The organism is Stenotrophomonas sp. (assembly GCF_050737575.1).
Classification (GTDB): domain Bacteria; phylum Pseudomonadota; class Gammaproteobacteria; order Xanthomonadales; family Xanthomonadaceae; genus Stenotrophomonas.
Map to the genome: position 1 here is coordinate 57,672 of NZ_JBOHXW010000007.1, position 110,764 is coordinate 168,435.

Here is a 110,764-nt window from a genome sequence, read left to right on the forward strand (position 1 = left end):
TCAGCGATCGCTTTGCCAGGGGCAATAGCAGCCGACCGCGAGCAGGCCGCGTGGACGCACCGTCTGCCCGGCGACCAGTTTGTCGAGGATGGGTTCGACAAAACTATTGGCCGAGTTGCACACCATGCCGATGCTGTACGGGCCGGCATACGCCAGATGCCCTTGTCGGTCCCAGATCGCGACCGCCGGGCTGGCGGGAATGTGCTCGGCACCCTGGATCGTCGGCAATGCTTTCAAGCGGCCTTGCAGATAGTCCGGCAACGCGCCGTGCGTGCCGGGTTTCTGCACGGCGTAGAAGTCGATACCCGCGCGGCGATACATCGTGATCAGGTAGCTCAGGTGCGCACCGGTTTCGCGGTTGCAGACCTTGCACGTCGGGTCCCAGAAATGCACGACGCGGATGCGCCCGGTGGCACCGGCCAGTTCGGGCGGCAACTGGAGCTGGGTGTCGTCGAAGACGATGGCCTGTTCGGCAAAGCTGGCCTGGTCACTGAAGCCGAAGTACTGCCACAACACGATCGCGATGCCGGCCATCACCACACAACCCGCCGCAATCCACAGCCGCATGCCGCGACGGCGCGACGCTGCGCCGTTGGCGGGGCTCACGTGGCCGCGTCCGGGCCGAACTTATAGTCGTATTGCTTGCGCATCTCGCGGCACGAATCGGCCTGGGCGCGGCGGTGGATCTCGGTACGCTCCGGCGCGCGACTGCGTTGCAGGCACTGCTCGATGGCCGCTTGCTCACTGGCCTGCACGCTGGCGGTCTGTGGCCGGGAGCAGACATACACCAGCGAGGCCAGCGCCAGGACGATGAAGCCCCCGCAGCCCAGCATGACCAGATGAAACCTCAGCTTGTCCCGGCGCACACAACCACCCACAAATCCATACAAGAATCGCAATGTAGCATTTTTGTATGGATATGACCGGGCGCGCCGGCCGGCACTGAGCTAGACGATCGCCCGCGCCCGCGTCTCAGGTGCAGCGGAGATCACCTCGGTGAGCTTGGTCAGCGCGGCCGCCAGACTGTGCTGATCCACCGCTCCGCCCAGCGACAGGCGGATGGCGTTGCCGGCCTGCTCTTCAATGCTGAAGGCCTCCGAGCTGGCAATGCCCAGGCCCTGCGCCTGTGCCGCCTGGATCAGCCGGTATTGATCCAGCCGCGCCGGCAGCGGCAGCCACACATGCAGACCGGTCGGGTGCGCCTGATACGGCGCCGGCAGGATGCGGGCGGCGATCTGCTGCCGCTGGCGCAGCTCCTGCTGGAAGCGGCGGACCATGTCGTCGGCCTGGCCACTGCGGATCCAGTGCGAGGCCACCGCCACCATCGACTGGGTCGGCATCAGCGCGATGGAGCGCAGGGCGTCGAGCAGCGGCTCCATCGGCTCACCCGGCGGCACCACCAGATAGGCCGTGCGCAGGCCCGGGGCCAGGCACTTGGACAGGGTGGAAACGTAGTACACCGGCGCTTCCGGGCTGCTCTCCACGGCCAGCGGCGCGGCGGCATCGGCGGCCAGCAGCCAGTACGGGTCGTCCTCGACCACCGCCACGCCGTAACGCCGCGCGATGGCCAGAATCGCCGTACGCCGGGCCTGCGACATGGTCGCCGTGGTCGGGTTCTGGATGGTTGGAATGAGGTAGATCAGGCTCGGCTTGCGCAGCTGGCAGGCTTCTTCCAGCGCCTCCGGCAGCATGCCTTCGTGGTCCATGGCGATGGGCGCAATGCCCCGCTGCAGCACGCGCGCGGCCGCCAGCAGGCCAGGATAGGTGAGCTGTTCGGCGGCGATCACGTCGCCCGGCTGGGTCTTTGCCAGCAGCAGGGCGCACAGCGCGGCCTGCGCGCCGGGGCAGATCACAACCCGCTCCGGCAGCACGTTGCCCAGGATCGGCGCCAGCCACTGCACGGCGGCAGCGCGGTCGTCGCGGGAGCCGGCGCCGACGTGGTAACTCATCAATTCGCCCTGCCCCAGCTGCTGGCTGAGCTGCTGGAAACCCCGCTCCATGCTCTGCGCGAACGGGCTGCTGCCCAGCAGCGGCGGGATGTTCATGCTCAGGTCCACCGAGGTGGCGCTGTTGCCGGCCGACATGGCGATGAAGGTGCCGCCCGCGCCCTGCGCGTCCAACAGATCGGACTGGCGCAGCTCGGCATAGGCGCGGGTGACGGTGGTCAGGTCCACGCCCATCAACTGGGCCAGATCGCGCTGCGGCGGCAAGCGGTCGCCAGGCTGCAGCACGCCGTCGTCGACGGCCTCGCGCACCTGCTGGGCAATCTGCAGATACAGCGGGCCAGTGCCTTCGGTGAAGGGACGGACCCAGGTCCGGTTGGGTTTTTTCAGGCGTCGACCAGTGGCTTGCGACTGCATCAGAGGGGACCTTCCATGCTTGTGCGTGCGTCAACCCATACAATCATGTATCTTGTATGGACTTGAATGGACAGGCAATCCTCTTGTAGGCGCCGCCGTACGGACAGTGTAGCCGCTCCCCGCGTATGTGCCGGGCGCCGGCAGTCCCCGCTCAAGAGCTCCTTCATCAGGGTCGACTTTCAATGAATATCTGCTGGAAACGCATCCGCCCAGCGCTGGCCGCTTTGGCATGCGTGGGTTTGGCTGGCTGCAACTGGGTACTGCTGGATTCCAAGGGCGACGTGGGCATTGCCCAGCGCGACCTGATCATCATCTGCGTGGCATTGATGATGATCGTGGTGATCCCGGCCATCGTGCTGACCTTCGTCTTTGCCTGGAAGTACCGCGCCGGCAACACCAAGGCCAGGTACATGCCGGATTGGGCGCACTCCACCAAGGTGGAAATCGTGGTGTGGGGCGTGCCGTTGATCATCGTCGCGGTGCTGGCGGTGATTGTGTGGAAATCCACGCACGAACTTGACCCTTACAAGCCGCTGGATATCCCCGGCGAGCCGCTGCATGTGGAAGTGATCGCCACTGATTGGAAGTGGGTATTCGTTTACCCGGACCTGGGCATTGCCACGGTCAACCAGCTCAACTTCCCGGCCGGCCAACAGCTGGCGTTCGACATCACCTCCAACTCGACGATGAATACCTTCTTCATCCCGCAGCTGGGTGGGCAGATCTACGCGATGGCCGGCATGCGCACGCAGCTGCATCTGGTGGCCAACGAACCGGGCGCGTTCGACGGCATGTCGGGCAATTACAGCGGCCACGGCTTCTCCAACATGAAGTTCGTCGCCACCGCGATGAGCAAGCAGCAGTTCGATGACTGGGTTGCGCAGGTGCGCCAGTCGCCGGACCAGCTCAGCTTCGACGAATTCAAACGTTTGGCCGCGCCCACCCGCAAGGAACCGGTGCGCCACTTCGCCAGCGTCGAACCACTGCTGTTCAAGAAGGTCATCGACCAGTTCATCGGCGTGGGTGAGAACACCCGGGCCACGTCGGGCGATCACGCAGAAACCAAGGCCTCCCAGGAGTAATGAGCATGTTCGGTAAGTTGACGTGGGACGCCGTGCCGTTGCACGACCCAATCGTCGTGGTGACATTGTTGGGCATGGTGTTGGGTGGCGTTGCGCTGCTGGGCGCCGTTACCTATTTCAAACTGTGGGGCATGCTGTGGCGCGACTGGTTCACCACCGTGGACCACAAGAAGATCGGCATCATGTACATCGTGGTGGCGCTGGTGATGTTGGTGCGCGGCTTTGCCGATGCGCTGATGATGCGCGCGCAGTTGGCCGCCGCCGGCCCGGGTAGCGATGGCTTCCTGCCGCCCGAGCACTACGACCAGATCTTCACCGCGCACGGCGTGATCATGATCTTCTTCGTCGCCACACCGTTCGTGGTGGGCCTGATGAACATCGTGGTGCCGCTGCAGATCGGCGCGCGCGATATGGCGTTCCCGTTCCTCAATGCCTTCAGCTTCTGGATCTTCGTGGTCGGCGCTGCGCTGATGATGATCTCGCTGGGCCTTGGCGAATTCGCGATGACCGGCTGGGTGGCGTATCCGCCGTTGTCAGGCATCGAGTTCAGTCCGGGCGTGGGTGTTGATTACTACATCTGGGCGTTGCAGGCCTCCGGTGTCGGCACCTTGCTGACTGGCGTCAACCTGTTCATCACCATCCTGCGCATGCGTGCGCCAGGCATGACGCTGATGAAGATGCCGGTGTTCACCTGGACCGTGCTGGTCACCAGCGTGATCATCATCGCCGCGTTCCCGATCCTGACCGTCGCCCTCGGCGCGCTCACCCTGGACCGCTACCTGGACTTCAACTTCTACACCAATGACCTGGGTGGCAACCCGATGATGTACGTCAACCTGGTGTGGGCCTGGGGCCACCCGGAGGTGTACATCCTGGTGTTGCCGGCGTTCGGCATTTTCTCCGAGATCACCGCCACGTTCTCGCGCAAGAAGTTGTTCGGCTACAAGTCGATGGTGGGTGCAACGCTGGCAATCGGCATCCTGTCGTTCGTGGTGTGGCTGCACCACTTCTTCACCATGGGCTCCGGTGCCAGCGTCAATGCCTTCTTCGGCATCATGACGATGATCATCGCCATCCCCACCGGCGTGAAGATCTTCACCTGGTTGTTCACCATGTACGGCGGCCGCGTGGAGTTCAGCGTGCCGATGTTGTGGACCATCGCCTTCCTGGTGACCTTCACCATCGGCGGCATGACCGGTGTGCTGCTGGCCATTCCGGGTGCGGATTTCCTGCTGCACAACAGCCTGTTCCTGGTCGCCCATTTCCACAACACCATCATCGGTGGCGCGTTGTTTGGCTACCTGGCCGGCTTCGTTTACTGGTTCCCGAAAGTGTTCGGCTTCACCCTCAACGAGCGCTTGGGCAAGTGGTCGTTCGCCTGCTGGATCATCGGCTTCTACCTGGCCTTCATGCCGCTGTACATGCTCGGCTTCATGGGCATGACCCGTCGCATGAACCAGTACGACAACCCGGCGTGGACGCCGTACCTGATTGCCGCCTTCATCGGAGCACTGTTCGTGTTCGCAGGCATCGTGCTGATGCTGGTGCAGATTTACGTCAGCGTGCGTGACCGCAAGAAGAACCTGGACATCACCGGCGACCCGTGGAATGCACGCACGCTGGAATGGCAGACGCCCTCGCCGCCGCCGTTCTACAACTTTGCCGTGGTGCCCAAGGCCGACCAGCTGGATGCCTTCCACGAAGCCAAGAAGCAAGGCCTGCCACCGCCGCCGAAGACGTACGCGCCCATCCACATGCCGCGCAACACCGGCGTGCCGTTGATCCTCAACATCTGGATCCTGGCGCTGTGCTTTGCCTTGATCTGGCACATCTGGTGGCTGGCCGGTGCGAGCTTCGTGGCGATGATCGTCACCTTGATCGTGCGCTCCTACGACGAGGACGTGGACTACTACGTCAGCGCCGAAGAAGTGGCCGCCATCGAGAACCAACACCAGAACAAGCTCAAGCAGCACAGGGTGATTGCATGAACATCATGTCCAACGTCGCCGTAGAAAACGCAACAGCGGCCGACCACAGCCATGACGATCATGGCCACGAACAAGGCGGCATGAAGGTCTTTGGCATGTGGGTTTACCTCATGTCCGACCTGGTGCTGTTCGGCTCGCTGTTCGCCTCCTACGCGGTGCTCAGCACCGCGTATGCCGGCGGCCCGACCGGCGCGGAGTTGTTCTCGCTGCCGTTCGTGATGGTGGAAACCTTCCTGCTGTTGTTCTCCAGCATCACCTACGGCCAGGCCGTGTTGGCGATGCACCGGCAGAACAAGCAGGCGGTGCTGGCCTGGCTGGGCGTCACCTTCGCGCTCGGCGCCGGCTTCATCGGCATGGAAGTGTATGAGTTCAACCACCTCATCCACATTGGCGCCGGCCCCACCACCAGCGCCTACCTGTCCGCGTTCTTCGCGCTGGTTGGCACGCACGGCCTGCACGTGGCCAGCGGCCTGATCTGGATGGCGGTGGTGATGCACCAGGTGAAGCGTCGCGGGCTCACCCCGACCAACGTCACCCGCATCTCCTGCCTGAGCCTGTTCTGGCACTTCCTGGACCTGGTCTGGATCTGCGTCTTCACCTTTGTCTATCTGATTGGAGTGTTCTGAACATGTCCGACAACGACACCTCCCGCGCCGGCAGCGGACATGGTTCCACCAAGTCCTACCTGATCGGCTTCGTGATCTGCGCCGTGCTCACCGTCATCCCCTTCATGCTGGTGATGAACCCGACGCTGTCGCGGCCACTGACGATGGCCCTGCTGGTCGGCTTTGCCGTCGTGCAGATCATCGTGCAGCTGGTGTACTTCCTGCACATGAACCGCTCTTCGGAGGGCGGCTGGAACCTGGCCAGTTTTGTTTTCACCCTGGTCATTCTTTTCATCGTGGTCGCGCTCTCCATCTGGATCATCTGGAGCATGCACTTCCACATGATGGTCAACTGACGCACACACGCACGGGCTGGCAAGCAATTGCCGGCCCGTGTCGTGCAGCGCGGCGGGCCGTCCTTCATCGACTGTAGCCATGTCCCGTTATTCCTCCCCCGCCAGCGGCCTTGCCGCACTGGCCCGCAAGCTCCGTCTTTCCACTGTGTTGCTCACCGCCGCCAGCCTGTTGCTGGTGGCCTGCGCGGCCAAACCCAAAGTGGATTACTACGGCAAGGACATCGCCTGCGAAGCGCTCGGCCAACACTGGTCGATGCCCGACAGCAGCGGCGTCACCCGCACGCCCGCCGACTTCAACGGCAAAGTGACCTACCTGTTCTTCGGCTTCACCAGCTGCCCCGACGTCTGCCCCACCACGATGGTGGAGTTGAACCGTGTGAAGCACCTGATGGGCTCGGACGCCGACAACCTGCAGGTGGTATTCGTCACCGTCGACCCGGCCCGCGACACCCCGGCCGTCGCCGAGACGTATGTAAAAGCTTTCGACCCCACTGCCACCGCACTGGTCGGCAACGATCAGCAGCTGGCTGCCATGGCGTCGTCATTCAAGGCCTTCTACGACCGCGAAGACGGCACCCTACCCGGCACCTACACCATGAGCCACACCTCCGGCGGCTACGTCTTCGACCGCCAGGGCCGGCTGCGCCTGTTCGCCCCGTTCGGCATGCCGGTGGAACAACTGTTCTCCGACATCCAACGCCTGACCCTGGAACCGACATTGCCGGTAGGCCAGCGAAACCCACCGGGCTGCAGCGTGGAAGCTTCAAGCTGAGGCCTGCCCCGGCCAACCCTCAAAGCCCAACAATCAAAGCCCCTCTCCCGTATACGGGAGAGGGGTTGGGGTGAGGGGAAGCTCCGAGCAAGCAGACCATCAGCTCCCAGCAAGCCCCCCAACACCACCCCAAAACCCATCAAAACCCCACCCCCACCTTGACACTCGCCCCCTCGGAACTGAGGCTAATGCCATGAGCATTGACCTTACTCCTCTGAATCTCCGAGAGCTCAACACTCTCATCCGCACCGCCCAGGCAACGCACAAAGCACTCGTCAGCCGCCCACCGGCCGAGAAAGTCCGGCGCCAGTTGATCGCCGCCGCCAAGCGCGCTGGCTACACGATTGACGAAGTCTTCGGCCTGGACGCAGACCAGGCGCAACCCAAGACCAAGGCCACCCGCCGCCGCAAAGGCCCCAAGGTCAAGCCGAAATACCGCGACCCGGAAAACCGCTGGAACACCTGGACCGGCCGCGGAAAGATGCCCCTCTGGCTCGCCTCAAAAGTCCGCTTCGGCCACAACCCGACCGACTTCCTGATACCCGGCGTCGCCAAGCTCACCCCGAAAGAGAAAGTCCTGACGGGAAAGCGGAAGTTGTTCAAGCAGGGTTGATCGGGAAACAAAAAAGCAACCAGACGGGGAGTCTGGTTGCTTCCTTAATTTTTCGCGCGGAAAAGTTAGCCGCTATCAAACTCGTCGCAAAAAAAACTCAACCCTGATCTGCACACCAGCATCCTTGCGCGGCTCACAAATAGATTCGAGAGCTTCTCTAGAGCGTGCATGGAAAATTTAATCTAGACGCCTTTCCAGAATCGCTCAACCTCCACTCTCCCTGAATCTCTATCCACCATTTCCTCGACAGGAATATTGAATGTAAGCCTTACCTTTGCTTTTCCCGAGGTAGCGAGAGGCTCCAAACGTGCTGCGCCACTATCGACAAGGGCGCTCACAAATCGCGTCCACATGTCCCCGTCATAATGATTTATCCAAGATAACCGATGATCGTCGGCGACTTTAGTTTCCCTATCGATAATCACCGGGACGTCAGGGCGCCTTATCAAACGAGTCAAATAGTGAAGCGAAGCTACAATAATCTCGCCATCGGACGAATCAATACTCCCACTCAAAATACCAGCATCGTGAAGTATCCTCGCCACCTGCGCTGGTGTATCAGCAAAGGAGGAGCCAATCTTCAGAGATGATATTGATGCACAATCCCCCCCTTTCAACACTCTCTTTGCTACGACTGAAGAAGGCACTTCCAAGTATTCGATAGTAGCTCCCGACACTATCACCTCGCCTTCAGAATTATCAGAAATACCGAGATGCGATATAACACTTCTGGAGAGGTCAATAGATGTCCAGCCACCGTCAGCTAAAACAACGCTGTTCATAGCCAAACCGCGCGCTGATGGAGTCGGCGGAATTCCGTTACCGAAGTTCAAAAGCGACTCCCAAAGTGCACCAAGATTTGAGGACGCCGCCTGATTTCCAGCCTCCCCCTTCAGTTCAAATGACATTTTACTTGAGAGGATCTTCGCAGATTCAGGGTATCTTTTTATTAGCCATTCAAATACTGCGGAATTTATATTGCTGGCTGCCAAAAGGCTAAATAAAGACTTCTCATTGAAAACCCCGGAAACTCGACGCTGAATTGCCAGCAGCAAAAAACAATCAAACAAAACTTCATGAGAAAAACCGAATTGATTCTGTCCATTTTTATCAGGCCTCACCCCAAGACCGCCTAGTGATGAAAGTCGCCTTGAGAGCCCAGGCCTCACTTCGTCAAGCGGCTCACCAACCACCATCTTCGCACAAGCCACAAGCTCTGATAGTTCGAGCTCCCTACTCTTTGAACTCTGCATCAAATCAGCCACATCCGAGAATAGCTCTCTTAACTCCCCAGTACTTAGTAGCTCCTCAGAGGTCTGGGTTCGAAGCTTGTGCGATTCTCGATCTAAAAATTGCTCGACGACAATCTCATACATTGAGGGAGCGTGCCGCGGAGTGTCAGCATTCCGTTCGATCCAAGCAGCAAAAGCTTTCGCGAAGAATGGCACGCCAAGTACGCCCCAATCATTCGCAGTAAGCATCTTGATTCGATCAACCCCGACCCCCATTTGCTTTAGATATTTTTCCGACTCATTTCTTTTCCATGGCTGCAATTCGACAAGCGTATGATCCACATTAAGATCAACTGCAGACGCAAGTGATCTTCTGTACTGGGTTAAGTAGTATGAAGACCTCGCTGATGCGACTAATACTCCTCGCCCACCAAGCTCTCTAAACCAGGGTTCGAGGGAGCCCAGCGCGTTTTCGTATCCACTGCTTCCCAAAAGCTCATCGAATCCGTCCACCATCAGCACCAGAAGTCCATTTCGACACAAAGCCTTTGCGCTGTGACTTGAGAGGACTTTAGTGATATTCAACGCGCTATCAACTGCATCCTCCAAGCTGGAAAGCGTCCTACCTGTCGATGAGACAAAAAGATAAAGCGGACATTGGCGCGTCGGATCTTCAGCGATGAGCCTTGAGCGCTCTTTCGCCAACCCCAGCATTAATTCCGTTTTTCCTAGCCCGGCTTGCCCAACCAAGAAGAAAACCGACGTTGACGGTTTCATGGTCTGACAAGCATCGTCGATTCGCACTCCTAGTTCAAAAAATTTGGAACCGTCAATCAACTCAGGACCAAGTGTGGACTCTTGCATTTCTCTGAGTATCGAAGGACCCCGCACCGGGGAGGTACCTTGAATCCCTAGACGTGACGACTCTTCCGCCTCTCGCCGCTGATCTAGCGCAGATAGACCCATGCCTATACGGCGGGCAAGCAGCTCCCACTTTGAAACGCTCTTAAGAAATTCAGAATACGATCGCCACTCGCCCTGACTCGCCTCCCATTCCCTACGATGATCAAGCCCAATACGGAAGGCATCGATTCTCGGTTCGTTACCTTCGCTTGTTGATCTTGTCCAAGGAATGTGAAGATAGCCCGTCCGCTCATCATCACCGAAAAAGAAACTAGGCCTCGAATAATCTTCCGTATATGCGGCAACGTCAGCCAGAGTATCTGTTACAAGCTTCGCCAAATCCTGATTTGGATTGCCTTTTTCGGAAAGAAACAGCCTTCTGAAGCGAGCAACGAGCTCGGAATTTCGCTCAAGCCAAAGCTCTCCATCAGATCCGAAATAATGTATGGTATCGTCGGCAAAGTGAGAGAAGACACCTAAATTTATTCTGGAAGAATGTGCGACCCACAGAGGCGAGACCTCGAAGGTGGCCGCCCCTTCATCTCCAACCAGCCAAAGCCGACCATCTTGCTCGCTAACGCCAACGATCGAAAGTTGCGTTGAGAGCGATCTTTCAAGACAAGATATGAGTGCCGAGACCGCTAGCGATATTTTCTGACGCATTCCGTCATCTGACGGCAGCGTCCCGCCATGTGAAAGCCGGTCCCGCAAAGATTTAAAGTTACTGTATTTATTAGCCACCCTGAAGGCATCTACCCCCTTGATGGCATCCACAGATAGCGCGCGCAACATTGAACTAACCCAAGCTGTTGCAGGCTCATCAACTAGTTTTGATCCTTGACGAAGCACCGCTAACATTGACCCAAATCCGGGCACCGGAAGCAACTTAACCGATGCACCTTGCTGCCTTCTATTAAATGAAATAAGAAGCGTGTAAATAACTCTAACGTGGAAGTCGATCAGCGCGATTGCCTCCCGCACGTCTACTTCATCGTTTGAGCGTTTCACTCTGAAATTTGAAAGGACGGGAGCTAACAACTCAAAAGCATTTATTGATTTCATTTTTTAATAGTCCTTTACTAGCTCGCAGCCAGCGGGCCTGCTCACGCATTGACTGTAGCGACATAAGCAGCTCGTTTCACACGGCATGCCCCGCCCAATTTCCCAGAATGATAGGTGAATCGATCAGCAACTTGTAGACAATCGTCATCCATAGACACTGCAGGCCTGATTTGCTCTCGTCGCAACTTGATAGAAACGCGCTTTCCCTCCCCTAAGCTCCCACCGTCGCTTCTTTGCTGATTCAGCTTGACATCGCCGCCACATAAGCGGCGGCGGCAGAAGCAACATAGCGGACAAAGCGCAATTGCCAGACGTCTGACCACAAACAAACCATCTTGAAACAGCGTATAGAGTCGGCATTTCTGCCGACCCTTTCGCTTGAACATCCGCCCACAAGCCATAGCCAGAATCGAGCTTGTCAAACAGCCCACATGATCTATCAATCTTTGCGGCTATCGAATGTGCCCGCAGACGCCACCTACCCCGCCGTAAAAAACACATCCGCATGCAGATCCTGCGCCTGCAATCCACGCGCACTTGTAACCTCCATCGCCGCTTCAACCATCAACGGCGGGCCGGCGACGTAGGCTTTCCAGCCATCAAGATTCTGCAGGTCTTCGGCGACGGCGTCGGTGACCATGCCTGTCCGCCAAGCTGCGTCTGCGGGGGCATCGGAAAGAACGGCCGTGAACGTCAGGTTTGAGTGCTGCTGCGCCAGCTGCTGAAAGTGATCCACGAGATAAATATCCCGCGTGCTCCGCGCACCGAAGTAGATATGGATCGGCTGCTTCATGCCTGCGGCAATCGCGGCGTCCACGATGCATTTGATCGGTGCCAGTCCTGAGCCACCCGCGATGCATAGCAGCGGCCCCGTGTGGTGCTCGCGCAGAAACGAGGAGCCGAACGGGCCTTCGACCAGCACCGGCTCACCGAGCTGCAGCTGCGTGTGGATGCATTCGCTCGCGGCGCCACCGGGCACACGACGGATGTGGAACTCAAGCAGGTCATCGCCGGAACGGCTCGCCATGGAGTAATCGCGGGCGGGAGCGCCAAGGAATTTCAGCCGCGCATATTGGCCGGCACTGAAGGCAAGCGCTTCGCCGTGATCGTTGACCAGCTGGATGCGCTTGATGTCATGCGTGACGTCTTCCATCGCAGCCACGCGGCAGGTGAGACGGCGCTGCGGATGCGATGCGGCCTCCGCTTCTTCAAGCCAGGTAACGACGCCGTCCGTTATCGGAATGGCGCAGCAAGCGAGGATCAGCCCTTGCGCCTTGTCCACGCCGGTGAGCGCAAAGCGGTTGTGATCGAGCAGCTCGACCTCGCCGCTGACCAGGCGCGACCTGCACGATCCACAGCGGCCCGAACGGCAGGCGTGCGGATAGGCGATGCCTTCGGCGAGCGCCGCGTCGAGAATGGTCATGCCCGCCGGCACCGCAATGCGGCGCCCGGTGCCGCGCAGTTCGATGTTCTTGCTCATGGCGCGCACTCAGATCGCATTGGATAAACCCAACGCCACCATCAGGCCAGGTTTCTGCGATGCAAACGTTCCGTAGAACACCTGATCACCGACCAAGGTAATCGGCGCGACACGCACACCGGTGCGGCGCTTGGCTTCGTCCCTGACCACAGCATCGGTGAGGTCGCGTTCCTCGAACGTGATGCCTTCCCTGGCAAACCACTCCTTCAACATCTTGCAATCCGGGCAGGTCGGCGGCGTGTAAACAGTGACGTGGGGATGAGATGCGCGGGTCATGCAGGCTTCCTCAAGCGGGCGATGGGTGTATGCAGATGGCGAAGAACGCAGCGGGCGTTCTGCACGAATTCAAAGCTTAAGGATTGCCGCCGTGGGAAGGTCAAGCGGATTTGTTGCGCCACTTTGAGAAGCGTTGACTGGCACTGACCTGCGAAGCAGGTGTTCGCTACAAAACAGAAGGCCGACATTTCTGCCGGCCTTCTGCGTGAACAGCTATCAACGTTGTTGGTCTGGTGCATTCAACTCAAGGGCAGCTGGCATCAGCGTAGCGTTTGGTGAGTTCTCAACACGGCTCTGATGCCGGCTTCTCATTTTCTTCCCATATCCGTTAGCTATTTCCATATCTCAGTCGTGATGAAGCCGTAGTCTCTGCTGTTGCAAGCCTCAATGCTTGCAATGCCTTCATGCATACCAAGCGACAGCAATCCCGTTCCACAGACAACGGCACGAGATGCCCAGAGCCACCTCTGACGGTGAGAGGATTCGCCCACTGTACAGCCGGGAAGAAAGTTAGCTCTCCAGCTGACAATTGCCCCGCCCTCCTCCCACTCTGCGTCCGCATGTACGGCAAACCCGCCAGGATCGCCGCGATAAACCGAGCCTGGGCCATCCATCACGATACTCATCGTCGCACCACAGAAAGCACGTGCGGCACTAGCGGCAGGGCTTACGGCCTCATTCCTCCTTGACTTCGCACCTTCCGATAGGGAGCTTCCTCCGCAGGCAAGCAATGCCTGTGCGTCTTTCGTAAGCGTAGCGATGCCGGTACGGACAACCTCGCCGCCGAACTTGGAACAATACTTATCGAGTTTTGTCAGCGTACTCTCAGGCTGGCGCGATGCGTCCAGCTCCAGCATTCCATCAGGTCGTACCGCGTGTATCAGCTCAACGTAGTCACCATTTTCAAGCTGATACGTGCGCAGCAGCGTTGCTGACGTCCTAGCCAGCGAGACATCGCTGGATGTCGTCTCTGACACCAGCTTGAACGAACCCCACATAGGCGTCTTCCCGTTCTGTGCAGCAGAAGCCATCGCGATGGAGAGAAGAAAAATTGCTGCAGAACTGTTCTTGAGATTCAACATGTCTTGTCCTTGAATTGCTGAACTTTCTTGTATGAAGCGCGCGCGAATGCGTCCTTGCAAGTACAGTCGGACTGCCAAACAAAGGCTTGATTGACCGTAAATGCATCCTCACCCTAGCGATATAGTTCACTGAAGAACGGTGAGCGATGTCTCACTAGCTGCCCGCCGGGGAAAACTCTGAATAGCTCCACGCTGATGCCGAATCACCGCGCCTAACGGGAGCACCCTAGTCGCGGCACAACGGACGTTTCTTCGCACCGAACAACAAGGCCGACGCGGGCAAGAACGGGCGTCGGCATGGAGTTCGCCGAGTGCTCAACATGACTCTGATCGGGGTTTCTAGCGGACCTTCCCGACATCAACTGCCTTCCATGTCATCCGTGAGCAAGAGGATGTAAGGCTCACATCGCTCGTCGCGGCAGCCCAGATATCTGATCTCGTCTCCGCTGGTCAATGTGACCACGCCACCACCGTTGATCACGAAACGCCAGCGCCGCTCTTCCATCGTGGCTTCTCCAGAGATGGAACACGGAAGCTGATAGAAGTTGCTGTGCGGCGCGGTCTCGTAGCGCTCGCTCAGTACAAACAGTTCCCGCACTTGGCTTGGGGACAGTGTCCACGCTGCACATTCGGGTTCGAGCATGTCGCCGGCTTTCCCGGTGTAGCTTGCGGCAGAAACGCGGATATTCAGAACGTCGTGATCTTGCCGGGAAGCAGAAACTGGGCTGCACGAAAGGAGGCAACCCATCAGCAGAAGATGGGGAGTACAGGTCACCGCCTTCACCAGGCGGTTTGCATGGAAGAATTTTCCGGCTGATGGCGTCGCGGTGATGATTGAGCCACCACCTGTCGTTCTATCGCCAAGCACACTCCATAACTTCGCCATTCAACACCCGGAGTTTTGACTGTCGTGAAGCACTCGATGGTAGTCATGCGAACGCGCCGATCGTTGCGCACCTGCCATGGGAGTTGTCGTCATCAATCAACCCGAGCGACCAATAGGAATTTTCTTAGTCGGCTTCGGTGCTGCACTTGCTTGATCTGGATCGGAAGCGATGGGTGCGTGAATCCGACCGGCCGGCTTTTTTTCAGAAAGCAAAACGCCGGCATCTCTGCCGGCGCTTGCTTGAACACCTATCAATGTTTTTGGTGTGAAGCATTCACCTCAACATCACCGCATCAGAACTCAGGGACGCAACAACACCTTCCCATTCTTGCCCGGCTGCAGACTCGCCTTCGCCGCTTCCGCTGCATCGGCCAGGTCGTAAATCCCCTGCACGGGCAGTGCCAGCTCACCGCTCATCACGCGCGTCAGCAGTTCGCCGACCAGTCGGCGCTTGTTCTCCACCGACATCTGTTGGCTGACCTTGCTGCCCCAGAAGCCCTTGACCGTGGCCTGCTTGAAGATGACGTCGCCGGACGGGATCAGCATCGGTTCGCCTGTCATGCTGCCGAACGACACCAGCGTGCCGTTTTCGCCGAGCAGCGACAGCAGGTCCGCGCTTGCCTGGCCGCCGATGGAATCGACGGCGGCGTGTGCAAGTGCGTCACCGAGCAATGCGTGGGCGCGCTGCTTCCAGTCGGCCTGCTCGGTGGACAGTACGTTGTCGATGCCCAGTGCCTTGAGTTCTTCAACGCCGGCATCGCGGCGCACCAGGCCTAGCACCTGCACGCCGCGTGCGGCGGCGAGCATCGCCAGAGTCTTGCCGACCGCGCCGTTGGCGGTGTTCTGCACAATCCATTGGCCGGGCTCGGCCTGCAGGAATTCCAGCAGCATCAGCGCGCTGAGCGGCATGGCGATCAACTGCGCCGCCGCTTCGTCGGCGATGGCGTCCGGCACGGGGATGACCATGCGCGCCGGTGCGATGAAGTGCTCCGCCCAGGTGCCGTGTACCGAGGCGGCCATCACGCGCTGGCCGATGGCGATGCCTTCGACGCCCTCGCCCACGGCATCAACGGTGCCTACTGCTTCACTGCCGCCGATGGCCGGCAGTGTGGGCTTATAGCCGTACTTGCCACGGATGGTCCACAGGTCGTGGTTGTGGATGGGCGCGAGGATCGTCTTGATCCGCACTTCGCCCGGGCCGGGCTGCGGCACCGGGCTGTCGCCCAGGGCCAGCACGTCGGTCGGTTCACCAAAGGTGGTGTGGATGGCGCTTCGCATGGTGATCTCCGGTGGGAATCAGGCGGCGGTGACGTGCAGGCGCACGTCGATGTTGCCGCGCGTGGCGTTGGAGTACGGGCAGATTTTGTGCGCGGCTTCGACCAGACGCAGCGCGGCGGCTTCATCCAAACCCTTCACTGCAACGTGCAGATCAATGTCCAACGCGTAGCCGCCTTCAGCGGTCTGGCCGATGCCCACTTCCACCGAGGTTTCGGTGCCGCTGGGTTGCAACTGCAGCTGCTTGGCGGCCACCGGCAATGCGTTGTCGAAACAGGCGGCGTAGCCCAGTGCGAACAGCTGTTCGGGGTTGGCGCCAGCCTTGCCGGAACCCGACAATGCGAGGTCAAGCGCGAGGCTGCCGTCGTCCAGTGCGGTGCGGCCAGCACGGCCGCCGGTGGAAGTGGCGCGGGTCTTGTAGAAGATTTTCATTACCGATTCCTTGGGGGAGCGTGGGGGTGGATGCGGTGAACGTTGGAGGTGACGTGTTGCGGTTCTATTGCCGATGATTCCCCGGGTGCACTTCGCTTAACCGGCTACGCAGACGGGAGTGCAGGTGCTCAGGCCAACTGCGCGAGCAAGGCCTTGGCGACGGCTTCGGAACTGGCCGGGTTCTGGCCGGTGACCAGGTGGCCATCGGTCAGCACGAACGACTGCCAGTCCGGGCCCTTGCTGTAGTTGCCACCGAGGCGGGCGAACGCGTCTTCGATCAGGAACGGCACCACGGCGCTCAGCCCGACCGCGTCTTCTTCGCTGTTGGAGAAGCCGGTGACCTTGCGACCGGCGACCAGCGGCTTGCCGTCGGCGGTGCGTGCGGCGATCAATGCACCGGGTGCGTGGCAGACCAGATCCAGCGGCTTGTTGGCACGGTCGAAGGTTTCGATGAGGGCGATGGAATCGGCATCACGCGCCAGATCCCATAGCGGGCCGTGGCCGCCCGGGTAGAACACCGCGTCGAACTGCGCGGGGTCGATCTGCTTCAGCGGCAGCGTCGTCGCCAGATGCTGCTGCGCGGCACTGTCCTTGCGGAAGCGCTCGGTGGCCGGCGTCTGCGCATCGGGCGCGTCGCTGTGCGGGTCCAGCGGCGGTTGGCCGCCCGCTGGCGATGCCAGGGTGATGTCGGCGCCGGCATCCTTGAACACGTAATACGGCGCGGCGAATTCCTCCAGCCAGAAGCCGGTCTTGTGCCCGGTGTCACCGAGCTGGTCGTGCGAGGTCAGGACGAACAGAACCTTCATGGCGGTGCCTTCAGTGATTGGGGGAGGAAACAGGTGCGACGGTGTTGCCGCACATCAACAGATGCTCGGTGGCCCCGCGCGCTTGTTGCAGTGGCAGGCGGTCCTGGCTGAGCTTGGACAACAGCGCCGCGCCCAGCCACATCTGATAGAGCACGCGCGCGACATCGAGCGCGGGTTTGCCGGGCGGCAGCGAGCCATCGGCGCGGCCTTCTTCGACCAGTGCGGCGATGCGCTGCAGCAGCCGTTGCACGCCGCCATCGAGCACGCGACGCATGTCTTCGGAAAGATCCGCGACCTCGGCAGCCAGCTTCACCACCAGACATTCCTCGGCCCAACCCTGGGCCGGATCGGCCGGGTCACGCGCCCAGGCATCCCAGTAGCGCATCAAGCGCTGCTGCCCATTGCCGCCGTCGGCCAGCAGCAGCTCCAGCTTGCGCCCGTAGTCGTCTACGTACTGTTGCAACAGCTCACAGCCGAAGCCTTCCTTGGACGCGAAGTAGTGATAGAACGAGCCCTTGGGCACCGCACAGGCCTTGAGGATTTCCTGCAGGCCAAGCGCGGCAAACCCCTTCTGCAGAACCAGCCGGTAGCCGGTATCGAGGATGTGCTGGCGGGTAGCCTGAGCTTTGGGGGAGAGGTTCATGGGGTGGACTTTACTCCGAATAGACCGGTCGTCTATTAACAGATGGTTAGTGGGGGCGCTGGGGATTGCCGGGGATGGGACTCCGTTGATGTCGATGGAGCTGAGGCCTGGGCTTGGGCCGCCGACGACGACGACGACGACGCAAAGCATGCAATCCAACCCTTCTCCCGTTTACGGGAGAAGGTGCCCCGAAGGGGCGGATGAGGGGAGCTTTGGCTTTGGCTTGGCCCGCATCTTTATTGAAGCGACTTCGTTCCACCCTCTCCCCAACCCCTCTCCCGTAAAGGGAGAGGGGCTAAAGCTGGGCCGAAGCAGCTCCAGCCTTGCCGCCAACTTCGTCCATTTCCCAGCAATCGCCGCGCATTACACCCGAGCGCTTTGATGCGGCCGTCGTTCGACGCGAGCGGCCAATCAGACAAATCTCATGCCAGCCCTGTCCCAGGCACTGCCGCGCAAGCAATCCCAGAAACCCGCCAAAATTCAAACAAACGATTAAAACGAGGCTAATTTCGTCGAACTGGACAGCATCGCCAGCTTCCCTCACACTGCCGCCCTTTCCCGCCGACCGCTGGATCATGGCAAAACTGTTGGTCCTCCATGGCCCCAATCTGAACCTGTTGGGCACCCGCGAGCCGGATGTCTACGGCCACACCACGCTGCCGCAGATTGACGCGGCGCTGGCGGCGCAGGCGCAGCAGGCGGGGCATCAGGTCGAGCACCTGCAATCCAACGCCGAGCATGTGCTGGTGGATCGCGTGCAGGCTGCGCGTGGCGATGGAACCGCTTTCATTCTGATCAACCCGGCGGCCTTCACCCACACCTCGGTCGCCCTGCGCGATGCGTTGGCGGCGGTGGCCATTCCGTTTATCGAGATCCACCTGTCCAACCCGCACAGCCGCGAGCCGTTCCGCCAGCACAGCTATCTCAGTGACAAGGCGGTCGGCGTGATCTGCGGCTTTGGTGCGGACAGCTACCGCTACGCCATGGATGCGGCATTGACCCGCCTGGTGGCCACCGAATGAACCCGCAGCCGCAGTTGCTGGCCGGTCTGGTGCTGGGTTGCCTGCCGCTCGCGGTGGCGCATGCCGGCAGCGTTGACCGCGCCGCCGATGGCATCGACTGCGCAACCGCCACCAGCACGATGGAACGGGATCTGTGCGCGTCCGATCGCGCCGAAGACGCCGATGCCCTGCTCAACACCGCTTACGCGCAGGCCCGCCAGCAGTTACGGCGGCAGGCCGCAGATGGCAGCTGCACGCATTGCGCCGACGCCGAGCAGCAACTGGTGATCGCGCAGCGCGCCTGGATCCAGCTGCGCGACAAGGATTGCGACGCGGTGTACGCCTTTCATGCCGATGGCACCTCGCGCAACGGCGCGCAGATGCATTGTCTTACCACCCACGCGCAGGACCGTACGCGGCAGCTGCGCGATTTTTACGAACTTTGACCCGGGCGCCCCGCGCCTTCTCCTTACCGCTTAATAGAACGAAAGAGGCCCTCATGGATCTGCGCAAAATCAAGAAGCTCATCGACCTGCTGGAAGAGTCGAACCTGGCCGAGATCGAGATCAAGGAAGGTGAAGAATCCGTGCGCCTGTCGCGCAACCCGGTCGGCACCTATGTCGCCGCACCGGCTCCGGTCTACGCCGCACCGGCCGCTGCCGCTGCACCGGCCATGCCGATGAGCGGCCCGACCGAAGCCTCCACCGGCGGCACCGCCAAGCCGGGCAATGCCCTGCCGGAAGGCCACGTGCAGCGCGCGCCGATGGTCGGCACCTTCTATTCGTCCTCGTCGCCGGACAAGCCGGCCTTCGTGACCGTTGGTCAGACCGTCAAGGCCGGTGAAACGCTGGCCATCATCGAGGCGATGAAGATGTTCAACCCGATCGAGGCCGAAGTGTCCGGCACCGTGGTGGCCATCCTTGGCGAGAACGGCAGCCCGGTGGAATTCGACCAGCCGCTGTTCGTGATTGCCTGAGGCGCCGGCCATGCTCGACAAGGTCGTTATCGCCAACCGGGGTGAAATCGCGCTGCGCATCTTGCGTGCGTGCCACACCCTTGGCATTCGCACGGTCGCGGTGCATTCCACCGTTGACCGCAATCTCAAGCACGTTGCCATGGCCGATGAATCGGTCTGCATCGGCCCGGCACCGTCGTCGGAAAGCTACCTCAACATCCCGGCGCTGATCGCCGCGGCCGAGGTGACCGACGCCCAGGCCATCCACCCGGGTTACGGCTTCCTCTCCGAGAACGCCGACTTCGCCGAGCGCGTGGAGCAGTCCGGTTTCATCTTCATCGGCCCGCGTGCGGAAACCATCCGCCTGATGGGCGACAAGGTGGAAGCGATCCGCGCGATGAAGGCTGCCGGCGTGCCGTGCGTGCCCGGTTCGGGCGGCCCGCTGGGTGAAGACATCGTCGCCAACACCAAGATCGCCCGTGAGATCGGCTACCCGGTCATCATCAAGGCGTCGGGCGGCGGCGGCGGCCGTGGCATGCGCGTGGTGCATGCCGAAGCCTCGTTGAAGGCCTCCATCGAAACCACCAAGTCCGAAGCCAAGGCCGCGTTCGGCAATGGCGAGGTCTACATGGAGAAGTACCTGGAAAACCCGCGTCACGTGGAAATCCAGGTGCTGGCCGACGGCCAGGGCAACGCCATCCACCTGGGTGAGCGCGACTGCTCGATGCAGCGCCGTCACCAGAAGGTCGTCGAAGAAGCACCGGCACCGGGCATCACCGCTGAACTGCGCGAGCAGATCGGCAAGGTCTGCGTGGAAGCCTGCATCCGCATCGGCTACCGCGGAGCGGGCACGTTCGAGTTCCTGTTCGAGGACGGCAAGTTCTACTTCATCGAAATGAACACCCGCGTGCAGGTGGAACATCCGGTGACGGAGATGGTGACCGGCATCGACCTGGTGGCCGAACAGCTGCGCATTGCCTCGGGCCAGAAGCTGAGCATCAAGCAGAGCGACGTGGTGCTGCATGGCCACGCCATCGAATGCCGCATCAACGCCGAGGACGCGGAAACCTTCATCCCCAGCCCCGGCCTGATCACCGGCTTCTACCCGCCGGGTGGCCCGGGTGTGCGCGTGGATACGCATATCTACGCCGGCTACAAGGTGCCGCCGAACTACGACTCGATGATCGGCAAGCTGATCGTGCACGGCCCCGACCGCGACACCGCCATCGCGCGCATGCGCGTGGCGTTGAGCGAGATGGTGGTGGACGGCATCAAGACCAACGTCGCCCTGCAGCAGCGCATCATGCGCGACAAGGGCTTCCAGGCCGGTGGGCAGAACATCCACTACCTGGAAAAGCGTTTGGCCGAGCGCAAGAACCAGTCGATTGCCTTGACCTGATCAAGCGCCATCAACGGGCATGAAAAAGGCGGGGAAACCCGCCTTTTTCTTTGCTCTGAAATTAGCCCTCCCTTTGCGGGCGAAGCACGCAGGGGGAAGCTGGGAGGGGGGTGGCCTTTCGCGCGCGTCCTCTACCAGCAACCTGATCAGCGTCGAGCCTCAGCCGAACTGCCAGGGAGCCAGGAAGGCGTTGCCCTCACCCCAACCCCTCTCCCGCATGCGGGATAGGGGCTCCCAGCTGAGACTCGACGCTAATCAGGTACCTGCAAAAGCCCCCCTCCCGAACCGTCCCCTGCACCTGCGGTGCAAGGAAGGGAGCAACGGCAACACAGGCTCACGCGGCCGCTTTATCCCCGTAGCTGCCAAATGCCTCTGCCTCTGCAGGGCGGCCGAGATAAAACCCCTGCAACGTGTCGCAGCCCAGCGACAACAAGAACTCGCGTTGCGCGGCGGTTTCAACCCCCTCGGCCACCACTTTGATGTTCAGCGCGCGGGCCAGGGCGATGATCGAGGTGACGATGGCCGCATCTTCTTCATTGCTTTCCAGATCGCGGACAAACGCGCGGTCGATCTTCAACTCCGCTGCCGGCATGCGCTTGAGATACAACAGGCTGGAATAGCCGGTGCCGAAGTCGTCGATGGCGATCTTCACGCCCATTGCGGTGAGCTTGTTCAGCACTTCCAGGCTGGCATCGACATCCTTCATCGCCGTGGTTTCAGTGACCTCAAGCGTCAAGTACTGCGCATCGATGCGGTGCCGTTCAATCAGGCTGCGCACCGTCTCCACCAAGGCCGGCGAATCGAACTGCAATGGCGACAGGTTCACCGCCATCGACCAGTGCTCGTGGCCTTCGTCGTGCCACTGCCGCAGCTGCCTGCACGCCTGGTCCAACACCCACTCGCCCATCGGCAGGATCAGGCCGCTGCGCTCGGCAATGGGAATGAACACGTCCGGCGCCAGCAAGCCCAGCTCCGGGTGCTGCCAACGCAGCAGCGCCTCGGCGCCGGTGACATTCTGTTCCGAAGCATCAAACTTGGGTTGGTAATGCAGCACAAGCTCGTCACGCCCCACCGCCCTGCGCAGGTCCTGCAACAAGCGCAGCTGGCGATTGGCGTTGACCTGCATCGCCGGGGTGAAGAACGTGTAGCCATTCCGGCCCAGCTGCTTGGTGTGATACATCGCGACGTCGGCGCGGGCCATCAGTTCGCGCTCGCTGCTGGCATCGTTGGGATACAGCGCGATGCCGAGGCTGGCACTGACCTGCAACTCCGCCGCGTCGATCAAAAACGGTTGTGCGGCCGCTTCCACGATCCGCTCGGCAATCACCAACGCATCGTCCGGGCTGTCCACCGTCAACGCCAGGACAAATTCATCGCCACCCAATCGGGCGAACGTGTCCTGCGGCCCCAGCAACGCACCGATGCGCTGCGCCACTGCGGTCAGCAAGCGATCACCGAGCTGATGGCCATAGGCATCGTTGACGGTCTTGAAGCCATCCAGGTCACAGAAGATGGCCGCCACCGCGCGCCCTTCCCGTTGCGCGCGTTTGATTGCCTGCTCCATGCGGTCCTGCAGCAGCATGCGGTTGGGCAACTGCGTCAGTGGGTCGTGCAGCGCGGCCTGTACCAGCTTGTGATTGGCGTCGTCCAGCGAATCGGCCAGCACGCGGGTGCGGTCGCGCATGCGGCGATCAAACAACGACGCGATCAAGGCGATGCCGAGCGTTGCCACCGTGGTGACGATGACCAGCACCGCCAGCCACTGGGTATCGATGCCGCCAGCAGGCACCGCGCCACACACGCTGCCTTCCGGAAAACGTGCCGCCGCCATGCCGGTGTAGTGCATGCCGACGATGGCCACGCCCATCAACAGTGACGCCAGCGCGCGCATGTGCAGGACTTTGTGGTGCTCGTTGCGCAGGCGGAAGGCAATCCACAACGCCGCACCCGACGCGGCAATCGCCAACGCGATGGAGGCGATGAACCAGACCGGGTGATAGTCGATGCCCGGCTGCATGCGCAGCGCCGACATGCCCAGGTAATGCATCGCGGCAATCGCCAGGCCCATCAACACCGCACCGGCCAGCAACTGCCAGCCCGGCAAGCGCGGCCGCGACACCAGCCACAGCGCGTACGCCGATGCGCCCACCGATACCGCCAGCGACCACAGCGTGATGCCCAGGTCGTAGCCCAGCGGAATCGGCAGATCAAAGGCCAGCATGCCGATGAAATGCATGGACCAGATGCCCAAGCCCATCGCCGCGGCACCGCCAACCAACCACCAGCGCGCGACACTGCCTTGTGCCGTCGCCAAGCGGCCGGCCATGTCCAGCGCGGTATAGGAAGCCAGTACGGCCACCACAATCGAAAACACGACCAAGGTCTGGTCGTAGGTGGCAATCAACATTGCAGGTTCATCAACACAATCCGGTAAGTCGCCCCAATATCGGCCGGGAACTGCAAATCTTTTGGCGGTCGGCCGTCGCGCAAAGAAAAAGCGGGGAATCCCCGCTTCTCTTTGCCGTGAAGCAGATGCGCTTCTGGCGGTGCGTATGTGCCGGCTTACGCCGCTCCGGTTACCAGGAGCGGATCATTCAGCCGTTACCGCAGTGCCCACCACCGGCTCAGTACCCAGCGGCGAGGACGGATCCACCACGGTCACGGTTTCCACCGAGCCATCCGGCCAGACAATCTGGAAGCGGCTGCCCGGTGGCAGCGTGGAGAACGGTGTGCCGCTCTGTGCACGGTAGATCGCAGCGGCCTGGCTGGCACCGGCGCGACGTTGGTCAGCATCGGAGTTGACCGAGGTCAGTTTGACCTTGCTCATCTCTCGATAACGGTCTTCGTAGGTGTCGATCAGCACCACGCCCACGGCGCCTGCCGAGTAGGCGACAAACAGCACCACCCACACCCAGAATTTGGCTCCATGCAGGAGACGACGGTAGTTCATGGCTTACCTCCCCGCGCCCGGCGCAGGTTGCTGACTAGTTCGTTCATCTTTTCCATACCCTGCCGCGATACCGCGGCGTCGTATACAAATGTCTCGAAATCCTGCTCGGGATCGCGCGAGCAGATCCCGCCGTTGGCGCAGTAACCGGTCATCAGGGCACTGTCCGGCCCGCAGGCCAGGCCCAACTGACAGGCGGCCAACTGCCAGGCCAACTGCGCGTATTGATCGCCGGCCACCAGCCCGCGATACGCGTCATCCCCGGAAGCCGCCACGCCCATCGCCGTGGACAAGGCCAAAAACGCTTCCGGGCTTTGCGAGTTCAACACCCGCTCCACCAGACCACGGCGGTATTCAGCATCCGTGCGCAATGGCTCGCCCATCGACAGCAGCGCGGCCTCGGCGGCGAGGCTGCCGGCTGCGGCAGACGCGCGCCGCTGCTGTAGCAGCAACGCATGCCCCAGGCCATCGGCGGCGGTGAAGCCCACGCATCCCTGGCTGACCTGTTCACGTGCCGCGGTCAATCCCGGCACGTCCTTCAAACCCATGCTGGCCAAGGTGGCGCTGTCCAGCGCGTAACCCTGCGGGTCCATTGCATACACGCCGCAATAGTCGTAAATGCGGCTGACCATCCAGCCCGCTTCCGCGTCACCGGCTGCTGCGGCGGTGCGCAGCTGGCGTGCGTATTCAAACAGACCGCGCCCGCCTTCAAAGGCCGCACGCAGGTCCAATGGCAGGCCCGGGCCCAGCGCGGCGCTGCGTTCACGTCCGCTCACGGCGCCTTCGCTGGCCGAACCGGTACTGCTGGCTACCTGCGCCACCGGTACGTTCATTGCTGCGGCCATTTCCTGGTTGTCAGCCGCATGCAGCCCGCCGCCGTTGCGGAAGCCCAGCACGGCGAGCAGCACCGCCGCAGGCAGCACCAACAGGTACCAGGGTTTTCTCGCAAGCAGGGAGAGCATCGGTAACCGACACGAAAGGGCGGGTGATGATGGCGTGGATTCTAGCAAGCAAGTCGCCGGCGGCGATGAAGACCGGCCGTGCGGCGCGCAATCGGGGCCCGGCTCGTCTAGGATGCGTGCCCTGTCCCGCCGTTGCTGTCCCTTGCCATGCCCTTCCTTGAATTGACCCTGCGCTGCACCGAAACCACCCAGCCCCGCTACGAGAATGCGCTCGAAGACGTGGGCGCGCTGGCGGTGACCATGCTCGATGCCGACGCTGACACCAGCAACGAGCGCGCGATTCTGGAGCCGGGCGTGGGCGAGACGCCGCTGTGGAACGACCTCGTACTGACCGCGCTGTTCCCGGCCGATACCAACGCGCTGGCGCTGTTGGCCGCGCTGGAAGCCTTCGACGCCGGTCTGGACTGGACCAAGGCCAGCTTCCGCGCGGTGGCCGATGAAGACTGGGAACGCGCCTGGCTGGACCAGTTCCAGCCGATGCGTTTCGGCGAGCGCACCTGGATCGTGCCGTGGAACCACGAACTGCCGGAAGAAGCGCAAACGGCCAACGCCGCCATCGTGCGGCTGGACCCGGGGCTGGCGTTCGGCTCGGGCACCCATCCGACCACCGCGCTGTGCCTGCGCTGGTTGGACCAGCTCTCCGCCGAGGGCAAGCTGGCCGGCAACACCGTGCTCGATTTCGGTTGCGGCTCGGGCATTCTCGCCCTGGCCGCGCTCAAGCTCGGCGCCGCTGCTGCGGTGGGCGTGGACAACGACCCGCAGGCGCTGATCGCCACCGCCGACAACGGCGAGCGCAATGGCGTGCAGATCGCCGCCTACCTGCCACAGGACGAGCCGGTCGCCACTTATCCGGTGGTGGTCGCCAATATCCTGGCCTCGGCGCTGGACGCGCTGGCCGAACTGCTGGCCGCCCGCGTCGCGCCCGGCGGCTGCATTGCGCTGTCGGGCATCCTGCATGGTCAGGAAGGCGAACTGCTGGAACGCTACGCCGCGTGGTTCGACCAGCTTGAAGCCGTGCAGGACGGCGACTGGATGCGCATCACCGGCGTGCGCCGTGCTTGAATGGGCGCAACGCCCCGGCACCGCCTGACATGAGCGACAACACCACGCCTTCTCGCCCCTCGCTGGCCACGTTTCTGCACGGCAAGCCGGCCCCCAAGCCGGCCGATGCGAGTGCCGTTGATGCCATCGACAACGCGGATGCCGCAATCCCGCAGACCGCGACCTTGCTGCCGGTCGCCGAGCCCGTTGCGCAGCCAGGCGACGTTCTGGACGCGACTGATGCGCTGGACGCCGCCGATGCCGAGGCGCAGGACAGCGCAGCCGCGCCGCGCATCGACAACGCCGTTCCTGCAGTCGATGACGATGGCGAAGCCTCCTCCGGCCCCGCCCCCAGCTTCAGCCGCAGTGCGCGTGCCACCAGCTCGACTGCGCGCATCACCCCGCGTTGGCAGTGGGCCGTGATCGCCGCGTTGGCATTGCTGCTGGGCATCCAGATTCTGGTCGCCGACCGCGCGCGCCTGGCCGCCGATGCCGGCACCCGGCCACTGGTCAGCGCCCTGTGCTCGGTGCTGCGCTGCGCCTTGCCGGCCTGGCATGAGCCCACCGCGTACAGCATGCTCAGCCGCGACATCCGCCCGGCACCCGGTCAACCCGGCGTGCTGCAGGTGCACGCCAGTTTCCGCAACGAAGCGCGCTGGGCGCAGGCCTGGCCGGCGCTGCGCTTGTCGCTGTCCGATGCCGATGGCCGGGTGATCGGCCGCCGCACCTTCCAGCCCGCCGAGTACCTCGGGCCGAGTGCCGATCCATTGGCGCGACTGGAGCAGGGGCAGAGCGCGCAGGTGTCGTTCCAGCTGCATGAACCGGCCGCGGCAACGGTCGCTTTCAGCTTCGAGTTTCAGTAATTGCAATAACGCGGCGTGGCAGGCGACTGGCCCACGCGCTAGACTCCTCCCCCCACGCCGGGCCAACCACGCCCGACCCTGCTGAATCCGGGAACTTTCCTTGAACGCTGCCCCCACCCGTCCTGACACCAGTCGTGGCGCTGCCAAGCCGCCGCTTCGCGAACACGTCGCACAGTCCGTGCGTCGCTACCTGCGTGACCTGGACGGCTGTGATGCGGACGATGTGTACGAGATCGTCCTGCGCGAAATGGAAATCCCGTTGTTCGTGGAAGTGCTCAACCATTGCGAAGGCAACCAGAGCCGCGCTGCCGCACTGCTGGGCATCCACCGCGCCACCCTGCGCAAGAAGCTGAAGGAATACGGGCTGGCGTAAGCCCCGCCCCGCTTTGGTAGAGCCGAGCCATGCTCGGCTGAGGCGTTACCGGTAACACCTGCCGCTGCGCATTGCGGGCAAGGCCCCTTGCCGAGCATGGCTCGGCACTACAGACACATTGCGGGTAAAGCCCCTGCCGAGCATGGCTCGGCATTACGTGGACCATGGCTGCCGCTGACTGTCTCCCTTCTCCCCTTGCGGGGTGAGTGCATGCGGCTTACGAGCCGTTGGCTCGTGCATGCGCGAACGCTTCGCGTGCTACGCGAAGCCGGGGCGCGGAGCGAGGTGCCCGAAGGGCGGAAGAGGGGATGCCTGCGAAGCATGCGAACTTGCTGGCTTCGGACAACGCTGCGATTGGCCGCCGACTTTCCTGCACTTCTGCATTCCCCCTCTCCCCAACCCCCGCTCCGCGCCCCAGCCCTCGCTAGGGCGCGAGTGCGTTCAGTGAGCCGCGAACCCATGGTTCGCAAGCGTCTCTCTTCACCCCGCAAGGGGCGAGGGGCTTGAAAGCGGGCTACCGTCCTGCCTAGGCCTATCGCCACTGCGGCTTTCAGCGGTCCAAGTCTGCCCACCGGCCACTCATGTGACCACGCGGCTACAATATCGGCCCGCTTCCGCTTCCCCCTGCCCCCACCATGTCTGCTGATCTGCTGCCCGTCCGCCGGGCCCTGCTGTCTGTTTCCGACAAGACCGGTCTGGTCGAACTGGCCCGTGCCCTGGCCGCCCGCAACGTCGAACTGCTGTCCACCGGCGGCACCGCCAAGGCGATCCGTGACGCCGGCCTGCCGGTGAAGGACGTCTCCGACATCACCGGTTTCCCGGAAATGATGGATGGCCGGGTCAAGACCCTGCACCCGCTGGTGCACGGTGGCCTGCTGGGCCGCGCCGGCACCGATGATGCCGTGATGGCCGAACACGGCATCGCCGCGATCGACCTGCTGGTACTGAACCTGTATCCGTTCGAGTCGGTCACCGCCAAGGCCGATTGCACGCTGGCCGATGCGGTGGAGAACATCGACATCGGTGGCCCGGCGATGCTGCGCAGCGCAGCCAAGAATTTCGCCCGTGTCGCCGTGGCCACCAGCCCGGACCAGTACGATGCCGTGCTCGCCGAGTTGAATGCCAATGACGGCCAGCTGTCGGCCGCCAAGCGTTTTGAACTGTCGGTGGCCGCGTTCAACCGCGTTGCCCAGTACGACGCGGCGATCAGCAACTATCTGTCGGCCGTCAGCGACACCAGCACCGCCGTGCCGGTGCGCGCGGAATACCCGGCGCAGATGAATTCGTCTTTCATCAAGGTCATGGATCTGCGCTACGGCGAGAACCCGCACCAGAGCGGCGTGTTCTACCGCGACCTGTACCCGGTGCCGGGCACGCTGGCGACCTTCGTGCAGCTGCAGGGCAAGGAGCTCAGCTACAACAACCTGGCCGATGCCGATGCCGCATGGGAATGCGTGCGTCAGTTCGACGTGCCGGCCTGCGTCATCGTCAAGCACGCCAACCCGTGCGGCGTGGCCGTGGCCGCCGATGTCGGCGCCGCGTATGAGATGGCCTACAACACCGATCCGACCAGCGCCTTCGGCGGCATTCTTGCCTTCAACCGCACGCTGGACGCGGCCACCGCCAAGGCCATCCTCGACCGCCAGTTCGTCGAAGTGCTGATCGCGCCGGACTACGAGCCCGCCGCGCTGGAATACGCCACCAAGAAGGCCAACGTGCGCGTGCTGCGCATTCCGGCCGGTGACGCGCGCAACAACTACGACACCAAGCGTATTGGCTCGGGCCTGCTGATCCAGAGCGCCGACAACCGTGGCATGACCATCGACGAGCTGAAGACCGTCACCCAGCGCGCGCCGAGCGCCGCTGAACTGCGTGACCTGCTGTTCGCCTGGCGCGTGGCCAAGTACGTCAAATCCAACGCGATTGTCTATGCCAAGGACGAGCGCACCATCGGTGTTGGCGCCGGCCAGATGAGCCGCGTGTATTCGGCGCGTATCGCCGGCATCAAGGCCACCGATGCGGGCCTGGTGGTGCCGGGTTCGGTGATGGCGTCCGATGCGTTCTTCCCGTTCCGCGATGGTCTGGACGCCGCTGCCGAAGCCGGCATCACCGCGGTGATCCAGCCGGGCGGTTCGATGCGCGACAACGAAGTGATTGCCGCCGCCGACGAACATGGCATCGCCATGGTATTCACCGGCGTGCGCCACTTCCGCCACTAAGGCAACGCACGATGACGACCGGGGCAATCTCACCGTTGCCCCGGATCGTTGCGGCCCTGCGGGCACGCTGTCCGCAGGGCACACGCAGCACGTAACACCGCAGTACTTCTGCCACACATGCACCACCGTGCCGGCGACCCGCCGCGCGATGGCAACAACGCACTACCGCATTCCCGTTCCCACTCATGCAAAGGGCTGCAGCTGATGCGCAACACACTTGTTTTCCTGTTCGCCGGCAGCTGCGCGGCCCTGTTGGTTGGTTGCGGCAACGGCAAACTTGCCGACGCTCAACGCACCGCGGTAGCCAGCATGAGCAAGCAACTGCCTGCGCCGTACCGCGACGGTTTGATCATCGATTCTGTGCACCGCCACGGCGATGACCTGGTGCAGATGATTCGTTCGCCCGACGCCACCGTGGACATGGCCAAGGCCAAGCCCGAGTTGTTCGAGCAGCTGCGCGTGGACGAAGACAACGCCATCACCGAACTGTGCGCGGACAAGGTGCTGCTGCCGGTTTACGAAGCAGGCGGCGGCGTGCGCCGTCGTTTCATCGATGCCAACGGCGCGGTGTTTTTTGAAGTCACGCTGAAGTCCTCGCACTGCATTTCCCCTTGAACGCCCCACAGGAATTGACCCCATGAAAATCCTCGTCATCGGCGCCGGCGGCCGCGAACATGCTCTGGCCTGGAAGCTGGCCCAGTCCGCGCGCGTGAGCGAAGTGATCGTTGCCCCGGGCAACGCCGGCACCGCCACCGAAGGCAAGTGCCGCAACGTCGCGATCAAGGTCACCGACATTGCCGGGCTGCTGAAACTGGCGCAGGACGAAGCCGTGGGCTTGACCGTGGTTGGCCCGGAAGTGCCGCTGGTGGCCGGCGTGGTGGATACGTTCCGTGCCGCTGGCCTGCGCATCTTCGGGCCGACCGCCGCCGCCGCGCAGCTGGAAGGCAGCAAGGCGTTCGCCAAGGATTTCCTCGCGCGCCACGGCATTCCCACCGCGTACTACGCCGTGCACACCGAGGTCGATGCCGCGCTGGCCTACCTGCATGAAAAGGGCGCGCCCATCGTCATCAAGGCCGACGGCCTTGCCGCGGGCAAGGGCGTGATCGTGGCGATGACGATGGAAGAAGCCGAAGCCGCCGTGCACGACATGCTCAGCGGCAACGCCTTCGGCGATGCCGGCGCACGCGTGGTGATCGAGGAATTCCTCGACGGCGAAGAAGCCAGCTTCATCTCGATGGTCGATGGCCGCACCGCGCTGCCGATGGCCACCAGCCAGGACCACAAGCGCGTGGGCGACGGCGACACCGGCCCCAACACCGGCGGCATGGGCGCCTACTCGCCGGCCCCGGTGGTGACGCCGGAGGTGCATGCGCGGGTGATGCGCGAAGTGGTGGAACCGACCGTGGCCGGCATGATCGCCGACGGCGTACCGTTCACCGGCTTCCTCTATGCCGGGCTGATGATTGACGAAAGCGGCGCACCGAAGGTCATCGAATTCAACGTGCGTTTTGGCGACCCGGAAACCCAGCCAGTGATGCTGCGCCTGCAGTCGGATCTGGTCGACCTGCTGGAAGCGGCCATCGACGGTGCGCTGTCCGGCGTGGAAGCGCAGTGGGATCCGCGCCCGTCACTGGGCGTGGTGCTGGCGGCCAAGCCCTATCCGGAAACGCCGATTGTCGGCGATGTCATCAGCGGTCTGGCCGACGTGCCGGGCAGCGCCAAGGTATTCCATGCCGGCACCGCACTGGATGCGGACGGCAATGTGATCAGCGCCGGTGGCCGTGTGCTGTGCGTGGCCGCACTGGGCGACAGTGTTGGCGACGCGCAGCAGCATGCGTATGCGGGCGTGGCGAAAATTCACTGGGCCAATGAATTCCACCGCAACGACATCGGCTGGCGCGCGATTGCGCGTGAGCAGCAGTAATTCGCTCGTGTGATGGATGATGAAAAGGGCGGCCTTGAGGCCGCCCTTTTTTGTTGCATGCATTCGTCAGCGCAGAACATTGAGGTGAGAAGAAAAGAACGAAGAGCTGCCCTCATCCGCCCTTCGGGCACCTTCTCCCGCAGGCGGGAGAAGGGATGGATCTCAGGCTTCGGCAATCTTGCTTGCGCTTCGCTTTACCCGCGTTCGGCTTGCCAAGCATGAACTGCGCGGCAATGCGGACGAGTCAAGAAATGGCGAACGTGCTCCCTTCTCCCGCCTGCGGGAGAAGGTGCCCGAAGGGCGGATGAGGGCAGCCTTTGCCTTTGCTCCTACCTCTCACCCCTCACTCCTCGCTCTCAGCGATGCACACTCCCAATACTCGCCGCGGGGTAACGCGCACCCGCTGCCACGTCGACCGGGAACACCGCATCAATCCGCGCCAGATCGGCCGCATCCAGCGCCACGTCCAGCGCGCCGAGATTCTCTTCCAGATACGTCAACCGCTTGGTTCCGGGAATCGGCACCAGGTCGTCGCCCTGTGCCAGCACCCACGCCAATGCCAGCTGCCCCGGGGTCACGCCCTTGCTTGCGGCAATCGCGTTGACCTGTTCCACAAGCGCCAGATTGCGGGCGAAGTTGTCGCCCTGGAAACGCGGTGACTTGCTGCGGTAATCGCCTTCTTCAAAATCCGCCGGGCTGCGGATCGCGCCGGTCAAGAAGCCACGGCCCAGCGGCGAATACGGCACGAAGCCGATGCCCCGTTCGCGCACGGTGCTCAGCACGCCGTTCTGCTCCGGCTCGCGCGACCACAGCGAGTATTCGGTCTGCAACGCGGTGATCGGGTGCACTGCATGGGCGCGGCGAATGGTCTCCGGCGCAGCTTCGGACAAACCGAGAAAACGCACCTTGCCCTGCTCGACCAGCCGCGCCATCGCGCCGACCGTGTCTTCAATCGGCACCTGCGGATCGACGCGGTGCTGGTAGTACAGGTCGATATGATCCACGCCCAGCCGCTGCAGGCTGGCTTCACACGCGGACTGCACATATTCCGGGCGGCCATCGACGCCGCGCGATTGCGGATCGCCCGGGCTGAGCAGCACGCCGAACTTGGTCGCCAGGAACACCTGCTCGCGATGGTCGGCAATGGCCCGCCCCACCAGCACTTCATTGGTGTGCGGGCCGTACATGTCGGCGGTGTCGAGCAGGGTGACGCCACGTTCCAGCGCGCGGTGAATGACCGCGATCGACGCGCTGTCGTCGCCACGGCCGCCATAGAACGCACTCATGCCCATGCAGCCAAGGCCAAGGGCGGAAACAACCGGGCCATCGCGGCCCAACATGCGGGTCTTCATCGCCATGCGTCCATCAACAAAGGGGACGCCACTGTAGGCCGGCGCCACTGCCCGGATAAACCCGCATAATCGGGACTGACCATGAAGCCAGACCACACAATCGACCCCGCCTTGCTGCCTGCGCTGGCCGCCTTTGCCTGTGTGGCCCGGCACGCCAGCTTCCGCCAGGCGGCCATTGAGTTGGGCGTGTCGCCGTCGGCGCTGTCGCAGACCATCCGCAACCTGGAACGCCGGCTCGGCACGCGCCTGCTGCAGCGGACCACCCGCCGCGTCGGCTTGACCGAACCCGGCCAGCGCCTGCTGCAGGAAATGCTCCCTGCACTGCAACGCATCGGCAGCGCGCTGCAGGCCATGGAAGCAAGCCGCGACGTGCCCGCCGGCCAGTTGCGCATCACCACGCCACGCTTTGCCGCCGAACACCTGCTGCTGCCGTTCCTGCCTGCCTTCCATGCGCAATTCCCGCAGGTGCAGGTTGAACTGGCGATCCAGTCGGCGATGGTCGATGTGGTCGCCGACGGCTTTGATGCCGGCATCCGCCTAGGCGAATCATTGGCCGCCGGCATGATCGCGGTGCCGCTCGGCCCGCCGCTGCGGTGGGCGGTGGTGGCCGCTCCAGCGTATCTGCAGCAACACGGCGTGCCGGCCACGCCGGAGGCGCTGATCGACCACGCCTGCCTGCGCCACCGCAGCAGCGATGGCCGGATCATGCCGTGGGAATTCAGCCGCGACGGGCACGACTTCACCATCGAAGTGGATGGCCCGCTGTTGCTCAACGACAGCCATCTGGCTTTGCATGCCGCCTGCAACAGGCTGGGCCTGCTGCAGGTGTTCGACGACAGCGCGCGTGCCGAGCTGGCGGATGGCCGCCTGCAACGCGTGCTCGACGACTGGCAGCAGCCGTTCGCCGGTTTCCATGTGTATTACCCCTCGCGTGATCAGCTCGCGCCGAAGCTGCGGGTGTTCATCGATTTCATGCGCGCAGCCAACGCGGCGGCGTTCCTTTGAGACACCTCCCACAGCGGCCCCGCTTGCCTGCGCCACAGCGGCGTCGCAAGCTGGCTGTCCTTCACTGATCGCATGGGCCACGTCATCGGCATGCCACGTCTCGAACGCCAACTGGGCCAGCTTTGGGCCCATGAAAAAGCCAGCTACGGTCTGCGCGTTTTCATCGCGCTCACCAGCGTGCTGGCCTACGGCTGGTACTACGACCGCATCGGCGCCATTCCCGGCCTGTTCCTGGGCATCATCGCCAGCGCCATCGCCGAGACCGATGACAACTGGTGGGGCCGCACCAAATCCGTGGTGCTGTCGCTGCTGTGTTTCAGCCTGGCGGCGGCCTCGGTGGTGTGGTTGTTCCCGCATCCGTTGCCATTCATTACTGCGCTGGCACTGACCGCGTTCTGCCTGACCCTGCTCGGCGCGCTGGGCGAGCGTTACGCCTCCATCGGCCAGGCCACGGTGACCCTGGCCATCTACACCATGCTGGCGATGGACCAGCTCAAATCGCCCGGCCCGGCATGGCAGGAAGTCTGGCACCTGCTCATCGGTGCAGCCTGGTATGGCGCGTTGTCGATCCTGTGGACGGCGATGTTCGCCAACCGCCCGGTGCGCGAACGACTGGCGCGGGTGTTCTTCGAGCTGGGCCATTACCTGCAGCTCAAGGCCGACCTGTTCGAGCCGGTACGGCACGGCAAGCTGGACGCGCGGCAGTTGGCGTTGGCCGAGCAGAACGTGCGTGTGGTGGAGACCTTGAACACCGCCAAGACCGCCATCCTCAGCCGCTTCGGCCGCTCCGGCCGGCCCGGCGTGCAATCGGGCCTGTACTTCCGGCTGTACTACATGGCGCAGGATTTCCACGAGCGCGCCAGCTCTTCGCACTATCCCTACGCGTCTTTGGCCGACACGTTTTTCCACAGCGATGTGCTGTATCGCTGCCGGCGCCTGCTGTCGCTGCAGGGCAAGGCCTGCCAAGCGCTGGGGCAAGCCCTTCGACTGCGGCAACCGTTTACCTATGGCGAACAGGCGCTGCAGGCCGGGCAGGACCTGACCGAATCGCTGCAGTACCTGCGCGAACAAAAACGCCCGCAATGGACGCGCCTGATCGGTTCGCTGCAGTTGCTGGCGCACAACCTGTCCAGCATCGAACGGCAGCTCTCCGAAGCCTCGCTGGTCGACACGCCGATGGAAGGCATCGACACCCGCCTGCGCGATTCCTCGCCGCACACCCTGCGCGAAATGGCCACACGTCTGCGCCAGTCACTCACCACCGGCTCGTTGCTGTTCCGCCACGGCGTGCGTATCGCGGTGGCGTTGATCGCCGGCTATGTCGTGCTCAAACTGGTGCACCCGGAAAACGGCTACTGGATTCTGCTGACCATTCTGTTCGTGTGCCGTCCACATTTCGGCGCCACCCGCCGCCGTCTGGTCGAACGTATCGCTGGCACGCTGGTGGGCCTGGGCGCGACGTGGGCGTTGATGCAGCTGTTCCCCGGCACCCAATTGCAATTGCTGTTGGCACTGGTCGCGGCGCTCGTGTTTTTCTTCAACCGCACCGACCGCTACCTGCTGGCCACCGCCGCGATCACGGTGATGGCGCTGGTGTGCTTCAACCTGCTCGGCAATGGCTTTGTGCTGATCTGGCCGCGCCTGCTGGACACACTGATCGGCTGCGCCATCGCCGCCATCGCCTCGCTGCTGATCCTGCCCGACTGGCAGGGCCGTCGCCTGCACCGGGTGATGGCGCAGGTGCTCGCCACCAGCACCGCGTATCTGGACGAAGTGCTGGGCCAATACCGCAGCGGCATGCGCGACGACCTGCCCTACCGCGTTGCCCGCCGCGACATGCACAACGCCGACGTTGCGTTGTCGGTTGCGCTGGCGCACATGCTGCGCGAGCCCGGCTATGCACGCGGCAATCTGGATGGCGGCTTCCGCTTTCTGGCGTTGTCCAACACCTTGCTGGGCTATCTGTCGGCGCTGGGCGCACACCGCGCACAATCCACGCTGGTCGAAGAAGACCCGGTGATCACCGCCGGCCACCAACGGCTGCAGCAATCGCTGTCACAACTCGCCGAGGCCCTGGCCAAACGCGACACCGCACCGCCGCAGGAAGAAGAAATCGCCCTGGCCGATGCACTGGAACAGATTCCCGATGACATCGACGAGAAGGCGCGTCTGGTGCGCACCCAATTGGCGCTGATGCTGCGGCTGATGCCCAAGCTGCGCAGCACCGCCGCCGAGGCGATCCAGTTGCAAAGCCCAACCCCCGCCGCTGTAGGAGCGACCTAAGCCGCACGCGCACACACTGACGGTAGGAGCGATCTCTGCCAGCCCGCATGGCCGACCACGTGCATGTCCCGGACATGCCTCCACCGGCCGAATCCTTTCACCTCCGCAGCTGCTCGGCCTTGCCTGCCAGCCCAACCCTCCACCGCTCGCGTCGCGGCCCCGCTGGCAGCGTGATCGCGGTCTGCTAAGGTGCCGCGCAGAACCGAGGAGACACGATGTCAGGCCACAACCAGTTCGCGCTGCTCAAGCAACGGCGCTTCCTTCCGTTCTTCATCGTCCAGGCGTTGGGTGCGTTCAACGACAACGTCTATCGCCAGGCGATCATCGGCCTGCTGTTCTATCTGGGCGTCAGCAGCGAAGAACGCACGCTGTATACGAACCTGGCGCCGGCACTGTTCATCCTGCCGTACTTCCTGTTCTCCGCGCTGGCCGGGCAGATTGCCGAGAAGCTGGAGAAGCAACGGCTGATCGTGATCACCACCGCGATGGAAATCGTGATCATGTCGCTGGCCGCCGTCGGCTTCCTCACCCAGAACATGCCGGTGCTGCTGATCGCGCTGTTCTGCACCGGCCTGCAGTCCACCTTGTTCGGCCCGGTGAAATACTCGGTGCTGCCGTCGATCCTCAAGCCAGAGGAACTGACCGGCGGTAACGGTCTGGTCGAAATGGGCACGTCCATTTCCATCCTCACCGGCATGATCGCCGGCGGCATGATCTTCGCGCTGGCCGGCAGCTACGGCCCCATGGTCGCGGCGGTGGCGATCATCGCGCTGGCGCTGGCCGGCAACATCGCCGCGCGCATGATCCCGCGCCTGGATGCCGGCGCGCCGGAACTGAAGGTCAACTGGAATCCACTCAGCGAATCGCTGGTGGTGCTGCGCATGGCCAAGAAGCAGAAGGCCGTGCGCAACGCCATCCTCGGCGTGTCCTGGTTCTGGTTCTTCGGCACCCTGCTCACCTCGCAGCTGCCGACCTATGCGGAAGTAAACCTGGGCGGCGGCTCCACGCTGTACATCTTCGCGCTGGCGCTGTTCTCGCTGGGCACCGGCACCGGTTCACTGCTGTGCGAAAAACTGTCCGGCCGCATCGTCGAAATCGGCCTGGTGCCGTTGGGCGCATTCGGCATGAGTGCATTCCTGCTGGACTTGTATTTCGCCCGCACCGGCGCGGTGACGGTCAGTGGCTTGGACGTTGCCGGTTTCCTGCAGCAACCCGGCAGCTGGCGCATCATCATCGACCTGCTCGGCATCGGCTTGTTCACCGGCTTCTTCGTGGTGCCGTTGTTCGCACTGATTCAAAGCCGCACGCCGAAGTCGGAAATGTCGCGCGTGTTCGCCGCGCTCAACATCCAGAACTCCGGCTTCATCGTGCTGGCCGCGGTGCTTGGCCTGCTTACCCAGCGCCTGTTCGACTGGACTATCCCGCAGCTGTTCCTGGCGCTGGCCATCGGCAACGCCGTGGTCGCCATCTACATCTTCAGCATCGTCCCCGAATTCCTGATGCGCTTCCTCAGCTGGGTGATGGTGCGCACGCTGTACCGGCTGCGGGTCCACGGTGTGGAAGCCAACGTGCCCGACGAAGGCGCCGCGCTGATCGTCTGCAACCACGTCAGTTACATGGATGCGCTGATCTTGTCGGCGACGATCCCGCGCCCGGTGCGCTTCGTCATGTACTACAAAATCTTCAACATCCCGGTGATGCGCTGGATCTTCACCACCGCCAAGGCCATTCCGATTGCCAGCCCGAAGGAGAACGCTGACCTGATGCAGCGCGCTTTCGACGAGGTTGACGCGGCATTGGCCGACGGCGAACTGGTCTGCATCTTCCCCGAGGGCGCATTGACCAAGGACGGCGAGATCGCCGCCTTCAAGTCCGGCGTGGAGCGGATTCTGGCGCGACGCCCGGTGCCGGTGGTGCCGATGGCACTGAAGGGCATGTGGTCGAGCATGTGGAGCCGGCGCGACACGCGGCTGGGGCGGATGCGGGTACCGCGCCGCTTCCGCGCGCATGTCGAGGTAGTCGCAGCCCCGGCCGTGGATGGCGCCAGCACCGATGCCGTCCAGCTGGAAACGCTCGTGCGGGCCCTGCGCGGCGACCAAGCGTAGGTATTTACGCTTTCCAGAAGTAGGACAACTGGCTAGGCTACTGCCCATTGCGTGTCGTCTGGGGATACAGACGGCACGCCACCACGCTTCAGGGGAGTACATGGACAGTTCCGCACCAACGCCACCGCCAGCACCGCAGATGCCACCACCGGCGCCGGTCGCCTATGCCGCGCCCGTCGCACCGCAGGTAGTGCATCACTATCACCACCCGGAGAAATCCGGCGGTGTGGCCGCCCTGCTGGAAGTGATCCCGGGCCTGTTCCAGGTCTTCGGTATCGGCCACATGTACGCCGGCAACGTCGGCACCGGCCTGATCTTCATGTTTGGCTACTGGGCCCTGGCCTTCGTCAACTTCCTGCTGCTTTTCGTGTTCATCGGCTGGATCACCTGGCCGCTGTGCTGGGTGGCGGCCATGATCATCTCGCCGCTGACCGCAGCAAATGCCTGCAAATCACGCTAGTTCCGCCTTCCATCCCACAAGGAGTTCCCGATGAACACAGTTCCGCCGCCTTATGCGTCCCAGCCGTCCGGTTTCAACGGCCCCATTCCGACCCATCTGGCATGGTCGATCGTGGTCACCGTGCTCTCCTTCCTGGTCTGCTGCGTCTCCTGCTACAGCTTCCCGGGCATCATCACCGGCATCGTCGCCATCGTGTATGCCAGCAAGGTGAAGTCCCTGCTCAATGCGGGTGACCTGGCCGGCGCCGAGCGCGCATCGCGTTCTGCCAAGACCTGGTCCTGGGTCACCACCGGCATCCTGGTCCTGGCCGTGATCATCGGCGCCATCTCGTTCGCCTACATGGGCTCGGAAGGCTACATGGAGCAGATCGAACAGATCCGTCGCCAGATCGAAGCCGCACAGTGAATCTGTCGCGACGCTGGCTGATGCTTGCTTCGTTCCCGGTCGCCGTAACGGCCGGGGCAGGCATCTGGGCGTTGCGCACCTTTGATCCAAACCTGCCGGGCAATCCATTTCCGCCCTGCGTGTTTCTGACCCTCACCGGTCACTACTGTGCAGGGTGCGGGATTACCCGTGCCCTGCACGCGTTGGCGCATGGCGACATCGCCACCGCGGTGCAGATGAATGTCCTTGCGATGCTGCTGCTGGTGATCACGCCCTTCGCCGTGGCGTGGCACGCAGGCTGGAAGCCGGCGTATCTGCAGCCGGTCGCCAACGCGATGGCTTCTCCGTGGCTCTGGGTCGGCACACTGGGCGGATTCTGGATCCTCCGCAATCTGCCGTGGTTTCCCTTCACCCTGCTCGCGCCGGGCTGAAACCAGCACCGCTCCCGCAGCGACCCAATCACGCGCACACCGGGACGCGATCCCTGCCGCTTCAGTCCGCATCCAATGTCATTGTTCCGCGGGATTACGCAGCGCGCCGCCCAAGCCCAGGACGACTGAAGGCAGCGCAACCAATGCCAGGCCATTCCCCCGCTGGGTGGACGAGAACCGCTTCCGGTAGATAACGATGCGCCTGCTCGGGCGACCTGAGCCGCCCCGCTTTCAGCCTACCCAGCCGGCGATCACCAGCAAGGCCAGCAGCGCCATCCACAGCAGCAGCATCCGCCACACTAGGCTCATCGCATCGCGCAGCTCGGGGTAACGCTCATCCGCCAGCTCGATGCCGGTCAGACGCGCCTCGTCGGCCTCTTCCACCAACTCGGCACCCACGCTTGCACGCGCCGCCTGCGTCAGGAAGCCCAGCTCCAACGCCAAGCGATTGCCGCCGGCACGCCGCCAGGCAGAAAACACGGTGTCGAAATTGCCGACCAACGCCATCGACAGCGTCATCAGCTGTGCCACCGGCCATTCCAGCACTGCCAAGGCCACCGCACCGCGCTGCCGCGCGGCATCGGACAACAGCGCCGATTGCGGGCCCTGCAGCGACTGCGCCAGCAAGCGGTAAAGCACCGCGCCAACCGGCCCGAGCAGCAGGAACCAGAACAACGGCGCAAACCAGCGCCGCAGTGCATTGACGGTAGTGGCTTCCACCAGCGACGGCGCATCCTCGCGCATGCTGCCGCCACCAGCCTGCAGATGGGAGATGGCGACATCGCGACCGCTCGCGTCGTCGGCGTCGATCACCGCTTCGACATCGCGGTCCAGATCACGCGGTCCCCAGCACAGGGCCAGCACGGCAACGCCGAACAGCAGCGACGGCAAGCCATACAGGCGCCCGTCCAATGCCCATTGCAGCAGCCCCACCACCAGTACACACAGGCCGATCGCCATCACCAGTCCATAGCGGCTGCCCGTGGTCTCGCCGGTGTGACCTTGCCACCATTGCAACCAGCGCCCGTACCAGCGCCCGTCGCGCAGCGACGCCATCGCTGCCGGCGCCAGATGGCCCAGCACCAATGCTGCAATCACCGCTACCAAGGTTGTGAACATGCGTTTCCTCCGGCCTGCGATTGTAGGCCCTGCCAACGCCTTGCAAAGGGAAGCCCGTCGCCTGCCACCGTCAGCCTGTCTTGCACTGGTACCAGTGGTTGATCAGCGTGCGCGCGATGGAGATGCGCGGCGGCAACAGGACGCCCTGGCCATCGTCCTCCACATCACGGCGCAGCGCGGCACCCACCTCTTCCACGCTGAACCAGCGCGCGTCCTCCAGCTCACCGTTCACCTTCGGGGTGTCGTCCTGCGCGGTGGCAAAGAAGCCCACCATCAACGCGCCCGGGAACGGCCACGGCTGGGTGCCCATGTAGCGTGATTCGATCACCCGCACCTTCGATTCCTCGAACACTTCACGGGCCACGGTCTGCTCGAAGGTTTCGCCCGGCTCCACGAAGCCGGCCAGCACCGAGTAGCGACGCGCCACCCAGTTGCTCTGCCGGCCGAGCAGCAGCCGGTTGTTGTTCTCCACCGCCACAATGACCGCCGGATCGACGCGCGGGTAATGCTCGGTGCCGCATTGGTCGCAGTGGCCGATAAAGCCGGCCCGGCCAAACCGCACCGCCGCACCGCAGACACCGCAGAAGCGGTTGCGCGAATGCCAGTACGACATGCCGCGCGCATAACAGAACACATCCGCCGCTTCGGCGGGCCAACTGGCCGCCGCCTGGCGCAGGTCGATACGGTTCGGCGCGCGAACAGTGAGGGTGCCCGCTTCGGCCACAAACCAGGCGCGGCCCTCGGCGCTCAAGCCCAGGAACACGGACGCACCCGGGCCACCGCCCAGTTCACGGCCATTGATCAGGAAGGGTTGACCTGTGGCATCGGCGAATGCGGTGCCATCGCCATCGAGCACCAGCACCCGCGCGTCGGGCCACAGCTTGCTCAGTGCATCAGGGTCGTCGCGCAGGGCATCGCCGCGGTTCAGCGCTGCGCCCGCGAAGGAATATCCAGAGAAAGAACGATCAGGATTGGGCATCCGTCAGAGCCTGCCGCCAAAGTGTGTCCATCGCAAGCATGGGCGAGGCGGCTTCCACCGCGCGATCCGCCGCGAACCCTCAGGCGGCGCCTTCGGGAAGCTCCACGCCCATGTCGTGAAGGCGCTTGCGCGCCACCGCCCGCTGCTCGTCAGTGAACAAGGGACGCCACGGTTCCTGCAGCACCACGTACTCAACGCTGAGCCTGAGATTTTCCGGCCCGCGCAGGAACAACTCGGTGAAGCCGTCGGACACACCGGGCGCGGACAGCAGTTGATCGGCCGCCGCCTTGCCGCCCAGGCTCAGCACCATCTGCCGAAAGCGCGTGGCGCGGTACGACGGCTTGAGCCGCGTGCCCTGCTCATAGATGTTGAGCATGGCGGCGTGGAACTGTTCTTCGAGATTGGATTGCATGCGGCGCTTACAGAAACCGAACCGGAATCAGACCGAGAAGCTGCTGCCGCAGCCGCAGGTAGTGCGGGCATTGGGATTGCGGATCACGAACTGCGCACCGGTCAGGCTTTCGCTGTAATCCACCTCGGCCCCCATCAGGTATTGCAGGCTCAGCGGATCCACCAGCAGGGTCACCGCATTGGTGACCACAGCCAGGTCGTCCTCGGCGCGGTTCTCGTCGAACTCGAAACCGTACTGGAAGCCCGAACAGCCGCCGCCCTGGATATACACGCGCAAGGCCAGGGCGTCGTTGCCTTCGTCCTGGATCAACTCATGCACCTTGGCCGCTGCCGCCGCGGTGAAGTTCAACGGGCGGTCCAGGGACTGGTAGTCAGGCGCCGGCTGTGCGCCGGGCAGGGAAACTAGCGTACTCATGCGGTCAGCATGGGGGCGCACCGAGGCGGTTTCAAGCTTCGGCGGCTTCAGCTTTCTTCGATTTCCGGTCCAGCGGCTTGTCTTCCGGGGCCGGCAGGGCAGCCATCGTGGCGGTATGCACCAGGCGGCCGTTGAGCTGCGCACCGGCATTCATTTCCACGACCTGATAATGAATGTTGCCGTTTACGCGAGCGCTCGGGGTCAGCTCGACCCGCTCGGTGGCGTGGACGTCGCCATCCATACGGCCGCTGAGCACCACCACCGCAGCGCGGATCTCGCCCTCGATGTGGCCGTGCTCGGCCAGCGTCAGCATTGCCTCGCTGCCTTCGGCGGCAATGACCTTGCCGATGATGCGGCCATCCACATACAGGCCACCGCTGAACACCACGTCGCCGCGGATCTCAACCTGGGACCCGATCAGGGCATCCACGGACAGCTCACTGCTGCTCTTGGACTTGCTTTTGAACATGCTTATTCCCCTCTGCCGTTACCGGCGAGTTTCCAATCAAATGTCTGTGTCGCGCCCCCCCCAGGCCCGGAGAGGGAGACTCGCACACGTTGCGGTGTGAAATCCCGGGGCAGCATCACGCTACCGTCCAGTTGCTGGAAATAACGGAACGAATATTCCTGGCCCGGCACCGATTTGCGCTGGTGCAGGTCGTCCCAACTGACCGTGGTCAGCTTGCCGTCCTTCACGCCTTCGACCGAGAAGCGCATCTGCCCCTGGCTGATGGCGCCGCGATTCAGGTTCTGGGTGAGGACCACGCTGTAGTGCCAGGTGCCGGCGGCTTCGGGCGAGAACTCCACCGAATGCGTATTCAGCCCCTTGCGCTGACTGGTCGAGCCGACCAGCCGTTCATAGAAAGCCACATCGGCGCGCAGCCCGGCGATTTCCTCGTCGCGCTCGGCCAGCGAGGCCTGCACCTCGGTATTGGCTGCGCGGCTGATCTTGTCCGACGCCTCCAGCGTGGCCTGGCGCTGGCGCTGCTCTTCCAGCTGGCTGCGCTGCTGTTCCACCAGCTGCTCGCTCTGCCGCAGTTTTTCGCGCAGACCGCCGGAGTCGGGCGAGGCGTAGCGCGACGCCAGCCAGCCCACCAACAGCAGGGACAGCAGCCAAGCGCCGGCGATGACGGCAATCGGCACCCAGCCCGGCCGTTGGCCGCCGGTGCCGCGTGGCGTGATTTGAAAACGTGAAGCAGATCGGTGGGTCATGGCAGGCTCCGACATCGCCCGCGAAGGGCTCCGTCTGTGCTCCGTCTGAAACGACGGGCCAGTGTAAACGACCGCCGCCCGGCCGCGTTCCGGGGTCGTCACATCTGGCAATCACGGCGACCATGCTCGATAGTTGCGATCCTGCTCACAGTTCTCTACCGGAAGCCCGCTCCCATGACCGAAGCCCATGTTTTCGTCATCGGCATCCTGCTGGCCTGGATGGCCGGCATCCGCGTCTATCTCACGGTATTTGGCGTCGGTATCGCCGGGCTGATGGGCTGGGTGGACCTGCCGCCAGCGCTGCAGGCCACCGAATCGTGGTGGGTGCTGGGCACCTCCGGCGTGCTGGCCATCACCGAGTTCTTCGCCGACAAGATTCCCGGCGTGGATTCGATCTGGGACCTGCTGCAAACCCTGACCCGCGTGCCTGCCGGCGCCTTCCTCGCTGCGGCCACGCTGTCCTCCGATGGCCAGCTGAGCACCGGCGTGCTGGCCGCTGGCGCCGGTGTGGCGCTGGCCAGCCACGGGCTGAAGTCCGGCACCCGCGCGTTGCTCAACACCTCGCCGGAACCGGCCAGCAATTGGATGGCGTCCATTGTCGAAGACGGCCTGGTGGTCGGCGGGCTGGCCTTGGCACTGGTGCACCCGTGGCTGGCGCTGATCTTCGTGCTGGGCACCAGCCTCATCGGCGCGGTAGCGGTCTGGCTGGTCTGGCGCATGCTGTGGCGCGGGATCAAACGCCTTTTCGCTGCACCGGCCTCTGCCGCAACACCGCTAACCAGTGGCAGCGATCATTCGCTCCCACCCGCTCCTTGAACGCATAATCCCCGGTCTACCGGGAGTACCGATGGCCAGCAACGACACCCTCATTCCCAGCGCCCGCCTCATCCGCGCGGAAACACCGCCCGCCGATTATTGGCAGCGCTGGAGCGTGCGCAATGCGCCGCCGACCGAGGTCGTGCAGGCGCAGCTCAAGGCAGCCGGCAACGCCACGCATAACGCGCCCTCCGTTGCCGATGACACGCCGTACCGCGTGTTGATCGTCGAAGACAACCGTTCGCAGGCCCTGTTCGCACAGAGCGTGTTGCACGGCGCCGGCATGCAAGCCTTCGTGCAGATGGAAGCCGAAGGCGTGCAGCAGGCCATCAGCGAACACCACCCGGACTTGATCCTGATGGATCTGCATATGCCCGGGCTGGACGGCATGCGCTTGACCGCGATGATCCGCCAGCAGCCGCATCAGCAGTTGCTGCCAATCGTATTCCTCACTGGCGAAGCCGATCCGGACCGTCAGTTTGAAGTGCTCGATTGCGGCGCCGACGACGTGCTGGTCAAACCCATCCGGCCGCGCCATCTGGTCGCCGCCGTTGCCAATCGCATCCGCCGCAATCGTTTGCAGGCGCAGGGCCAGATCGACAACGGCCCGATGTTGAACAACCCGGAAACCGGTCTGCCGACGCGCCACAACGTGATGCGGCAGTTGCAGGCGACCTTGACCGAGCAGCAGCCCGGCGGTGTGATGTTCATCGAAATCGCCAGCGCGCTGGGGCTGCGTGAGCGCTACGGCTACGCCAGTTTCGAGCGTCTGATGGTGCAGGCAGGACAGCGTCTGGCCGACAACCTGCAACCGCACCTGCTGGCGCGCCTCAACGACAACAGCTTCCTGCTGCTGGCGCGTGATATCCCCAGCGATGCCGTCGAGCCGCTGGCCCAGCGCATTCGCGAGCGTCTGTCCGCACAGCCGTTTGCGGCGCGCGAGGACGAATCGGTCTTCCTGCGTTGCGCCGTTGGCCACGCACCGCTGCCCGGCGATTTCAGCGATGCCGACAACGCATTGGAAGCGGTGGAACGCACCGCGCTGCAGGCACGCCTGAGCAATAACGGCGTCGCGGCTTACACCTCGGACGAAGCCTCGCTCAACGACGAACATCTGGCGCTGCTGGATGGCCAGTTGGAACTCGCGTATCAACCCATCGTCGCCGTCGCCGGTGGCGACACCGCGCAGTACCAAGTGCTGCTGCGGCTGCGCCAGAGTGACGGCACGCTGCTGTCTGCCGGGCAGGTGATTCCGGCCGCGGAAGCCGCCGGTCGCATCGCCGATCTTGACCAGCAGGTGGTCGAGCACGCGCTCGGCTTGCTGCATCTGTATCAGTTCGCACAACCGCCGCTGCGCCTGTTCGTCTCGCAATCGCTGCGCACGCTGTCGCGCAGTGCCTATGCGCAATGGCTGATCAAGGCATTGCAGGAACGCCAGGTGGCCGGCAATGGCCTGGTGATCGATGTGCGCCTGTCCGACGCGCTGGTACATGCGGTGAGCCTGCAACAGTTCTGTGCGCAGCTGATGCCGGCCGGCGTGCAGTTCTGCCTGAGCCAATTCGAGCCCAGTGACGAAGCCAACGCGCTGCTGACGCAACTGCCGCTGAGTTTCATCCGCATGGCCGCACGCTATGCCGGCAGCCACACCAGCCAGCAGTTGCGCGACGAACTGCGTGAAGCCATCGACCACGCACACCGCGCCAACCTGCAGATCATCGGTCAGCAGATCGAAGACCCGCAGGCCGCCGCGGCAATGTGGATGGGCGGCGTGGACTTCATCCAGGGCAACGTCGTACAGCGCGCTGGCAACGAGCTGAATTTCGACTTCCAGAACGCGGTGCTCTGAAGTGAGCGTCTCGGGGGGGACGCGGAACTGGGCACTGGTAGCCGCCGTGTGCGGCGCAGCGGCAGTTGCAACGCCATTCCTGCCACCGCTGCCGGCCATCGCCGGCACGGTTGCCGGGTCGGCCGGCGTGTTGGCCGCACTGTTCGCCGCATGGCATGCCAATGCAGCGCGTCATCGCCATCACGCATTGCAGCTGCACAGCGAAGAACTGCAACTGGAATGCAAACAGTTGCGCCAATCCGAAGTCGGCCACAGCCGCCTGGAGCAACAACTGCTGCAGGCCAAGCAAGTCGCCGAAGCAGCGACGCTGGCCAAGGGCGAGTTCCTGGCCACCATGAGCCACGAAATCCGCACGCCGCTCAACGGCATCCTGCCGATGCTGGAACTGGTCGCACGCGGCCCGCTGGACATGGAACAACGCAGCATGTTGTCCACCGCCACCGAAAGCTCGCGCCAGCTGTTCCGCATCGTTGATGACATCCTTGATTACTCCAAGCTGGAAGCCAACCGGCTGGAACTGGAAGTCACCACCTTCAATCTGCGCGAGACACTGGACGGCATGTTGCTGCTGATGCAGCGCACCGCCGAGCACAAAGGCCTGGATATCTCGCTGCACATCGATCCCGCCGTGCGCCTGCCAGTGCGCGGCGATCCGGTGCGCCTGCGTCAGGTGCTGGGCAACCTGCTGGTCAACGCAATCAAGTTCACCGAGCGCGGCAGCATCCAGGTGCGGGTCAAACGGCTGGGCGAAACCCCGGCGCAGCATCAGCTGCGTTTTGAAGTGCGCGATACCGGCATCGGCCTGGACGCCAGCCAGCGCGAGCGCTTGTTCGAGTCCTTCACGCAAGCCGACGCATCCACCACGCGTTTGTACGGCGGCACCGGGCTTGGCCTGGCCATCTGCAAGCGCATCATCGACCTGATGCGCGGCAGCATCGGCGTGCAATCACACCCGGGCCGCGGCTCGACGTTCTGGTTCGAGATTCCACTGTTGAAAGTCATCGGCGACCTGCACCGTCCCGAGCACCTGCGCAACACGCGTCAGATACTGCTGGTGACGCCCGAACCGCGCCTGCGGCAACGGCTGGAACTGGTGCTGCCCACCTGGGGCTACCAACCGCGCGTCGCCAACAACCTGCAGGAAGCGCTGGAACGCCTGCGCAATCCGGCAGTGTCCGGCGGCTGGCACGCGGTAATCGGCGACCTCGGCCCACTGCGCCACGGCGCCGCGGCACTGCAGCGCGCCATCAATCGCATGGACGCCGATATGCCGCGCATGTTGTGGCTGTATGGGGACGTGTCGGTGCCCGACGGGCTCCGCGAAAACGCCACGCTGTTGCCACGCCAGTTGCCGGATTCGGAATTGCGCAGCGCACTGACCGACGTCAGCACTCCCGCGCAGGAACCGGTCGACGTGATCGCACCGCCCGCCGCCAGCACCGACGCCGATATCAGCGGCATGTCGGTGCTTGTGGTGGAAGACAACGCGGTGAATCTGCTGGTCGCCCAGAAGCTGCTCAGCACATTGGGCTGCAACACCGACCGCGCCGAGAACGGCGCCATCGCACTCGGCAAAATGCACAAACAACGCTATGACGCGGTGCTGATGGATTGCCAGATGCCGGTGCTCGACGGCTATGCCGCAACTCAGCGCTGGCGCCAACACGAAATCGACAGCGGTGAACCGCGCCTGCCGATCATCGCCATGACCGCCAATGCCATGGCCGGCGATCGCCAACGCTGCCTGGACAGCGGCATGGACGAATATCTCTCCAAACCCATTTCCCGCAGCCAGCTGCAGACCTGTCTGCAGGCCTTCAAACCTGCACCGCCCGTCAGCCCCACGGTAGTCACCATGAGCATTCCCCTCGACCACGCACGCGCCAGCACGGCAGCCCCTGCCACCACGGTTCCGACCCTTGAACGCAAGGTGTTGGATGAGTTGGTGGAGATCGCGGGCGATGACACCCACATGATCATCCAGCTGTTCCTCGACGAGACGTTGATCCTGCTGCAGCAACTGCAGGCAGCCAGCGCCATCAGCGATCAAGCGCGTCTGGGCGAAGTGGCGCACAGCCTCAAGTCATCCAGTGCCAATGTCGGCGCGCTGGCGCTGTCCGAAGCAGCACGGCAGCTGGAACACGCGGTGCGCACCGGCACGTTGGAACAGCCGGCAAGCCGCGTTGCCCAGCTGATTGCCGAGTTCTCCCGCGCACGCCAGATGCTGCTCGGCTATCAGGCCGACATGCGTGGCGAACAACTCCCGCAAAGCTGAAAAAGCGCGCGTTCTGCGCGACATCGCTGCTCACGCCCGCGCGAAGATGCAATCGCCAAACCGTTCGCCACCCACCGCAGCGCCCGCCAGAAACGCAACAGGAACCGTCGTATGCACGGCGGTTCCTGCGGGAGCGACTTCCAATGTGCAGCGCACGCTGCGTGACATGAGCTGTCCGCAGCGCCGCCGGTGTTGCTGATCAGTCATCGATCTTGGTGAGCAGGTAATTCGGCTCGCCGATACGCTCGATCAGATCCAACTGCGTTTCCAGCCAGTCGATATGTTCTTCCTCCGAATCGAGGATCTTCACGAACAGCTCGCGGCTGACGTAATCCCCAATCGACTCGGCATAGGCCACCGCATCGCGCAGCACCGTTACCCCTTCCGTCTCCAGCGCCAGATCGCACTTGAGAATTTCGATGGGGTTCTCACCGATGCGCAGCTTGCCCAGCGCCTGGAAGTTCGGCAGACCTTCAAGGAACAGGATGCGATCAGACAGCACGTCCGCGTGCTTCATCTCGTCGATGGATTCTTTGTACTCGTGTTCGGCCAGTTCCTTCAGCCCCCAGTTCTTCAGCATCTTGGCGTGCAGGAAGTACTGGTTGATGGCGGTCAACTCGTTGTAGAGGACCTTGTTGAGGAATTCGATGACCTTGGCGTCGCCCTTCATTGCATTAGCTCCCGCTGTCGTAACGGGGGCACTTTACCCGTTGCCGGAGCGCCATGAAGGAACGCGAATCGTGATCATTAGCCGCCGCACCCGGAAGGCACGGCGCAGGCAGGCTCAGGCGGCCCGCAGCATCGGTAGCGGCAGCTCGCGGGTAGCACGCGCCTGATCCAACAGCCCCGAGGCCATGTCCAGGCAGGAGCCGCAATTGGAGCCGCAACCGGTACGCATGGTCAGCTCAGCCACGGTGTCACAACCGGCAAGCGCGGCCTCACGGATCTGGTGATCGGTAACCCCATTGCAGATACAGACGTACACGGCGCAGTGCTCTTCGGACAGCCAGATCGGCTGGATGGCATTCAAACGCAAATGCGAATGGTTGTCAATTTCGAGCGTTAATCATTATTAACTCTGCTTCCGCCAGCCGCCCTGACGCCGCTGCAGCTTGCGCGGCCGGTCATGCCCGGCGGTGTTGCCCGGCAACCAGGCCTCCTGCGCCGCGGCCGGCATCGACTGGACATCTGCGCTGGCAATGCCCCGCGCAAGCGGCGCCAGATGCCTCAAAGCGCGTGCGTAAACCCCGCGTTTGAACATCACCACATGCTCCACTGGGTACCAGAAATCCACCCAGCGCCAGCTATCAAACTCTGGTGTCTCGGTCAGATCCAGACGCACATGGGCTTCATCGCCAGTCAGACGCAGCAGGAACCAGACCTGCTTCTGTCCGATGCAGACCTGCCGTTCATTACGACGAATGGCCCGAGTGGGCAGCCGATAGCGAAGCCAGCCAGGGGTCGCCCCCAGCACTTCAACGTGTTCAGGCAGCAGGCCTGTTTCTTCCTGCAGCTCGCGATACATGGCCTCGACAGGCGTCTCATCGGTGTTCATTCCACCTTGCGGAAACTGCCAGCCATCCCGGCGCACACGTCGTGCCCAGAACACCTGCCCGTCTTCCCGCATCAGCACAATGCCGACGTTCGGTCGATAGCCGTCCGGATCGATCACGATGCGGACTCCTAAAATTTCTACTGTCAGGGACTCTGCCATGGCCTTGCCCGGGCCACAAGCAAAGAAAAAACTATTGACAGTTCATCTTCATATGCTCAGAATTGCCGGCTCCCCGAGGCTATGTAGCTCAGCTGGTTAGAGCACAGCACTCATAATGCTGGGGTCGGTGGTTCGAGTCCACCCATAGCCACCAAGGGACGCAGGTTTGACCTGCACTACAGCCCCGTCGCCAAGCGGTAAGGCATCTGACTCTGACTCAGACATTCGGAGGTTCGAATCCTTCCGGGGCTGCCAGACACAAAAGGGCCTGATCGAAAGATCAGGCCCTTTCTGCTTCATGACACCACAACCGGGACCAACCAGCAGGCCGGATGTGCGATAATCGCCGCGCACTATAGCCCCGTCGCCAAGCGGTAAGGCATCTGACTCTGACTCAGACATTCGGAGGTTCGAATCCTTCCGGGGCTGCCAGACAAAAGAAATGGCCCGATCGAAAGATCGGGCCATTTCTTTTGTTCGGGATTCGGGATTCGGGATTCGGGATTCGGGATTCGGGATTCGCAAAGGCTGAAGCCAGAGCAAAACCCAGATCAAGAGCACCGCCCCACTTCGACGAAAGGAAGGAGGCGGGAATGCAAAGGCCGGCAAACACCCCGCCCCGCACTCGCCACAGCGCCACCCCAGGAAAGAGGGCTTCGGCCTTGATCCATCCAGATCCCCCGTCCCGATTCCCAAACGACAAAAGCCCGGCCGAAGCCGGGCTTTTGCTTTCCTCCCAGTGGGATTCCGAAGAATCCCACCCCAAAGCGATTAACGCTTGGAGAACTGGGTAGCGCGACGTGCCTTGTGCAGGCCGACCTTCTTACGCTCGACTTCACGAGCGTCACGGGTCATGAAGCCAGCCTTACGCAGCTCGGACTTCAGGGTTTCGTCGTATTCAACCAGCGCACGAGCGATACCCAGACGGATCGCACCGGCCTGGCCGGTGGTGCCGCCGCCAGCGGCGGTGACCAGGATGTCGAAGGTTTCGGTGTTCTTGGTCAGTTCCAGCGGCTGACGCACGATCATACGTGCGGTCTCACGGCCAAAGAACTCGTCCAGCGGACGGCCATTGACGGTGATGTTGCCGGCGCCCTTGCGCAGGAACACGCGAGCGGTGGAGGACTTGCGGCGGCCAGTGCCGTAGTTTTGAGTGATAGCCATGATTAGATATCCAGAACCTGCGGCTGCTGTGCGGCGTGCGGATGCTCAGTGCCAGCGTAGACCTTGAGCTTGCGGTACATCTGACGGCCCAGCGGGCCCTTCGGCAGCATGCCCTTGACGGCGATCTCGATCACGCGCTCCGGGTGACGCTCAAGCGCCTGCTCCAGAGACTCAGTCTTCAGGTTGCCGATGTAACCGGTAAAGCGATGGTACTTCTTGTCCTTCAGCTTGTTACCGGTAACGGTGATCTTGTCGGCATTGATGACGACCAGGTAATCACCGGTGTCAACATGCGGGGTGTAGACCGGCTTGTGCTTGCCACGCAGGCGGCGAGCCAGCTCGGTGGACAGACGGCCCAGCGTCTTGCCGGCGGCGTCAACGAGGTACCAGTCGCGCTGGACGGTCTCGTTCTTTGCAGTGAAAGTGCTCATAAAGAACTCTAGTTAGGTCGGGCTCATTGCGGCGTTGGACGGCCGGAACTCTGCCACGCGTTGTGAAGATGAAACAGAAGCGCGGAATTGTACTGGCCCAGAGGGGCCGGCGCAACCTGCCCAAGCCCTTCATGAACGGGCGGCCTTGGCAGGCCGGGAGCCAGCGGCGAGAATCCGGGCACCCCACTTGCCTGCAACCAACATGACCAGCGCCCGCGTACAGACTCCTCTGGATCACCTGCTCACCGAAGCACAGCGCGCGCTGGATACGGTGTTCGGCAATCCGCCAGCGGCGCGCCCCAATCCGGCGGGCGATACACCGGAAGTCGTATTGGACCCGGCAGAGACACGGCACGCCGCCGGGTTGATGCGCATCAATCATGTGGGTGAAGTCTGCGCGCAGGGGCTGTACTTCGGCCAGGCCGCCGTGGCCCGTGACCCGGCCACCCGCGAACATCTGCTGGCGGCGGCGCAGGAAGAAACCGATCACCTGAGCTGGTGCGCCGACCGCCTGCGTGAGCTGGGCAGCCGGCCAAGCCTGTTCAATCCCCTGTGGTACGCCGGCAGTTACACCATCGGCACGCTGGCCGGGCTGCGCGGTGATGGCTGGAACCTGGGCTTTGTGGTGGAAACCGAGCGCCAGGTGGAAGCGCATCTGGACGAGCACCTGGAAACCCTGCCGCCGGCCGACCAGCGCAGCCGCGAGATCATCAAGGTGATGAAGATCGACGAAGCCCGCCACGCCGATCACGCCGAACATGCCGGTGCACGCAAGCTGCCCTTCCCGATTCCGTCGGTGATGGCGCTGGCATCCAAGGCAATGAAGACCATCGCGTATCGGGTTTAAGCCGAAGCGCGGGCGCATCGCAGAGTGGAGCCGTGCGTCGCTGGGGCTTGGGCGGCGAAGCCCCTTGCCGAGCATGGCTCGGCACTACATGGGAGCCCTGCCGAACGCGGTTCGGCAGCGCCCTGCTTGATCGGTCAGCTGACCAGCTTCAAGCCCATCACGCCGGCCACGATCAGGCCGATGCACAGCAGCCTGGGCCACGAGGCGCTGTCGCCGAACAGGAACACGCCCGCGATTGCCACGCCCACGGCGCCAATGCCGGTCCACACCGCATAGCCGGTGCCCACAGGAATGGTGCGCAGCGCCTGGGTCAGCAGCCACAAGCTGATGGCGGCCATCACCACCGTGATCACGCTGGGCCACAAGCGGGTGAAACCCTCGCTGTACTTCAGCCCCAACGCGAAACCAATTTCAAATACGCCCGCCAACAGCAGGTAGATCCAAGGCATTGCAGTACTTCCTTTACAGCCAGAAAAAAGATGGCGGCCCGGTGCATGCACCGAACCGCCATCGGTAAACGTCTGCATTGCTGCAGGGCGGGCCGTCCCGCCGGTTGTCACGACAGCGGGCCAGGCCCGCCGCCGCGTTGATGCTTACTCGGCCAGGTTGCGGCCGTGGAACAGCTCTTCGATCTCACGACGCAGCAGTGCTTCGATCTTCATACGCTCCTTGAAGGAAAGGTTCTTGGCCTTCTCTTCAAACAGGTACTGGTCCAGATCAAAGTCCTTCAGGTGCATCTTCGTGTGGAAGATATTTTCCTGATAGACGTTGACGTCGAACATCTCGTAACGCGACTTGATGTTCTTGGCCAGGAAGTTCTGGATCGAGTTGATCTTGTGATCGATGTAATGCTTTTTGCCCTTCACATCACGAGTAAAGCCACGCACGCGGTAGTCCATGATCACGATGTCTGATTCCAGACTCTCGATCAGGTAGTTCAGCGCTTTCAGCGGCGAGATGACGCCGCAGGTAGCCACGTCGATGTCGGCACGGAACGTTGCGATACCTTCCTGCGGATGGGTCTCCGGGTAGGTGTGCACCGTGATGTGCGACTTGTCCATGTGGGCGACCACGGCATCGGAGATCAACTCCTTGCCCGCAGCCTTCTTGTCGATCACCGGTTCCTCGGAAATGAGAATCGTGACCGACGCACCCTGTGGATCATAGTCCTGGCGCGCGATATTCAGGATGTTGGCGCCGATGATCTCGGCCACATCAGTGAGGATCTGCGTGAGACGATCAGCGTTGTACTCTTCGTCGATGTACTCGATATAACGCTGGCGCTCTTCTTCAGTACGCGCATAGCAGACGTCATAGATGTTGAAGCTCAAGGCCTTGGTGAGGTTGTTGAATCCTTGCAACCTCAGGCGAGGCAACGGCTTGACCACGGCGGTCGATCCTGTAGATGGTGGGAAAGGGGGAAGTATGGGGCAAAGTGCCCCCCTGTGAAACGTGTCCCCCGTCAGCCGGGTTTGCCGCTTATGATTGGCCTCGTTAAGCTTGCCCGTTAAGCAAGTTCATTCTTTATGTGAACGCCATCATGAGCTCAGGGAACGCCAATACAGTGTCCAACGTGCGACTCGCCACCAGTCCGCTGGCTCTCGATATAGCCACCATCGACCGCTTTCTGGCCCACAGCCACCGCCGCCGCTACCCCGCACGGACGGATGTGTTCCGCCCGGGCGACCCTGCGGGGACCATGTATTACGTGATCAGCGGCTCGGTCAGCATCATCGCCGAGGAGGACGACGACCGCGAACTGGTGCTGGGTTACTTCGGTTCTGGCGAGTTCGTCGGCGAAATGGGCCTGTTCATCGACTCTGAAAAACGTGAAGTCATCCTGCGCACCCGGACGCCGTGCGAGCTGGCCGAGATCAGCTACGAGCGTCTGCACCAGCTGTTCCTGGGGCCGCTGTCGGTCGACGCGCCGAAACTGCTGTACGCCATTGGCTCGCAGATTTCCCGGCGCCTGCTGCACACCAGCCGCAAGGCCAGCCGCCTGGCGTTCCTGGATGTGACCGACCGCATCATCCGCACGCTGCACGACCTGGCCAAGGAGCCGGAGTCGATGAGCCATCCGCAGGGCACCCAGCTGCGTGTTTCCCGTCAGGAAATCGCCCGTCTGGTCGGTTGCTCGCGCGAAATGGCCGGTCGAGTGCTGAAGAAGCTGCAGGTGGACGGCATCCTGCATGCGCGCGGCAAGACGGTGGTCCTGTACGGGACGCGATAGTTTTTGCGGATTATCCCGGCGGCTGTGACGTTGCCGGGTGCTGAGGAGAGCACCGGCGATATAACGGTGCGTGGTGATGGGCTCATCGATCGGACCCCATCAACCGAACAGGTCAACGCATGCTGCCCCCGAGCCGGCCTCAAGTTTCTCGAAAACATCAAAAGCCCCCTCATCCGCCCCTTCGGGGCACCTTCTCCCGTTAACGAGAGAAGGGATGGGATCAGCATTCTTGGCGCCTCGGCGTCGGCGCTTCAGCCGCCCAGCCGAGATTCGGCGCTCATCAAGCTCCCCCAACGGGCTCTGACACAAGCCTTTTCGCGCACAAGCCTTTCCGTTCGCGCGTTTCTCGCCTGCGCGGCGGCGTCTCGTCGTCAGGATTGCGCGGAAAACTCGCTGGGATTGCAGCCCAGCCTACGGATCACGGAATGGTGACCGCGACATCGGACAAATTGTCACCCGTGATCGCGCAAGAATGCCGGGATGATCAACCTCCGGACAGCCCGCGCTCCCGACAACGTGCTGGCCGCGCTGGTCATCGGGCTTGGCCGTTTCGAGCATTCACCTTGACCCCGTCGCCCCTGCCCCGCAGGCTGCGCGCATGGAATTTGGTAGCGAATTTTACTGGTTCATCCTGATCGGGCTGGGCGCGCAACTGGTGGACGGCGCGCTGGGCATGGCGTTCGGGCTGATTTCGTCCTCGGTGCTGCTCAGCATGGGCCTGCCGCCTGCGGCGGTCAGCGCCAGCATTCATACCGCCGAGGTGTTCACCACCGGCGCATCGGGTGTGTCGCACCTGGTGGCCGGCAACGTCGACAAACGCCTGTTCCTGCGTCTGGCGATACCGGGTGCGGTCGGCGGTGCCATCGGCGCGTATGTGCTGACCCAGCTGCCTGGCGACTTCGTACGGCCTTTCATCTATCTGTATCTGTTGGTACTGGCGATCTTCATCCTGGCCCGAGCCGCTGGCCGCTTTGCTTCGCGTCAGGAAGTGAAGCGGGTGCCGGTGCTGGGCTTCTTCGCTGGTCTGCTCGACGCCAGCGGTGGCGGCGGCTGGGGGTCGGTGGCCACCTCTACGCTGCTGGCGCGTGGCGGTCAGGCGCGGACCACCATCGGCACGGTTAATGCGGCTGAGTTCGTGGTGACGCTGTCGATCTCGGCGACCTTTCTGCTGTCGATGGGGATGCAGCACATGTCCATCGTCGCCGGACTTCTGGTCGGCGGCATGATGGCCGCGCCGGTGGCGGCGCTGCTGGTCAAGCGCGTGAAGGAGCGCTGGGTGCTGATCGCGGTGGGCGTGCTGGTGTTGTCGATCAGCGTGTTCCAGATCGGCATGGCGCTGATGAAGCTGCGCGCGGGCTGAGGGCTGGGGTTGCGCTGGATCCTGCGGTACTTGGCTGAACGTCAAACGTTCCCCTCATCCGCCCTTCGGGCACCTCGCTCCGCGCCCCGGCCACGCACAGCGTGCGTGGCGTTCAGCCATGCACGAGCCGGTGGCTCGTAAGCCGCATGTCTTCACCCCGCGTGCGGGAGAAGGGAGTTGCCCATCGAACTGCGACTCGTCATTAGCCCCTCTCCCGCGTGCGGGAGAGGGGTTGGGGTGAGGGGAAGCTTATAAGCAAGCAACGTCAAAAGCCGCCCTCATCCGCCCTTCGGGCACCTTCTCCCGCTAGCGGGAGAAGGGAGCTTCTCATTGCTCGTCACTTCGGCAGCGGATCGCCGCCGCGGCCTGCGCAGCCCCAGTTGAGGATCGGGGTGCCGGCCGGCAGTACCTTGCCGAAGTACTCCACGCGTGAGCGCTTGGGGTTGACCACGACCGGCGCCTTCGCCGCCTTGAGCAGCGGCAGGTCGGCGGTGCTGTCGGAATAGGCTATGGCGATGTCGCCATAGCCGCGCTCGCGCAGCATGCGCATCTTCTCTTCGTTGTGGCAGTGACGGGTGGCCCCCACCGCGCCCAGACGCGGGCCGACTTCGCTGCCGATCACCGGCACGCCCTGTTGGGCGACGAAAGCCAGGATGGCGCGGGCCAGCTCCGGCGGTGCGCCGGTGGCCACGATCACGCGGTCACCCGCCTTGCGGTGCCCGGCAAATACTTCCAATGCGTGCGGCAACAGCTTGCTGCGGATCTCCGGCTCGTGCTTGAGCACGTACTGGTCGATGATGCTGTTGAACTCGCGCGCCTTGTGCAGGCCGAACGTCGCAATCCACACGTAGCCGGAAATGCCAAAACGGCGGGTCGGCAGCATCGCCACCAACGGCCCGAACAACGGGGTGATGAGCAGCGCCGCCAGTATCCGCAGCGGGTTGCGCTTGATCAGCCACGCAAACAGATGGCTGCCCGAATCACCGTCGTAGAGCGTGTGATCGAAGTCGAAGACGACCAGTTGCGCGTCGTCCTTGGGTACAGGGTAGGAATCAGTCATACCGGGAAGAATAGCTGACGCAGGCCCTCGCCTGGCTCCTCCACACGCATGAAGGCTTCGCCAACCAGGAAAGCGTTGACGCCGGCATCGCGCATGGTTTTGACATCGGCCGCACCGAGAATGCCGCTTTCGGTGACCAGCAACCGGTCGCGCGGCACGGCGTCCTTCATCGACAAGGTGGTCTCCAACGACACCTCGAAGGTGCGCAGGTTGCGGTTGTTGATGCCCACCAGCGGCACCGGCACCTGGATGGCGCGCTCCAGCTCGTCGATGTCGTGCACTTCGACCAGCACGTCCATGCCCAGCTGCATGGCCAGGTCGGACAACTCGGCCAGCTGGCGGTCGTCCAGTGCCGAGACGATCAGCAGGATGCAGTCAGCGCCGAGCACGCGCGCTTCAACCACCTGGTACGGGTCGATGACGAAATCCTTGCGCAGCACCGGCAAGGTGCAGGCCTCGCGCGCCTGCTGCAGGTACGCATCGGCGCCCTGGAAGAAATCCACGTCGGTCAGCACCGACAGGCAGCTGGCGCCGCCGAACTCGTAACTCACCGCGATCTCGGCCGGGCGGAAATCCGGGCGGATCACACCCTTGGACGGGCTGGCTTTTTTGACTTCGGCAATCACCGCCGGGTCGCCGTTGGCGATGGCCGCCTGCAGCGCATTGGCGAAACCGCGCACCGGCGAGGCATCGGCCACGCGTGCCTTCAGCTCAGCCAGCGGCACACGGGCGCTGCGCTCGGCAACCTCCTGCACTTTGCGGGCGAGGATGGTGTTGAGGATGTCGCTCATGATTCTGCTTCCTGGAAGACGGGCGTTGCTTGCGCGAGTGATCGGGAGGGAATGGTCAAACGGTGCCGGCCAGCGCACGGCTGGTGTCGACGTACTGCTGCATGCGGGCACGCGCGCTGCCATCGGCGATGACCGCGCGGGCGCGCGCCAGGCCATCGGCGATGCTGTCGGCCACGCCCGCCACGTACAGCGCAGCGCCGGCGTTGAGCGCGACGATATCGTTGGCCGGGCCGGGCACGTTGTCGAGCACGCTGCGCAACATGGCGATGGATTCTTCCGGATTTTCCACCTTGAGATTGCGACTGGCCGACATGGCGATGCCGAAGTCCTCCGGATGGATTTCGTATTCGCGCACCTTGCCGTCGCGCAGCTCGCCGACCAACGTGCCCGCGCCCAGCGAGATCTCATCCATGTTGTCGCGGCCCCACACCACCAGCGCACGCTCGGCGCCCAGCTCGCGCAGCACACGCGCCTGGATGCCGACCAGATCCGCATGGAACACGCCCATCAGGATATTGGTGGCGCCAACCGGATTGGTCAGCGGGCCAAGGATGTTGAAGATGGTGCGCACGCCCATTTCGCGACGTACCGGCGCCACCACTTTCATCGCCGGATGGTGCATGGGCGCGAACATGAAGCCGATGCCAGTCTGTTCGATGGCGCGCGCCACCTGCTCCGGCCCGAGTTCGATCACCGCTCCCAACGCTTCCACCGCATCGGCGCTGCCCGACTTGGACGACACACTGCGGTTGCCGTGCTTGGCCACTTTGGCCCCGGCCGCTGCCACCACGAACATCGAGCAGGTGGAAATATTGAAGGTGTGCGAGCCGTCACCGCCGGTGCCGACGATATCGACCAGATGGCGCTTGTCCGCAACCGCCACCGGCAACGCGAATTCGCGCATCACCGTGGCCGCGCCGGCGATCTCACCAACGGTTTCCTTCTTCACGCGCAAGCCGGTGAGGATGGCGGCGGTCATGGTCGGCGAGACTTCGCCACGCATGATCTGCCGCATCAGATCGACCATCTCGTCGAAGAAGATTTCGCGGTGCTCGATGGTGCGTTGCAGGGCTTCCTGCGCGGTGATGGTCATGACAACTCCGATAACTCAGGAAATAACGATGTAATCGCTCTGGCTGCTGATGCCGGCATGCGCGCCGGGAATCAGCTGCACATGCAGGCCACCGATGGGGCCGAGCGGCAGGCAACTGTCCACTTCCAGCAACGCATCACGGTGTGGCTTGATCCACTCCGCCTGCGCCTGCAGCAGCGCCTTGCGCTTGGCTTCGACAGCATCGTCGGCGACCACCAGCAGATAGCGATGGTCTTCGCCGAATGCACCGGGCAGGTAGCCGCCAAGGTTGACGAAGTACAGCGTGGGCGAGCCCTCCGCCGGCACCGCATCGGACAGCCGCACCTGCCACTGTTCGACGCCATCAACGGTCATCCACGAATCCAGATGCAGCCCCGCCGCTTCGCCAAACCACTGCTCGCGCAACTGCGCGTAGGTCTGTTCGATGCTGGGTGCCACCGCGAACACCACGTCGTGCACTTCGGTATTGGCGCGCGCATGGCGGCCACCGAGCATCACCACGAACAGACGCAGATCCGCGTGACTCATGGCACCGCCCTCGCGGTCAGCGCCAGGCGCAGGCCGAAGCCGATGAACAACACGCCGGCGACGCGATCCAGCCATTGCATGCCGCGCGCAGCCCAGCGACTGGTGCGCATGCGATCAGCCAGCAACACGTAGACCGCATTGACTGGCAAGCCGTTGAAGGTGAACACGATGCCCAACATCGCGAACGCCAGCGTCTTGTTCTGCACCGACGGCGCAATGAACTGCGGCAGGAAGGCGAGGAAGAACAACATCACTTTCGGGTTCAGCACGTTGGTGAGGAAACCACCGGCGAATATCTGCCATCCCGTTCCGGCCGGGTTGTTGGCAGCATCAACACCGTCCTGCAACGTGGCCGGTGCGCCGGGATTGCACAGCAGGCGCACGCCGACCCACAACAGATAGGCCGCGCCGATCCACTTGATCGCGGTGAACAACGTGGCCGATGTCGCCAGCAACATGCCCAGCCCCAGCGACGCCAATGTGACGTGCACCAGACAACCGGTGATGATGCCGGCAACGGCGGTGAAGCCGGCACGACGCCCGCTACGCAGCGTGCGACTGACGACGTACAGCACGTCCGGGCCCGGCGTCAGGTTCAACACCCAACCGGCGACCATGAACAACAGCAGCTGCGACGGCTCGATCAGCACGTCCGCTCCAGGAAGTTCTTCATCAACGCGTGACCGTGCTGGGTGAGGATGGATTCGGGATGGAACTGCACGCCTTCCACCGGGAATTCACGGTGACGCAGGCCCATGATTTCTTCCATCGAACCATCGGGGTTCTCGGTCCAGGCGGTGATCTCCAACGCGGCCGGCAAGGTGCTCTTGTCCACCACCAAGGAGTGATAACGCGTGGCGTCATAGCGATCCGGAAGACCGGCAAACACGCCCTTGCCTTCATGCCGAATCGGCGAGACTTTGCCGTGCATGATGTTGCTGGCGCGAATCACATCACCGCCATAGACCTGGCCGATGCTCTGGTGGCCCAAACACACACCAAACAGTGGAATGGTCGGGCCGAGCTGGCGAATCACCTCCAGCGACACACCAGCTTCGTTGGGCGTTTTCGGGCCCGGCGAAATCACGATGTGCGAAGGCTTCAGCGCAGCGATTTCAGCCACGCTCATCGCGTCATTGCGCACCACCTTCACCTCGGCACCCAGCATCTGCAGGTACTGCACAAGGTTGAAGGTGAAGCTGTCGTAGTTGTCGATCATCAACAGCATGTTATTTCCCTTGTCGCTCTATTTGGATCTCAATCGCCGCGCGATCTGAAGCCGTCGTAATGGGCCATATTTCCTTGGCCGAGAAAACGTCGGCCACGTCATCGCATCATCATTCGCTAGCCGGAACCGGGAGACCTGCCGTAGCGAGCTCTCTTGCATGGTCCGCCGCCAACCTGCGCCCCATGTATCGCGCAAAGCTCCACGACAGATGATGCTGATCGTAGAAAGCGGGTTCGCCATCGGCCTGCACCGCGCACTTGGCCAAGTCGGCGCCCCCACACATCAGCTCGTACTTACTGATGTACAGGTAATCAAGCGAGTGCACCTGCGGAATTGGCGACTTCGCTCGCTCGTCCATGTTGGTGTAGTTAACGAACTCCGGACGCCTACAAGCGTCGTAGGTGTGGTATCGGTTGTACAACGTTGCACAATCCGTATTGGTCTGCAGGTAGGAGCCGATCGCCACGACCCGGATGGACGGATTCCTCTTCTTAATGATCTCAAGGATTTTCCACAGATCCAGTGCAATGGCATCGAACCCCTGGTGAGTGTTGAATACCAGCACATCCAACTCCTGGATCAAGCGATCACTGTTCAGCACTGCGAATCGCTTGTCACATGCCAACTGCGATGAGGTCGATGCAATCGAGTTTCTCCCCAAGGCCACTTCGCAGTCATTGACGGTTCCGAAGTTGATCAAGTTGACGCGCGAATCCTTGCCGTAGATCTCATCGAACGCATTGAAGGCGTCAGGCTCGTGAGAATTGCCGAACAGCAATACCTGGGTCGGCCTGTCCATGAAACAGCGTGAGGTGTCATCCAACAATTCGATGTTGCAAGCAGTGGCTAGCTTTTCGAAACGCTTCGCTTTTCCAGCCTCGATCTCTGCAGCTCCCAACGGCCGGAAGGGGGCCGTATTCGCAGGCACCACCTCGGTAGATTTGTCCGAAGCCTGCGCTGCGGGCGTGCCATGAGCATGCTCACTGTAGTCAATCACGCCTGGGGTGAAGTACCGGTAGCGCCAGGTCATGCCGTCGGAAATCAGGAATGCGGCGCCCAATGCGCAACACGATATGGCCGCAGCGAGCGTACGCCCCACTGGACCACCACCGACCGCCAGACGTCCGGAATGACGGAAACGAACTTCAACCCAATAGTGCAGCGGAATTGCGGTGAGAAGCGACAGTACACCCATCACCGCAAGCCGCACTCCCCAGTGGTCTGTTGCCATGTACTGCCCCGCGAACACCACCACCGGCCAGTGGGTGAGGTACAGCGAATAGCTGATCCTGCCAATCCAGACAGCCGCCGGATTGCTCAGCAGGAGCTTGGCCCCACTCGCGTCCCGGGCAGCGATCAGCAGCAAAGTACCTACACAGGGAGCGATCGCATTGACGTACGGAAATACGTCGCCCTCTTCCAGCGTCACGATCGAGTACACGATCAAACCGATGCCCACTACCAGCATGCCTTCCTGTACTGGGCGGGAAGGCGGCAGCCTCCTGACTACATAGAAGCCCAGCGCTCCGATGGCAAATTCGAACACTCGGAATTGCGGAAGAAAGAAGAGATCCGACTTGTAGCCGATGTCCTGCATGGCGACAGCTAGGAAATTTGCGAAAAAGCTCAGCAGACCGGCTGCGAGAATGCCCCAGAACAGCCCTCGCCTTCCGAAGAAGCGATGGCACAGATAGAGCAGCGCCGGCCAGACCAGGTAGAACTGCTCTTCAACACTGAGTGACCAAGTATGTAGCAGCGGCTTTGTCTGTGAGGCAGTATCGAAGTACCCGCTTTCCGACCAAAACTGCAGGTTGGACAGCGAAATGGTCGACGCCACCAGCGACTTCCCATAGGCCACCAGGTCGGCCGGAGTCAGGATCAACCAGGAAAAGACCGATGTGACCACCAGCGTGGCAATCAAAGCCGGCAGGATCCGCCTCACTCGGCGTGCGTAGAAGTTCCAGAAGTTGAAGCCGCCGGTACTGACCATCTCGCCAATGATGATCGAACTGATCAGATAACCGCTGATCACAAAAAAAATGTCTACGCCAACATAACCGCCACCCAGCCCCGGAACGCCGAAGTGGAACAGCAGAACGGCCATGACCGCGACGCAGCGGAGCCCGTCGATATGCGGCATGTATTTAAAATTATCAATTTTCATTGGAGACAATGATCAAGTCCATATGAATCAGATCGGCATAAGGCCACTTGCCGGGCTTTGGCTCAACGTAGGCTACGTTATTCAAACGCAACGTCTCCTGGTGAACGAACAGCGCTCACAATCCCTTCGCCGCCTGCGCCACCGCACGGAACAGCGCGCGGCCCTTGTTCATGGTTTCCTGCCATTCGGCATCGGGGTCGGAGTCGTAGACCACGCCGCCGCCGGCCTGCACGTACAGGTAACCGTCCTGGATCACTGCGGTGCGGATGGCGATGGCGGTATCGGCATCGCCGTTCCAACCGATGTAGCCGACCGCGCCGGAGTACACGTTGCGCTTGACCGGCTCCAGCTCGCGGATGATTTCCAGCGCGCGGATCTTCGGCGCACCGCTGACCGTGCCAGCCGGGAAGGTTGCGCGCATCACATCGCTATAGCTCAGGCCGGCCTTCAGCGTGCCAGTAACTTCGCTGACGATATGCATGACGTGGCTGTAGCGTTCGATCACGAACTGTTCGCCTACCTTCACCGTGCCCGGTTCTGCGACGCGGCCGACATCGTTGCGGCCGAGGTCGATCAGCATCACGTGCTCGGCGCGCTCCTTCGGATCAGCCAGCAGCTCGGCTTCCAGCGCCTTGTCCAGCTCCGGCGTGGCACCGCGCGGACGGGTGCCGGCGATCGGACGCACAGTGACAATGCCATCGCGCAGACGCGCCAGGATTTCCGGCGACGAACCGACCACCTGGGTGCCGCCCACATCGATGAAGTACATGTACGGCGACGGATTCAACGCACGCAGCGCGCGGTACACATCGATCGGTCGCGCACGGAACGGCACGCGCAGACGCTGGCTCGGCACCACCTGAAAGATGTCGCCGGCACGCACGTAATCCTGCGCCTTGCGCACCACCGCGTGATATTCCTCGCGGGTGAACGAGGACTGGAAATCCTGCTCGTCGATGGCATCGGACACCTGCGACTGCGGATAACCGGCACCGCCCTGACGCAGCCGATGCGCCAGCTCATCCAGGCGACGATTTGCGCGCGCCCACGCCTGCGGCTGCGACGGATCGGCGTGCACGATCAGGTACAAACGGCCCTTGAGGTTGTCGAACACCGCCAGCTCTTCGGACAGCATCAACAGGATGTCGGGCGTGCCGAGTTCGTCGGGCTTATCGCCCGCGCCCAGATGCGGCTCGATGTACTGGATGCACTCAAAGCCAAACCAGCCGACCAGACCGCCGGTGAAGCCGGGCAAACCCTCCAGCTGCGGCACCGAGTACTGCTTGCGCAGCACTTCCACTTCGGCCAGCGGATCGGCCACTTCGCGGCGCTCGACCACTTCGCCCAGCTCGCTGACTTCCAGCGTGTGGCCACGGAAGCTGTAGATGCGGCGCGCGGGCAGGCCGATGATGGAATAGCGGCCGAAGCGCTCGCCGCCTTCGACGGATTCAAACAGGTAGGTATACGGGCCGTCGGCGAGCTTCAGATAAACCGAAAGCGGCGTGTCCAGGTCGGACAGCACTTCGCGGACGACAGGTACGAAATTATGCGGGTGTGCGGTGTGGCCTTCAGCGGCCAGCTGCTGGAACTGCTCTTGCGTGATCAAGACGGCTTTCCTTCCGGGAATCGACGGTGGCGGTACGGACGACGGCAACGGGCCACCATCGCCACCAGCGGCGAGCGGAAGAAAGGGAACGCTTGGTCGTCAGAATGGGCACCGCGCAACTCTACCGCAAGATCGCCAGCCAGTGTGCACTCGCAACATCGGCAATTGCTTGCAGCGGCAACGATTCAGCCGCCGAGCAGGGCCGTTCCAGCCGGCAGATGCATGCGTACCCGTCCGGGCGTGCAACACACATGGAAGCGGCGCGCCTGCAGCGGTTCACCGTCCAGATTCAGGGTCATCGGCTGCTCGGCCTCGATCCACAGTTCAGCCAAGCGGCCACGCACCGCCACCTGTTCCAGCGCCGCATGCTTGCCTTCGCTGAACAGGGTGCCGAGGGTCGACATCACCTCGCCTGACAGCTCAGGAACGATAGTCAGATCCAACCGCCCGTCGTCCAGCAGCGCATCCGGGCACAGCACCTGACCGCCGCCGGCCTGCCGCCCGTTGCCAATCCCCAGCGCAATGAAGCCGCCTTCCCACTGGAAGCCTTCACCGTGGATGCGGGCGCGGATCGGCTCGATCCTGCCCAGCCGCGAGATGCCGGTGATGACATAGGCCAACCCGCCGAGCATCTTCTTCAAACCATCGTGCGTTTCCACCGTGACTTCGGTGCCGAAGCCGCCGCTGGCGAGGTTGGCACACCAATGCACGCGGCCATCGCCGTCGACTTTCAGCAGATCGATCAGCGGCGCGGGTGAACGGGAAACCAGTTCCAATGCCGCCAGCGGCGCATCGGGGATACCGGCGGCGGTGGCGAAATCATTGGCCGTGCCGAGCGGCAACAATGCCAACGTCGGCAAGCTGCTCGCCTCCTGGCCGGTATGCGCCAGCGCCTCGGCCACTTCGCTCAAGGTGCCATCGCCACCACCGGCCACGATCACCGCCGCATCCGCAGCGATGGCCTCGCGCACATAGCGCTCTGCATCGCCGGCCTCCCACGTCACCCGCACTGCCAGCGACTGCCCGCGTTGCCGAATGTCTGCAACTGCATCGCGCACGGCGTCATCGCCTGCGGATTTGCCGTTGAGGATCAAATACCAAAGTGCATTGCCCATGCAGTTCTCCGTAACGGGACGCGCAGGCTAACAAGTGCGTGCTGGGCTGCCGGTGAATGTCACACAGCCGTCATGGAACCTGCGGAGAATTGAAGGCCATAGCAAGGACGACGGATGGAGGCAGGATCAGCCTCCGAATGAATTCCCCGGCCGCAGTGGCGACACTGCGGCTTTTTTTGCTCCACCTGTAGCGCCGAGCGATGCTCGACTTGAGCTTTACCGGCAAGGCCTCTGCCGAGCATGGCTCGGCACTACAGCTCATTCGCCTGCGGCGAATTTCTGCAACGCATCGCCCTGCAGGCGATACACGGTCCATTCGTCCTGCGCTACTGCACCGGCCGCTTTGTAGAACTCGATGGCAGGCGTATTCCAGTCCAGCACCGACCACTCGAAGCGGCCACAGCCCTGCTCCACCGCCAGCTTTGCGATGTGCTGCAGCAGTGCCTTGCCGGCGCCGCTGCCGCGCTGTTCCGGGCTTACATACAGGTCTTCCAGGTAGATGCCGTTGCGGCCCAGCCAGGTGGAGTAATTGTAGAAATAGACCGCGTAGCCAATCGCCTGACCGTCGCGCTCGCACACCAGCGCCTGCGCCTTTGCCTCGGCACCGAACAGGCTGGCACGAATGCCAGCCTCGTCGGTCTGCACCGAGGACTCGGCTTTTTCGTAGATGGCCAGTTCGCGAATGAACTGCAGGATCAGGCCCGCGTCATCGGCGCTGGCAGGACGAATGAGAATGCCGGGCGCCGCCATGGTTCAGCCCCGCGCCGCCGCCACATTGGCGCGCATCTGGGCGATCACGTCGGTGTAGTTCGGGGCGTTGAAAATGGCCGAACCGGCGACGAAGGCGTCGGCACCCGCAGCGGCGATGGCGCCGATGTTGTCGGCCTTCACGCCGCCGTCCACTTCCAGCGTGATCGGCTTGCCGAGCTTGTCGATCATCGTGCGCACCGCGCGCAGCTTGTCCAGCGTGGACGGAATGAACGCCTGGCCGCCGAAACCCGGATTCACCGACATCAGCAGCACCAGGTCCAGGTCTTCCAGCACCCAGTCCAGCACTTCCACCGGCGTGCCCGGATTCAACACCAGGCCGGCCTTGCAGCCGTGCGACTTGATCAGCTGGATGGTGCGGTGCACGTGGCGGCTGGCTTCGGGGTGGAAGCTGATCAGGCTGGCGCCGGCTTCGGCGAAGTCCGGCACGATGCGATCCACCGGCTCGACCATCAGGTGCACGTCGATCGGCGCGGTCACGCCGTGCTTGCGCAGCGCCTGGCAGACCATCGGGCCGATGGTCAGGTTGGGCACGTAATGGTTGTCCATCACATCGAAATGGACCCAATCGGCGCCAGCGGCGAGAACGTTGTCCACCTCTTCGCCCAGCTTGGCGAAATTGGCCGACAGGATGGACGGGGCGATGATGCAGTTGGACATGGCAGGACCTTCAGCGTTTGCGCAGAGTTTTGATGCGGTCGTAGGCGGCGTTGATCTGCCGGGCCTTCTTTTCGGCCTGTTCGCGCAGTTCAGGCGCGGCACCGGCCACTTTGTCGGGGTGGTATTGGGACATCAGCCGGCGGTAGGCCAGGTCGATCTCCGCGTCGGTCGCGTCGCGGGTGACCCCCAGCTCGCGGTAAGGCAGGTCCTTGCCCAGGCGGAACCAGTCGCTGTCGAAGGCGTGCCCCAGGAGCAGACCAATGACCGCGCCGAACAACGGGTTGGGCCTGAAAAGCAGGGCTCCGGCGATGAAACCAAGTAATTTTCCGTACCAGCGCATGGGCAGGTGAATGGGTCTGGGCAGGAGGGCCTTGCATTTTATGCCACAGCGGCCCGATCCGGCTTTACACTAGGCCGCCCGCCGACCAGCCGCGGGCCCCAAGGGTCCCTGCGTGCCGGCGGCTTCACAGCCAAGTCCCAGGAGTGCCCGTGCCAACCACGCTGTTGCAATCCGATCTTCCCGGCCTGCCCTTGCGCCACCGCGGCAAGGTGCGTGATGTGTTCGATATCCCACGCGAACGTCTGCCTGCCGGCACTCCACCGGGCGAATACCTGCTGATCGTGGCCACCGACCGCCTGTCGGCGTTCGACGTGGTGCTGCCCGACCCGATCCCGGGCAAGGGCGAGATGCTGTGCCAGGTGTCCAACTTCTGGTTCGCCAAGACCGCGCACCTGATGCCCAACCACCTGACCGGCATCGATGTGGCCAGCGTGCTGCCCGAAGGCGTGGACCCGGCCCTGTACGCCAAGCGCGCGGTGGTGACCAAGAAGCTCAAGCCGGTCCCGGTGGAAGCCATCGCCCGCGGCTACCTGATTGGTAGCGGCTGGAAGGACTACCAGCGCACCGGCAAGGTCAGCGGCATCCCGCTGCCGAACGACCTGCAGCAGGCTGAAAAGCTGCCGGAAGCGATCTTCACCCCGTCCACCAAGGCCGCCGTGGGTGACCACGACGAGAACATCGACTTCGACGCGATGGTCAAGGCCGTGGGCGCGGATCTGGCCGAGAAGGTGCGCGATGCAACGCTGCGCATCTACAAGTTCGCCGCCGAATACGCGGCCGAGCGCGGCATCCTGCTGGCCGACACCAAGTTTGAATTCGGCACCGATGCCGACGGCCGCCTGTACATCATGGACGAGATGCTGACGCCGGATTCCTCGCGCTACTGGCCGGCCGACGAGTACCAGGTGGGCATCAGCCCGCCGAGCTACGACAAGCAGTTCATCCGCGATTACCTGGAAACGCTGGACTGGGGCAAGACCGCCCCGGGCCCGGAACTGCCGGCTGAAGTGATCGAGCGCACCCGCGCCAAGTACGCCGAAGCGCTGGAAAAGCTGGCCAACATCAGCATCGACTGACGCCCGTCAGTCATCCCCTCACGGACGCGCCCGGGCCCACCGTGCGCGTCCGTAGGGAAGCCGCGCTATGCTCTGCCAGCCAACCCGGGAGGGGACCATGGACATGAGCACCGCGCGACCGGTTGACCGCTATTTCGCGAGTTATTCCGGCGACCACCGCAACAGCACCAACCAAGCCATCCACGTCGTCGCGGTCCCGGCCATCCTGTGGTCCGTGATCGCCCTGCTGTGGTGCATCCCGCCGCTGCTGCCGTGGTTCCAGCACGGCATCTGGGCCGCGCTGGCGATGTTCGGCACCTGGGCCTACTACAACCGACTGTCACGCCCGCTGGGCATCGGCATGCTGATCCTGTTCTTCGTCAGCGGCTGCGTCTGCCGGCTGCTGGAAGATCGCCTCGGCATCCCGATGCTGCTGCGCATCGCCATCGGCGTGTTCGTGCTGGCGTGGATCGCGCAGTTCATCGGCCACAAGATCGAAGGCCGCCGCCCCAGCTTTCTGACCGACCTGACCTATTTGCTGATCGGCCCGATCTGGGTGCTGGCCAAATTGTTCCGGCAATTTGGCTGGCGGTACTGAGGGACGGGAAAAGCCGTAGCCCGGGCAAGCCAGGTTGCGTGATTTGCCTCTTGGCTTGTCCAGCGCGCGCAGGGATTGCGCGGCTGCATCGCAGCCGACGCAGCTACGGCGTGCTTCCAGGCGTGGAAACCATATCCGCCTCGATCAGGAAAGCGCGCGGCGCGTAACCAAAATCCCGCCTTGCCGGTTCGATATCGAAGGCCAATGGCTCCTGCATGCGCGCCAGCGCTTCCGCGTTCATGCCATGCAGCCGCCCGGTGGCATGCGCAGCCCGCAAGGCCAAGCGGAACAGCGCTGTCGGCACGCGCAGCAAACGGGGGCGCGGCTGCAGTGCGGCAAGCACCCGTCGCACCATCTCGCTATAGCCCAACACTTCGCCGCCACCCAGCGCGTAGGCCTGACCGGCCGTCGCCGGAGCGGCCAGCACCTGCATGGCCGCATCCGCCAGATCCTGCACATGCACCGGCTGGCGCAGACCGTTGGCCGATAACGGCAATACGAACACGCCGCTGCGCCGGGCCATGCTGGCAATGATGCTCAGTGTCTTGTCGCGACCGGCACCGTAGACCAGCGTCGGCCGCAGCACCGTGGCAGCGACACCGCGTTCGCGCGAGGTGGCGAACAGGCTGGCTTCGGCCTCACGCAGCCGGCGCGCCACGTCGCGCTCGGCCGGCTCGATGGAATCCCGTTTGACATCCACGCTGGTCGAGCCGAACGCCACCACGCGCGGCGCCTTGATCACGTTGGTGGCGAACCAGCGCGCGAAATGGTCCAGCGGCCCGCAGCTGAAAACCGCATCAAAATCCGCTGCGCCCTGCCAGGTACCCGATAGGTCGCCGGAGATCCATTCCAGCCCGGGCCGGGATTGCTGCGCATGCCGGGAGACGGCGGTGACCTGCCAGCCGGCGTCGTGCAGGTTGGTCAACAACCGCTCGCCGATCTGCCCGCTGCCACCAAATACCAGTGCCCGCAGAGGTCCTTGCTGATTTCGTACGTACTCATCCATGCCGCATAGGATAGAAGATGAAGTGCAGCCTGCGCTGTGGGTAGACTCCAGAGGCCAACCGCGAGGACGACATGACGCTTTCCACCGCCACGCCCACGTCCCTCCTGCTCGCCACCGACCTGAGTGCGCGCTGCGACCGTGCCCTGGCCCGTGCGGTGCAGTTGGCGCGGCAATGGAACGCGCGGTTGGTGGTGGCAACGGTGCTACCGGAGCTGGGCGCCGGTGAGATTTCCTCCAACCTGCTGTCATCCGCGCCGCCACTGGATGACGTGCGTGCGCGGCAACTGGCCGAGCGCCGCCTGCAACGTCTGCTGGATGACCAGGCCGAGGGCTTGGTGGTGGATGTGCGGATCGGCCATGGCCACGTCGGCCGGGCTGCGCTGCAACTGGCGGAGGAGGAAGGCTGCGGGCTGATTGTCACCGGCATCTCCAGCGACCCGCTGTTCGAGTTGCCCATGCTCGGCTCCACCGTGTTGTGGCTGACCCGGCATTCCACCGTGCCAGTGCTGATCGTGCACGACCGCGTGCGTGGGCCGTATCGCAACCTGGCGGTGGCCTGTGATTTCTCCGACAGCACCCAGCATGCGACGCGTCAGGCGCTGGCCTTGTTCGGCGCACCGCTGCAGTTGTCATTGGTGCATGCGCTGGAATCGCCCGGCAGCCTGCTGTTTTCCGGTGACCGCCAAGCAATGCAGGAACACGCCCGCGCCGATGCGCGTGAGCTGGCGCAGGGCTTGCTGGCCGAGCTGCGAGCTTTGCTCGGCGATGCCCATGTGCAGAAGGTGATCGAGCCCGGCGACCCGGCCCGCGTGGTCAGCGAACACGCTCAAGCTGCCGGTTCGGAACTGGTCGTGGTGGCCACACACGGACGCGGCGCACTGTTCAATCTGCTCATCGGCAGCATTGCGCGCCAGCTGGTTGAGACATTGGAAACAGACACGCTATTGGTGCGCGATGCACGTTCTGCAGCGGCAGCCACTGGGGTGATTGGCTCGCCGCCCTGAACCCAAACGGCCCGTTCATAAAAAGCGCGCGGGCGTAAAAAAGCGCCTGTTAGACTCCAAGACCCGCTCGTCTCACACTGCGCTCCCGCATGACGCCAGTCCTGTTGCTGCTCCTCGCATTGCCGTTCCTGTTGGCGGCGGTCATCGCTCTGAATGGCCGCCTGTCCCGGGCCGCAGCGGCATGCCTGGCCGGCGCCGCGCCGGTGCTGGGGGTGGCCATCCTGGGCAGCCTGACGCCGGCAATTCTGGACGGCGAGGTGCTCCGCAGCAGCTGGCAATGGCTGCCGCAGATCGGCCTGGACTTCAGCCTGCGCCTGGACGGGCTGGCCTGGATGTTCGCCGGGCTGGTGCTGGGCATCGGTGCGCTGGTGGTGCTGTACGCACACTACTACCTCTCGCCAAACGACAGCGCGCGCCGCTTCTACAGCTACCTGCTGCTGTTCATGGGCGCGATGCTGGGCATGGTGTTGTCCGGCAACCTGTTGCTGCTGATGGTGTTCTGGGAACTGACCAGCATCAGCTCGTTCCTGCTGATCGGCTTCTGGTCACACCGCAAGGACGCCCGCGAAGGCGCACGCATGGCCTTGATCGTCACCGGCGGTGGCGGCTTGGCGTTGCTGGCCGGCGTGTTGTTGATCGGCCGCATCGTCGGCAGTTTCGACTTGGACGTGGTGCTGGCCTCGGGCGATCTGATCCGCGCCAGTGCGCTGTATCCGTGGGCACTGCTGCTGGTGCTGGCCGGCATCTTCACCAAGAGCGCGCAGTTCCCGTTCCACTTCTGGCTGCCGCATGCGATGGCCGCGCCGACGCCGGTGTCGGCCTACCTGCACTCGGCCACGATGGTGAAGGCCGGCGTGTTCCTGCTGGCGCGCCTGCACCCGGCACTGGCCGGCACCGAATTGTTCTTCTATGTGGTCAGTGGCATTGGTGCGATCACGCTGTTGATCGGTGCATGGAATGCGATCTTCCAGCACGACCTCAAGGGCCTGCTGGCGTATTCGACCATCTCGCACCTGGGTTTGATCACCCTGCTGTTTGGCCTGTCCACGCCGATGGCGGTGGTGGCTGGCGTGTTCCATATCCTCAACCACGCCACCTTCAAGGCCTCGTTGTTCATGGCCGCCGGCATCATCGACCACGAAACCGGCACCCGCGACATGCGCCGGCTCGGTGGCCTGCGGCGGCTGATGCCGATCACCAGCACCCTGGCCATCGTCGCCTCGCTGGCGATGGCCGGCATCCCGCTGCTCAACGGTTTCCTGTCCAAGGAAATGCTGTTCGCCGAAGCGCTGGCGACCGGCGGGCCGGACTGGATGCGCACGGCGGTGAGCGTTGCCGCGTTGCTGGCCGGCGTGCTCGGCGTGGCCTACAGCCTGCGTTTTGTCCACGACACCTTCTTCGGCAAGGGCCCGGTGGATCTGGACGTGGTGCCGCATGAGCCGCCGCGCTGGATGAAGGTGCCGGTGGAAGTGCTGGTGGTGATCTGTCTGGCAGTCGGCATCGCGCCGGCGCTGACCGTCGCCCCGGTGCTGCATGCCGCTGCCGGTTCGATCCTCGGCGCGTCGATGCCTGCCTACAGCCTGTCGGTATGGCATGGCTTCAACCTGCCGCTGGCGATGAGCGCTGCGGGCGTGGTCGGCGGCATCGCGTTGTACTTCGGCCTGCGCCGCTTCATGGACTTGTATGCCGTGCGCAACCGGCCGGTGGGCAAGCACCTGTTCCACCGCTGCCTGGATCTGTTGTTCGGCGTTGCCCATCGCCTCACCAATGCCGTGGCCAATGGCAGCCTGCAGCGGATGTTGATGGCGCTGGTGCTGGTGGCGGTGATCGTGGCCGCCGCGCCGTTCATCGCCAACCCGGCCATGCCGGCGTGGCCGGCACCGCAGCCGATTCCGCTGTTGGGCTGGACCTTGTGGCTGGTGATGCTGGCCTGCGCGTTCGCCGGTCTGTTCCTGTTCCAGCAACGTTTGCTGGCGGTGATCGTGATGGGCGGCACCGGCCTGATGGTGGCGCTGACCTTCGTGTTCCTGTCCGCGCCGGATCTAGCGTTGACCCAGTTGATGGTGGAAATGGTGACGCTGGCGCTGATGCTGCTGGCCATGAACTACCTGCCCGCACAGTCGCCGCCGGAGCATTCGCGCTGGCGCAAGCGCCGCGATGCGGTGATCGCCATCGTTGCCGGTGGCGGCTTGGCCGCATTGGCGTATTCGCTGATGACCCTGCCGCCCAACACCATGGCCGGCGAGTTGCTGGTGCGTTCGTTGCCGGAGGCCTACGGCCACAACGTGGTGAACGTGATCCTGGTCGATTTCCGTGGCTTCGATACGTTTGGTGAGATCACCGTGTTCGGCATCGCCGCGCTGGTGGTGCATGCGCTGCTGCGCCGCTCGCGGATGGCGCCGGAGCAGATCATGCCCGGCCCGCCGATCAAGCTGCCGGTGCCGGCCGATCTGGCGCAGATCATGTTCCCGCTGACGCTGACCGTCTCCATCTTCCTGTTCCTGCGCGGCCACAACGCGCCCGGTGGCGGCTTCATCGCCGGACTGGTGCTGGCGGTGCCGCTGCTGATCCAGTACGTGATCCAGGGCACGGCGTCGGTCGAGTCGCGCTTCGGTTTCGATTACATCCGCTGCATCGGCCTGGGCCTGTTGATCGCCCTGCTCAGCGGCGCGGCGTCGCTGCTCTTCGGCGTGCCGTTCCTGACCAGCGGCCACCTCGACCTGGAGCTGCCGCTGATCGGCACCGTGCCGCTGGCCAGCGCCATTGGCTTCGATACCGGCGTGTACCTGGTGGTGTTTGGCGGGGTGATGCTGATCCTGTCGATGATGGGCACGATCAAGCCCTCGCGCACCCGCAACGCCCGTCATGGCGAGATCGATATCCACCGCCGTTCGGCACGCACCGGGGAGATGCACTGATGGAACTGGCCCTGGCAAGCGCCATTGGCGTACTGGCTGGCATCGGCATCTATTTGATGCTGCGTGCGCGCAGCTTCGATGTGATCCTCGGCATGACGTTTCTGTCCTACGCCACCAACCTGCTGATCTTCAGCGCCGGCCGGCCGGTGATCGGCAAGGCGCCGGTGCTCAAGGACGGCGTCGCCGCCAGCCTGGCGCACTACACCGACCCATTGCCGCAGGCCTTGGTGCTGACCGCCATCGTCATCGCCTTCGCGATGACCGCAGTGAGCATCGTGTTGGCCATGCGCAGCCGCAGCGACAATCACAGCGACCATGTCGATGCCCATGAGCCTGAGCCGGTGATTGCCGCACGCGATGCCGACACGGCGCCGGGAGCCGGCGCATGAATCATCTGGTGATCCTGCCGATCCTGATTCCGCTGCTCGGCGCCTCGCTGTCGTTGTTCATCGAACACCGCCGCTACGGGCCCAAGGTGCAGCGCAGCGTTGCATGGTTGAGCATGGCCGCGTTGTCGGTGGTGGTGGCACTGTTGTTCGCGCAGACCAGCGAAGGCCAGATTTCCGCCTACCTGCTCGGTGACTGGCCGGCGCGCCTGGGCATTGCCTTGGTGGCCGACCGCCTGTCCAGCTGGATGCTCGGCACCACGACGCTACTGGCCATCGGCTGCCTGCTGTACGCCTGCACCGGTTGGGACCGACGTGCGCCGCACTTCCATGCGTTGTTCCAGTTCCAGTTGGTCGGGCTCAACGGCGCGTTTTTGACCGGCGACATCTTCAACCTGTTCGTGTTCTTCGAAGTGCTGCTGATCGCGTCCTACGGCTTGCTGTTGTCTGGCGGCCGTGGCCTGCGCATGCGCATCGGCCTGCATTACGTGGTGTTCAACATCGCCGCCTCGACGCTGTTCCTGATCGCGCTGGGGATGCTGTACGGCACGCTCGGCTCGTTGAACATGGCCGAGATCAGCCAGCGCATCGCCGAGTTGCCGCCGTCGCATCTGAAGTTGGCCAAGGCCGCGCTCGGCCTGTTGTTCCTGGTGTTCTGTTCCAAGGCCGCGTTGCTGCCGCTGTACCTGTGGCTGCCCGAATCGTATGCACGCGCACCGGCCGCCGTGGCGGCGCTGTTCGTGATCATGACCAAGGTCGGCCTGTACGCCGTGCTGCGGGTGAGCACGCTGTGGTTCGGCGCGACTGCCGGCGCGATGGCCGGCTACGGCAGCGACTGGCTGTTGTGGGCCGGTGTCGCCACACTGGTCGTCGCCGCGCTGGGCGCCTTGGCCGCCACGCGCATGAGCGTGCTGGTTGCGTACCTGGTGGTGGTCTCGGCAGCGACGTTGTTCATCGCCTTCGCACTGGGCAACGCCGGCACGATTTCGGCGGGCCTGTTCTACCTGCCGCACAGCACCTTCACTGCGGCGGCGATGTTCCTGATCTCCGACCTGATCCGCCGTCGCCGCATCCGCGCCGGTGAGCGTCGCGAGGGTGAACTCACCGTGCTGCCGGGCAAGACCGTCACCGGCCTGTTGTTCCTGGTCGCTGCCGTGGCCGTGGCCGGCCTGCCGCCGCTGGCCGGTTTCCTGGCCAAGGTGGCGCTGTTGTCGGCAGTGCCCGACGCGCATACCGGCGCGGTGTGGGCCGCCGTGCTCGGCAGCAGCCTGCTGGTGATCATGGGCCTGGCGCGCACCGGCATCCGGTTGTTCTGGCATGTGCCCGGCGACGAAGACGCGCTGCCCGAGCCTTCCGTCGAAGCCCCGCCGCGCCCGTTTGAAACCGCTGCGGCCAGTCTGCTGCTGGCCTACGTGGTGGCAATGACGGTGTTCGCCGCGCCACTGATGCGTCAGACCGACGCCATCGCCGCGCAGCTGCTGACGCCGTCGCAGTACGTCAATGACATACGCGGCACCACGCCGCAGGTGAGGCAGCCATGAGCGCGCGTCGTCCATTGTTGCGCCGGTTGTTCCCATCGCCGGCCCTGTCGATCACCGTCGTGCTGTTCTGGATGGTGATGTCGTCCAGCTTCGACCTGGGCCAGTTCGTACTGGGCCTGCTGCTGGGTCTGGTGATCCCGTTGTTTGCGACGCGCCTGGACCGCGAGTTTGCCCGCCTCGGCACGCTGCGGCCGGTGCCGAAACTGTTGTTCGTGGTGCTGTGGGACATCCTGGTGTCCAACATCCGCGTGGCCATGCAAGTGCTCGGCCCGGAACGTCGACTCAAGCCCGGTTTCATCTGGGTGCCGCTGGACATCGACAACATCCACGGCATCGCCGCGCTGACCAGTTTCATCACGCTGACGCCGGGCACGGTGTCGGCTGCGTTGTCCGAAGACCGCCGCCACCTGCTGGTGCATGTGCTGCATCTTGAGAATGCCGACAACCTGATTACCGAAATCAAGGCACGTTACGAAGCGCCGCTGATGGAGATCTTCCCGTGAACGGATACGCCATTTTCGAGACCACCGTGGTGGTGTGCATGCATGTGGTCGGCATAGCGATGCTGTTGTCGCTGTGGCGCCTGCTGCGCGGCCCGACCGTGCCTGACCGCATCCTCGCGCTGGACACGCTGTCGGTTACCGCCATTGCCGAGCTGATGCTGTTTGGCCTGTATCTGGATTCGGCCATCTACTTTGAAGCGGCTTTGGTGATCGCCATGCTCGGTTTTGGCAGCACCGTGGTGCTAAGCAAATATGTGTTGCGTCGGGACATCGTCGAATGATTACTTTCCTGCAGATCGCGCTGTCGGCACTGCTTGTGTTTGGCTGCTTCTTCATCCTGGTGGGCGCATTGGGATTGGTGCGCTTTTCCGACTTCTTCAAACGCCTGCACGCACCGACCAAGGCCAGCACGCTGGGCGTGGGCTGCGTATTGGTGTGCTCAGTGGCGTATCACATCTTCCTGGGTGTGGACCCGCAGCCGCGCGAGCTGCTGATCACCGTGTTCCTGTTCATCACCGCACCGATCAGCGCCCACCTGATGGCCAAGGCCGCGCTGTCGCTGATGATGGAAAGCCGGCCCGAGCCGCCGAAAGGCAAATCAGACCGGGCCGACGCACCGCAACCGTGATGGTGGCGTCGGACTCCTGCAAGGGACACAGCCTGGCCCAAGCCATGGGCAACTGCGCAGCATTGATCCGACCGCTGGTTCGCGGACTATCGGGAAGTCCAGCCACTTCCCGACCAGATCACCCTTCCTCCAACATTTGACGAAGGCCGGTTGTCCGTATCACCGGGTTGCCAAGCCCTTCCAGTGAAACGCACACCATCTTCCGTGTTCACCAGTGAATCCATGGCCTGGGGAAACTCCAAGGGTGTTTTCCCGGAAAACTCCGGGGCAACGAACAGCCTTCTTGAAGCCCCCTCTCTCACGGCGATGAATACAGAGCGCCAGCTCCTGCTGCCACCGGCACAGCCGACATCCATTGAAACGAATGCGAGATAACGAACTTCCCGCGGCTCGCCATCCCAGCGCACGACGTTCTTTGGATCGAACAACACGGCGCAACCCGTCGCGTTGGCATAAGCGCGCACCACGGCCGGCAAGGTAGCAAGCTCTCTACGCCCCAGCTGCTCCCAGGCTTCAATGTCTCCGACAGTCTGCGCAGAACCGGGAGCCTGAAAACACATCAGCAACAAAAGAAGGGCTGTAACGAACCGTGCTCGCATGGCCTTGTCCCGAATGATCCGAGGCTGCAAAGCATGCAGCCTGCTTTACGGCCTGCGCCGCTCCTGAGTGAAAGCGGCCCCGCTGCATTCAATACAGCAGCGCCAACTCCAACCCCACCCATGCCAGGAACGCGATGAACAACACGCCGCCTTCGCGGCGGGTGATCTTCAGGTCGCCGCGCAGCATCGGGTAGAGCATCAGCACGAACACGATGGCTGCCGGCAGTTCCAGCCGCACGAACGAGGCCGGCAATGGCATCGGCCGCAGCGCGGCCATGCCGCCAATCACCACCAGAATGTTGAACAGGCTGGAGCCGATGACGTGGCCCACCACCATGTCGCCCTGGCCGCGACGTGCCGCCGCGATCGCCGCCGCTACTTCCGGCAGCGCGGTGCCGATAGCCACCGGCAACAGGCCAGCCAACAACGGCGACATGCCCCAGCCGGCGCCGATCACCGGCGCGGCCTGCACCACCCAGCGCGCGCCGTAGTACAGCACCACGGCGGCGATGACCAGGCGGATGATGTTCAAGCCGAGCACGGTGCGGGTGGTGGCGTAGTCGGCGATGTTTTCCTGCAGCTCAACCGGCTCACGGCGCGCGCGCGCCAACAGGAACGCCAGCACGGCGACGAAGCCCAGCAGCAGCACGATGCCTTCGATGCGGCTGATGGCGCCGTCCAGGCCGAACACGATCAACGCCAGCGATGCCACCGCCAGCAGCACCAGCAGCGGCGACAACAAGCGCGTGCGCACCACCAGCGGGTAAGCCAGTGCGGCCAATGCCAGGGTCAGGCCGACGTTGACGATGTTGCTGCCGACCGCATTGCCCAGCGCCAGCTCCTGCGCGCCGACGACGAAGGCGCGCGCGTTGATCGCCAGCTCCGGCAGCGAAGTGCCGAACGCCACCAGCAGCAATCCGGCAACGAAAGGCGACGCACCAAACCGCTGGGCCAGCCCCGAGGCCGCCTTGACGATGGAGTCACCGCCGAGTGCCAGCAGCACCAGCCCCAATACGAACCACACGATTGCTTCAAACATCACACGTCTCTCCCGGCGACGGCGGCGCGAACGTGATGATCACGTCGCGTCAGTTGGTCTGGCAAAGCGTATCAGCCGCAGCCTTCAACGTAGTCCACCTGCGGCGGCAGCCCCACCCGCCAGGCCGTCGCCTTGCCGTCGGCCCCCAGCTCGAACACCAGCGCGCCCTGGCTGCCATCGGCGGCCGGCACGCGCAGCACCTTGCCGCCTTCCACGTATTTGTGCGGCTGCGGTGGCGCTGCCTGCGGATACAGGGCCTGCAACTGCACCAGATCCAGCCCGACCTTGCCACCGCCCGGGGCTGCGATCTCCGCGCTGCGCAGGTCGTAACGGACGAAATGCCCCGACTCGATCATGAAAGCCACCCCGCCCTCGCCCTGCCCGGCCGGTTGCAGGTAGTAGCAGCCGCCATCGGCCGCAGCGTCACCCTGCAGTTCCGCGCCCCAAGCAGTGGCCAGCTGCTCGGCATCCACGCCCAGCTGCGCCGGACCATAGCCCTGCCAGTCGGCATCGCTCTTGGCGACCGCCTCGGCAGCAGGTGCGGGTGCAGGAGCGGGACTGGCGTGAGGCGTGGCCGGCGCCGTCTGGGGCGCGGCAGTGGGCTCTGGCGTGCGATTGCAGGCGACCAGCGCGACGACAAGTACAGCCAGAGGCAATGCGGTGCGGATCATGCGGCCACTCCAGAAGGAAACCGGGGCCGAGTCTAACCACAACCCCGTCATCGGCGCGCAAGTTGTCATCGCGCTTTCACCTGCGCGCAGCAGGCTGGGGCCCCCGCGCTGTCGTCTCTTCCGATCATGCATCCGCGCAAGACCGAACTCGCCCATACCGTGCTGCAGGCCCACCGGGCTCCGCTGGACCTGCGCCAACGCCGTGCGCTGATCCTGTGCGACGGCAATCGCAGCCTGGTCGAGCTCAGTGTGCTGTTGGGCACCGATGCCGCCGCGCTGATCACCGAACTGCAGCGCAACGGCTATCTGGAGGCCTCGGACGCGCCCGCGGTTCCCGTCGCTGTGCCTGCAGCCTCGCCTGCGCCCGCAGTGGAGCGACGACGATCGATGGTGGCGGCGCGCATCTATCTGTTGGACATCCTGGCGCTGCAGCGCAACCCAACCGCCGCGCAGTTGCACAAGGTGCTGCAGGCCACGCGCGAGGAAGAGGACACCATCAATGCACTGCAGCTGGCATTGGCGCACCTGCCCGCCATCACCTCCGACGGTTACGCGCAGCGCGTGCGTGCGCGGTTGCAGGAAGTCGTGCCCGAGGCGCATCTGGCAGCGATGCACGAGAACGCGATGCTGCCGACGTAGATAGTCGGTTGTTGGGAAATTTCATCCCCGCCTGCGGGGGCGCGGCAGGAGCGGCCTTGGCCGCGAAGCTGATGGTGCTGCCGTTCAACGAAACGTCGCTATCTGCGGCTGTTGGATGACAGGCGATCCGCAGCGGACGCGGCACCGGCTTCGCGGCCAAGGCCGCTCCTACCATCAGCTGCTGTTGGAATTTTCACCCGATCCACGAATCAGAATGCCGTCGCAGGCTGGGATGCAGCACAGCGCAATCCCAGCGTTTCGCGATGCTGGGATTACATCCCAGCCTACGGAAGCCGGTTACCGGCGGCATGACCGCGCCGCGCGGCGTCATTCCTTCGGCGGAATGAAGTTATCGCGCAGGCCGCTCCAGCACGCTTGATAACCGCGCTGGCGATGCCCGGCGGCAATGGCCTGCTCGCTCGGGCAGATCACACCGCGCGTCTCGAACATGAAGGCCATGGTGTCGGTAACCACGTCCGGCTTGGACAGATCGGCACTGGATGCCTTGTCGAAGGTTGCCGCATCCGGGCCGTGGCCGCTCATGCAGTTGTGCAGCGACGCACCGCCGGGCACGAAGCCTTCGGCCTTGGCGTCGTAGGCACCGTGGATCAGGCCCATGAACTCGCTGGCGATGTTGCGGTGGAACCACGGCGGACGGAACGTGTTCTGCGCCACCAGCCAGCGCGGCGGGAAGATCACGAAATCCAGGTTGCTGGTGCCGGGCGTGTCACTGGCCGAATGCAGTACCAGGAAAATCGACGGATCCGGGTGGTCATGGCTGATCGAGCCAATGGTGTTGAAGTGACGCAGGTCGTAGCGGTACGGCGCGTAATTGCCGTGCCAGCCGACCACGTCCAGCGGCGAATGATTGATGTCCGCACGCCACAAGCGCCCGTGGAATTTGGCGACGAGTTCAAACTGGCCTTCGAGGTTTTCGTAGGCGGCGACCGGCGTTTCAAAGTCGCGCGGATTGGCCAGACCGTTGCTGCCAATCGGGCCGAGGTCGGGCAGCTTGAGCAATGCGCCGAAGTTCTCGCAGACGTAACCACGCGCCTGCCCGTCCGGCAGTTCAACGGCAAAGCGCACGCCACGCGGAATCACCGCGATCTGCTGCGGCTCAATGTCGATCACGCCCATCTCGGTGCGCAGCCGCAAGCGGCCCAGCTGCGGCACGATCAGCAGCTCGCCATCGGCGTTGTAGAAGTAGCGGCCGCGCATGTCGGCATTGGCCGCATACATGTGGATGCCGGCACCGGTGTGTGCCTCGGGCGCGCCATTGCCGCCCATCGTGTACAGGCCTTCGATGAAGTCGGTGGGTGCGCTCGGCAGCGGCAATGGATCCCAGCGCAACTGGTTCGGCGACACCGCCGCGTGGCTGAACTCGCCATGCAGGTTGGGCTGCGCGAACGGCGTGAACTCACCGTGCATCACCGCCGGACGGATGCGGTACAGCCAGCTGCGGCGGTTGCTGCCGCGCGGCGCGGTGAACGCGGTGCCGGTCAACTGCTCGGCATACAGCCCATGCGCAACGCGCTGCGGCGAATTGCGGCCCACCGGCAACGTGCCGGGCACCGCCTCGGTGGCGAACTCGTTGCCGAAGCCGGATTGATAACCGTTGCTGACCATCGCGGACCTGCCTGTGTTGTTGCTTGTAAGCCCCTCTCCCGCGCGCGGGAGAGGGGTTGGGGTAAGGGGAAGCTTTTGCCGTGATCCTAAAGCAACTGGCTGATCCGGTTACCGCGGAAATCAACAGCAACTGCCAGGGCCTGCCCTCACCCCAACCCCTCTCCCGCATGCGGGAGAGGGGCTCAAGCAAAGGCTTGAAGCAAAGCGCTTACAACACACCACGGTCCATCTGGTCGCGCTCGATGCTCTCGAACAGGGCCTGGAAGTTGCCCTCGCCAAACCCTTCATTGCCCTTGCGCTGGATGATCTCGAAGAAGATCGGGCCGATGCAGTTCTTGGTGAAGATCTGCAGCAGCTTGCGCTGTTTGGTTTCCGGGTCGGCGTCGATCAGGATCTTGTTCCTGCGCAGGCGCTCCACGTCTTCGCCATTGTCAGGAATACGCAGGTCCACCACGTCGAAGTAGGTGTCCGGCGTATCCAGGAAATCAATGCCCTGCGCGCGCATCGCTTCAACGGTGTCGTAGATGTTGTCGGTGAAACAGGCGATGTGCTGGATGCCCTCGCCCTTGTACGCGTCCAGGTATTCGTTGATCTGGCTCTTCGGGTCGGATGACTCGTTGAGCGGGATGCGCACGATGCCATCCGGCGCGGTCATCGCCTTGGACACCAGGCCGGTCTTGGCGCCCTTGATGTCGAAGTAGCGGATCTCGCGGAAGTTGAACAAGCGCTCGTAGTAATCCGACCACTGCTGCATGTTGCCCAGATACAGGTTGTGGGTGAGGTGGTCGATGAAGGTCAGGCCAAAGCCCTTCGGGTTCTGGTCGGCGCCTTCCACCGGCACGTAATCGGTGTCGTAGATGCTGCCCTTGTCGCCGTAACGGTCCACCAGATACAGCATGCAATCGCCGATGCCCTTGATCACCGGGGCCGGCACCGCGCGCGAGTCGGCCAGCAGGGTCACTTCCTCGGCACCGTTGCCCAGCGCGGCGGCCAGCACGTCGGCGGCCGGCTTCTGGAAGCGGATGGCGAAGCCGCAGGCGCTGGGTCCGTGCTTGGCGGCGAAGTCAGCGGCGAAGGAGTCCGGCTCCTCATTCACGAGGAAGTTGACGCCGCCTTGACGGTAGACGGTAATAGCACGCTGCCGGTGGCGGAGTACGGCCGTGAACCCCATGTTCCGGAAGTACGCGTGCAGTTGCTCTGCCTGACCGGCCGGCGCTGCAAACTCAACGAACTCAAAACCATCGATACCCATCGGGTTTTCAAAGGTGGTGACCTGCATACCCAGGTTGGGTGCGTGGGTTGCAGCGTGGGTTTCGGTGTTCATGGGTTGCCTCCGGAAGCGTGACCGCCGCCCAACAGCGGCGACAGGAAAACAGGGAGATCCGCGCGATATTGCGGATCAGTGTCGAAGGTTATAGTTTCACATGAAACCACCATCAAGGTGCACTGCAGCATGAGTTCTTCTGACTACAGCAAGTCCACCAGCATCCGGGCCTCGCACGTCCTGTTGGATCTTGAGCAATTCCTGCCCTACCGCATCAGCGTCCTCTCCAACCGGGTCAGCGGCAACATCGCCCGGCTGTACGGCGAACGCTATGGCCTGGCCATCCCCGAATGGCGCGTGATCACCATCCTGGCGCTGTACCCGGGCTCCTCGGCCAGTGAGGTGTCCGAGCGCACCGCAATGGACAAGGTGGCCGTCAGCCGCGCCGTGGCGCGCCTGCTGGAGCGTGGCTTCATCAAACGCGAGACGCACGGCGACGACCGTCGTCGCTCGGTGCTGGCCTTGTCGGCGGCTGGGTTCGAGGTCTACGAGACCATCGCGCCGATGGTCATCGAGATGGACCGCCGCCTGATGTCGGTGCTGACCGAGGAAGAGGAGCAGGTGCTGGAGCGTTTGATCACGCGTCTGGCCGACGCCGGTCTGTCGCGGATGGCCGAAGGCTGAGTACGGTCGCGGCGGTGCTTGTGGTGCAGGCTGTCCGGCGATTTCTGTAGAGCGGAGCCATGCTCCGCTGACGCGTTGCCGGTGACGCCTCTGCCGAGCGTGGCCCGGCACTACCGCCCTGGCTCAGCTCAGGTGCTTGCGCCGCGCATAGATCCACGGCGCGGCCAACGCGGCGATGGCACCACCGGCAAAGCCCAGTGCTGCCGCGACCGCCGCCGCTTCAACGCGACCGGGCAGCGCCAGCGCCGCGATCAGCAACAAGGCGGCAGGCAGGCCGATAAACGAGGTCAGGAAAAAGCGCCAGCGCGGCACCCAAGTGTGCAGCTGCATCAGGCTTGCGCCGCTCCACGCCTCGCCGGCCCGATCACGTCCGATTTTGTCCACAAGCTTGACCAGATCCACCTCGACGATGGACTTGCCAGCGCGCGCCAGCGTCAACTCAGCGCCAACTTCGGCCGGAGCGGGCCAGTTCGACGGCCACGGTTCTGGCGCAGCCACGCCATAGGCAGTCAGCAACGGTAGCGTCAATGACGGCACCGACAGCGCGCGCAACTTGCGCTTGTCCAGTACGCACCACACTTGCGTCGTGCCATCGCAATCAGCCAGATACAAGGCCAATTGCTCGGGCGCCGGATACGGCAAGGCGGTGACGCGCGCGGCCAGGGTTTCCGCCCCCATCGCACGCAGAAAACCCACGCGACCACGACCGCTGTGCGCCCATGCCAACCCCAGTGGCGACAGCAGCATCACTTCGGCCAGGTCGGTGTTGCCGGGGACCGAGCGGTCATCACTGCCCAGATACGCCATCAAGGATTTCGGCTCGGCGACGTCGTGCTTGCCCCAACGCTGCGAGTGCCCAAGCAGGAATTTGAGCGGCACCCGCGCAGCGACGGTTTCACCGCGTGCACTGTCCGAGGCGAACGGCACCACCGAGGCGACGAAGGCGCGCAGCTCATTGCCGGGTGACGTGCTCCATTCCGATGGCAACAACCCGGCCAGCAGCCCGTTGCGGGCCAGCTGATCGACCTGCTCCTTCTGCTCGACCAGCCGCGTCACTGCCGCCTGCAACATGATGTTGGGCGGCACAGCGGCCTGCGGCAGCCGCGAGTGCGGTTGTGCGGGGGCGGTGTCATCGGCTTCCGGCGCATCGTCCAGCAGCGCATCCACGGTTGGCAGGCTGATGCCGGCCGGATCGTTCGCGAGGGATTCGGCGGTGCTGGCAGCTGGCGGCATGGCGGGAGACGGCCTTGGCCGGAATGCAGAAGGATTGATCCGTTAGCGGCCGCGCGGCGTGGAAATAAAGGTGTGGCAATCCGGCGCCCCGTTCTTTTCTCGTGGGCAGAAGGAGGAGGCTGCGGTGAGGAATTGATTTGTGCTGGGAACTCAAGCGTCCCGCGATGACACGCAAAGCAACGGCCCCCCCTCCCCGACCCTCCGCTGCGCGCAAGGGAGGGGGCGAAGCTGCACGTACTCGCGGATAGAGGGGGTAACCCCGCTTGCGCTTTGCACAAGATCAAGACGAAACCGCCTGTTTCTCCGCAACGAAGTCGAAGCAAACACCACAAACAACAACGGCGCCCTTGGGCGCCGTCGCGTGTTGCAGGAACCACCGGCTTACTTCGCCGGCGGTGCCCATTCCTTGAGAAACGCGAAGAACTTGGCGCGGTCGTAACCCTTGCCCTTCTCCAGCTCACCGGTGAACTGCGAATGCAGCAACTGGCCTTCGCCGTCCAGCACGAACAGATGCGGATACCCCTTGATTTCAGGGAAGCGGGACAGGAACGCCTTGTTCTCGTTGTCCTCGCTGTAGTTGACCTTCATCCACACGTAGTTGGCATCACGGAAGCGGCGGATCTCCGAATCACCTTCCATGAAGGCGTCCAGCAAATGGCACCACGAGCACCACTCGCCGCCCACATCCAACATGATCCGCTTGCCGCCGCGCTGGGCTTCGACCTTGGCCGTTTCCAGGTCGGCGACCGGGTCACGGGCCGGGTCGAACTGTGCGTTGAGACCAGCCACTGCGGCGATGTCCGCCGCAGTGGGGGTGTTACCCGATGCCACCGGTTGGCTGGTATCGGCCACCGGTGCCTTCTGTTCGGAGGTGTCCAACGGCTGCACTTTTTCCGGTGCCTGTGCAGGCGGCTGTGTGCAGCCGGCCAGTGCGACGGTGAGCAGCAGGGGAAGCATTCCGAACATCAGTTTCATCGTTGTTTCCTCACTTCACGCCGTGCATCAGCTTCTGCACCAGCGGGGCGATCAGGAACAGCAGCACGCCGCCGCCGATCAGGATCCAGAAGCCCATCGTGTAACCGGAATGGGCCGACTGCACGGTCATGCCACCGGCGCCACTGACGTGGCCGGCGAACAGACCGGCGAGGTTGTTGCCGATGCCGGTGGACAGGAACCAGCCACCCATCGCAAAGCCCACCAGACGTACCGGCGCCAACTTGGTGACCATCGACAGACCGATCGGCGACAGGCACAGCTCACCGATGGACTGGATCCAGTACACCGCGAACAGCGTCCAGAACGGGATCTTGTTGGTGCCCGGGTCGAGCATGCTGGACAGCGCGAACATCAGCAGCAGGAACGCCAGGCCGTTGAAGATCAGGCCCAGGCCGAACTTGCGCGGGATCGACGGATTGGCCTTGCCCAGACGCACCCACAGCCACGCCAGTACCGGCGCCAGGGTGATGATGGCCACCGAGTTGACCGACTGGAACCACGCGGTCGGGAAGGTCCAGTCACCGAACTGACGGTCGACGATACGGTCGGCCAGGAAGGTGAAGGAGCTGCCGGCCTGCTCGAAGAACATCCAGAACAACACGTTGAAGGTGAAAATGATCAGCATCGCGATCACGCGATTGCGTGCGACCTTGCCTTCGCGGATGCCCTCGACCAGCAGCATGATGCCCAGGCCGATGAACATCACCGTCAGGATCACCTGCAACACGTTGGCGCCAGCATTGAGCAGGCCGTACATCACCGGGATGGCGACCAGGCAGGCGATGGCGGTCTTGATGACCGGGCCACTGCCCTGCTTGTCCGGCAGCGGCGCGCCGATGCCCTTCAGGTGGCGACGCTCCAGCTGGAACCACAACAGGCTGATCAGCATGCCGACGCCCGAGGCGATGAACACCATCTTGTAGGCCGGCATGGCGTCGGTGCCGAACACCTTCTGCGCCAGGATCTGGGTGAGGATCGGCGAGATCATCGCACCCATGTTGATGCCCATGTAGAAGATGGTGAAGCCCGAATCGCGGCGTTCGTCATCCAGCTTGTAGAGCTTGCCCACCATCGTGGAGATGTTCGGCTTGAACAGGCCGTTGCCGACGATGATCGTGGCCAGGCCCAGGTTGAAAATCTGCTGGTTCGGAATGGCGATCATGAACAAGCCGGCCGCCATGATCACCGCACCCATCAGGATCGAGCGCTGGTAACCAATGATCCGGTCGGCGGCATAGCCACCAAAAATCGCACCCGCATACACCAACGCCAGGTAGGCACCGTAGGTATGGCTGGCCGATTCCTCGCCCGTGGCGTTGCCGCCGTAGAACTGCGAGACGATGTACAGCACCAGCGCCCAGCGGATGCCGTAGAACGCAAAGCGTTCCCAGAACTCGGTCATGAACAGCATCCACAACGGACGCGGGTGACCAAGTGTTGTCTTGAACTCCGGCACGGGCGCCGGGGTTGTTGCTGAATTGGGCGCGGCAGCGCTCATGCGGGTGTCCCCTGAAAGCAAATGGGAAAAAATACGAAGAAGTCGGCCGGAACCGGCGCGACGGGCGAGGATCACAGAAGCGTCGGCTTCACGTCAAATCCACATCGTCATGGCTAGGCGCGGGCCAACGCGGGACAGGGGCACGACAAAAACGCGCGCGCGGTGTTGGCAACACGCTGAATGGCTTGGGTTTTCCGGCAGACCTCAGACATCGACGGCCGCCGTCTGGGCCGACACGCACCTGCGGGACCGGCTGGGGATCGCTGCAAAGGGCTGTCGCCCGGGCACGACGCGACCCGGGCACCCCTATGTTTCGCTCGGCCGCCTCAGGCGTCGGCGCGGATGCTGGTGCGTACCTCGAACAGCTCCGGGAAGAAGGTCAGCTCCAGCGCCTGCCGCAGGAACCCCACGCCGCTGGAACCGCCGGTGCCGCGCTTGAAGCCGATCACCCGCATCACCGTGCGCATGTGACGGAAGCGCCACAGCTGGAACTGGGTCTCCAGGTCCACCATGTCTTCGCACAGCGAATACTCACGCCAGTAGCGGTCGGTGTCCTGATAGATGTTCTCGAATACCGTGCGCAAGGCCGCATCGCTGACATGCGGCTGGGTCCAATCGTGGTCTTCATACGTGGCCGGGATGGCGTGGCCGAAGCGCGACAGGTAGGCCAGAAACTCTTCGTACAGGCTTGGCGCCTCCAGCACTTCGCGCAACTGCGCCTGCCCGGCCGGGTCATGCGCGAACACGTTGAGCATGTCCGCGTTCTTGTTGCCCAGCAGGAACTCGATGTAGCGGTACTGCAGCGACTGGAAGCCCGACGACGGGCCCAACACATCGCGGAAGCCCATGTACTCGGAAGGAGTCAGGGTTTCCAACACCGCCCACTGCTCGGTAAGCAGGCGCAGCACCTGCTTGCTGCGGGCCAACACCTTGCGGCATTGCCAGACTTCATCACGCTGCAGGTGGGCCTTGGCCGCACGCAGCTCGTGCGCCAGCAGCTTCAGCCACAGCTCCGAGGTCTGGTGCTGGATGATGAACAGCATCTCGTCGTGGTGCGGCGGATTGGACAACGGCTGCTGGGCCGACAGCAGTTGGTCCAGGCGCAGATAGCCGCCATAGGTGAGCCGGCCCTGCAGGTCCGTGTGGATGCCTGCTTCAAGCTCACGCTGGTTTTTTTCTACGGTCATCGGCCTTGCCATCTGCGCGGGGCGCAAAGCGTAACGCAGCGGGGTGCTGGCACGGGAGCCGGATGCGCAGTGGAAGGAATATGGATATGCATGCGGGTGTGGATGCGCGACGCCGTGCTCCGCCGAAGTCTTCCCGGCCAGGCCCCTGCCGAGCATGGCGCGGCACTCCCGCGCTGCCCGCACGCTCGCCGCTCTGGTCCCTTTCACCGAAGGTGAAGGGGAGGGCTGGGGAGGGGTGCTTTGGACGTTGGCTCCGAATGCGCATCCGCAAACAGCCACCACAACAGCAACAGCCCCCTCCCCGCCTCCCCTGCGCGGTGCGCAAGGGAGAGGGGAAAAGCCTGCGTGGCCCAACGGCACCTGCCCGCGCCTCGGCGCGGGGCGCGAGGGTGGGAAAAAGCCCCCTCGCTTCCCCCTTGAGCAAGCCCGCCCCATCCTCGCTCGGGCAGCATCCGTACCCCTTCACCCGCGCAAACGGAATCAGAACACTTGCGTCGGCGAGCGGCGCGACAATGCGTCCGCCTCGCGTCGCCCGACTGAATACGTTGTATTTGCTCGTTCAGCGCGGTGCCCATGGAACGAACACGGTCGTTGTACGGTCAATCGTGCTGCGCCGCAGGACGGCTTTTTCGGACTGAGTCCTTACCATGTGCAATTCCTATCATTTGAAACCATCTGTTCAAGGTGTTGCTGCAATGACGGTTTCCGCCCAGTTCCAAATCGAATACCTGCAGTACCTGGATGTCGACGGCACCCTGGTACGCAATGACCTCCCCGAGTCGCTGCGCGACCCCCGTGCGCTGCTGCCGATGTTCCGGCAGATGCTGGCCACGCGGGTGTTCGACACCAAGTCCGTGGCGCTGCAGCGCACCGGCAAGCTCGGCACGTTCGCCTCCTGCCTGGGCCACGAAGCGGCCCACGTCGGCATCGGTGCGTCCATGAAGACGGGCGACGTGTTCGCCCCCAGCTACCGCGAGTACGGCGCCATGTTCATGCGCGGCGTGCGTCCGCGTGACGTTCTGATGTACTGGGGCGGCGACGAGCGTGGCAGCGACTATGACCGCAATAGCGATGCGGTCCGCGACTTCCCGATCTGCGTGCCGATCTCCACCCAGTGCCTGCACGCGGCCGGCTCGGCGTTGTCGTTCAAGCTGCGCGGCATGCCCCATGTGGCAGTGACCGTCTGCGGCGACGGCGGCAGCTCCAAGACCGACTTCTACGCCGCGCTGAACTCGGCCGGCGCCTATCAGCTGCCGCTGATCATGTGCATCGTCAACAACGGCTGGGCCATCTCGGTGCCGCGCTCGGCCCAGACCGGCGCTGAAACCCTGGCCCAGAAGGGCCTGGCCGGCGGTCTGTTCTGCCTGCAGGTGGACGGCAATGACCTGATCGCCGTGCTGGCCGCGATGGAGCAGGCACGCGAGCGCGCGCTGTCCGGCAAGGGCGGCACGGTGCTGGAGTTCCTCACCTACCGCCTGTCAGACCACACCACCGCCGATGACGCCCGTCGCTACCGCGACGATGCCGAGGTGAAAGAAGCCTGGTTGAAGGAACCGCTGATCCGTCTGCGCAAGTACCTCACCGCGCACGGTGTGTGGAGCGAAGAAGAAGAGAAGAACTGGATCGCCGAATGCGGCGCCCGCGTGGACGAGGAGGTCAACGCCTACCTCAACTGCCCGGTGCAGCCGGTCGAGGCGATGTTCGATTTCCTCTACGCAGATCCGCCGCCGGACCTGCTGGCCCAGCGTGCCGACGCCATCGCCCTGGAGCAGCGCCATGGATGACATCAAGCGCGCCGTATCCGGCACTTCGGTCAGCCATGACCACGGCACCGCCCACAGCGCGGCGAGCAACAGCGGAGAAACCACCATGACCGCCACTCCCATCACCCTTATCGAAGCCGTCACCCAGGCGCTGGCATGGGAAATGGAACACGACCCCTCGGTGCTGGTGCTGGGCGAGGACGTGGGCGTCAACGGCGGCGTGTTCCGCGCCACCGCCGGCCTGCAACAGCAGTTCGGCGCGCAACGCGTGTTGGACACCCCGCTGGACGAAACCACCATCGCCGGCCTCACCGTCGGCCTGGCCGCGCAGGGCATGAAGCCGGTAGCCGAAGCCCAGTTCGATGGCTTCGTCTATCCGATGGTGGATCACATCATCTGCCACGCCGCGCGCCTGCGTAACCGTACCCGCGGCCGCCTGCATTGCCCGATGGTGCTGCGCGTGCCGTGGGGCGGTGGTATCCGCGCGCCGGAACACCACAGCGAAGCCAACGAAGCCATCTTCACCAACGTGCCGGGCCTGCGCGTGGTGCTGCCGTCCAGCCCGCAGCGTGCCTATGGCCTGCTGCTGGCCGCGATCCGCGAGCCGGATCCGGTGATCTACATGGAGCCCAAGCGCATCTACCGCCAGTACAAGGAAGTGGTCGTCAATGATGGCGAAGCACTGCCGCTGGACGTGTGCTTCGTGCTGCGTGACGGCACCGACGTGACCCTGGTGACCTGGGGCGCACAGGTGAAGGAAGCGCTGGAAGCGGCCGACAAGCTGGCCGGCGAAGGCATCAGTGCCGAAGTCATCGACGTGGCCACGCTGCGTCCGCTGGACTTCGCCACCATCGCCGAGTCGGTGGCCAAGACCGGCCGCTGCGTGATCGTGCAGGAAGCGCCGAAGACCGCTGGTTTTGGTGCCGAAATCGCCGCACGCCTGGCCGAGGAATCCATGTACGACCTGCTCTCGCCGGTCGAGCGCGTGACGGGTTACGACACCCACATTCCGCTGTTCCGCCTGGAAATGAAGTACCTGCCAAGCGTTGAGCGGATTGTGGCGGCGGCCAAGCGCGCGGTAGCGGCGGGCTGACGTGCGGGCACGACTGCATGGCAGCCACCGCAGCCAGTATCCCAATCCACTGCAGTTCCGCGCCGGGCAGATTGTCGAGCTGGGCGTGCGCGACGAGGAATGGCCGGCCTTCGCCTGGGTGAAAACCGACGAAGGCAGCGCCGGCTGGGCCCCCGTGGCCTGGCTGCAACCACTGGATGACGGCCGCGCCGAGGCGCTGCGCGATTACAGTGCTCGCGAACTGGACGTGGACCGGGGCGAACAGCTGCGGCTGCATCACGAACATGGCGGCTGGTGGTGGTCCGAACGCGCCGATGGCGCGCAGGGCTGGGTGCCGGCACGCGAACTTGAATTGCTGGAAGAGAACTGCACATGAGCCAGACCAAAAGCTTCAACCTGCCCGACCTGGGCGAAGGCCTGCCGGACGCCACCATCGTGGAATGGTTCGTCAAGGAAGGCGATGTCATCAAGCTGGACGAGCCGCTGGTTTCCATGGAGACCGCCAAGGCGGTCGTGGAAGTACCCTCGCCGGTGTCCGGCAAGATCCTGAAGCTGGCCGGCGCACCCGGTGACATCGTGGTGACCGGCCACATGCTGGCCCACTTCGAGATCGACCCGAACCTGCCGCAGCGTGCCGAAGGCCAGGACACCGGCCACCATCACGGCGCCCCGGCGCCGGCCGCACCGACGCCGGCACCGGCTGCAGCACCGGCACCCGCTGCTGCGGCTGCCGAACGTGCCGACGAAGGCACCGTGGTCGGCGCGATGGTCAGCTCCAACGCGGTGCACACCGAACAGGCCGTGGCCGTCGGTGGCGTCAAGGCGATGCCGGCGGTACGTGCGATGGCACGCAAGCTGGGCGTGGACCTGACCCGCGTGCGCGCCACCGGCGCCGAAGGCGCGGTGACGATGAATGATGTGAAGCAGGCGGCGGCGGATCCATCCGCCCTCCTCCCCTCTCCCACCGGGAGAGGGGCTGGGGGTGAGGGTGCGACTTCTACCGCAGCTGCCGCACCCTCACCCCAACCCCTCTCCCAGGGGGAGAGGGGCTCAAGCGTCAGCCGCACTCCGCTGTCCGCCGCCGGCAAGCCGATGCGTACCGCGCCTCCGGGCGTGGTCGCCAAGGGCCAGCCGGAGCCGCTGAAGGGCGTGCGTCGCAACATGGCGCGGGTAATGGCCGATGCGCACAGCAAGGTCGTGCCGACCACGCTGAGCGATGACGCCGACATCCACGCCTGGGCACCGGGCAACGACATGACCTCGCGCCTGGTGCGTGCCATCGTCAGCGCCTGCCAGGCCGTGCCGGCGATGAATGCCTGGTTCGACGGTGACAACCTCACCCGCACCCTGCATGCACAGGTGGATATCGGCATTGCCGTGGACACCGACGATGGCCTGTTCGTACCGGCGTTGCGCAATGCCGACATGCTCGATGCACGCGGCGTGCGCGAAGGCATCAACCGCCTGCGTCAGCAGGTGGAAGACCGCTCCATCGCCGCCTCGGAACTGAGTGGTTACACCATCTCGCTGTCCAACTTCGGCATGTTCGCCGGCCGCTACGCCACCCCGGTGGTCGTGCCGCCGTGCGTTGCGATCGTCGCCGCCGGCCGCGCCCGCTTCCAGCTCACTCCGGTGATGGGCGGCGTGGAAACGCACAAGGTCATCCCGCTGTCGGTCACGTTCGACCACCGCGCCTGCACCGGCGGCGAAGCTGCCCGCTTCCTGCGCGCGCTGATCGACGACCTGGCACTGATGAATTGATTCACGTTTTCTGAAGCGTTACTTGAGCCCGCAGCAATGCGGGCTTTTTTTATGCAGAACTCAGCCTTCGTAGGCTGGGGTGAAATCCCAGCACCCTAAAAACCGAATGCCAAAATTGCAGCAGCAAAGCGAAGCCGTGCACTGCTGAAACCTTCCCGGTGAAGTCCCATGACGAACATGTCTCGGCATTGCCCAAGCGCAGCGCTACGATGCAGCCATCGCGTCAGCCAACGGGCATCATCATGAGCAGCTGGATTTGTACGAACTGCAGGGAAAGCAACGAAGACAATTTCGATCAGTGCTGGAAGTGCGGCACGCATGCCGATGGCGCACCGCCACCGCGCGAACAACCGCGTGACGACACCCCGGCCTGGATGCAGCCACCGCGCTTGATCGAATGCCTGCGCTGCCCCGGCGTACGCATGGAGTTCATTGGCCGCAAGCGCTTCCACGAAGGCTCGCTGAGCATGCCGTTCCTGCTGGGTGACCTGGGCGAATTGTTTGTCAATCGCGAGGAATTCGATCTGCACGCCTGCACGTCATGCGGCAAGGTAGAGTTGTTTCTTTCCAGCGCCGCACGCTGAATCCGTGGCGCAATCTCCTGCACATTCATAGCTCGCCCATGCGCAACCCGCGTTCGCTCGTCGCGCTGCAATGCCTGGCCGAATGGCTGATTTACGGGGCGCTGTGGATCACCGCATGGCCACTGGCTTCACCTGGGCGTGCGCCCGGCTCGGCATAAGCTGCAGCTCCCCGTTATACGGAGCAGCGCCATGAGCCACCGCAGCCGTCTGGCCGGTTTCATCATTGATTGCCAGGACACCGATAGTGACCGCGCCGCCACGTTCTGGGGCGCTGCACTGGGGCTGGCCACCGAGCCGGGTTACACCGAAGACGATGGCGCCCAATACGCCGAACTGATCGGCGCGCCGGGCGGTCTGCACGTGGAAGTGCAACGTGTCAGCCATGCCTCGCGCGTGCATTTGGATATCGAAGCCGATGACATCGACGCCGAGGCCAATCGCCTTGAAGCGCTGGGTGCAAAACGCATTGGCTTCATCAAACGCTGGTGGGTGATGGAAGCGCCCACCGGGCACCGCTTCTGCATCGTGCAGATGAAACACCCCGAGCGCGGCCCGACGCCCACCGTTTGGGAGTAACACCACCGGCGAGCGGATAATGGCCGGCATCTGCCTGCAGTTGGAGTTGCAACGATGTCCTCCCCTTCCCTCGCCCACGCACGCGTACTGGTTGCCGGCGGCAGCCGTGGCATTGGTCTGGCGATTGCCCACGCCTTTGCCGAAGCCGGCGCCCATGTCGGCATCTGCGCGCGCAACCTGCAGGTGCTGCAGCAAGCCGGTCTTGCCCTGAAAGCAGCCGGTGCTGGCGATGTGCACACGCACGCCTGCGACCTTGGTGATCCGGTGCAGATCCAACACTGGGTCGATACGGCTGCGGAAGCATTGGGCGGTATCGACATCGTCATCAACAACGCCTCCGGTTATGGCAACGGCAATGACGACGCCAGTTGGCAGGCCGGTTTCGATATCGACCTGATGGCGGCGGTGCGCACCAACCGCGCCGCGCTGCCGCACCTGCGCAACAGCACGATGCCGGCCATCCTCAACATCAGCTCGATCAACGCACTGGTGCCAACCCCGCGTGCGGCGGCGTATTCCGCAGCCAAGGCCGCACTGAATTACTACACGACCTCGCTGGCCACCGAATTGGCGCGCGAGCGCATCCGCGTCAACGCCATCGCACCGGGTTCCATCGAATTCCCCGGCGGCCTGTGGGACCGACGCCGCAGCGAAGAACCTGCGCTGTACGAGCAGATCCGCACCAAGATTCCGTTCGGCGGTTTCGGCGATGTCGAGGACGTGGCACGCGCGGCGGTGTTCCTGTGTTCACCCGCAGCGCGCTGGATCACCGGGCAGGTACTGGCGGTGGATGGCGGGCAATCGTTGCCGGCCTGATTTCACAGAGGCGCCCGTAGGAGCCGCCTTGGCCGCGAGCTGGCAACACATCCAGCGACGCAGAAATCCACAATCACGCATTACCTGATTGCAAACACCACAACAGCGGAAACCACAGCGGCTTCGCGGCCGAGGCCGCTCCTACACCAGCTGCGCAGATCCAATCACACGCTCACCGGGTTGCGGATTCAATACCGCCTCGACCAATGCATCGGCAATGCGCGTGGCCGGATTGATCCGCCATGCGCGCGGCAACACTGGTGCCAACGCGCCCAGGACGCGACTGGCCAACTGCTCTCCCGGACGCGGCTCGGCACGTTCGCCACCGATCAAACCCGGGCGCACGAATGCCAGCGACGCGAAACCCAGCGTGCGCAGGTCACGCTCAAGCTCGCCCTTCACCTGGTTGTAGAAAAACCAGGACTGCGCGTTGGCCCCCATCGCCGAGTTCAGCGCGAACGTCTCGCAACCCTGCGCCTTCACCGCGCGCGCAATCGCCAAGGGATAGCCGTGGTCGATCTGGCGGAAGGCTTCCCGCGAGCCGGCCTGCTTCATCGTCGAGCCCAATGCACAGATGGCTGCGTCCACCTGCCAGCCCTCGGTTCCGGCGGGCAGCATCGAGAAATCCAACACCGGGTTCAGCAGCTTGGCGTCGGCCTGTGCAAGCGCGCGCCGGGTCGGGGCGATGACCGCACTGCATCGCGGATCGGCCAGCAATTGCCGCAACGCCTGTGCCCCAACCAAACCGGTCGCTCCGGCCAGCAATACCCGCATGTCTTCTCCCGTGCTCTGTTTCTGTTCAAGGCGGCCCTCACCTTGCCGATAATGGGGCCGTGATACCAGCCCCAGGACACGCCACCGCGTGCCCATTCCTCCCGCCCGGACCCTCGCGCAATGGCCGACAGCACCGACATCCCTCCTTCTGCCAGCGCTGGCCTCGGACGCATCCTGTCCCGTCGCGCGGCGCCGCAGGTGATGACGGACGCACCGGCACCGGCTGGCAATGGCGGCATGGCGATGCTGCAACGCCTGTTCGTCGGCGCCAACGCGCCCGAGCCGCTGCTGCACGCCTTCGCCCAGGGCATGTGCACCCTGCCCGGCGAGCTTGGCGACATGGGTAAACGCCTGCACAGCGCGCATACCGACCAGGACTGGGACCGCTACGGCCGTCTGCTGCGGCAGCTGATCGACAAGTACATCCGCACCATCGAGCAGGAACCACCTACCGGCGGCAACAGCGACGCCGAGCGCCTGCGCGACATGCTCGGGCATACCCTGGGCGCGGTGCTGGCCCCTCTCATGCAGCACTCGCCCGAGCTGGAACAGCAGGCGCAGCGCATGGGCCAGGAACTGCGCAACTGGCGCGGCGGCCAACCGCTGGAACCGGTGGCGCAGCACCTGCGCGAACTGTGCCACCAAGTGGGCGTGCGCAGCGATGGCATGCAGGAACAACACGACCTGCTGCTGAGCCTGTTCGACATGCTGCTGGAGAACATCACCGAGCTGCTCGACGGCGAAAGCTGGCTGCAGGGGCAGATTCGCAACGTGCGGCAACTGCTGACCGGCACGCTGGACACCGGCTCACTGGAACAGACCCGCAATGACCTGCGCGAAGTGATCTATCGGCAAGGCCTGCTGCGGCAGGGCATCACCGAATCCAAGCAGGCGATGAAGGAGTTGATGGTCAGCTTCCTCGACCAGGTCGACGGCATGGCCAACGAAACCGGCGAGTACCACGACCGCGTCGCCAGCTACGCCATTGCCGTGCGCCAGGCGCGCAGCATCGCCGACCTCAACCATCTGCTGCAGGACGTGTTGCAGGACACTGCGCGGGTACAGGCACAGGCCGCGCGCGCACGCGATCAACTGGCCAACGCCCGCGCCGAAGCCAACGCCGCCGAGCAACGCGTGCAACAGCTGGAACGCGAACTGGAGGACGCCGGCAGCCAACTGCGCACCGATGCACTGACCGGCGCATTGAATCGGCGCGGGTTGGAAGCGTTGCTGACCGAAGAACTGAATACGGGCGACGCAACATTGAGCGTCGGCATGCTCGACCTGGACCACTTCAGCCAGACCAACGACAAGCACGGTCATGCCGGCGGCGACCACGCACTGCGCCATCTTGTTGCGGTTATCCAGCAGCGCCTGCGCGGACGTGATCGCATCGCACGTCTGGGTGGTGACGAATTTGTAGTGGTGATGCCGGGCATGAGCGCGGCGGCCGCGCTGGAATCGGTGCAGCAACTGCAGCTGACGTTGGCGCAGCGGCCGTTCCTGTTCGGCGACGAACGAGTGCAGGTGCGCTTCAGCGGCGGCGTCGCACAGGCCCGCACAGGCGAACCCATCGACACCCTGCTACACCGCGCCGATCAAGCGCTGTATGCGGCCAAGCGCATCGGCCGCAACCGGGTGTTGCCGGCGGACTGAAGACGGCCGGGCCGACGCTGTGATATTTCCCGCACTGGTGCGAATCACCTGTGCATGGACCTTCCTTTGACCGCCGTCGACGCCACTGCCGAATTGCAGCAACGCTTTGCGGGTTTGCTGGCCCGGCATCAGGGCATCGTGCTCAAGGTGGCGCGTGCCTGGACCGGCGGCACCGACGACCGCCAGGATCTGATCCAGGAGATCAGCGTGCAGGCGTGGCGCGCGTTTCCGGCATTCACCCCGGAGAAGGCGCAGTTCAGCACCTGGCTGTACCGGGTGGCGCTGAACGTGGCCATCTCGCAGCAGCGCGGCCAGCGGTTGCGGCAACGTCACCATGCCGACATGGCACCCGAGCATATCGAGCAGTTGGCGACCACCTCGGACACCGCCGAGGACGCCGCGCAGCTGGCCCAATTGCATGCGCTGATCCAGTCGCTACCGCCGCTGGACCGTGCCTTGTTGCTGCTGCACCTGGACGACTACAGCCACCAGGAAATCGGCGATGTGCTCGGCATCAGTGCCAGCAACGCCGCCACCCGCCTGCACCGGCTGCGCCAGCAGCTGCGGCAGCAGGCCAATCCCACTCCGACCACACGAGGTTGATGCGATGGAACTGGAACAACTCAAAGCCGCTTGGGCACAGCAAGCGCAGCGTATCGACCAGTTGGAAGTCGTCGCGCTGCAGGCGTGGCGTGCGCCGCGTCAGCGCGACATCCGCCACCGGCTGCGCTGGTTCAGCGGCCAACAGATGGCGTGGTTGCTGGTGTGGATCGTGATCACCGTGATGGCCGCCGGCTTCTGGATTGAACACCGCCACATGCCGCAGCTGTTGCTGACCGGACTGGCGTTCCACGTCTATGGCATTGCCGCGATCTGGGTGTCGATCACGCGTGCGTTGCTGGCAACGCGCGTGGACGCCGCTGATGCACCGTTGCTACGACAGATGACGCGGCTGGCGCAGCTGCGGCGCTTCACCGCCATCACCGAATTGGCACTGGGCCTGCCGTGGTTCTGCCTGTGGCTGCTGGCGGCGCAGTGGTTCAGCGTTCACTGGCTGGGCGTGGATCTGTATGCAATGGCCCCGCGCTGGTTCCTCGGCACGCTGGGCTTCGGCGTGGTGGCGATGACAGGCAGCGTCGTGTTCGCCCGCTGGGTGATGAAGCGCCTGCCTGAAACGCATGGATGGCAGCGTCTGCTGGACAGTCTGTCGGGCCGATCTCTGGCGCGTGCGCAGCAACAATTGCGGGAGTTGCAGCAGGGCTCGGCGTGAATAGAAGCTCGCCGTAGACGCAACGGAAGCGGCAAAGGCTGGGATTACGCTGCGCTCCTTCCCAGCCTACGCAGCATCGCGATGTGCACCCACGGCGCACACCGCGCCTGCGATCAGTGCGCTGGCTGGCTGCCGCGCATGCGCTGGAACAGCGTCACCGCTGCCAGCACCACCGCGCCGATGAGGATGCCCACCACCACGCTGCCCAGCGCATTGGCCAGCCATTCCAGCTTGGCCGGGGCCAGGCCGATCACGAAGTGATGCAGCGCCGGTATCGCATGCACCAGAATGCCGCCGCCGACCAGGAACATCGCGGCGGTGCCGGCAATGGACAGGCCGCGCATCAGCCACGGCGTGGCGTACAGCAAGCCACGTCCAACGGCCGCCAGTGCGCGGCCCTTGTCCAGCAGCCATGTGCCGAGATCGTCGAGTTTGACGATGCCCGCTACCAAGCCGTAAACGAACACCGTCATGCCCAGCGCGATCGCAATCAACGCGGCAACCTGCTGACCGAACGGCGCATTGGAGATCACGCCCAGCGACAGCACGATGATCTCCGCCGACAGGATGAAATCGGTGCGCACCGCGCCCTTGATCTTGTCTTTTTCCCAAGCGACCACGTCGACGTTGTCATCGGCCAGCACTTTTGCCCGCTCGGCCTTGTGCGCCTGATCCTCTTCCTTGGAATGCAGGAATTTGTGCGCCAGTTTTTCCACGCCTTCATAACAGAGGAAGGCACCGCCGATCATCATCAACGGCGTGATCGCCCACGGCAGCCACGCACTGATGGCCAACGCGGCCGGCACCAGAATGGCCTTGTTGACCAGCGACCCCTTGGCCACCGCCCACACCACCGGCAGCTCGCGGTTGGCGCTGACGCCGGTGACCTGCTGCGCATTGAGGGCGAGGTCATCGCCGAGCACACCGGCGGTTTTCTTGGCCGCGACCTTGGTCAGGAGGGCGACGTCGTCGAGCAGGGCGGCAATATCGTCGAGCAGGGCAAACAGGCTGGCTCCAGCCATGGGACACCTAGAAGTGGGCAGACCGGGGGATTCTCTCGCATTCACATGCCAATGCGCAGGCCGACCCTGCATTCACCCTGCCCCAACCTGCCAGCGGCCACACTGATGCCCTTGTTTTGCGGGAGGTATCGGTTTGAACGAACCCACCAGCAACGAGGCGCCCACGACCGTCGGCGGCATGAGCCGGCGCCAGCAGATCGTGCGGATGCTGTTGCGCTACCGGAACGCCGGCGTGTTCTCGGGCATCTCGCTCGATGGCGAACTGCCGCGCCTTGGCCTGCAGCCGGCCACGGGCAGCCCCACCCAGTTCGTCACCGATCTGGAAGCGCTGGGCACCACCTTCGTCAAACTTGGCCAGGTGCTGTCCACCCGCCCGGACATGATTCCGGCCGAATACGTGACTGCGCTGGAACGCATGCAGGAGAAAGTGGCGCCGATTCCGGTCGAGCAGATCCGCGCGATCATCGAGGAAGACCTCGGCGCGTCGGTCAACAAACTGTTTGTGTCATTCGACCCGGTGCCGCTGGGCTGCGCCTCCATCGCCCAGGTGCATCGCGCCGAACTGCGCGATGGCCGCGAAGTGGCGATCAAGGTGCAGAAGCCCGATGTCGCCGCGCAACTGCGCTCGGATATCGGCGTGCTGCGCAGTTTTGCCACCGCGGCCGACCACCTCACCCGCGTCGGCCGCAAGGTGCGTTTCTCCGATTGGCTGGATGAATTCGCCAAGACGCTGCGCATGGAACTGGATTACGAAGCCGAAGCGGCCAGTCTTGCCCGCTTCGGTGAGCACTTGTCGCCGTATCCGGAACTGTGGGTGCCGCAACCGATGTGGGACCTGTGCAGCCGCCGCGTGTTGACCATGGAGCTGGTGCCCGGCGTGCGCGTGGATGCCATCCCGCCAGTGCGGCGCACCGAGCAGTCGATGTTGCCGCTGGCCGCCGCCTTGGTGCGCGGTTATCTCGACCAGATCTTCGTGCATGGCGAAATACATGCCGACCCGCATCCGGGAAATCTACGGGTGACGCCCGATGGCCAGTTGGCCATCTTCGATCTGGGCATGGTGGCGCATGTGCCGCCGCGCCTGCGCGAGCGTCTGCTCAAATTATTGTTCGCCGCCGTCGACGGCCGTGGCGAAGAAGTGGCCGATGAAATCATCGCCATCAGCACGCGGTTGGAGGACTACGACGAAGAACGCCACCTGCGTGAAACCGGGCAGATGATTGCCCGCTATGCCGCCAACGGCACGGTTTCCGAAGGGCGCGTGGTGTTGGAAATCGTGCGCATCGCCACCAGCAGCAACCTGCGCACACCACCGGAATTGAGTCTGTTGGGCAAAGCACTGCTCAGTCTGGAAAGCGTGTGTCAGCTACTGGCGCCGGAACTCAATATGCGCAAAGTGGTGGAGAAACAGCTGCAGCATGTGATGCGTGCGCGCCTGCGCAAATCCTTGTCGCGCGCCAACCTCGCCAGCGAAGCGATGGAAGTGCAGCAACTGCTGCGCGAAGGCCCGCGACGCATGTCCGACATCCTCAGTCTGGTCGCCGAGAACCGGCTGCAGATGAAAGTCACCGGGCTGGAAGAGTCGCGCCTGATGGAAAACATCCAGAAGGTTGCCAACCGCATTGCGGCCGGCTTGATCACCGCCGCGCTGCTGTTGTCCTCGGCACTGCTGATGCAGGTGCCTACGCGCTTCACCTTGTTCGGCTATCCCGCTTTTGCCATTGCCTTGTTTCTGCTGGGCGTGGTGATCGGCATGGGTTTGATCGTCAGCGCATTGCTGTTTGATCACCGCACCCGTTCGCGTGTGCGCGAGGAACGCGGGCACCGTTGAAGTGGATGAATGGCGGCGTGAAGTGCGCAACGAAGAACAGGAATTACGCTTTTCATCGCACTTTATTTCATTCAATCACCTTCGCTACAAAACATTTCAGTCAGGTTCGTGCAGGCACCATCCGGTCCTCCTTTCGTCATCTGCCTGACACGGCGTTGTGATTGGAGGTGGCGACCACGTCGCCCGCTTACGTCTTTCGCTACCCAAGTGGCCGCATGCATTGGATCATCTGGTTTTACCTGGCGGTTCTGGTTGTCCTGCTGTTGCTTTCGCCCACGCTGGCAAAGCTCAAGGCAGGTCTGTTGTCACTGTGGTTGCTTGCGCTGAGCAGCTGGTGGTTGATTGACCGACTCAGCGGTGACGGCATCAACTCCGCCACGCTCTATCACCTGCGCAGCGACATGGAAGGTGCAGGCGTCGGTGATTTCGGCGCGTACCTCCTTGGCTTCCTGGCCTTGGTACTGGCCTCGTTGACGCCCCTGTTGTTGCTGCGCGTGCGCCGCCTGCGCCTGCCGCGTTACGGCGTTCCGATCTTCGGCGGTTTCACCGCGCTGCTGGTTGCCGCGGTCATCGCCAGCCCGTTGTATCGCGATGCCAAACGCATCCATCAACAGATGCAGCCGGTGGATTACAGCGCGGTCGCGCCGGAATACCGCATTCCTGGCAAGCCCTTGGCGCAGCGCCCCAACATCGTCTGGATCTACGGTGAAAGCCTTGAGCGCACCTATCTGGACGAAGCCGTCTTTCCGGCCTTGATGCCGAACATTCGTCGTCTGGCCGGCGACGCATTGGATTTCCGCGACATCGCGTCGGCCGATGGCAGCGGTTGGACCATCGCCGGCTTGGTGTCGTCGATGTGCGGTGTGCCGTTGACCACCGCGCAGGGCGATGAGAACAGCATGGGCCGCATGGGCAGCTTTCTGCCCGAAGCGTTCTGTCTGGGCGACTACCTGAAGCAGCAGGGCTACCGCAATCACTACATGGGCGGCGCCAACGGTCAGTTCGCCGCCAAGGCCGACTTCCTGTCCACGCACGGCTTTGACGAGGTGCGCGACCTGGCCTGGTTCCAGCAGCAGAAGATCGCACGCAAGCATTTCTCCAACTGGGGCCTGCACGACGACGTGCTGCTGGACCGCGCGTTTGATCGCTTTCTTGAGCTTTCCCGCGCCGGCCAACCGTTCATGCTCACCGCATTGACGATGGACACGCACCACCCCGCCGGGCACTTGCCGGTGGCCTGCAAAGGCACGCGTTACCGCAGCAAGCACGGCAACATCGGCCTGTTGCGCGCGTTGAAGTGCAGCGACCGTTTGATCTCGCAGTTGGTGGACCGCATCCGCGCCAGCGAGTTCGGCGAAAACACGCTGGTGGTGCTGGCCTCCGATCACCTGGCCATGCCCAATGACCTGAGCCACGTACTGCAAGACATGCGTCGCGAAAACCTGCTGCTGTTCCTCGGCAAGGACATCGCACCGCGTGAGGTCATCGCCACCACCGGCACCACGCTGGATTCCGGCGCCACCGCGCTGCAGCTGCTGGACCCGGCCATCGATGCGATTGGCTTTGGTCGCTCGCTGCTGGCGTCGCCGCGTGCTCCCAGCGCCAGTGTTGCGGCGTTGAGAAGCGATGGGCTCGACTATGCGCGTTACCGCGCGTTTTCCCGCTCGCTGTGGCTGGGCGAACAGACACGCATGCTGCGACTGGATCAGGAGCAGGTGTTGGTCGGCGTGCAGAAAGTGCAACCGCCGGTGTTGCTGGAATACGACAAGGACTGGCAGCTGAAATCGATGTACCTGGAAAACACCTCGCGCAAGTTCGACGAGGCCGATCCACAACATCGCCTTGCCTATGTCGACCGCTGCACCGCATTCGAGGACGGCTCGGCCGATGGCCAATGGTGTGCGTTGCTGGTGGACAGCGACCAAGGCATGCGTTTGTTCCGCGACGACCAACTGCGCCGGGGCATCGCGGTTGATGCCCCGCTGCAGGCATTCACCGGGCCACGTCCGAGCGTGCGCCAGTCACGCATGATCAGCCGCCAGCCGCGTCATACCGGCCCCGGCCAGTACGTGCTGGAGTTGTACGCGGCGCAGCGGCCAGAGCGTGGGTTCTGGGTGGAAGCCGTGTCATCCAGCCGCAAGGTCGTCGTCGCCCAGCAATGGGTGCAGGCCGACAGCGAGGGACGCATCAGCATGCCGCTGGGGCTGGATCACGAAATTGATGATCTGGAAATCCGCGCCTGGCTCAGCCACGCCGAGCAGCTGGCCATTGATGACTACGCCTTGGTGCCGGCAGCGCCGGAACATCCGCGTTCGTAATTCGAGTACCTCGTAGGCCGGGATGAAAATCCCAGCCTGCCACTATCACCGGCGAACCTGCTGGGAGTGCGCTGCGCTGTATCCCCGCCTACGACGGTGTGGCTCCGTGCCGGGATCGACCGGTTACGGCGACTCCTTCGGATCCCGCACCAGATGGATATCGGTTGGCGTCACCAAGGCGATGTCGTTGGCCGCAGCCTGCTGCAGCAGCTCAAACAACAGCTCGCTGCGCGTGCCATACACACTGCGCGCGGTCGGCACATACGCAAAGCTGTTGATCGCCACCTGGCCACCACTGATCGAATCAATGAACACCGACGGCGCCGGCTCATCCAGCACGGTCGTATTCGCCTGGTAGATATCCAGCAGCAGCTGCCGCAGCTTGCCCACGTCGGTGCCCAGTGGCACCGAGAACTGCACCTGGATGCGGCCCAGCGCATTGGCCATGGTCATGTTGCGGATGGTCTTGGTGATCAACTCCGAGTTCGGCACGATCAATGTCGAGCGATCACCCACCTGGATTTCCGTGGAGCGCACCGAGATGCGGCGGATGTCGCCTTCCTGATCGCCGATCTTCACCCAGTCGCCGATTTTCACCGGCCGCTCGGCCAGCAGAATCAAACCCGACACGAAGTTCTGGGTGATCGCCTGCAGGCCGAAACCAATACCCACCGACAAGGCGCTGGCCAGCAAGGCCACTTTCTCGAAGCCGATGCCCAGCGTCGCCAGCGCCCACAACACCGCCAGTACGATGCCCAGGTAATGGGCGACGGTGCTGATCGAATTCCGTGCGCCGGTATCCAACTCGGTCTTGGGCAGATAGGTTTCTTCCAGCCAGCGCTGCACCACGCGCATCACCGCCAGGCCGCACAACAGCACCACGATGGCCCAGAACACCGACGACGGCCGCAAAAGTTGGTCGCCGATCTTCACGCCACCGGCCAGCGCATCCAAGCTGCCATACAGAATGCTGACGTTGCCGTACGGCGCCACCACCGCGGTGATGCCCAGCACCACCAGCAGAATCCGCAGCGTCGCCGACAGCAGCACCCCAGCCTGCTCCAGACGCGCGCCCGGCAAGCCGGTGGACAAGCGCAAGGTGCGGCCGAAGGCGCTGTCTGGCGCCAGCAACCACAGCGCGAAATCATCAGCGAACTTCATCAACAACGAGGTCGCCAACACCACCACTGTCACCCACACCATCTGCTGGGCGGCGAACATGGCGAAATTGAGATAACCCAGCAGCGTGGCTGCCAATGCCGCGAACACCGCCAAGTGACCGCCCAGCCGCGCAACTACCAACCAGCCACTGCGCGGCGCCTTGGTCGGGCGTGCGCGGCCTTCGCCTTCCTGCTGCTCGGCTTCGGCTGCAGCGGCCGAGCGACGACGGTGCAGCGCCGCCAAGGTCACCAGCATGCCCATGATCAACGCGACGTAGGTCAGTGCGATCAAACCATCGAGGGTGATCGTGCTCACCTGCGAGGTACGGGCGGCGCGGTTGACGTCACGCACCAGCATGGTGAACCAGGTCAGCCACGCGGCGCCCCACGCAAAACGACGCAGGCGTGTCGCACCGAGATCATCAATATCGAACAAGCGCCAGGACGGCCGCGACGGCACCAGCAGGCACGCAGCCAATGCAGCGATGAAGGCGCCCACCAAGGTGGCGCCGATGAACGTGTCGGCCACGGCTTCCAGACGTGGCGCGATCGCCGAGATCGAACGCAGACTGCCGACCAGCACCGTTGCCGCAAGCCCCGGCATCACGGTGCCCACCACAAGCAACCACACGGCCAAGCCGGTGCGGCGCAGACGACCGGCCGGCGCGCGTTCGGACGCGGCATAGCGACGGCCCAGATGCCGCAGCCAGATGCGCAGCGGGAACAGGATCAACAAGGCCAGCACCACGCCGATGATCGGTGCGTTCCAGCCATGTTTTGCGGTGGCCTGCAGCAAGCCGTTGCTGGCCTGCCGGTACAGCGATTCAAAGCGGCTCAGATCATCCGGCAGATGCTCGGCAAACTGCCGCCACAGCCCCGGTGACAACGGCGAACCCACCTTGCGCCCGAGCTGCTCGCCAAACCGCTGCGCACGCACTTTTTCGATGGACTCGCTCAGCTGCCTGGCATCTTCGGCCAACAGCTTGCCGCGCGCGATATCGCTGTTGAGCTGGCTGCGCTGTTGGTCCAATGCCTTGCGTTGGCGCGCGATGTCCTGGTCTTCGCCGCCTTCGGGCACTGGCCCCAGCTGCGCGATGCGTGCGTCCAGCTGGGTCAGCTCCGGCTGCAATGCCTGCACGCTGGCTTCGGCATCGCGTTGCGCCTGACTGGCCTGATCACTCAGCGTTTTCAGGGTTTCCGGTGCATCGGCATCACTCACGGCACGCTTGGCGGCGTCGAAGTTCTTTGAGGCCTGTTCGATGCGTGCCTGCGGCGTGTCGGCGGTGCTGCTGGCCGCATCCTGCGATGCCCATGCCGTCGCCATGGGCAGGCCGGCACCGATCAGAACGATGGCGAGCAGTGCCGCGCGCAGCGGCCGGAAGAAGCAGGATTTCAGCAAGAGAACGCACCGGATCGCGCGGACCACCGCGCCTGCCGTGGACTATAAATCAGCCCGCGTCCAGATCATGCGAACCCGTGCCCAGCCCTCAGCTTTCCAAGTCCAACGCAATGCCATGCAGGCGGTTGAGGTGATGGGCGTCCAGCAACTCCTGTTCGCTCAATTCAAAACCGCTGTTCTCCTTCGACCGGCTGGGCTGAGCCTGCCCAGTGACAGGCATCGTTCAAGACTTTTCTGATAGCGTGCTGACAGCCTCGCCAGTTGCGGCAAGGCATGTCCTGGAGTGGCTGCCGTGATCCGAACATCACTGATCCTCGCACTGATGCTGGCCCCGGCCGCAGCAATGGCGCAGGCCAGCACCACTCCCGGCGCGCTGGACCTGAGCGTACCGCAGCCACCCGTGCGCTACCTCGGCGACCCGTCCTACCAAACCGATGCGCCCGGCACCTACTACGGCGACCGCAGCGGCCGTCGGCTGCCCTCCAAGGACACGCCGTCCGGCGATGTGGTGGTGGACGACAAGCTGCAGGTGCATGGCGCGGTCAGCACCGGCATCGGCTACTCCAAGAACTACGGCAACAGCCACTGGAGCGCGGTGGACCTGAACCTGGGCAAGAACTACACCACCGACGAAGGCAAGACCCGCCGCGTAGACGTGAACATCCACGTCAGCAAAGGCGATGGCATGACGCCGTATGGCTTCGGCCCGGGCCCCGGCCCGTGGTACGGCTGGTAAGCAGCGCGTAGCAGCGGCCACGCTTCATCACTCAGGCTTCAAAGAAGGAACAGCGGCGCTTGGCTCCGCGCCAGCACGCCGACTCGCACGCTACGAACTGCAGCGCATCCACACGCAGTCGATCGCATCCAGCGTGATGTGCAGCAGCAGGCCGATGCCGAACAGGCGCGTGCGCCTGGGCACCGTCAATCCCGCATACAGCACGATGGCCGGAACGGTATGCAGCGGATGAAAACCGATGCTGCAGCGGTCCGGCGCGTAGATCGGGTCGGCCAGCAGATGGTCCAAGTCGATCACCCATCCCAGCAACAGCAACATCCAGGCCTTGGCGAACTGCGGCCGCCAGAACAGCCATGCCAGCAGCGCCGGAATCGCCGCGTGCAGGCACAGGTGCAGGATCGCGCGCAGGCTCATGCGCGGCGGCCCTGCGGCGAGGCCATGTCGATGACGAAGCGGCACTTCACGTCGGGGCGCAGCGCGCGGCGCTCGATCCTCAAGGGCGGCGGGGACGTATCGGCAGCGGGCGCGGCATAGGCAAGGGTGCGCATCGAGCGTGTTCCTGATGAACGTATTGCAGCTGAATGCGTTTCAGCCAACCCGGGCAATTGTAGACGGCCGCAGCCGGGGGCAGCGTTACACTATGCGGCCGCCGGACCTTCCCGCGCGGTTGTTCCGGAGTGGCAATGATCAACAACGACGTACTGCGCAGCATCCGCTACATGCTCGATCTCAGCGACAGCATGGTGGTGGACACCATTCACCTGGCCGACGCCGCGTTCGACGTGGACGCCTCACAGGTGCACGATTTCCTGCGCAAGGACGACGAGCCGTTGTTCGAGGCTTGCCCGGACGCAGTGCTGTCGCGCTTCCTCGATGGGCTGATCTACCACTACCGCGGCCGCGATGATTCGCAGCCACAGCGTCCGCCGGAAAAGCGCATCACCAACAACATCGTGCTGAAGAAGCTGCGCGTGGCCTTCGAGCTGAAGGACGTGGACATGCATGCGGTGTTCGAGGCCGCGGGCTTCCCGATGTCCAAGCCGGAGCTGTCGGCCCTGTTCCGCCAGCCGGACCACAAGAATTACCGCGAATGCGGCGATCAGGCCCTGCGTAATTTCCTGAAGGGTTTGACCCAGCGCGTGCGCCCGTAAAGCAGCGTCGCCGTGGTGCCGCGGGAGCGCGGCGGTGAGCAGCAGGTGGAGCGTCATGGCAGCGATTCCTTTCGGCGGATGCCGTTCGCTGCGCACAATGCTGTCGTTTGGTTGGCGGTGAATGCAGGGTTTTGGAAGGGCAAAAGCAAGAGCTGCCCTCACCCCAACCCCTCTCCCGTGAACGGGAGAGGGGCTCAATGCACTACGAGCGCGAGCGGCACTAGCCCCTCTCCCGCATGCGGGAGAGGGGTTGGGGTGAGGGCGGGCTTTCAAGGTAACCCCAGAACGCAGAAAGGCCCGGCAATGCCGGGCCTTTCCTTGCTGCTCAACGCCGGGGCGTCTTACCAGCTGAAGCGCGGACCCACGGTCCACTGCTTGTCACCGTTGTTGAACATCTTGATGTCGCCATTGATGCCCCAGTTCTGGTTCAACTTCACCTGGCCACCGAGACGGCCGTAGAAGTCACCTTCCGGGCTGATGCCGTGCTTCTTGCTGAAGTCTTCGTAGCCCGCCATGGCATACACCTCGGCGTGCTTGCCGAATGCAGTGCGGATACCGGCTTCAGCGCTGTAGCCATTGAAATCCAGGCCCTGGGCGAACTTCTCGTCGTACTTTTCGTAAGCCACGCGAGCAACGAAATCGGTGGTCGGCGCGATCTCCTTGTTGAAGCCGGCGCCAACGCGCCACTGCTCGATATCAAGGTTGGTGTGCTCGACTTCCTGACGGGTGTATTCGCCGAAGGCGTGGAAGTTCGGCAGGAACGCGTAGGAACCCTTCACGCCCCAACCTTCAGCGTCGCCGCCCGCCTGGGTCTTGGCGTAGTCGGCTTCAGCGTAGTTGTAGGACAGGCCTTCAGCCGCCGAAGCGGTGAACGGGAGGGCGGCAACCAGCGCCAGGGCAATCAACGAATTCTTCATGGGGGTACACCTCTGGATTACGTCTTGATGGCACGGCAGTAAATTCACTGCCTGCGTCCGGATGTAATTTTTCCGTTATGCACCCCAACCAACCCTGAAACCGCCCACACCCTGAAATCGTTTTTTTAGGCTTGTATTCAGGTGTTTTCTGGCACGCGCGACGTTCATGTACGTCGCGCGTTGTTCATACAAGCCGTGCGCCTGACATCAATGCCGCGGCTTGGGCTTGGCGCCTGTCCCAAACTGGGTCGACATCGGCTCGGCCAACAGCGGCACGCCGGTTTCGATATCACTCAGGATCGGGCAATCCGGGCGATCGTCGCCGGCGCAACACTCGGCCAGTGCCTGCACCGTGCGCACCATGTCCTGCAGTTCGGCGATGCGTTGCTGCAGCGCCTGCACGTGCTCCAGTGCCATGCGCTTGACGTCGCCGCTGTGCCGCGAGCGGTCCTGCCAGAGCTGCAGCAGTTCGCCGATACGCTCCACGCTGAAGCCCATGTCGCGCGAACGCTTGATGAAACCCAGCGTGTGGATGTCGCGCGGCGCGTATAGGCGGTAGCCGGCTTCGGTGCGTGACACCGGCCCGAACAGGCCGGTGTCTTCGTAGTAACGGATCATCTTCGCCGACAGGCCGGTGGCCTTGGCGGCCTGGCCGATGTTCATGCCGTCGTGCATCGCGGTCTCCTTCATGCCTGTGCCTGCGGCGGCTGGAAGCGCTTGAGCCGCAGGGCATTGCCCAGGACGAACACCGAGGACAGCGCCATCGCGCCGGCAGCAAACACCGGCGACAACAGCACGCCCCAGAACGGATACAACAGGCCGGCCGCCACCGGAATCAAGGCGGTGTTGTAGGCGAACGCCCAGAACAGGTTCTGCTGGATGTTGCCCATGGTCGCCTTGCTCAGCGCGATGGCGTTGGGCACGCCCTGCAGGCTGCCGGACATCAGCACCACGTCGGCCGCTTCAATGGCCACGTCGGTGCCGGTGCCGATCGCCAGACCGACATCGGCCGCCGCCAGCGCCGGGGCGTCATTGATGCCGTCACCCACATAGGCCAGGCGTCCGTGCGCGGCCTTGAGCCGGTTGACGGCGTCCACCTTGCCCTCGGGCAACACTTCGGCCACCACTTCGTCGATGCCCAACTGGCGGGCGAT

General features: G+C 63.6%; 113 protein-coding genes and 3 tRNA genes (1 of these 116 running past the window's edge). 56 read left to right on the forward strand and 60 right to left on the reverse strand.

Translation table 11 applies throughout. The features are described 5' to 3' along the window. The 3 genes from ACREP4_RS13675 to ACREP4_RS13685 form a co-directional block, all read right to left on the reverse strand. Window positions 1-606: a DUF6436 domain-containing protein gene (locus ACREP4_RS13675; RefSeq protein WP_431596743.1), complete on the reverse strand. Its 606-nt coding sequence runs from the start codon at window positions 604-606 to the stop codon at window positions 1-3. Beyond that, entirely contained in the window at window positions 603-833 is a 231-nt protein-coding gene (locus ACREP4_RS13680) for a hypothetical protein (protein WP_431596744.1), read from the reverse strand. Before ACREP4_RS13680 ends, ACREP4_RS13675 begins: the two co-directional genes overlap by 4 nt. Window positions 834-947: 114 nt before the next feature. Continuing rightward, on the reverse strand, window positions 948-2,360 hold the full coding sequence (locus ACREP4_RS13685) for a PLP-dependent aminotransferase family protein (protein WP_431596745.1): 1,413 nt from the start codon (window positions 2,358-2,360) through the stop codon (window positions 948-950). A gap of 182 nt (window positions 2,361-2,542) precedes the next feature. On the opposite strand from ACREP4_RS13685, the gene cyoA reads away from it, so the two are divergent. The 6 genes from cyoA (at window position 2,543) to ACREP4_RS13715 (ending at window position 7,776) form a co-directional block, all read left to right on the forward strand. After that, window positions 2,543-3,442 carry a ubiquinol oxidase subunit II gene (cyoA, locus tag ACREP4_RS13690; protein WP_431596746.1) on the forward strand — a complete coding sequence of 300 codons (900 nt, stop codon included), beginning with the start codon at window positions 2,543-2,545 and terminating at the stop codon, window positions 3,440-3,442. Between the two features lie 5 nt (window positions 3,443-3,447). Next, window positions 3,448-5,430, forward strand: coding sequence for a cytochrome o ubiquinol oxidase subunit I (gene cyoB, locus ACREP4_RS13695; RefSeq protein ID WP_431596747.1), 1,983 nt, complete (start codon window positions 3,448-3,450; stop codon window positions 5,428-5,430). Then, complete coding sequence (gene cyoC, locus ACREP4_RS13700) at window positions 5,427-6,056, forward strand: cytochrome o ubiquinol oxidase subunit III (protein WP_431596748.1); 630 nt, start codon at window positions 5,427-5,429, stop codon at window positions 6,054-6,056. Before cyoB ends, cyoC begins: the two co-directional genes overlap by 4 nt. Window positions 6,057-6,058: 2 nt before the next feature. Beyond that, window positions 6,059-6,391, forward strand: coding sequence for a cytochrome o ubiquinol oxidase subunit IV (gene cyoD / locus ACREP4_RS13705; protein WP_057627619.1), 333 nt, complete (start codon window positions 6,059-6,061; stop codon window positions 6,389-6,391). 79 nt (window positions 6,392-6,470) lie between these two features. Next, on the forward strand, window positions 6,471-7,163 hold the full coding sequence (locus tag ACREP4_RS13710; protein ID WP_431596749.1) for an SCO family protein: 693 nt from the start codon (window positions 6,471-6,473) through the stop codon (window positions 7,161-7,163). 193 nt (window positions 7,164-7,356) lie between these two features. Next, the gene (locus ACREP4_RS13715) at window positions 7,357-7,776 is read left to right on the forward strand and encodes an H-NS family nucleoid-associated regulatory protein (RefSeq protein ID WP_431596750.1); all 420 of its coding nucleotides are present in this window, start codon (window positions 7,357-7,359) and stop codon (window positions 7,774-7,776) included. Between the two features lie 182 nt (window positions 7,777-7,958). Here ACREP4_RS13715 and ACREP4_RS13720 read toward each other — a convergent pair whose 3' ends face one another. The 10 genes from ACREP4_RS13720 to ACREP4_RS13765 all read right to left on the reverse strand — a co-directional run bounded on the left by ACREP4_RS13720 (window position 7,959) and on the right by ACREP4_RS13765 (window position 18,430). Then, entirely contained in the window at window positions 7,959-10,973 is a 3,015-nt protein-coding gene (locus ACREP4_RS13720) for an NACHT domain-containing protein (protein WP_431596751.1), read from the reverse strand. Window positions 10,974-11,451: 478 nt separating this feature from the next. Continuing rightward, window positions 11,452-12,453 carry a 2Fe-2S iron-sulfur cluster-binding protein gene (locus tag ACREP4_RS13725; RefSeq protein ID WP_431596752.1) on the reverse strand — a complete coding sequence of 334 codons (1,002 nt, stop codon included), beginning with the start codon at window positions 12,451-12,453 and terminating at the stop codon, window positions 11,452-11,454. 9 nt (window positions 12,454-12,462) lie between these two features. After that, on the reverse strand, window positions 12,463-12,729 hold the full coding sequence (locus tag ACREP4_RS13730) for a glutaredoxin family protein (RefSeq protein ID WP_431596753.1): 267 nt from the start codon (window positions 12,727-12,729) through the stop codon (window positions 12,463-12,465). Between the two features lie 332 nt (window positions 12,730-13,061). Next, a complete protein-coding gene (locus tag ACREP4_RS13735) occupies window positions 13,062-13,811 on the reverse strand; it encodes a hypothetical protein (RefSeq protein WP_431596754.1) in 750 nt (249 codons plus the stop codon). A gap of 358 nt (window positions 13,812-14,169) precedes the next feature. After that, complete coding sequence (locus ACREP4_RS13740; protein WP_431596755.1) at window positions 14,170-14,697, reverse strand: hypothetical protein; 528 nt, start codon at window positions 14,695-14,697, stop codon at window positions 14,170-14,172. Between the two features lie 300 nt (window positions 14,698-14,997). After that, the gene (locus tag ACREP4_RS13745) at window positions 14,998-15,975 is read right to left on the reverse strand and encodes a zinc-binding dehydrogenase (protein WP_431596756.1); all 978 of its coding nucleotides are present in this window, start codon (window positions 15,973-15,975) and stop codon (window positions 14,998-15,000) included. Between the two features lie 18 nt (window positions 15,976-15,993). After that, complete coding sequence (locus ACREP4_RS13750; RefSeq protein WP_431596757.1) at window positions 15,994-16,404, reverse strand: organic hydroperoxide resistance protein; 411 nt, start codon at window positions 16,402-16,404, stop codon at window positions 15,994-15,996. A 128-nt stretch (window positions 16,405-16,532) separates the two neighbouring features. Further along, window positions 16,533-17,210: a type 1 glutamine amidotransferase domain-containing protein gene (locus ACREP4_RS13755; protein ID WP_431596758.1), complete on the reverse strand. Its 678-nt coding sequence runs from the start codon at window positions 17,208-17,210 to the stop codon at window positions 16,533-16,535. A gap of 10 nt (window positions 17,211-17,220) precedes the next feature. Continuing rightward, a complete protein-coding gene (locus tag ACREP4_RS13760; protein ID WP_431596759.1) occupies window positions 17,221-17,853 on the reverse strand; it encodes a TetR/AcrR family transcriptional regulator in 633 nt (210 codons plus the stop codon). A gap of 295 nt (window positions 17,854-18,148) precedes the next feature. Next, entirely contained in the window at window positions 18,149-18,430 is a 282-nt protein-coding gene (locus ACREP4_RS13765; RefSeq protein WP_431596760.1) for a hypothetical protein, read from the reverse strand. Here ACREP4_RS13765 and aroQ point away from each other — a divergent pair. From aroQ to accC, 4 genes are read left to right on the forward strand one after another with little or no spacing between them, the layout of a single operon-like run. Beyond that, entirely contained in the window at window positions 18,429-18,875 is a 447-nt protein-coding gene (aroQ, locus tag ACREP4_RS13770; protein WP_431596761.1) for a type II 3-dehydroquinate dehydratase, read from the forward strand. The two genes, ACREP4_RS13765 and aroQ, sit on opposite strands and share 2 nt — an antisense overlap. Continuing rightward, a complete protein-coding gene (locus tag ACREP4_RS13775) occupies window positions 18,872-19,300 on the forward strand; it encodes a lysozyme inhibitor LprI family protein (protein ID WP_431596762.1) in 429 nt (142 codons plus the stop codon). The genes aroQ and ACREP4_RS13775 overlap by 4 nt, the downstream gene beginning before the upstream one ends. Window positions 19,301-19,353: 53 nt before the next feature. Further along, window positions 19,354-19,830: an acetyl-CoA carboxylase biotin carboxyl carrier protein gene (gene accB / locus ACREP4_RS13780; protein WP_431596763.1), complete on the forward strand. Its 477-nt coding sequence runs from the start codon at window positions 19,354-19,356 to the stop codon at window positions 19,828-19,830. 10 nt (window positions 19,831-19,840) lie between these two features. Continuing rightward, window positions 19,841-21,208: an acetyl-CoA carboxylase biotin carboxylase subunit gene (gene accC, locus ACREP4_RS13785; RefSeq protein WP_431596764.1), complete on the forward strand. Its 1,368-nt coding sequence runs from the start codon at window positions 19,841-19,843 to the stop codon at window positions 21,206-21,208. A gap of 334 nt (window positions 21,209-21,542) precedes the next feature. Here the strand turns inward: accC and ACREP4_RS13790 are convergent, their stop codons facing one another. The 3 genes from ACREP4_RS13790 to ACREP4_RS13800 all read right to left on the reverse strand — a co-directional run bounded on the left by ACREP4_RS13790 (window position 21,543) and on the right by ACREP4_RS13800 (window position 25,117). Continuing rightward, window positions 21,543-23,615 (reverse strand): putative bifunctional diguanylate cyclase/phosphodiesterase, encoded by a 2,073-nt coding sequence (locus ACREP4_RS13790; RefSeq protein ID WP_431596765.1) that lies wholly within the window; start codon window positions 23,613-23,615, stop codon window positions 21,543-21,545. Between the two features lie 183 nt (window positions 23,616-23,798). Next, window positions 23,799-24,158, reverse strand: coding sequence for a hypothetical protein (locus ACREP4_RS13795; RefSeq protein WP_431596766.1), 360 nt, complete (start codon window positions 24,156-24,158; stop codon window positions 23,799-23,801). Beyond that, window positions 24,155-25,117 (reverse strand): hypothetical protein, encoded by a 963-nt coding sequence (locus tag ACREP4_RS13800; protein WP_431596767.1) that lies wholly within the window; start codon window positions 25,115-25,117, stop codon window positions 24,155-24,157. Before ACREP4_RS13800 ends, ACREP4_RS13795 begins: the two co-directional genes overlap by 4 nt. Before the next feature lie 147 nt (window positions 25,118-25,264). On the opposite strand from ACREP4_RS13800, the gene prmA reads away from it, so the two are divergent. The 6 genes from prmA to purD all read left to right on the forward strand — a co-directional run bounded on the left by prmA (window position 25,265) and on the right by purD (window position 31,537). Next, window positions 25,265-26,179, forward strand: coding sequence for a 50S ribosomal protein L11 methyltransferase (prmA, locus tag ACREP4_RS13805; RefSeq protein ID WP_431596768.1), 915 nt, complete (start codon window positions 25,265-25,267; stop codon window positions 26,177-26,179). 29 nt (window positions 26,180-26,208) lie between these two features. Next, window positions 26,209-27,021 (forward strand): DUF3426 domain-containing protein, encoded by an 813-nt coding sequence (locus tag ACREP4_RS13810; RefSeq protein ID WP_431596769.1) that lies wholly within the window; start codon window positions 26,209-26,211, stop codon window positions 27,019-27,021. Between the two features lie 100 nt (window positions 27,022-27,121). Then, the gene (fis, locus tag ACREP4_RS13815) at window positions 27,122-27,394 is read left to right on the forward strand and encodes a DNA-binding transcriptional regulator Fis (RefSeq protein ID WP_057631483.1); all 273 of its coding nucleotides are present in this window, start codon (window positions 27,122-27,124) and stop codon (window positions 27,392-27,394) included. 635 nt (window positions 27,395-28,029) lie between these two features. Beyond that, entirely contained in the window at window positions 28,030-29,613 is a 1,584-nt protein-coding gene (gene purH, locus ACREP4_RS13820) for a bifunctional phosphoribosylaminoimidazolecarboxamide formyltransferase/IMP cyclohydrolase (protein WP_431596770.1), read from the forward strand. 204 nt (window positions 29,614-29,817) lie between these two features. After that, window positions 29,818-30,228, forward strand: coding sequence for a hypothetical protein (locus ACREP4_RS13825; RefSeq protein WP_431596771.1), 411 nt, complete (start codon window positions 29,818-29,820; stop codon window positions 30,226-30,228). A 22-nt stretch (window positions 30,229-30,250) separates the two neighbouring features. Next, window positions 30,251-31,537: a phosphoribosylamine--glycine ligase gene (gene purD, locus ACREP4_RS13830; RefSeq protein ID WP_431596772.1), complete on the forward strand. Its 1,287-nt coding sequence runs from the start codon at window positions 30,251-30,253 to the stop codon at window positions 31,535-31,537. Between the two features lie 356 nt (window positions 31,538-31,893). On the opposite strand, the gene ACREP4_RS13835 is transcribed toward purD, so the two are convergent. Beyond that, complete coding sequence (locus ACREP4_RS13835; RefSeq protein WP_431596910.1) at window positions 31,894-32,889, reverse strand: aldo/keto reductase; 996 nt, start codon at window positions 32,887-32,889, stop codon at window positions 31,894-31,896. Between the two features lie 81 nt (window positions 32,890-32,970). Here ACREP4_RS13835 and ACREP4_RS13840 point away from each other — a divergent pair, with 81 nt between their 5' ends. The 6 genes from ACREP4_RS13840 (at window position 32,971) to ACREP4_RS13865 (ending at window position 39,557) form a co-directional block, all read left to right on the forward strand. Next, window positions 32,971-33,894 (forward strand): LysR family transcriptional regulator, encoded by a 924-nt coding sequence (locus ACREP4_RS13840; RefSeq protein ID WP_431596773.1) that lies wholly within the window; start codon window positions 32,971-32,973, stop codon window positions 33,892-33,894. 84 nt (window positions 33,895-33,978) lie between these two features. Beyond that, complete coding sequence (gene yccS, locus ACREP4_RS13845) at window positions 33,979-36,177, forward strand: YccS family putative transporter (RefSeq protein ID WP_431596911.1); 2,199 nt, start codon at window positions 33,979-33,981, stop codon at window positions 36,175-36,177. Window positions 36,178-36,392: 215 nt separating this feature from the next. Further along, the gene (locus tag ACREP4_RS13850) at window positions 36,393-38,282 is read left to right on the forward strand and encodes an MFS transporter (protein WP_431596774.1); all 1,890 of its coding nucleotides are present in this window, start codon (window positions 36,393-36,395) and stop codon (window positions 38,280-38,282) included. Window positions 38,283-38,382: 100 nt separating this feature from the next. Beyond that, window positions 38,383-38,742 carry a hypothetical protein gene (locus tag ACREP4_RS13855; RefSeq protein ID WP_431596775.1) on the forward strand — a complete coding sequence of 120 codons (360 nt, stop codon included), beginning with the start codon at window positions 38,383-38,385 and terminating at the stop codon, window positions 38,740-38,742. A gap of 30 nt (window positions 38,743-38,772) precedes the next feature. After that, window positions 38,773-39,147: a CD225/dispanin family protein gene (locus ACREP4_RS13860; protein ID WP_431596776.1), complete on the forward strand. Its 375-nt coding sequence runs from the start codon at window positions 38,773-38,775 to the stop codon at window positions 39,145-39,147. Window positions 39,148-39,167: 20 nt separating this feature from the next. Beyond that, window positions 39,168-39,557 (forward strand): DUF2752 domain-containing protein, encoded by a 390-nt coding sequence (locus ACREP4_RS13865; RefSeq protein WP_431596777.1) that lies wholly within the window; start codon window positions 39,168-39,170, stop codon window positions 39,555-39,557. Window positions 39,558-39,788: 231 nt separating this feature from the next. Here the strand turns inward: ACREP4_RS13865 and ampE are convergent, their stop codons facing one another. The 6 genes from ampE to ACREP4_RS13895 all read right to left on the reverse strand — a co-directional run bounded on the left by ampE (window position 39,789) and on the right by ACREP4_RS13895 (window position 43,693). Further along, entirely contained in the window at window positions 39,789-40,676 is an 888-nt protein-coding gene (gene ampE, locus ACREP4_RS13870; protein WP_431596778.1) for a regulatory signaling modulator protein AmpE, read from the reverse strand. A gap of 70 nt (window positions 40,677-40,746) precedes the next feature. Beyond that, window positions 40,747-41,655, reverse strand: a complete 909-nt coding sequence (gene nudC, locus ACREP4_RS13875) for an NAD(+) diphosphatase (RefSeq protein WP_431596779.1) — start codon at window positions 41,653-41,655, stop codon at window positions 40,747-40,749. 79 nt (window positions 41,656-41,734) lie between these two features. Further along, the gene (locus tag ACREP4_RS13880) at window positions 41,735-42,067 is read right to left on the reverse strand and encodes a hypothetical protein (RefSeq protein WP_431596780.1); all 333 of its coding nucleotides are present in this window, start codon (window positions 42,065-42,067) and stop codon (window positions 41,735-41,737) included. A 27-nt stretch (window positions 42,068-42,094) separates the two neighbouring features. After that, window positions 42,095-42,481, reverse strand: a complete 387-nt coding sequence (gene erpA, locus ACREP4_RS13885; protein ID WP_431596781.1) for an iron-sulfur cluster insertion protein ErpA — start codon at window positions 42,479-42,481, stop codon at window positions 42,095-42,097. A gap of 31 nt (window positions 42,482-42,512) precedes the next feature. Then, window positions 42,513-42,950: a bactofilin family protein gene (locus ACREP4_RS13890; RefSeq protein ID WP_431596782.1), complete on the reverse strand. Its 438-nt coding sequence runs from the start codon at window positions 42,948-42,950 to the stop codon at window positions 42,513-42,515. A gap of 2 nt (window positions 42,951-42,952) precedes the next feature. Next, window positions 42,953-43,693, reverse strand: a complete 741-nt coding sequence (locus tag ACREP4_RS13895) for a DUF6776 family protein (protein WP_431596783.1) — start codon at window positions 43,691-43,693, stop codon at window positions 42,953-42,955. Between the two features lie 174 nt (window positions 43,694-43,867). On the opposite strand from ACREP4_RS13895, the gene ACREP4_RS13900 reads away from it, so the two are divergent. Genes ACREP4_RS13900 through ACREP4_RS13910 form a run of 3 tightly spaced genes read left to right on the forward strand, consistent with a single transcriptional unit; the run spans window position 43,868 to window position 48,630 of the window. After that, window positions 43,868-44,509, forward strand: coding sequence for a DUF4126 domain-containing protein (locus ACREP4_RS13900; protein WP_431596784.1), 642 nt, complete (start codon window positions 43,868-43,870; stop codon window positions 44,507-44,509). 31 nt (window positions 44,510-44,540) lie between these two features. Continuing rightward, window positions 44,541-46,355, forward strand: coding sequence for an EAL domain-containing protein (locus tag ACREP4_RS13905; protein ID WP_431596785.1), 1,815 nt, complete (start codon window positions 44,541-44,543; stop codon window positions 46,353-46,355). A 1-nt stretch (window position 46,356) separates the two neighbouring features. Next, window positions 46,357-48,630 carry an ATP-binding protein gene (locus ACREP4_RS13910; RefSeq protein ID WP_431596786.1) on the forward strand — a complete coding sequence of 758 codons (2,274 nt, stop codon included), beginning with the start codon at window positions 46,357-46,359 and terminating at the stop codon, window positions 48,628-48,630. Between the two features lie 199 nt (window positions 48,631-48,829). Here ACREP4_RS13910 and bfr read toward each other — a convergent pair whose 3' ends face one another. The 3 genes from bfr to ACREP4_RS13925 form a co-directional block, all read right to left on the reverse strand. After that, on the reverse strand, window positions 48,830-49,300 hold the full coding sequence (bfr, locus tag ACREP4_RS13915; protein WP_431596787.1) for a bacterioferritin: 471 nt from the start codon (window positions 49,298-49,300) through the stop codon (window positions 48,830-48,832). Between the two features lie 114 nt (window positions 49,301-49,414). Next, a complete protein-coding gene (locus ACREP4_RS13920; protein WP_431596912.1) occupies window positions 49,415-49,615 on the reverse strand; it encodes a (2Fe-2S)-binding protein in 201 nt (66 codons plus the stop codon). 87 nt (window positions 49,616-49,702) lie between these two features. Further along, the gene (locus ACREP4_RS13925; RefSeq protein WP_431596913.1) at window positions 49,703-50,302 is read right to left on the reverse strand and encodes an RNA pyrophosphohydrolase; all 600 of its coding nucleotides are present in this window, start codon (window positions 50,300-50,302) and stop codon (window positions 49,703-49,705) included. Window positions 50,303-50,421: 119 nt separating this feature from the next. On the opposite strand from ACREP4_RS13925, the gene ACREP4_RS13930 reads away from it, so the two are divergent. The 3 genes from ACREP4_RS13930 to ACREP4_RS13940 all read left to right on the forward strand — a co-directional run bounded on the left by ACREP4_RS13930 (window position 50,422) and on the right by ACREP4_RS13940 (window position 50,776). Then, window positions 50,422-50,498 (forward strand) — tRNA-Met (locus ACREP4_RS13930). A gap of 26 nt (window positions 50,499-50,524) precedes the next feature. After that, a tRNA-Gln gene (locus ACREP4_RS13935) sits at window positions 50,525-50,599 on the forward strand. Window positions 50,600-50,701: 102 nt separating this feature from the next. Next, window positions 50,702-50,776, forward strand: a tRNA-Gln gene (locus ACREP4_RS13940). Window positions 50,777-51,115: 339 nt separating this feature from the next. Here ACREP4_RS13940 and rpsI read toward each other — a convergent pair. Both rpsI and rplM read right to left on the reverse strand, forming a co-directional pair. Next, window positions 51,116-51,508, reverse strand: coding sequence for a 30S ribosomal protein S9 (gene rpsI / locus ACREP4_RS13945; RefSeq protein ID WP_057631526.1), 393 nt, complete (start codon window positions 51,506-51,508; stop codon window positions 51,116-51,118). Between the two features lie 2 nt (window positions 51,509-51,510). Next, window positions 51,511-51,939, reverse strand: coding sequence for a 50S ribosomal protein L13 (gene rplM / locus ACREP4_RS13950; RefSeq protein WP_431596788.1), 429 nt, complete (start codon window positions 51,937-51,939; stop codon window positions 51,511-51,513). Window positions 51,940-52,141: 202 nt separating this feature from the next. On the opposite strand from rplM, the gene coq7 reads away from it, so the two are divergent. Then, a complete protein-coding gene (coq7, locus tag ACREP4_RS13955) occupies window positions 52,142-52,786 on the forward strand; it encodes a 2-polyprenyl-3-methyl-6-methoxy-1,4-benzoquinone monooxygenase (protein WP_431596789.1) in 645 nt (214 codons plus the stop codon). A gap of 134 nt (window positions 52,787-52,920) precedes the next feature. On the opposite strand, the gene sugE is transcribed toward coq7, so the two are convergent. Both sugE and speD read right to left on the reverse strand, forming a co-directional pair. Then, on the reverse strand, window positions 52,921-53,235 hold the full coding sequence (sugE, locus tag ACREP4_RS13960; RefSeq protein ID WP_431596790.1) for a quaternary ammonium compound efflux SMR transporter SugE: 315 nt from the start codon (window positions 53,233-53,235) through the stop codon (window positions 52,921-52,923). A gap of 144 nt (window positions 53,236-53,379) precedes the next feature. Then, complete coding sequence (gene speD, locus ACREP4_RS13965; RefSeq protein ID WP_057506052.1) at window positions 53,380-54,174, reverse strand: adenosylmethionine decarboxylase; 795 nt, start codon at window positions 54,172-54,174, stop codon at window positions 53,380-53,382. Window positions 54,175-54,326: 152 nt separating this feature from the next. Here speD and crp point away from each other — a divergent pair, with 152 nt between their 5' ends. Next, a complete protein-coding gene (gene crp / locus ACREP4_RS13970; RefSeq protein ID WP_431596791.1) occupies window positions 54,327-55,016 on the forward strand; it encodes a cAMP-activated global transcriptional regulator CRP in 690 nt (229 codons plus the stop codon). Window positions 55,017-55,614: 598 nt separating this feature from the next. Next, the gene (locus tag ACREP4_RS13975) at window positions 55,615-56,376 is read left to right on the forward strand and encodes a sulfite exporter TauE/SafE family protein (RefSeq protein ID WP_431596792.1); all 762 of its coding nucleotides are present in this window, start codon (window positions 55,615-55,617) and stop codon (window positions 56,374-56,376) included. Window positions 56,377-56,713: 337 nt separating this feature from the next. On the opposite strand, the gene ACREP4_RS13980 is transcribed toward ACREP4_RS13975, so the two are convergent. The 12 genes from ACREP4_RS13980 to ACREP4_RS14035 form a co-directional block, all read right to left on the reverse strand. Then, window positions 56,714-57,436, reverse strand: a complete 723-nt coding sequence (locus ACREP4_RS13980) for an HAD-IB family phosphatase (RefSeq protein WP_431596793.1) — start codon at window positions 57,434-57,436, stop codon at window positions 56,714-56,716. After that, window positions 57,433-58,227 (reverse strand): indole-3-glycerol phosphate synthase TrpC, encoded by a 795-nt coding sequence (trpC, locus tag ACREP4_RS13985; protein WP_431596794.1) that lies wholly within the window; start codon window positions 58,225-58,227, stop codon window positions 57,433-57,435. Before trpC ends, ACREP4_RS13980 begins: the two co-directional genes overlap by 4 nt. A 55-nt stretch (window positions 58,228-58,282) precedes the next feature. Beyond that, the gene (gene trpD, locus ACREP4_RS13990) at window positions 58,283-59,320 is read right to left on the reverse strand and encodes an anthranilate phosphoribosyltransferase (RefSeq protein ID WP_431596795.1); all 1,038 of its coding nucleotides are present in this window, start codon (window positions 59,318-59,320) and stop codon (window positions 58,283-58,285) included. 15 nt (window positions 59,321-59,335) lie between these two features. After that, entirely contained in the window at window positions 59,336-59,848 is a 513-nt protein-coding gene (locus ACREP4_RS13995; RefSeq protein ID WP_431596796.1) for a DUF1543 domain-containing protein, read from the reverse strand. Then, on the reverse strand, window positions 59,845-60,498 hold the full coding sequence (locus tag ACREP4_RS14000; protein ID WP_431596797.1) for a LysE family translocator: 654 nt from the start codon (window positions 60,496-60,498) through the stop codon (window positions 59,845-59,847). The genes ACREP4_RS13995 and ACREP4_RS14000 overlap by 4 nt, the downstream gene beginning before the upstream one ends. After that, window positions 60,492-61,076 (reverse strand): anthranilate synthase component II, encoded by a 585-nt coding sequence (locus ACREP4_RS14005; RefSeq protein ID WP_431596798.1) that lies wholly within the window; start codon window positions 61,074-61,076, stop codon window positions 60,492-60,494. Before ACREP4_RS14005 ends, ACREP4_RS14000 begins: the two co-directional genes overlap by 7 nt. Window positions 61,077-61,185: 109 nt before the next feature. After that, complete coding sequence (locus tag ACREP4_RS14010) at window positions 61,186-63,240, reverse strand: acyltransferase family protein (protein WP_431596799.1); 2,055 nt, start codon at window positions 63,238-63,240, stop codon at window positions 61,186-61,188. A gap of 115 nt (window positions 63,241-63,355) precedes the next feature. Continuing rightward, on the reverse strand, window positions 63,356-64,846 hold the full coding sequence (gene trpE, locus ACREP4_RS14015) for an anthranilate synthase component I (RefSeq protein ID WP_431596800.1): 1,491 nt from the start codon (window positions 64,844-64,846) through the stop codon (window positions 63,356-63,358). A gap of 185 nt (window positions 64,847-65,031) precedes the next feature. Beyond that, a complete protein-coding gene (yegS, locus tag ACREP4_RS14020) occupies window positions 65,032-65,961 on the reverse strand; it encodes a lipid kinase YegS (protein WP_431596801.1) in 930 nt (309 codons plus the stop codon). A 258-nt stretch (window positions 65,962-66,219) separates the two neighbouring features. Continuing rightward, window positions 66,220-66,711: an N-acetyltransferase family protein gene (locus ACREP4_RS14025; RefSeq protein WP_431596802.1), complete on the reverse strand. Its 492-nt coding sequence runs from the start codon at window positions 66,709-66,711 to the stop codon at window positions 66,220-66,222. A gap of 3 nt (window positions 66,712-66,714) precedes the next feature. Further along, the gene (gene rpe, locus ACREP4_RS14030) at window positions 66,715-67,389 is read right to left on the reverse strand and encodes a ribulose-phosphate 3-epimerase (RefSeq protein ID WP_431596803.1); all 675 of its coding nucleotides are present in this window, start codon (window positions 67,387-67,389) and stop codon (window positions 66,715-66,717) included. Between the two features lie 10 nt (window positions 67,390-67,399). Then, entirely contained in the window at window positions 67,400-67,729 is a 330-nt protein-coding gene (locus tag ACREP4_RS14035; protein ID WP_431596804.1) for a J domain-containing protein, read from the reverse strand. Between the two features lie 149 nt (window positions 67,730-67,878). Between ACREP4_RS14035 and ACREP4_RS14040 the strand changes: the two genes are divergently transcribed. Continuing rightward, window positions 67,879-68,805, forward strand: coding sequence for a phosphoribosylaminoimidazolesuccinocarboxamide synthase (locus tag ACREP4_RS14040; RefSeq protein WP_431596805.1), 927 nt, complete (start codon window positions 67,879-67,881; stop codon window positions 68,803-68,805). Window positions 68,806-68,902: 97 nt separating this feature from the next. Next, window positions 68,903-69,382: a DUF962 domain-containing protein gene (locus tag ACREP4_RS14045; protein WP_431596806.1), complete on the forward strand. Its 480-nt coding sequence runs from the start codon at window positions 68,903-68,905 to the stop codon at window positions 69,380-69,382. 103 nt (window positions 69,383-69,485) lie between these two features. Here ACREP4_RS14045 and ACREP4_RS14050 read toward each other — a convergent pair whose 3' ends face one another. Beyond that, window positions 69,486-70,388, reverse strand: a complete 903-nt coding sequence (locus tag ACREP4_RS14050) for an NAD-dependent epimerase/dehydratase family protein (protein WP_431596807.1) — start codon at window positions 70,386-70,388, stop codon at window positions 69,486-69,488. A gap of 71 nt (window positions 70,389-70,459) precedes the next feature. Between ACREP4_RS14050 and ACREP4_RS14055 the strand changes: the two genes are divergently transcribed. The 7 genes from ACREP4_RS14055 (at window position 70,460) to ACREP4_RS14085 (ending at window position 77,368) form a co-directional block, all read left to right on the forward strand. After that, a complete protein-coding gene (locus ACREP4_RS14055) occupies window positions 70,460-71,392 on the forward strand; it encodes a universal stress protein (RefSeq protein WP_431596808.1) in 933 nt (310 codons plus the stop codon). A gap of 89 nt (window positions 71,393-71,481) precedes the next feature. Continuing rightward, window positions 71,482-74,310, forward strand: a complete 2,829-nt coding sequence (locus tag ACREP4_RS14060) for a monovalent cation/H+ antiporter subunit A (RefSeq protein WP_431596809.1) — start codon at window positions 71,482-71,484, stop codon at window positions 74,308-74,310. Next, the gene (locus ACREP4_RS14065) at window positions 74,310-74,699 is read left to right on the forward strand and encodes a Na+/H+ antiporter subunit C (protein ID WP_431596810.1); all 390 of its coding nucleotides are present in this window, start codon (window positions 74,310-74,312) and stop codon (window positions 74,697-74,699) included. The genes ACREP4_RS14060 and ACREP4_RS14065 overlap by 1 nt, the downstream gene beginning before the upstream one ends. Next, window positions 74,696-76,237, forward strand: coding sequence for a monovalent cation/H+ antiporter subunit D (locus ACREP4_RS14070; protein ID WP_431596811.1), 1,542 nt, complete (start codon window positions 74,696-74,698; stop codon window positions 76,235-76,237). The genes ACREP4_RS14065 and ACREP4_RS14070 overlap by 4 nt, the downstream gene beginning before the upstream one ends. Continuing rightward, the gene (locus ACREP4_RS14075; RefSeq protein ID WP_431596812.1) at window positions 76,234-76,740 is read left to right on the forward strand and encodes a Na+/H+ antiporter subunit E; all 507 of its coding nucleotides are present in this window, start codon (window positions 76,234-76,236) and stop codon (window positions 76,738-76,740) included. The genes ACREP4_RS14070 and ACREP4_RS14075 overlap by 4 nt, the downstream gene beginning before the upstream one ends. 38 nt (window positions 76,741-76,778) lie before the next feature. After that, window positions 76,779-77,021 (forward strand): K+/H+ antiporter subunit F, encoded by a 243-nt coding sequence (locus ACREP4_RS14080; RefSeq protein WP_431596914.1) that lies wholly within the window; start codon window positions 76,779-76,781, stop codon window positions 77,019-77,021. Beyond that, the gene (locus ACREP4_RS14085; RefSeq protein WP_431596813.1) at window positions 77,018-77,368 is read left to right on the forward strand and encodes a Na+/H+ antiporter subunit G; all 351 of its coding nucleotides are present in this window, start codon (window positions 77,018-77,020) and stop codon (window positions 77,366-77,368) included. Before ACREP4_RS14080 ends, ACREP4_RS14085 begins: the two co-directional genes overlap by 4 nt. A gap of 86 nt (window positions 77,369-77,454) precedes the next feature. Here the strand turns inward: ACREP4_RS14085 and ACREP4_RS14090 are convergent, their stop codons facing one another. The 3 genes from ACREP4_RS14090 to ACREP4_RS14100 all read right to left on the reverse strand — a co-directional run bounded on the left by ACREP4_RS14090 (window position 77,455) and on the right by ACREP4_RS14100 (window position 79,656). Further along, window positions 77,455-77,967, reverse strand: coding sequence for a hypothetical protein (locus ACREP4_RS14090; protein WP_431596814.1), 513 nt, complete (start codon window positions 77,965-77,967; stop codon window positions 77,455-77,457). An 88-nt stretch (window positions 77,968-78,055) separates the two neighbouring features. Beyond that, window positions 78,056-79,006, reverse strand: a complete 951-nt coding sequence (locus ACREP4_RS14095) for a calcium/sodium antiporter (protein ID WP_431596815.1) — start codon at window positions 79,004-79,006, stop codon at window positions 78,056-78,058. 71 nt (window positions 79,007-79,077) lie between these two features. Then, window positions 79,078-79,656, reverse strand: coding sequence for a lectin (locus ACREP4_RS14100; protein WP_431596915.1), 579 nt, complete (start codon window positions 79,654-79,656; stop codon window positions 79,078-79,080). Window positions 79,657-79,803: 147 nt separating this feature from the next. Here ACREP4_RS14100 and ACREP4_RS14105 point away from each other — a divergent pair, with 147 nt between their 5' ends. Then, a complete protein-coding gene (locus ACREP4_RS14105) occupies window positions 79,804-80,316 on the forward strand; it encodes a hypothetical protein (protein ID WP_431596816.1) in 513 nt (170 codons plus the stop codon). A 327-nt stretch (window positions 80,317-80,643) separates the two neighbouring features. Here the strand turns inward: ACREP4_RS14105 and hmgA are convergent, their stop codons facing one another. Next, complete coding sequence (hmgA, locus tag ACREP4_RS14110) at window positions 80,644-81,942, reverse strand: homogentisate 1,2-dioxygenase (RefSeq protein WP_431596817.1); 1,299 nt, start codon at window positions 81,940-81,942, stop codon at window positions 80,644-80,646. A 208-nt stretch (window positions 81,943-82,150) separates the two neighbouring features. Further along, window positions 82,151-83,221 (reverse strand): 4-hydroxyphenylpyruvate dioxygenase, encoded by a 1,071-nt coding sequence (gene hppD / locus ACREP4_RS14115; protein WP_431596916.1) that lies wholly within the window; start codon window positions 83,219-83,221, stop codon window positions 82,151-82,153. Window positions 83,222-83,395: 174 nt separating this feature from the next. Between hppD and ACREP4_RS14120 the strand changes: the two genes are divergently transcribed. Next, a complete protein-coding gene (locus ACREP4_RS14120; protein WP_431596818.1) occupies window positions 83,396-83,890 on the forward strand; it encodes a MarR family winged helix-turn-helix transcriptional regulator in 495 nt (164 codons plus the stop codon). Window positions 83,891-84,013: 123 nt separating this feature from the next. Here ACREP4_RS14120 and ACREP4_RS14125 read toward each other — a convergent pair whose 3' ends face one another. The 4 genes from ACREP4_RS14125 to ACREP4_RS14140 all read right to left on the reverse strand — a co-directional run bounded on the left by ACREP4_RS14125 (window position 84,014) and on the right by ACREP4_RS14140 (window position 88,804). Then, window positions 84,014-85,123 (reverse strand): hypothetical protein, encoded by a 1,110-nt coding sequence (locus ACREP4_RS14125; RefSeq protein WP_431596819.1) that lies wholly within the window; start codon window positions 85,121-85,123, stop codon window positions 84,014-84,016. Window positions 85,124-85,504: 381 nt separating this feature from the next. Beyond that, window positions 85,505-86,098, reverse strand: a complete 594-nt coding sequence (locus ACREP4_RS14130) for a thioredoxin family protein (protein WP_431596820.1) — start codon at window positions 86,096-86,098, stop codon at window positions 85,505-85,507. Between the two features lie 10 nt (window positions 86,099-86,108). After that, entirely contained in the window at window positions 86,109-87,617 is a 1,509-nt protein-coding gene (locus ACREP4_RS14135; protein WP_431596821.1) for a peptide MFS transporter, read from the reverse strand. A gap of 326 nt (window positions 87,618-87,943) precedes the next feature. Then, window positions 87,944-88,804 (reverse strand): tryptophan 2,3-dioxygenase, encoded by an 861-nt coding sequence (locus tag ACREP4_RS14140; protein WP_431596822.1) that lies wholly within the window; start codon window positions 88,802-88,804, stop codon window positions 87,944-87,946. A gap of 695 nt (window positions 88,805-89,499) precedes the next feature. Here ACREP4_RS14140 and pdhA point away from each other — a divergent pair. The 7 genes from pdhA to ACREP4_RS14175 all read left to right on the forward strand — a co-directional run bounded on the left by pdhA (window position 89,500) and on the right by ACREP4_RS14175 (window position 95,376). Beyond that, window positions 89,500-90,588, forward strand: a complete 1,089-nt coding sequence (pdhA, locus tag ACREP4_RS14145; RefSeq protein WP_431596823.1) for a pyruvate dehydrogenase (acetyl-transferring) E1 component subunit alpha — start codon at window positions 89,500-89,502, stop codon at window positions 90,586-90,588. Then, window positions 90,581-91,660 carry an alpha-ketoacid dehydrogenase subunit beta gene (locus ACREP4_RS14150; protein WP_431596824.1) on the forward strand — a complete coding sequence of 360 codons (1,080 nt, stop codon included), beginning with the start codon at window positions 90,581-90,583 and terminating at the stop codon, window positions 91,658-91,660. The genes pdhA and ACREP4_RS14150 overlap by 8 nt, the downstream gene beginning before the upstream one ends. A gap of 1 nt (window position 91,661) precedes the next feature. Further along, window positions 91,662-92,015: an SH3 domain-containing protein gene (locus tag ACREP4_RS14155; RefSeq protein ID WP_431596825.1), complete on the forward strand. Its 354-nt coding sequence runs from the start codon at window positions 91,662-91,664 to the stop codon at window positions 92,013-92,015. Continuing rightward, window positions 92,012-93,400: a dihydrolipoamide acetyltransferase family protein gene (locus tag ACREP4_RS14160; protein WP_431596826.1), complete on the forward strand. Its 1,389-nt coding sequence runs from the start codon at window positions 92,012-92,014 to the stop codon at window positions 93,398-93,400. The genes ACREP4_RS14155 and ACREP4_RS14160 overlap by 4 nt, the downstream gene beginning before the upstream one ends. A 242-nt stretch (window positions 93,401-93,642) precedes the next feature. Further along, on the forward strand, window positions 93,643-93,984 hold the full coding sequence (locus ACREP4_RS14165; RefSeq protein WP_431596827.1) for a hypothetical protein: 342 nt from the start codon (window positions 93,643-93,645) through the stop codon (window positions 93,982-93,984). Window positions 93,985-94,173: 189 nt separating this feature from the next. After that, window positions 94,174-94,560, forward strand: a complete 387-nt coding sequence (locus tag ACREP4_RS14170; protein ID WP_431596828.1) for a VOC family protein — start codon at window positions 94,174-94,176, stop codon at window positions 94,558-94,560. Between the two features lie 54 nt (window positions 94,561-94,614). Continuing rightward, on the forward strand, window positions 94,615-95,376 hold the full coding sequence (locus ACREP4_RS14175) for an SDR family NAD(P)-dependent oxidoreductase (protein ID WP_431596829.1): 762 nt from the start codon (window positions 94,615-94,617) through the stop codon (window positions 95,374-95,376). A 141-nt stretch (window positions 95,377-95,517) separates the two neighbouring features. On the opposite strand, the gene ACREP4_RS14180 is transcribed toward ACREP4_RS14175, so the two are convergent. Continuing rightward, window positions 95,518-96,150 (reverse strand): NAD-dependent dehydratase, encoded by a 633-nt coding sequence (locus ACREP4_RS14180; protein ID WP_431596830.1) that lies wholly within the window; start codon window positions 96,148-96,150, stop codon window positions 95,518-95,520. 120 nt (window positions 96,151-96,270) lie between these two features. On the opposite strand from ACREP4_RS14180, the gene ACREP4_RS14185 reads away from it, so the two are divergent. The 3 genes from ACREP4_RS14185 to ACREP4_RS14195 are packed head-to-tail and all read left to right on the forward strand — an operon-like array spanning window position 96,271 to window position 99,076. Next, complete coding sequence (locus ACREP4_RS14185) at window positions 96,271-97,806, forward strand: GGDEF domain-containing protein (RefSeq protein ID WP_431596831.1); 1,536 nt, start codon at window positions 96,271-96,273, stop codon at window positions 97,804-97,806. A gap of 54 nt (window positions 97,807-97,860) precedes the next feature. After that, the gene (locus tag ACREP4_RS14190) at window positions 97,861-98,409 is read left to right on the forward strand and encodes an RNA polymerase sigma factor (protein WP_431596832.1); all 549 of its coding nucleotides are present in this window, start codon (window positions 97,861-97,863) and stop codon (window positions 98,407-98,409) included. A 4-nt stretch (window positions 98,410-98,413) separates the two neighbouring features. After that, window positions 98,414-99,076, forward strand: a complete 663-nt coding sequence (locus tag ACREP4_RS14195) for a hypothetical protein (protein WP_431596833.1) — start codon at window positions 98,414-98,416, stop codon at window positions 99,074-99,076. A gap of 113 nt (window positions 99,077-99,189) precedes the next feature. Here the strand turns inward: ACREP4_RS14195 and ACREP4_RS14200 are convergent, their stop codons facing one another. Next, window positions 99,190-100,098, reverse strand: a complete 909-nt coding sequence (locus tag ACREP4_RS14200; protein WP_431596834.1) for a DUF808 domain-containing protein — start codon at window positions 100,096-100,098, stop codon at window positions 99,190-99,192. Window positions 100,099-100,225: 127 nt separating this feature from the next. On the opposite strand from ACREP4_RS14200, the gene ACREP4_RS14205 reads away from it, so the two are divergent. Together ACREP4_RS14205 and ACREP4_RS14210 are read left to right on the forward strand one after the other, a co-directional pair. Beyond that, a complete protein-coding gene (locus ACREP4_RS14205; RefSeq protein ID WP_431596917.1) occupies window positions 100,226-101,929 on the forward strand; it encodes an ABC1 kinase family protein in 1,704 nt (567 codons plus the stop codon). Window positions 101,930-102,144: 215 nt separating this feature from the next. Further along, window positions 102,145-104,247 (forward strand): phosphoglycerol transferase I, encoded by a 2,103-nt coding sequence (locus ACREP4_RS14210; RefSeq protein ID WP_431596835.1) that lies wholly within the window; start codon window positions 102,145-102,147, stop codon window positions 104,245-104,247. A 123-nt stretch (window positions 104,248-104,370) separates the two neighbouring features. On the opposite strand, the gene ACREP4_RS14215 is transcribed toward ACREP4_RS14210, so the two are convergent. After that, window positions 104,371-106,731 carry a DUF3772 domain-containing protein gene (locus ACREP4_RS14215; protein ID WP_431596918.1) on the reverse strand — a complete coding sequence of 787 codons (2,361 nt, stop codon included), beginning with the start codon at window positions 106,729-106,731 and terminating at the stop codon, window positions 104,371-104,373. A gap of 367 nt (window positions 106,732-107,098) precedes the next feature. Here ACREP4_RS14215 and ACREP4_RS14220 point away from each other — a divergent pair, with 367 nt between their 5' ends. Further along, on the forward strand, window positions 107,099-107,542 hold the full coding sequence (locus ACREP4_RS14220; protein WP_431596836.1) for a hypothetical protein: 444 nt from the start codon (window positions 107,099-107,101) through the stop codon (window positions 107,540-107,542). A 90-nt stretch (window positions 107,543-107,632) separates the two neighbouring features. On the opposite strand, the gene ACREP4_RS14225 is transcribed toward ACREP4_RS14220, so the two are convergent. Beyond that, complete coding sequence (locus tag ACREP4_RS14225; protein ID WP_431596837.1) at window positions 107,633-107,956, reverse strand: DUF6122 family protein; 324 nt, start codon at window positions 107,954-107,956, stop codon at window positions 107,633-107,635. Further along, on the reverse strand, window positions 107,953-108,090 hold the full coding sequence (locus ACREP4_RS14230; protein ID WP_431596838.1) for a hypothetical protein: 138 nt from the start codon (window positions 108,088-108,090) through the stop codon (window positions 107,953-107,955). The genes ACREP4_RS14225 and ACREP4_RS14230 overlap by 4 nt, the downstream gene beginning before the upstream one ends. Before the next feature lie 135 nt (window positions 108,091-108,225). Here ACREP4_RS14230 and ACREP4_RS14235 point away from each other — a divergent pair, with 135 nt between their 5' ends. Beyond that, window positions 108,226-108,693 (forward strand): DUF1456 family protein, encoded by a 468-nt coding sequence (locus ACREP4_RS14235; RefSeq protein WP_431596839.1) that lies wholly within the window; start codon window positions 108,226-108,228, stop codon window positions 108,691-108,693. Between the two features lie 341 nt (window positions 108,694-109,034). Here ACREP4_RS14235 and ACREP4_RS14240 read toward each other — a convergent pair whose 3' ends face one another. The 3 genes from ACREP4_RS14240 to ACREP4_RS14250 all read right to left on the reverse strand — a co-directional run. Next, the gene (locus tag ACREP4_RS14240; RefSeq protein ID WP_431596840.1) at window positions 109,035-109,610 is read right to left on the reverse strand and encodes an Ax21 family protein; all 576 of its coding nucleotides are present in this window, start codon (window positions 109,608-109,610) and stop codon (window positions 109,035-109,037) included. A 207-nt stretch (window positions 109,611-109,817) separates the two neighbouring features. Further along, complete coding sequence (gene cueR, locus ACREP4_RS14245; protein WP_431596841.1) at window positions 109,818-110,300, reverse strand: Cu(I)-responsive transcriptional regulator; 483 nt, start codon at window positions 110,298-110,300, stop codon at window positions 109,818-109,820. After that, window positions 110,297-110,764, reverse strand: partial view of a heavy metal translocating P-type ATPase gene (locus tag ACREP4_RS14250; protein WP_431596842.1) — the final stretch only. It continues 2,031 nt past the right edge of the window; 468 of the gene's 2,499 nt are visible here — the last part of the coding sequence; its start codon lies off the right edge, out of view; its stop codon occupies window positions 110,297-110,299. Before ACREP4_RS14250 ends, cueR begins: the two co-directional genes overlap by 4 nt.

What these genes read in the sequence shown, in the direction of transcription:
- ACREP4_RS13680 (WP_431596744.1), bottom strand. Translation starts at nt 833, where the DNA reads ATGCTGGGCTGCGGGGGCTTCATCGTCCTGGCGCTGGCCTCGCTGGTG.
- ACREP4_RS13685 (WP_431596745.1), bottom strand. Translation starts at nt 2,360, where the DNA reads ATGCAGTCGCAAGCCACTGGTCGACGCCTGAAAAAACCCAACCGGACC.
- cyoA (WP_431596746.1), top strand. Translation starts at nt 2,543, where the DNA reads ATGAATATCTGCTGGAAACGCATCCGCCCAGCGCTGGCCGCTTTGGCA.
- cyoB (WP_431596747.1), top strand. Translation starts at nt 3,448, where the DNA reads ATGTTCGGTAAGTTGACGTGGGACGCCGTGCCGTTGCACGACCCAATC.
- cyoC (WP_431596748.1), top strand. Translation starts at nt 5,427, where the DNA reads ATGAACATCATGTCCAACGTCGCCGTAGAAAACGCAACAGCGGCCGAC.
- cyoD (WP_057627619.1), top strand. Translation starts at nt 6,059, where the DNA reads ATGTCCGACAACGACACCTCCCGCGCCGGCAGCGGACATGGTTCCACC.
- ACREP4_RS13710 (WP_431596749.1), top strand. Translation starts at nt 6,471, where the DNA reads ATGTCCCGTTATTCCTCCCCCGCCAGCGGCCTTGCCGCACTGGCCCGC.
- ACREP4_RS13715 (WP_431596750.1), top strand. Translation starts at nt 7,357, where the DNA reads ATGAGCATTGACCTTACTCCTCTGAATCTCCGAGAGCTCAACACTCTC.
- ACREP4_RS13720 (WP_431596751.1), bottom strand. Translation starts at nt 10,973, where the DNA reads ATGAAATCAATAAATGCTTTTGAGTTGTTAGCTCCCGTCCTTTCAAAT.
- ACREP4_RS13725 (WP_431596752.1), bottom strand. Translation starts at nt 12,453, where the DNA reads ATGAGCAAGAACATCGAACTGCGCGGCACCGGGCGCCGCATTGCGGTG.
- ACREP4_RS13730 (WP_431596753.1), bottom strand. Translation starts at nt 12,729, where the DNA reads ATGACCCGCGCATCTCATCCCCACGTCACTGTTTACACGCCGCCGACC.
- ACREP4_RS13735 (WP_431596754.1), bottom strand. Translation starts at nt 13,811, where the DNA reads ATGTTGAATCTCAAGAACAGTTCTGCAGCAATTTTTCTTCTCTCCATC.
- ACREP4_RS13740 (WP_431596755.1), bottom strand. Translation starts at nt 14,697, where the DNA reads ATGGCGAAGTTATGGAGTGTGCTTGGCGATAGAACGACAGGTGGTGGC.
- ACREP4_RS13745 (WP_431596756.1), bottom strand. Translation starts at nt 15,975, where the DNA reads ATGCGAAGCGCCATCCACACCACCTTTGGTGAACCGACCGACGTGCTG.
- ACREP4_RS13750 (WP_431596757.1), bottom strand. Translation starts at nt 16,404, where the DNA reads ATGAAAATCTTCTACAAGACCCGCGCCACTTCCACCGGCGGCCGTGCT.
- ACREP4_RS13755 (WP_431596758.1), bottom strand. Translation starts at nt 17,210, where the DNA reads ATGAAGGTTCTGTTCGTCCTGACCTCGCACGACCAGCTCGGTGACACC.
- ACREP4_RS13760 (WP_431596759.1), bottom strand. Translation starts at nt 17,853, where the DNA reads ATGAACCTCTCCCCCAAAGCTCAGGCTACCCGCCAGCACATCCTCGAT.
- aroQ (WP_431596761.1), top strand. Translation starts at nt 18,429, where the DNA reads ATGGCAAAACTGTTGGTCCTCCATGGCCCCAATCTGAACCTGTTGGGC.
- ACREP4_RS13765 (WP_431596760.1), bottom strand. Translation starts at nt 18,430, where the DNA reads ATGATCCAGCGGTCGGCGGGAAAGGGCGGCAGTGTGAGGGAAGCTGGC.
- ACREP4_RS13775 (WP_431596762.1), top strand. Translation starts at nt 18,872, where the DNA reads ATGAACCCGCAGCCGCAGTTGCTGGCCGGTCTGGTGCTGGGTTGCCTG.
- accB (WP_431596763.1), top strand. Translation starts at nt 19,354, where the DNA reads ATGGATCTGCGCAAAATCAAGAAGCTCATCGACCTGCTGGAAGAGTCG.
- accC (WP_431596764.1), top strand. Translation starts at nt 19,841, where the DNA reads ATGCTCGACAAGGTCGTTATCGCCAACCGGGGTGAAATCGCGCTGCGC.
- ACREP4_RS13790 (WP_431596765.1), bottom strand. Translation starts at nt 23,615, where the DNA reads ATGTTGATTGCCACCTACGACCAGACCTTGGTCGTGTTTTCGATTGTG.
- ACREP4_RS13795 (WP_431596766.1), bottom strand. Translation starts at nt 24,158, where the DNA reads ATGAACTACCGTCGTCTCCTGCATGGAGCCAAATTCTGGGTGTGGGTG.
- ACREP4_RS13800 (WP_431596767.1), bottom strand. Translation starts at nt 25,117, where the DNA reads ATGCTCTCCCTGCTTGCGAGAAAACCCTGGTACCTGTTGGTGCTGCCT.
- prmA (WP_431596768.1), top strand. Translation starts at nt 25,265, where the DNA reads ATGCCCTTCCTTGAATTGACCCTGCGCTGCACCGAAACCACCCAGCCC.
- ACREP4_RS13810 (WP_431596769.1), top strand. Translation starts at nt 26,209, where the DNA reads ATGAGCGACAACACCACGCCTTCTCGCCCCTCGCTGGCCACGTTTCTG.
- purH (WP_431596770.1), top strand. Translation starts at nt 28,030, where the DNA reads ATGTCTGCTGATCTGCTGCCCGTCCGCCGGGCCCTGCTGTCTGTTTCC.
- ACREP4_RS13825 (WP_431596771.1), top strand. Translation starts at nt 29,818, where the DNA reads ATGCGCAACACACTTGTTTTCCTGTTCGCCGGCAGCTGCGCGGCCCTG.
- purD (WP_431596772.1), top strand. Translation starts at nt 30,251, where the DNA reads ATGAAAATCCTCGTCATCGGCGCCGGCGGCCGCGAACATGCTCTGGCC.
- ACREP4_RS13835 (WP_431596910.1), bottom strand. Translation starts at nt 32,889, where the DNA reads ATGAAGACCCGCATGTTGGGCCGCGATGGCCCGGTTGTTTCCGCCCTT.
- ACREP4_RS13840 (WP_431596773.1), top strand. Translation starts at nt 32,971, where the DNA reads ATGAAGCCAGACCACACAATCGACCCCGCCTTGCTGCCTGCGCTGGCC.
- ACREP4_RS13850 (WP_431596774.1), top strand. Translation starts at nt 36,393, where the DNA reads ATGTCAGGCCACAACCAGTTCGCGCTGCTCAAGCAACGGCGCTTCCTT.
- ACREP4_RS13855 (WP_431596775.1), top strand. Translation starts at nt 38,383, where the DNA reads ATGGACAGTTCCGCACCAACGCCACCGCCAGCACCGCAGATGCCACCA.
- ACREP4_RS13860 (WP_431596776.1), top strand. Translation starts at nt 38,773, where the DNA reads ATGAACACAGTTCCGCCGCCTTATGCGTCCCAGCCGTCCGGTTTCAAC.
- ACREP4_RS13865 (WP_431596777.1), top strand. Translation starts at nt 39,168, where the DNA reads ATGCTTGCTTCGTTCCCGGTCGCCGTAACGGCCGGGGCAGGCATCTGG.
- ampE (WP_431596778.1), bottom strand. Translation starts at nt 40,676, where the DNA reads ATGTTCACAACCTTGGTAGCGGTGATTGCAGCATTGGTGCTGGGCCAT.
- nudC (WP_431596779.1), bottom strand. Translation starts at nt 41,655, where the DNA reads ATGCCCAATCCTGATCGTTCTTTCTCTGGATATTCCTTCGCGGGCGCA.
- ACREP4_RS13880 (WP_431596780.1), bottom strand. Translation starts at nt 42,067, where the DNA reads ATGCAATCCAATCTCGAAGAACAGTTCCACGCCGCCATGCTCAACATC.
- erpA (WP_431596781.1), bottom strand. Translation starts at nt 42,481, where the DNA reads ATGAGTACGCTAGTTTCCCTGCCCGGCGCACAGCCGGCGCCTGACTAC.
- ACREP4_RS13890 (WP_431596782.1), bottom strand. Translation starts at nt 42,950, where the DNA reads ATGTTCAAAAGCAAGTCCAAGAGCAGCAGTGAGCTGTCCGTGGATGCC.
- ACREP4_RS13895 (WP_431596783.1), bottom strand. Translation starts at nt 43,693, where the DNA reads ATGACCCACCGATCTGCTTCACGTTTTCAAATCACGCCACGCGGCACC.
- ACREP4_RS13900 (WP_431596784.1), top strand. Translation starts at nt 43,868, where the DNA reads ATGACCGAAGCCCATGTTTTCGTCATCGGCATCCTGCTGGCCTGGATG.
- ACREP4_RS13905 (WP_431596785.1), top strand. Translation starts at nt 44,541, where the DNA reads ATGGCCAGCAACGACACCCTCATTCCCAGCGCCCGCCTCATCCGCGCG.
- bfr (WP_431596787.1), bottom strand. Translation starts at nt 49,300, where the DNA reads ATGAAGGGCGACGCCAAGGTCATCGAATTCCTCAACAAGGTCCTCTAC.
- rpsI (WP_057631526.1), bottom strand. Translation starts at nt 51,508, where the DNA reads ATGGCTATCACTCAAAACTACGGCACTGGCCGCCGCAAGTCCTCCACC.
- rplM (WP_431596788.1), bottom strand. Translation starts at nt 51,939, where the DNA reads ATGAGCACTTTCACTGCAAAGAACGAGACCGTCCAGCGCGACTGGTAC.
- coq7 (WP_431596789.1), top strand. Translation starts at nt 52,142, where the DNA reads ATGACCAGCGCCCGCGTACAGACTCCTCTGGATCACCTGCTCACCGAA.
- sugE (WP_431596790.1), bottom strand. Translation starts at nt 53,235, where the DNA reads ATGCCTTGGATCTACCTGCTGTTGGCGGGCGTATTTGAAATTGGTTTC.
- crp (WP_431596791.1), top strand. Translation starts at nt 54,327, where the DNA reads ATGAGCTCAGGGAACGCCAATACAGTGTCCAACGTGCGACTCGCCACC.
- ACREP4_RS13975 (WP_431596792.1), top strand. Translation starts at nt 55,615, where the DNA reads ATGGAATTTGGTAGCGAATTTTACTGGTTCATCCTGATCGGGCTGGGC.
- ACREP4_RS13980 (WP_431596793.1), bottom strand. Translation starts at nt 57,436, where the DNA reads ATGACTGATTCCTACCCTGTACCCAAGGACGACGCGCAACTGGTCGTC.
- trpC (WP_431596794.1), bottom strand. Translation starts at nt 58,227, where the DNA reads ATGAGCGACATCCTCAACACCATCCTCGCCCGCAAAGTGCAGGAGGTT.
- trpD (WP_431596795.1), bottom strand. Translation starts at nt 59,320, where the DNA reads ATGACCATCACCGCGCAGGAAGCCCTGCAACGCACCATCGAGCACCGC.
- ACREP4_RS13995 (WP_431596796.1), bottom strand. Translation starts at nt 59,848, where the DNA reads ATGAGTCACGCGGATCTGCGTCTGTTCGTGGTGATGCTCGGTGGCCGC.
- ACREP4_RS14005 (WP_431596798.1), bottom strand. Translation starts at nt 61,076, where the DNA reads ATGCTGTTGATGATCGACAACTACGACAGCTTCACCTTCAACCTTGTG.
- ACREP4_RS14010 (WP_431596799.1), bottom strand. Translation starts at nt 63,240, where the DNA reads ATGAAAATTGATAATTTTAAATACATGCCGCATATCGACGGGCTCCGC.
- yegS (WP_431596801.1), bottom strand. Translation starts at nt 65,961, where the DNA reads ATGGGCAATGCACTTTGGTATTTGATCCTCAACGGCAAATCCGCAGGC.
- ACREP4_RS14025 (WP_431596802.1), bottom strand. Translation starts at nt 66,711, where the DNA reads ATGGCGGCGCCCGGCATTCTCATTCGTCCTGCCAGCGCCGATGACGCG.
- rpe (WP_431596803.1), bottom strand. Translation starts at nt 67,389, where the DNA reads ATGTCCAACTGCATCATCGCCCCGTCCATCCTGTCGGCCAATTTCGCC.
- ACREP4_RS14035 (WP_431596804.1), bottom strand. Translation starts at nt 67,729, where the DNA reads ATGCGCTGGTACGGAAAATTACTTGGTTTCATCGCCGGAGCCCTGCTT.
- ACREP4_RS14045 (WP_431596806.1), top strand. Translation starts at nt 68,903, where the DNA reads ATGGACATGAGCACCGCGCGACCGGTTGACCGCTATTTCGCGAGTTAT.
- ACREP4_RS14050 (WP_431596807.1), bottom strand. Translation starts at nt 70,388, where the DNA reads ATGGATGAGTACGTACGAAATCAGCAAGGACCTCTGCGGGCACTGGTA.
- ACREP4_RS14055 (WP_431596808.1), top strand. Translation starts at nt 70,460, where the DNA reads ATGACGCTTTCCACCGCCACGCCCACGTCCCTCCTGCTCGCCACCGAC.
- ACREP4_RS14060 (WP_431596809.1), top strand. Translation starts at nt 71,482, where the DNA reads ATGACGCCAGTCCTGTTGCTGCTCCTCGCATTGCCGTTCCTGTTGGCG.
- ACREP4_RS14065 (WP_431596810.1), top strand. Translation starts at nt 74,310, where the DNA reads ATGGAACTGGCCCTGGCAAGCGCCATTGGCGTACTGGCTGGCATCGGC.
- ACREP4_RS14070 (WP_431596811.1), top strand. Translation starts at nt 74,696, where the DNA reads ATGAATCATCTGGTGATCCTGCCGATCCTGATTCCGCTGCTCGGCGCC.
- ACREP4_RS14075 (WP_431596812.1), top strand. Translation starts at nt 76,234, where the DNA reads ATGAGCGCGCGTCGTCCATTGTTGCGCCGGTTGTTCCCATCGCCGGCC.
- ACREP4_RS14080 (WP_431596914.1), top strand. Translation starts at nt 76,779, where the DNA reads ATGCATGTGGTCGGCATAGCGATGCTGTTGTCGCTGTGGCGCCTGCTG.
- ACREP4_RS14085 (WP_431596813.1), top strand. Translation starts at nt 77,018, where the DNA reads ATGATTACTTTCCTGCAGATCGCGCTGTCGGCACTGCTTGTGTTTGGC.
- ACREP4_RS14090 (WP_431596814.1), bottom strand. Translation starts at nt 77,967, where the DNA reads ATGCGAGCACGGTTCGTTACAGCCCTTCTTTTGTTGCTGATGTGTTTT.
- ACREP4_RS14095 (WP_431596815.1), bottom strand. Translation starts at nt 79,006, where the DNA reads ATGTTTGAAGCAATCGTGTGGTTCGTATTGGGGCTGGTGCTGCTGGCA.
- ACREP4_RS14105 (WP_431596816.1), top strand. Translation starts at nt 79,804, where the DNA reads ATGCATCCGCGCAAGACCGAACTCGCCCATACCGTGCTGCAGGCCCAC.
- hmgA (WP_431596817.1), bottom strand. Translation starts at nt 81,942, where the DNA reads ATGGTCAGCAACGGTTATCAATCCGGCTTCGGCAACGAGTTCGCCACC.
- hppD (WP_431596916.1), bottom strand. Translation starts at nt 83,221, where the DNA reads ATGCAGGTCACCACCTTTGAAAACCCGATGGGTATCGATGGTTTTGAG.
- ACREP4_RS14120 (WP_431596818.1), top strand. Translation starts at nt 83,396, where the DNA reads ATGAGTTCTTCTGACTACAGCAAGTCCACCAGCATCCGGGCCTCGCAC.
- ACREP4_RS14125 (WP_431596819.1), bottom strand. Translation starts at nt 85,123, where the DNA reads ATGCCGCCAGCTGCCAGCACCGCCGAATCCCTCGCGAACGATCCGGCC.
- ACREP4_RS14130 (WP_431596820.1), bottom strand. Translation starts at nt 86,098, where the DNA reads ATGAAACTGATGTTCGGAATGCTTCCCCTGCTGCTCACCGTCGCACTG.
- ACREP4_RS14135 (WP_431596821.1), bottom strand. Translation starts at nt 87,617, where the DNA reads ATGAGCGCTGCCGCGCCCAATTCAGCAACAACCCCGGCGCCCGTGCCG.
- ACREP4_RS14140 (WP_431596822.1), bottom strand. Translation starts at nt 88,804, where the DNA reads ATGACCGTAGAAAAAAACCAGCGTGAGCTTGAAGCAGGCATCCACACG.
- pdhA (WP_431596823.1), top strand. Translation starts at nt 89,500, where the DNA reads ATGACGGTTTCCGCCCAGTTCCAAATCGAATACCTGCAGTACCTGGAT.
- ACREP4_RS14150 (WP_431596824.1), top strand. Translation starts at nt 90,581, where the DNA reads ATGGATGACATCAAGCGCGCCGTATCCGGCACTTCGGTCAGCCATGAC.
- ACREP4_RS14160 (WP_431596826.1), top strand. Translation starts at nt 92,012, where the DNA reads ATGAGCCAGACCAAAAGCTTCAACCTGCCCGACCTGGGCGAAGGCCTG.
- ACREP4_RS14165 (WP_431596827.1), top strand. Translation starts at nt 93,643, where the DNA reads ATGAGCAGCTGGATTTGTACGAACTGCAGGGAAAGCAACGAAGACAAT.
- ACREP4_RS14170 (WP_431596828.1), top strand. Translation starts at nt 94,174, where the DNA reads ATGAGCCACCGCAGCCGTCTGGCCGGTTTCATCATTGATTGCCAGGAC.
- ACREP4_RS14175 (WP_431596829.1), top strand. Translation starts at nt 94,615, where the DNA reads ATGTCCTCCCCTTCCCTCGCCCACGCACGCGTACTGGTTGCCGGCGGC.
- ACREP4_RS14180 (WP_431596830.1), bottom strand. Translation starts at nt 96,150, where the DNA reads ATGCGGGTATTGCTGGCCGGAGCGACCGGTTTGGTTGGGGCACAGGCG.
- ACREP4_RS14185 (WP_431596831.1), top strand. Translation starts at nt 96,271, where the DNA reads ATGGCCGACAGCACCGACATCCCTCCTTCTGCCAGCGCTGGCCTCGGA.
- ACREP4_RS14190 (WP_431596832.1), top strand. Translation starts at nt 97,861, where the DNA reads ATGGACCTTCCTTTGACCGCCGTCGACGCCACTGCCGAATTGCAGCAA.
- ACREP4_RS14195 (WP_431596833.1), top strand. Translation starts at nt 98,414, where the DNA reads ATGGAACTGGAACAACTCAAAGCCGCTTGGGCACAGCAAGCGCAGCGT.
- ACREP4_RS14200 (WP_431596834.1), bottom strand. Translation starts at nt 100,098, where the DNA reads ATGGCTGGAGCCAGCCTGTTTGCCCTGCTCGACGATATTGCCGCCCTG.
- ACREP4_RS14210 (WP_431596835.1), top strand. Translation starts at nt 102,145, where the DNA reads ATGCATTGGATCATCTGGTTTTACCTGGCGGTTCTGGTTGTCCTGCTG.
- ACREP4_RS14215 (WP_431596918.1), bottom strand. Translation starts at nt 106,731, where the DNA reads ATGGCGACGGCATGGGCATCGCAGGATGCGGCCAGCAGCACCGCCGAC.
- ACREP4_RS14225 (WP_431596837.1), bottom strand. Translation starts at nt 107,956, where the DNA reads ATGAGCCTGCGCGCGATCCTGCACCTGTGCCTGCACGCGGCGATTCCG.
- ACREP4_RS14230 (WP_431596838.1), bottom strand. Translation starts at nt 108,090, where the DNA reads ATGCGCACCCTTGCCTATGCCGCGCCCGCTGCCGATACGTCCCCGCCG.
- ACREP4_RS14235 (WP_431596839.1), top strand. Translation starts at nt 108,226, where the DNA reads ATGATCAACAACGACGTACTGCGCAGCATCCGCTACATGCTCGATCTC.
- ACREP4_RS14240 (WP_431596840.1), bottom strand. Translation starts at nt 109,610, where the DNA reads ATGAAGAATTCGTTGATTGCCCTGGCGCTGGTTGCCGCCCTCCCGTTC.
- cueR (WP_431596841.1), bottom strand. Translation starts at nt 110,300, where the DNA reads ATGAAGGAGACCGCGATGCACGACGGCATGAACATCGGCCAGGCCGCC.